Origin of the sequence: Enterococcus ratti, from assembly GCF_001886195.1 — a bacterium.
GTDB lineage: Bacteria > Bacillota > Bacilli > Lactobacillales > Enterococcaceae > Enterococcus_B > Enterococcus_B ratti.
In genome coordinates this window covers 57672-145800 of record NZ_JXLB01000004.1, presented here as the reverse complement: position 1 = coordinate 145800, position 88129 = coordinate 57672, and the positions used below count along the sequence as shown (strand labels likewise).

Here is an 88129-nt window from a genome sequence, read left to right as displayed (position 1 = left end):
AAACCAAGCTTTAAAAGTGATTCTTTTCAAAAGACTTAGTTATATTATCATGCAATTTTATGTTTGTCAATGATTTTTTCTAAATAAGTTTCATTAATATTTTCATGTTGACAACTCAATTTAAACTATCACAAAAAAATAAAAGGTCAAGTTAAAAAATAATTTTAGCTAGACCTTATCTAGATGTATCATTACCTACTTATTTTCCTTTTCTCACATACCTTACTAATCTTTTCCTTTGTATTCAAAAAATGAGAAATCAGCATAACTCCCTCGTTTTTTATTAAGATCGTGTACACTGATTCCTACAAAATTCCCTGTAAATCCTCCACTTAGTGTCGTCATATCCTTAATCGCTCCAACTATTTTCCACTGAGCATTTTCTATTTCTTTCAAATAAAACTGAGCATTCTTATTATTGACATCAATTTTCAAATATGTTTTTCGATTAAACAAAGGTGCAATCCAAGGATCTAAATATACTTCTCCTTTGATCGATTGAATCATTCGTAAACATTTTCCTATCTTTTCGTCCCATGTCACGTAACAATAATAATAATTTTCTTCATTTAGATAGAGGACTAATCCAGCCATTTGATTAAAATTTGTTGGTTTATACTCAAGAGCTGTAGTTGCTTCAAAAGAAAAATCAGTTTGACGTATTGCAAGTAAATGGTGATCGAAAGTTGATTGGAGAGATTCTCCTGAATAGATTCTTAAATGTTTCAAACGACTGTGTGTCTCACACCATGTCTCGCTGGGCAAAATACGACGTGCATCCATTTTGGACTGATTCCATGTTCAAATGTATCTAAAAAATAGTGATTCATCTGCTGCTTGGTTTCATTTGTCGTCTGAATCGTTATCTCTTTTTGAGGAATGCTTTTCTTTCCTTTAAGCCTCAACCAGTGATCTTTTGTCCAATAAACTTCTTGAATCGCTGTTTCTCTCCCTAAAATTGCTGCATCTTCCAGCGGTCTTGTACATAAATAAGCCATATACCATGTCCCGTTTTTCGTTTGAACTAAACTGCCGTGACCTGTACATTGCAAAGGAGAATTAGGTTTGTCACTTGCAGTTAAAATAGGCGAATGCGGATCTAATTCGTAAGGGCCTGTAATTTTTTTGCTTCGACAAACAATAACAGAATGTCCTTTTCCAGTTCCTCCTTCTGCTGTTAATAAATAATAATAGCCATTTTCAAAATAGATATGTGGGGCTTCTGTTTTAGCAAGAGTTGTTCCAGAAAATATGGGGTAAATAGGTCCTGTCAACATTTCTTTTTTTAAATCATATTCTTGTAAAACAATCCCTGTTGATTTATTAGGTGTATTTAATCGGTAATCCCACTGCTCATTAACAAGCCATTTTTTTCCCGTACGTTCGTCATGAAATAATGAGGGATCAAAACCACTGCTATTTAAATAAATAGGTGCAGACCACGGTCCTGAAATATCTTTAGCAGTCATTAAATAATTGTGGACATCCTTAAATGGACGAGTTATACTTTTGACATCTGTATATACAAAATAAAACAAATCGTCTGCATGGCTTAGTTGGGGTGCCCAAATACTTCCATTAATTGGGTTGCCAGTTAAATCCACTTGATGATGCAAAAGATCTGTTACATGTCGCCAATTGACTAAGTCTATTGATTCATAAACCCTTGCACCTGGTAGCCATTCAAAAGAAGACACAACAATATAATAAGTTTCATTGACTCTTAAAATATTGGGGTCTGGATTAAATCCTCTTAAAATAGGATTTTCTACTTTTGTTTCAAACATTGTTTGCCCTTCCTTTCTTATCTTTGATTCGATTGATCGTTAACAGAGCAGAAATAAAATAAAAGAATACCATTGGAAAAGCAATCAATTGTGTGCCAAATAGTAAAATTACTCCAGCTATAAAATATAAACTAGCCGCAATGACCAGATATTTTTCTTTGATAGATAAAAAAATTGCGATAACAAGAACAATCAATGAAAAAAAGAGTAGAATGGCAAATAATTTTGTCATATCTTGTAGCAAGTAAAAAGTATGCTCTAAAGTTCCTGTTGATTCTAATTTCAATGCATAGTAGCTTTTTTTAAAATCTGTCATTGACATATTTTTCAACGTGACTGCTAATCCACCAAAAAATACTAGCGCCAAGCTTCCACCCATTATACCTGTTACTACTTCCCATTTTCTTTTCATCTTTTTACCTCATCTCAATCGTTATCCATGGAGGCCTATTTACTGTTCCTTGATATTGATTCTTTCGTTCGACAAAGCAAACACTGCGTTCATTTTCTTTCTTTTGCCAGTTGTTCCACCCAGATGGATGAATATGCTCGGCTATCTGACAATTTTCAAAAATAACTTGCGCAAAAGAACGCCACGGACGCCCTAAATAAACAGGCGCCGTCTGATTGTCTGCCGTAATCATACAGCTTTTAAAATGATATCCTTTTGCTTGGTTCAAAGGAGTAGAGGCAGCTGTGATATACCCAAAATTTTTACTTTGTCGACTATGAATCTGACAATGGATAAAATCTGCCTGTGCGCCGCCAAAAATAAAATCAACGGTTCCTTCTATCCAGCAATTTTCATAGACTTGCTGACAAAAGTGGCGCGAATAATAGGCTGGGGTGATAAATGGCGTACCGTCTTTTTGCATTGATGGCAAAGGACCTGTACAAAGCGTATCTTGATGACCACTTAATCGGCAATTTTTCACAATTGTTTGATGCCCCATATTAAATAAAGCTATAGCTTGTCCTACTTTTTCACCATGTCCTGCGATGTTGGAAATGGATAAATTTTCCAATGTAATCGCTGTTCCTTCTACAAAAACTGTACTCGTTCGAAATGTACCACGTGCCTCCCCGTTTCCTAATCTTTGTTTAGCGTAGCGGTTGCTAATTATTTCCACTTTTCCATGACCGATCATTGAAAAATTAGATAGTCGACTTTCAATATTTTCAAAATAGACGCCTTCTTCAATAAATAAAATCTTCTTACTTTTTTTGGGCTGCTTCATTAAGTATGCAATGCCGGCTTGTATCGTCGTGAAATCATCTGTATTTTTTGACTGTTTTTTACTGACTGTTATCGCGATTTCCATACTATAACCACCCCTTTAAAACATCTTGCCAAATCCTTCTCATTTCTTGGGTTTCCATATGTCCACCTGTTACAGAATAAGAAATAAATCTTTCAGGATAGCCTTGACTTTCATATAGTCTACTTAATCCTTGCCTTAATTTAATAACACCTTCATTTATACACATCGTATCATTTTTCCCAACTAAACTAAGTCGATACCTAGGTACAATTTTTGCTTGAATTTGTAAGGTTGAATATCTCGTCAGTAAATTAGGAACATAGTAATAATAGCCATGATGGTCTAACCGACGATGTTCAAGTAATGTTTCAATATCAACTTGAGCTGCTAAATCAATACATACTTTTACTCTCTTATCCAGTGCACTCGTCCACCAGCTTAGTAGTCCCCCCATTGACATTCCAATAGTTGCTATTCTTTTCATGTCAATGTCTTCTCTTGTTTCTAAATAGTCAATCAAACGAATCACGTCAAAAATTCTCATGCCCCATAGCGTCTTGCCGGTTAATAAAAAATACTTGTACAACTCACTTTCTGATATTCCGCCTCGTTCTTCAAATCCCCACGCATCAATAGCCCAAACTGCATAGCCCATATCCGTCAACGTCTTGGCAAACGAAGGATTTGAAAGATAATTTTCACCATTCAATAATTCACTTTTTCCCATAGAAAAGTTACCGCCATGTGAATGAAGATAAATCACTGTGGGAAAAGGACCAGTTTTATCTGGAAACGCAAAGATAGCTGGTACTGTTTCTAATTCATTTAGCTCTAATTGATAGGTTTCGATGAAGTAACCATCCATTCTTTTTCTTGCCAGCTTTTTCCCTTGTGCTTTTTTATTACAAGAAGGCATACCTAGTAATTTAATCAGTCTCATACGCACTCTTTTTTTCTACAATTAGCTCATTTAAATCGTTTGATTGCGTTGAACGTAACTTGGTAATTTCTATTTGCTGGGTATTTTCTAATAAAAAAGCTGGTCCTTCGTGATTTTCAAGTGATACTTGATGAAAAGCGATATTTTTTGAAAAACCAAGATAAAACCCTTGCTTACTCATAACACTTAGCCCAGTCATCATTGCTGGAATTCCCGGTTTTGCTTTTTGAGCCATAGAAATATCAATCCGATCAAACGTAAGCTCCTGAATGAATTGTTCAGCCAATCCATAAATAAAACCAGCCGCTGCATGAACATTTCTTGCTGTAATATCAGAAAAATGGATCCTACGAAACTGTGGGGTACGTTCGTCAATTGGGTAAACTGTCTTTTTCCAAACATAAGGTTCTTTGCCACGCGGACCGTAAAAATAATAAAGATTTAAGATAAACGGACACATGACTTGATCCATAACGATATTATTAATGCGTATATCTTCAACTATTCCACCGCGCCCACGTCTTGATTTCAGTCTAATGCCTCGGTCAGTTTCTTGAAAAACACAATTAGAAAGAACTATATTGCGAATATCTCCACTCATTTCACTGCCTAAAACGACTCCACCATGTCCATGAACCATTGTACAATTAGTGATAGTGATAGTGATATTTTCACAAGGAATTTTTTCCTTAAGGTCTTCCGTTCCAGATTTAATTGCGATACAATCATCCCCTACATCAATATGACAATTACTGATCCGTACATTCTCACAAGATTCCGGGTCAATTCCATCCGTATTGGGTGAATCGGCTGGATTTAAAATTATTAAGTTATCAAAAGTAAGATTTCTGCACAAAATTGGATTGATCGTCCAACTAGGAGAATTGATTAATTGAATATCTTTCATGATAATGCGCTGACAATCATGAAAACTAACTAATTTAGGACGAGGATAAGCCAAATTTTCAGGAGCATCTCTAAAAGTATCCCACCACTTCATTCCATTTCCATCTAAAGTCCCTAAACCAGTAATTGCAATGTTCATTTGCTCTTGAGCATAAATACAAGAAGCATAAACTTCTCGATGAACGCCTTCCCAGCGAGACATTACTACTGGATAATCTTTAGGATTATCTGAAAATTTTAGTATTGCTCCCGCAGATAGATGCAGTTCAACATTCGTTTTCAAAAATAATGCACCCGTTAAAAATTCTCCTGCCGGAATCTTCACTTGCCCACCACCGTTTTTACTTGCCAAATCAATTGCCTGCTGGATTGCTTCCGTATTGAGAATTTTCGTTGAGGCACCAAATGCTAAAATGTCATAAGCCATTATTATAATTCCTCCACTTCAACCAATGCTTGTAAAAAGGAGCCTACACCTTTTTGGTCATTACAAACAATTGGTTCACTAATATAATAAGCGTAAGAACCGTCACGCTGATTAGCTCCGCCAAGTCCAGCAACTTGACAATTTTTGTTTAAATTAAGCCAACCTTCTTTTGTCTCTAACACAAATTCAGATAGTAACCCATGATAAGATTTTTGAATTTGTTCCAACCATTCTTCTTTTTTCAGTATTCCTAAACGAACTGCTTTAGCCATGACATACACAAACATACAGCTGCCAGATGCTTCTAAATAATTGCCTTTACGATGCGTTTCAGTCGTTACTTGATACCACGTACCACTTTGCTTGTCTTGATAAGACAATAACGCTTGAAGTGTGGTTACTAAAATCTCTTTCAACAGTAAGCAATCTGTCTTTTTATGTAAAAGTTCGTACGTATCTATGGCAGCCATTAAATACCATCCGATGGAACGACTCCAAAAATGATGAGATAAGCCCGTTTGGGGATCGGCCCAAGGTTGAACTTTTTTCTCATCCCAAGCGTGGATCAACAGCTTAGTTTTAGAATCAAGTAAGTGAGCATAGCTAATTTCAAATTGACGTAAAACATCCTGATAGTTTTTTTCTTCGGCAAATGTATAAATGAATTCTGCATAAAATGGTGCCCCCATATAAAGACCATCCAACCAAATTTGATAAGGATAGATTTCTTTATGCCAAAACGCTCCTTCTGATGTTCGGGGATGATGACTTAGCTGTTCGAACAATAATTTCGCAGCTTTTTTGTATTTGACTTCATCAGTTTCTTGATAAAGTACAAAAAATAGCTTTCCAGTATTTACATGATCGATATTGAATTCTTTCACACTATATCCACGAATTGTTCCATCTTCTTGCACAAAATAATCAATGTTTTTTTTGATAAAGTCAAAATATCGTTGTTCTTTTGTTTTTTCCCATAACTTTTGAAACCCTTTTAGTACCACACCATAATCATACGACCATTTTCCGTTATACCATTTTTCTTCATATAGATGTGGCGTGCGTTCTATGATACTATTTGCTAATTTTTGAGACAATTTTTTCACCATTTTTCTCCTTTACCATTTACTTACTATCAAAACTAAGCTTTATATATTTTCTTAAGTAAACATTTACAATTTTTACTAACGCTTATATGAAAAACCGTTCTCACTGTCGTTTCTTTCCTCCCAGAGAGAAACGGCTTTTTCTAAAACTCCTTTATGTAGCAGAGAAAGCAGATGATCTATTTATTTTTGTGCAGCTTTATAAGCAGCTTCATACTCTTTCGTTATTTGGTCGCCGCCTTGTGCTTTCCATTCGGCTACTGCTTTTTTAAATCCTGCTTCATCAATTTGTCCCATGATATATTGCACAGTAGCATCAATCACGATCTTTTCAATTTCTGAACCCACTTCATTATTTTTTTCTGAATCTAAAGGTACTGTTGGATCTAACACAGCAAAATCAGCATTTTCTTTTACTAGTTGATTGGCTAATTCTTTTTCAGGATCTGCATCTTTGAAAGAAAACGTAATTTCACTTGGTCTTGAACTAGAAAGTGGTTGGACGTCTTGCTGCCATAGATCCATGTCAATATATTTAATTGCTCCATCTTCTTGAATTTCATAGTGTTTTCCTTCAACGCCACCAGTCATCAGTTTATAAACATCTTCTTCCAATAAATCATCGACAAATTGCAACAATTTTTTTAAATGTGCTTCGTCTTTTACCGAAGATTTAGGAAAAGCTAATAGTCCTCCTACACCATTTCCTTCGGACCACACATGATATTTTCCATCTTTGCCGTCAGAAATTTTATTCACAGGAACCAATTTCATTTCATCTTGTATCCCTCTACCCATCGTCTTTAAGTTCTTAATGTCAATCATTCCAGTGTAAATTCCAGTTTTCCCTTGAGCAAACTGTTCTTGCTGATCTGTTTTTTGTGTGACTGCAAAATCTTGAGAAAGATACCCATTTTTATATAATTCCCTTGAATAATTCAATGCTTTCATATACTCTTTAGTATCAAATTCCGGAGTAAATTTTCCATTCTCATCTACTGACCAACCGTTAGGCGCGCCAAAATAAGAAGTAAACAATTTAAAGCTTGTATAACGGATATCACTCGGCGCACGATCACCAAAACCAACCGTATCATCTACTCCGTTCCCATCTGGATCATTTTCCGTAAATTGTTTTGCTACTTCATATAACTCTTCCAACGTTGTGGGAACTTCTAACCCCAAATTATCTAACCAATCTTTTCGAATAACTAAACCAGCACGTGCATAATCTTTTTGCACTGGCACCCCGTACAACGCTCCATCAATCTTGGCGGCATTTATTCGATCTTCAGAGATTTTACTTAAATTTTTATAATCAGACAGGTAGTTGGAAACATCCCAAAACACGCCCGACTTCAATGCATTACGCACAGAGGAATTTTTTAACATCGCAATTTGAAGCGTTACAATATCGCCCAGCTCATTTGAAGCTAACGCTGTCGTTAATCGTTCTTCTTTTGAAGCATCTGGTATCCAATTAAACGTGAGTTCTGTATTGGTTTTTTCTTCAATCAAGTCTACAATTGTATCCGTTGGCGGTGACGGAGTATGTAAAATATTCAGCCAAGTGATTTTTGTTTTCCCATCTTTTGTTTCAGTTGACTGATTGTTTGAACTGTTGCCACAAGCCGTTAATACAAACATCCCTGCAAAACTAAGACCTAATTTTACGAGCATTGCTTTTTTCATAAATTTTCTCCTTTACAATTGTTATTATTTTTCTATTCTTTATATGTGAGTTCTTCCATTCCAATCGATAAAAAATCTGATTGGTCATCCAAGTAATCATGAAATAGAAGAAACTACCACCAATAAACATTAAAATCCCTGGAATAGCTTGAATAAATATCACGTACACGCCTATTAAAACGACGATCAAAACAAGCGTACAGTGTAAGTGCGAAAAACCAAACAAAAACGCCATTTTCATCTTAAAAAAATAGCCTTTCCATTCATAATGAGCCATAATTGGATAGATATAGATAGCAGATAAAAGATAAAAGAAGGTAACAACCAACAAAGCAACCCTTAAATACCAATTTTGTACAAATAAGAGATCAACAATTAATATTCCTCCAATACTACCGTAGATCCAACTCATCACCAGCGATTCACGATAATTTTCTTTAAAATAATTAAAATAAGCTTTTGTCACTGAAAATGACTCCTTAGAACGTAACAATTGACGAATGACTGCTACCATTGCATAAGTGGCTGGTCCAAACGTAAATATCCCCAATCCAATAATAATCAGAGTACTCCATAAAAAATTTAAATAAACTAATCGCAAAATGCCATTCAAATATTTATTTATTTTATCCAATGATTGCAGCATTACATCACTCCTCCTTGTTTTTAATAAACACCATCTTCTCCTAATTTTTTAGCAATCTTATTTGCGATTACTACCATGAATAACCCAACAACTCCTTTAAATAAACCCATTGCGGTACTAAAACTCAACTGACCGTTTTTAAGTCCCGCCGTGTAGATATACGTGTCAAATATCTCAGCCACACTTCGATTCAACGCATTTAATAATAAATACATATGTTCAAAGCCAAGATCAAGCGTATGACCGATTTTTAAAATCAACAAAGTAATAATCACTGGTCTGATGGCAGGCAACGTCACATGCCAAGTCTTACGCAATCTACTTGCACCATCCATTTCAGCCTCTTCATATAATTGCGTATCTACTGCTGTAATCGCCGATAAATAGATAATCGTTGACCAGCCCAGCTCTTTCCAAATAACTTGACAGATATAAACAATTCTCGTCCAATCAGGTGAAGTTAAAAAACTGATTTTTCCCATGCCCATATTAGCAAAAAGTTCATTAAGTACTCCCCCATCTACATTTAAAAAAACATAAGTAATAGATACAATGATTACCCAAGACATGAAATGCGGAACGTAAATAATCGTTTGAATACCATTTTTTAAATGTTTATTAGTCACTTCATTCAATAGAAGAGACAAGATAATCGGCATGGGGAAAAATACAAAAATATTTAACCCAAATAAAACCAAAGTGTTTCTTAATAAAACAAAAAATGTAGGTTCTGTAAATAAACGAATAAAATGTTTGAAACCTACCCACGGGCTACCTAAAATGCCAAGATACGGTTGATAATCTTGAAAGGCAATCACCAACCCACCCATCGGTAAATACTTAAATATCACAAAATACAATATTCCCGGTAAGATCATTAAATATAAAAGTTTATTGGTTTTAATTCTTGCGATCGTTTTCTTTCGTTTTCGTATTTTTTCTTCTTTAGATAGCGATAATTGAAACGATTCTGTGTTTTTTGCACTTTCCATAAGCCCCTCCTTATTATGATTTTTTTGCTTATGTTTCTATCATAAAGAATCACCTTCATTACGTATATAATCATTTCTACGACATATAGAACGCTTACAAAAAAGCTTTTTTTACAAGCAACAACAAACTTGAAAGTTGCTTTTTTGACTTCCTAAAAAATGATTATGTACGTAATTTTGACCAAATGATAAATTAAGCGTATACACAAATATTTTACTTTCTTAAAGGAGGAGAATTTATCATTATGAAAAAAGTCTCACTTGGTGAAAAAAGCTTTACCATTTTTAACACAGTGTTTTTAATCTTACTTGCTTTGATCTGTATTTTGCCATTTTTGAATATCATTGCAACTTCATTTGCTTCAACCCAAGAAGTCGTTGAAAAAAAATTTATTTTGTTTCCTACAACCTTTTCATTAGATGCCTATCATTATATTTTATCTACCCCAACCATCTTTAAAGCTTTAGCTGTATCTATTGGAGTCACAGGTGTAGGAACAATCGTCAGCATGTGCACTACCGCATTAATGGCGTACGGTCTATCAAGAAAGTACTTATTTGGCAGAAGTTTTGTGAACTTTATGGTCGTTTTCTCCATGCTATTTAGCGGTGGAATGATTCCCACATTCTTAGTAGTAAAATCTCTTGGATTAGTCAACTCTTATTGGTCAATGATTTTACCCGTAACCGTTAATGCCATGAACATGATCATCATGAGAAACTTTTTTCAAGCTCTGCCGGATAGTTTAGAAGAATCAGCAAAAATGGACGGTTGTACTGATTTTGGCGTCTTTTTTAAAATCATGCTGCCTTTAGCTTTACCTTCCATTGCTACGATTTCTTTATTTTACGCTGTCACTTATTGGAACACCTATATGACAGCTATTTTATATATCAACGATTCTTCAAAATGGCCCATTCAAATCTTACTTCGTCAAATTGTTATCGTATCAAGCGGAATGCAAGCAGAAAGTAGTGCCGTGGATATCATTCCCCCAGCTCAAACAATCAAAATGGCAGTTATCGTCATTGCAACTGTTCCAATGCTAATGGCTTATCCTTTTGTTCAAAAATACTTTGTAAAAGGAGCATTAGTCGGATCAGTTAAAGGATGAACCTATCAAAAAGAAAAATCGTGAGACAAAAGTAAAAAATACCTTTATTTCACGCTCTAAACACTGATAAATGGCTGGAGCACAAGCAACTCCCTTGGAGTTAAACACTTCTGTTCCAGCCCTTTCTTTTATTTTTGAAATAGTGTAGCTTGTTTGTATCCTTTTTAAATACACTTTTTCCGGTATTCTCCCGGTGTAATCTTTTCTTTCTTTTTAAAAAAACGTATAAAATTTTGTGGGTTTCGATATCTTAGTCGTTCGGCAATTTCTTTAACCGAAAAATCAGTTTCTCGCAACCATTGTTTTGCTACTTCCAAACGATGATTTTGAACAAAATCACCGAAATTTTCTCCTGTTTCTTTTTTAAATACACTACTTAAGTAATTAGGATTATAGTGCAAGCGATCGGCAATGACGTCTAAAGACAAATCTCTATCATATTCATTATAAATGATATGCATGATATTCTCAGAAAGTGATTTAAATTCTTGCTCAGTAATTTCTTGTGATCCTCGTGTGATCGGTAGGACTAATTGATTTAAAACTAGCTTTTCCAATTCTTTAGGATGATATGTATTTAAAACTTTGATATAAAGTTGCTTTAAATCTTCAAAATCGGTGATCTCTACCCCTAATAACTGTCCCAACTGAACTAATTCATTAATCAATCGGATAGAAACAACCTCTCGGCTTAATGAACTTTTGTTTTGATGAAACATTTCTTCGATCAAAATATGTAAAGATTCTGCTATTTCTTGTTTCCCTGATCGGATCGCTTCAAACAAACAATTTTGTTTTTCAATCGGATAGCGAATCAATGTTTTTTCATGTTCAGCCGAGAGAATTTCTTGATAAAAAATGATAGAATTAGGTCCTGTGTTTACTCGATAGTATAGTGCTTCTTTCGCACGATCAACCGATTGTTTACTTTCATTTAACGTTTCAAATCGTTCGCTAACCCCAATACTCACCGTTAAATTTAAATATTCTTTAATTGATTTTTGAATTTGGCGACAATACTTCATAACTTTTTTTCTGGATTCTACTTGATTTTTTTTCATGCGATAAATCGTTGCTTGCATTTCTTCATTTAATACGATAGGAATCATTCGATTTTCTTGAGGAACAATTTCTGCAATCATATTATTGATAGCTAATAATAATAAATCTCGCTCACCGCCATGACTGTCTTCCAAAAGGTCTATTTGGACTAATGCTGTATAATAGCATTCATCTTGCGAACAATAACCAAATTGTTGAAGCCTTTGGTTTAGCTCTCTTTTTTCTACTCGATTTCGAAACAGACTAAGAACAAACAAGGTTTCAAGCTGCGGTTTTTGTGTAATTAGATTGGCACTTAGCGACTCATTTTCACCGACGATCCGGCTCACAGAATGTGCTACATCATCTAGTTCTTTTCGACTGAATCCTTGAGTTTTCAGATTCAATCGCTCTTGAATTTGTGAAATAGGTCGAGTAAATCGTTCAGAAAAAGAATAAGATAAAAAATAAACTAAACCGACAAGAGTCATGGAAACAGTTAATAAGCCTATTCTTAAATTTTGGATGGTCATTGAAACCGATTTTTTATCTACTTCTAAACTATAGATCCAATTATTATAGTCCGATTTTAGTAAGACATAATTTTTTCCCTCTTGCCGAATCACTTTTGTTTTATTATATTCGAGAGAATCCGTCAGTGAAAGATCAAGTAACTGTTTTTCTTTATGAACTTTGCTAAATAACACGCCTTCATCATTTTGAATTTTTAAAATATCTTCGCCGCTTTGTTCAATCACTTTATTTAAGGTGTAATTGTCAATTGAAACAATTCCTAACGCATACTTCTCACGAGCAAACACAGGAAGAGCAATTACCATCTCAATCCCGTCAGATTGCTTTTGCCAAAATAAATTATTTTTATTATCTATGTATTTGTGCCGATAATGATGAACTTCATCATCAGAAAGCTGACACAACGATCCATTAATTACTCCCCACTTACCTTTTAGACTAATTAGGTCATATGTATTATCATCCATGACAATTGTTTCGATAAAATTCAATTCTTTTCGTACTTCAGAGTAAATTGAATACTCTGTATAAGTAAGCGTCTTTGTAAAAATATCCGAAAAATTTTTTGTTGAGCCATAGGTTGAAAAAGAATATTCGATGGTGCGTATTTTCCATTCAATATTATTTTTTACTTGTTTAAGCAAACTTTCTTTGTCAAATAAGTAATTTGATTCGATTGCTTGACAGGTTGTTTTGTAAATGAATAGACTAAACCCTAACACCAACACCGTGCCTAATAAAAATATCGGTAAAAAAATTTTATAAAACAATGTACTTTTCTTCATTCTCTCCCTCTTTTTCTAAGAAATAAAAGGCTTACATTTTCATGTAAAAGTGATAATCAACTAATCATATGCGCATCTTCTATCTCTAAGAATAGCATAATCTAAATGGAAAATCCAAATAAATTTTAACGTGTGCAAAGTTGTTGTATCAATATTCTATTGACTTATCATTATAAACATACTATGATGAATGCGTTAACAAAAGTTGAAAATAAAGGTAATGATTAGATGGTAACTATTAAGGATATTGCAAAAGCGACAGGTGTTTCTCATACAACTGTTTCGCGTGCATTAAATGACAGCAATTTAATAAAACAAGAAACCAAGGAAAAAATTCGGGCAATTGCCGAGGAACTGAACTACGTACCCAATTTCAGTGCTAAAGGGCTTGTCACACAAAAAAAATATTTGATCGGCTTATTTTTTTCCAATCTTCAACAAGGCACAAGTTCGAGTTTTTTAGCAGAAGCGATTTCAGGAGTCCGTCAAGCTTTAGATAAGAATTTCAGTCTATCAGTAGACAGCATTGATACATTGACTATTTCTGAAATCAATCTTCAACGATACGATGGTGTAATTATCATGAGTCAAAGCGACGAAGATCAGCCATTGATCGAGTATTTAAAAAACAAAAAATTTCCTTTTATCGTAGTAAATCGGCATTTGAAAGATCCAAAAATTCCTAATGTAGTCGCTAATGATTCCTCAGGTGTTTCCCAAGCAATTGATTATGCTATTGGCTTAGGACATCAAAGAATCGCATATATCGGTGGATCAGAAAACTTTCATTCAACGAATGAACGCAAAAAAGGCGTGTTAACTAGTTTAAAAAAAGCAAATCTTCCAATTCATGAATCGTATTTTTTAACGGGTGATTATAGTTTAAAAAGCGGTTGGAAAAATATGAATCACTTACTTGCACTTTCAAAACGACCAACTTTGGTTTTTTGTGGGAATGATGATACCGCTATCGGTGCGCTTCGTGCGATTAACGCCGCAAATTTACAGGTGCCTCGATCCCTCTCTTTAATTGGGTTCGATGATTCTCCAGTAGTTTCTTATTTAACACCGCCACTTACTACTGTTCACAAACCACTAAAAGAAATGTGTAAACAAGGGACCATTTTGCTACAAAAATTAATCAATCATGAACCAATTGAAACACTTCACATCCAACTGGCAACTACACTTATGATTCGTGAGTCAGTGGGAAATGTACGGAAAAATTTATACGTCGCTAAAAATAAAAAGTAGAGCCTTCTACTTTTTATCCAAAAATGTTAACGTGTGCATAACACAGAAAGGATAGTAAATATGGAAAAATTAACAAAAAATTTGATCAAAAAGAATAACGCACCTACTAAAATCTTGCAATTTGGTGAAGGAAATTTCATGCGCGGATTCGTAGATTGGCAAATCCAGCAGCTAAACAAGCAAGGACTTTATCAAGGAAATGTCACAATCGTACAGCCTTTACCTCATGGACTAGGTGAGATGCTTGCACAACAAGATCACTTGTACACTGTTATTTTACAGGGATTATTTGACGGAAATATTATTGATTCTTCTGAAATTATCACTATCATTGATCGAGTAATCAATCCTTATCAACAGTGGAAGAAGTTTTTAGCATTAGCTGAATGCGATACATTAGAATTTATTTTTTCTAATACAACGGAAGCAGGAATCCAATATGTTGAAAGTGATCAATTGCAAGACGCGCCTCCTGAAAGTTTCCCCGGAAAGTTAACTGCTTTTTTATATAAAAGATTTACATTAAAGAAATCAGGATTGACCATCATCCCCTGTGAATTGATTGATCGCAATGGCGAAAAATTAAAAGAAATTATCCTAAACTATGCACGCCATTGGCAGTTAGGAACCGATTTTATTCACTGGATCCACCAAGAAAATATCTTTTGCTGTAGTTTAGTTGATCGAATTGTACCGGGTTATCCACGAGAAACTGCTTTAGCGTTTAATAAGCGGCATGGATATGAAGATCAGTTAATGGTTAAAGCAGAACCTTTCATGTTGTGGGTAATCGAAGGTCCTGAAGCTGTAAAGGAAAAGTTACCTTTGACTAAAGCTGGATTAAATGTAGTCTTCACCGAAGATATGACGCCTTATCGCCAGCGAAAAGTTCATCTATTGAATGGTCCGCATACTGCTATGGTTCCTATCGCTAGATTAGCTGGGCTAGAAACAGTAGAAGAAGTAATGAAGGATCCACTCTTTTCATCCTTTATTGATCAATTAGTTTCAACGGAACTGATTCCTATGCTTGCCTTACCAAAAAACGAATTGATTGACTATGCCGAACAAGTTAAGGAGCGTTTTTTAAATCCCTTTGCTAATCACAAATTAGAAGCAATTTCATTAAATAGCATTTCTAAATTCAGTACGCGACTTTTGCCAATATTACAAAAATACATAAATGAAAAAAAACAAATACCGTCATTAATGAGTCTTTCGTTAGCGGCTTTGCTAGTGATGTATCGAAATGGCCCGTTCCCCATCCATGATGATCCAGCAGTTATTGCACGTTTTAAAGTGGCATGGGAAAATCCGGTAACAGCAGTAACTCAACTATTACAAGACGAAACACTCTGGGGAGTAGATCTATCACAGTTAAATAACTTGACGACTACAGTCGAAAGATTGATTAAAAGAATCGAAGCTACTGATGTCCGACAAGTAATCAGTGAAATGAAAGGAACGATGACGAATGCTTAAATCCCAAGCTGTTTCTTTTCCCATAATGAAATTACATCAAAAAGATAGCGTAGTGGTTGCCTTAGCTCCTATTCCTAAAAATACAACATTGATGGTTGATCAACAAACGGTGACTACTTTAGTGAACGTTCCTCAAGGTCATAAAATAGCAGTGTTTGATTTAAAAAAAGACACAAACGTCATTAAATATGGGTATCCTATTGGACATGTAACACAAGATATCCAAGCGGGAGAATGGCTTCATACACATAATATGAAAACTAACCTTTCAGGTGAATTAGCTTATCATTATCAACCAGATGTTCATCCTGTTGACTATCCATTAGAAAACCGTACTTTTCAAGGATACATTCGCAAAAACGGCAAAGTAGGTATTCGAAATGATCTATTGATTGTACCTACAGTGGGTTGTGTTAACGGTGTGGCTGAATTGATTGTAAAAAAATTTAAAGCAAAGCATCCCGATTTAGGCAATTTCGATCATGTAACCATTTTAAAACATCCTTACGGCTGTTCCCAACTAGGAAAAGATCATCAACAAACAAGAACTGTCTTAGCTGATGCCGTTCATCATCCCAATGCAGGTGGGGTTTTAGTGTTTGGATTAGGGTGCGAAAACAATACTGTTTCTGAATTTAAAAAAGTACTAGGACATTATGAAGAAGAACGAGTGAAATTTTTAGGTGGCACAAGAGGTGATCGATGAAGTTGAGCAGGGTGTTATTTTATTAGAAGAGTTAATGGAGACTGCTGCTTATGATCGGCGCTCCACGGTTTCTTTAGAAAAACTAAACGTTGGCTTAAAATGTGGAGGATCTGATGGCTTATCTGGCATTACTGCTAATCCTCTTTTAGGGGCATTTTCTGACTATCTGATTGCACAAGGCGGCAGTACGGTCTTAACAGAAGTACCTGAAATGTTTGGTGCAGAGCAAGTATTGATGGCTCGAGCGGAAAATAAAGCGGTCTTTGAAGCAATCGTTCATTTGATCAATGACTTCAAACAGTATTTTCTTTCTTACGGCGAGCCAGTTTACGAAAATCCTTCGCCCGGCAATAAAGCGGGAGGAATCACTACTTTAGAAGATAAGTCACTAGGTTGTATTCAAAAATCTGGACGTTCGGTTATCGTAGACGTTCTTCAATATGGTGAAAAAATTAGAAAAAATGGACTCAGTTTATTACAAGCGCCCGGTAATGACCTCGTTGCAGCTTCAGCGCTAGCTTCTTCTGATTGTCAGTTAGTTTTGTTTACGACTGGTCGTGGTACACCTTTTGGTTCTTATGTTCCCACTTTAAAAGTGTCCACAAATACTACTTTATTTGATCGCAAAGGTCATTGGATGGATTTTAATGCTGGAGAATTACTAAATCAACCAATGGAGAAATTATTAGAACAGTTTATTGAAAAAATTATTGCCGTCGCAAGCGGAGAAGAAACGAAAAATGAACAAAACGAAGTAAGAGAAATCGCCATTTTTAAAAATGGTGTGACGTTGTAATTTACTAAAATTAAAAAAGAAAGAAGGCTAAATCATGTTTTTAGCAGAAGATTTTTTATTAAAAGAGGAATGGGCAAAAAAGTTATATCATTCCTACGCAAAAAAAATGCCCATCATTGACTACCATTGTCACCTATCGCCAAAGGAAATTTATGAAAATAAAAACTTCAAAAATCTTACAGAGGCTTGGTTGAGTGGGGATCATTACAAATGGCGCCTCATGCGAGCTTGCGGTGTATCGGAAGACAAGATTACCGGTCAGGCTTCTGATTTTGAAAAATTTTTTGCGTGATGCCAAACGGTTCCAAAAATTATTGGAAATCCTCTTTATACTTGGACGCACCTTGAATTAAAACGTTTTTTCAATATTGACTTGCTTGTAAATGAAGAAAATGCCCAAGAAATTTGGGAGCAGGCAAATCAAATTTTGGCAAAACCTGAATTTAGACGACGAGAAATAGCAAAAAATGCGCATGTAAAAGTTATTTGTACTACTGATGATCCAATTGATGATCTTCACTATCATCAATTACTTGCTGAAACAGAAAAAGAGTTGTGCGTTTTTCCATCTTTTCGACCAGATAAAGCATTGAATATTGAAAAAACGGGATTCAAGGAATGGGTTACAATATTAGCAGAAGCAATTGAACAGCCGATCACAACTTATGCACAATTTATAGCAGCTTTAGGGAAACGAATCGTCTATTTCCATCAAAATGGTTGCCGAATCTCTGATCATGCTCTTGATACACTTCGTTATGTAGCCGCAGATGATGAACAGTTGGAAGCTATTTTCCAAAAAGCTTTAACAAAAACGTCCCTAGCGCAAATAGAGATTGACGCTTATCGTACCGAAACATTGATTCGTTTATTTCAATTTTATCATGCGTACAACTGGACGATGCAGTTACATATCCATGCTTATCGCAACTGCAATACAGGAATGTTTGAAAAGTTAGGACCAGATGCCGGTTATGATGGGATTAATGACCTTTCTTTAACTGTGCCTTTACAAAACATTTTAGATCGTGTGGAACAAACAGATCAGTTGCCTAAAACTATCCTTTACTCCTTAAACCCAAATGATTATCCGATTATGACTGCTTTGATGGGCTGTTATCAAAAAACGACTCCCGGTAAATTACAACTAGGTTCAGGATGGTGGTATAACGATACTCGTGCTGGCATGAGAGAACAGTTGACGCAGTTTGCAGATGGCAGTGCTTTAGGCAATTTTGTCGGTATGCTTACTGATTCCAGAAGTTTTCTTTCTTATACTCGACACGAATATTTTCGTCGAGTATTATGTGAATTTATAGGAGAGATGGTGACACGCGGTGAAGCGCCAGCAGACGCCGAATTACTGGGAAAACTAGTTGAAAATATTAGTTATTATAATGCAAAAAGTTACTTTGGATTGAATGATTAATCTAAATTTTCTATTAATACTCTCCAAGAGCTAAATTATTTCTCTTATAAGTGTCATCTGCAAGGCTTTTTGTATGTTTGTAGATGACAGCTATTATATAAAAATAAGAAAAAGAAGCTGCTAATGGTCGCTTTTAACGGATTCTCATGATGCTTAATACGTTTAGCTATAAAAATATCATTAGAAAGTAGTGAAAAAATGCCAACTATCCATATTGCCGGAGATTCTACCGCAGCAATAAAAGCTGAAAACAAACGCCCAGAAACTGGTTGGGGAGAAAAATTACCTTGTTATTTTAATACTTCTATTTCTTTCAATAATCAGGCAAGAAATGGTCGCAGCACCAAATCCTTTCTTGAAGAAGGACGTTTAACTCGTTTATCTGCTAAATTTTTGCCGGGAGATTTTTTGTTGGTCCAATTTGGTCATAATGATCAAAAGATCAATGAACCAAAAGGTACGAGTCCCTATAAAGAATACATCGAAAACTTAACTGTTTTTGCACAAACAGCCGATGCAGCTAATGTTTCTCCAATTTTTTTAACACCTGTTACTCGTCGAAATTATTTGTCAGATGGTACATTAGCTCCCGATTGTTTAGGTGACTATCCTCAAGCGATGAAGTTATTTGCAAGAAAAAATAATTATTCGGTATTAGATATTTTTTCTTTGTCGCAACAACTTTTACGTTCATTTACCCAAGAACAAACGAAAGATTTTTATTTGCATCTAGCACCAAAAGTACATAAAAACTATCCAAATGGTCTACAAGATAATACCCATTTTAGTCCATTAGGAGCAGAAAAAATTGCTTACTTAATTGTTCAAGCAATAAAAAAAAGCAATCTGTCACTTGCTCAGTTTTTGAAAGAAGGTGTTTGAAATTTTCCCACTTAACCTAGGTATTTGCGCACATGATTTAGCTATCACCACTAAAGAAGCTCTCATTCAAAAGTTAAAAAGATGGCAACTTTCTCATATTCAAATTGCACCACAAAAAGCTTTTTCAATAGACTTGCCATGCATAACACTAAGATTAGCTAATTATTTTGGTACTTATTTTCAAAAAAACGAAATTGAGCTTTCTATATTAGGGTATTGCGTTAATATATTTAGTGAAAATATTCAAATGCGCAAACAAGCTCTAGATACTTTTAAACATCAAATTTCACTTTGCACGGCTTATCAAGCAAAAATGATTACTACAGAAACTGGCAGTCTGACTACCGGATACACGCCTAAAAATTTCACGGAAGAAGCCTATCAAATAGCACAGAACTCTGTCATGCAAATCGTTGAAGAAGCAGAAAAATTTGGCATAACGGTAGCCATTGAAGGAGGAATCAATCATCCTTTGTCTTCTTACCAATTGGCAAAAAGACTGATTCATGAAGTCGCTTCCTCAAACTTAAAACTTATCTTAGATTGTGCAAACTTCATAAACCTAAAAAAGCATGGTGAACAAGAAATGCTTGTTCACCATGCTTTAGAAGAGTTAGGTCCTCACTTAGCTGCCGTACATCTTAAAGACTATATTGTTAAGAATAAGGCAATACATATCGTTCCTGTCGGTCAAGGCTGTTTAGATTTCCGACCGTTATTACATTTTTTAAAAGTTAATCGGCCGTTTTTATACGCCACTCTTGAAGCTATACCAGAAAAAGATGTGCCACAAGTAATGAATCATTTAGAATCTCTTTATCAAATTTGCTGAGGACTGATTTTATGGAAAATCATATAAAAGAGAGTTATCAAAAGAATCCAAAAAACCCTTTTTATGTCTTATTGCGGCTTTATCAAGGAAATTATGGACAATTTGCTTTATCTAGTATGTTTTTTGTCATTAAACATTTATCTTCTTGGCTAATGCCGTTAGTAATTGCCAATGTAATCAATGCGGCTACATCAAAAGATGTTGAACAGCTTCACACAATTTATTTAAATGCCTTCTTCATGTTCTTTTTGATCGTGCAAAACATTTTGACCAATTATTTTCATGTCAAATATCATAGTTTATCTATTCGTCAAGTAGAAGCTGGGGTACGAGGAGCCTTAATTAATAAAATTCAAGAATTATCTATTCCTTATCAAAAAGAACTGCAATCTGGAAAAATCCAATCAAAAATCATTCGTGACGTCGAAGCAATCCAAACACTTTCTTCTCAAGTTTTTGTAAGTACGTTGAATATTCTAGTCAATTTATTAGTAGCTTTAGGAATTACTTTATACAAAAGTCCAATTGTATTTCTCTTTTTTCTAGCAACAGTTCCTTTTGCTGCAATAGTCGTCATTTTCTTTCGTAAAAAAATTAAGCAGACAAACTCTGATTTTCGGCAAGAAATGGAAGAGACTTCGGCCAAAGTATTTGAAGCCATTGAGCTAGCACCAATAGCCCGTGCCCATTCTTTGGAACACTATGAAACAAAACGATTGAACACCCATTTTTCACAGATTTATAAAAAAGGCTTTCAATTAGATATTTTACAATCCGTCTTTGGCTCTGTCAGTTGGGCAAGTTTTCAATTATTTCAATTAGTTTGCTTGGTATTTACAGGAATTTTGGCCTTAAAAGCTAAAATTCAACCCGGTGATGTTGTGATGTATCAAACCTATTTTACAACTGTTATAAATTCCGTTTCAGGATTCATCACACTTATTCCAACAGTTTCTAAAGGAATGGAGTCCATTGCCTCCATTGGTGAAATGATGCGTGTGGAAGAAGTTGAGGCTTACCATGGAAAAAAGAAAGTAAAGAAAATAAATGGGCATTTCTATTTTGATCACGTATCTTTTCAATATGCACAGGCAAGAAAACCGACAATCGATCAATTCACTTTAGAAGTTAAATCCGGTGAAACCATTGCTTTTGTTGGTCCTTCCGGCTCTGGCAAATCAACTTATTGAATTTATTAATGGGCTTTATCCAACCCTCTTCAGGCACGATCTATCTTGATGAGCAACCCTTAACACAATTGGATATGCGTAGCGTCCGGCGTTTCTTAGCAGTTGTTCCACAAACTACCTTACTTTTTTCTGCAACGATTAGAGAAAATATTACTTATGGATTGACAAATGTCACCAAAAAACAGTTAGATAAAGTGATTGAAGCCGCACAACTTCGTTCATTAATTGAAGAACTTCCTAACGGTTTAGATACCATGGTTGGAGAAAACGGCGATAAGTTATCTGGAGGACAAAAACAGCGAATTTCTATTGCTCGTGCTCTGATTCGAAAACCAAAAATCATCTTGTTAGATGAAGCCACTTCCGCTTTGGATACACAATCTGAAAAAAAGATTCAACATGCATTATGTTACTTAACTGAAGCACCTACTACTTTTATCGTCGCACATCGACTTTCTACCATCAAAGAAGCCGATAAAATTGTGGTAATTGAAAAAGGAAAAATCATGGAAAGCGGCACCTATGAAGAATTAATGAACAACAAAGGATACTTTTATCAAATGAAAAATGAGTGACAGGTAGTTCTTATCTTCTGTACTTTGTACCTTTATAAATAGCAAATGGGAGAATAATGAAGCAAAATAACAGAAAAATATCTGATAAATAGCTCTCACTAAAGACAAAAGAAAGTACTTGGCTAGTTGTTAAAGAATAAAATGTAGGGAGTAAGATAATCGTGAACAGGTAAGAACCAACGATTTCCCAAAAATCTTTCCAAGAAAATTTTTTATTTTTCATCACTGCACCACCTTACTTTGTTTAAGAATCTGACTATTTATGTTAGTTCTAATTTTATTGTCTAAATTATTCCTACACACTCCTTCCTACTAATTAAACAAGGAGATTTACTTCATTAAAATTAATTTTCAAGAAAGCACGTAGGAGAAAAGTAAACTCATTCTTTGCTTTTTTCCTTAAAAATAACGGAAAAGCTAAAACAAATTCTTCAAAAATAAGCCGGAATTCACAAAAATTTGATGAACAATTTTCGTAAATTCCGGCTTATTATTTAGACTGAAGCTTCTTTTCATTCTAACCTTTTTTAGTGGAATTTCAATCTTTATATTTTCGAATAAAAGGACTTATTTGTTGTATAAGTCTCTGACGGGTGTCATAATAATGCGGTTTAAATCATTAATAATCGTACTGAATTGTTGTTCCTTTTTCATCAAGTCATTTATCACTTCTTCTGATTGAATTTTCATGGTCATTTCTTGTGCTTTTTCCGCATCTTCTTCACTAAATTCTTGACCGCTCATTTGTTTTTCTTGCAACTTTATTTGCATGCTTTGAAAATCCTTGAATAAGCGATAAGCTTCTTCATTTGCTTTTACTTTTGTGTAAGCTTCTTCTAATGCTTTAAATTCTTGTAATTGACGAATTTCGCGTTCGATTTGATTCGCGCTATCATAAATATTGGACATGGTTACCCTCTTTTCTATAAATTATTCACTTTATTGTACCATTTGTTTATTCGTTTTCATAGGGTTACTGTCCTTGAGATCTACGCCATAAGTCTTTAGCTGCTTCACCTAAGCCTTTTAGTCCTTCTTTTACCTTCTCACCAAATTTTTTTAAACCTTCTTTTGCTTGTTCACCATATTTTTGTAGATTTTCTTTCCATTGTTCAGAGCTTTCGTTTGTTTGAGTATTATTATTTACTTGATCGACAGCCATTACTTTTCCACCCGTCGCATAAGCATCCGCTACTGAGAAACTGCTTTTTTCGGTATAAGGAAGTATACCTTCTGCTGCATTTTTAAAGACTTTCCCCACCACATTTCCACTCGTTCCTTCTAAATAATGCTGTTCATTAGATTCTTCATACCCCAGCCACGTAGAGATTACTACATCGGGTGTGTAGCCAATAATCCATTGATCATTTGCTTTTGTAGAGTCAAAATTGGTTTCAGTCGTTCCTGTTTTTCCTGCGATTGTATAACCCGCAGGATTTGCAGCGATTGCCGTTCCATTTGAAAATGTTCCTAATAACATCGAAGTCATTTGATTGGCTGTTTCTTCTGAAATTACTTGCTTTGGTTTTTTATTTGTATTATCAACAATAACTGCCCCAGTGGAATCGACAATTTTAGTGATGAGATGTGGCGAATACATTTTACCGGCATTCGCAAAAGCACTATAAGCTCCAGCCATTATAAGTGGTGAGACGCCCTTTTCTAAGCCACCTAATGCTAAGCCATAATACTTATCTGATTTTGATAACGGCAAGCCAAATTCTTCTGCTTTGTCGTAACCTTTTTGTAAGCCGATTTCATGAAGCAACCACACCGCTGGTAAATTTAAACTATTAGCTACTGCTTGATACATTGGAACACTGCCTTGATAAGTGCCATCAAAGTTATGTGCTTTATAATAAGATTGAGGCTCGTCTTTCAATACGCTTGCAGGTGTATAGCCTGCTTCTAATGCAGGAACGTAGACGCTCAACGGCTTAATCGTTGACCCCGGCGAACGTCTCATTTGGGTAGCAAAACTAAATCCTCTGAAAACATGTTCGCCACGTCGTCCTACTAATGCCTCAACTCCTCCTGTTTGAGGGTCTAAGGCAACGGAAGCAGATTGAACGATCGCACCGTCTGAAGCATTAGCTGGAAATAGTGTATTGTTTTGATACGTTGCTTCTAATTGTTTTTGATAGTTTTGATTAAGGGAGGTATAAATTTTGTATCCTTTGTTCATGATTTCTTCTTCTTTTAATCCATAATTATTGACGGCTTCATCAATGACTGCATCAAAATAATAAGGATAGCGATAACCAGATTCAGAATTATCATAGGTGTCATTCAGGTATTGACTGATATTTGTTGTACTTTCTGCTTGGTATTGTTCTTTAGTTATCTTTTTATTTTCCTTCATGACACTTAACACTGTGTTTTTTCGATTATTGGCATTTTGTGGATGGTCAATCGGATTGTAGATGCCGGGACCTTTAAGCATGCCAGCTAACGTTGCAGCTTCTGAAAGGGTCACGTTCGCCGCATCAACGCCAAAGTACTTTCTTGAAGCATCTTGAACTCCCCATACGCCATTACCAAAATAAGCATTGTTCAGATACATGGTTAAAATTTCTGCTTTACTGTATTTCTTTTCAATTTCAATTGCTAGAAATAACTCTTTTGCTTTTCGATCAAACGTTTGATCGAGCGTTAGATAAGCATTCTTAGCTAGCTGCTGAGTGATTGTACTTCCTCCACCGCCAGAAGTTCCTCCGGAAAGGATCATACGAACAGCTGCACGAGCAATTCCTTTTATATCAAAGCCGTGATGCTGATAAAAATTTCGATCTTCAGTGGAAATTACGGCATCTTGAATATAAGGAGAAATTGCATTTAATTCAACGTAGGTTCCTTTTTGTGCATAGAGTGTGCCAGCTTCTTCGTTCTTTTTATCATAAATTACGGTGGACTGACTGAGACCTGATTTTAGTGTCTCCACATTTGCCTGCTTTGCTAAAATAAATAGATAGATGCTAATCAATAACACACAGATCAAACCGATCAATAGGATTAATTTATTTATATGATACTTTTTCCAAATACGCTTTCGCCATCGATGGAGCTGCCCAAAATAGGGACGAATCCAACGCCAAAAGCTGATCAAAGCAGCTTTTATTTTACTTAAAATGCTTTGAAAATCCATTCTTTCTTCTCCTGTTCATTTGATTAAATCGTCTTATTTTATCATGGGTAATTTTTTAATGCTTCCTGCTTAAGATGTAGATGAACTGTTTTTTTGAGTAGTGACGATAGTGTAGCATAAGATTGTCAGAAATATTTCATTTTTTTCTTAAATAAGTATTAAAAATGGTACAATAAGTCTGCAACTTTGATTAGAAGGAGTAAACTTATGGAAATTACGATTACTTTGTCCGACTCTCATCCTACAACAACAATCCGAGAATTATTAGAACAAGAATGGCTCGTTCCTAGAAAGGTTCGGCACTTTTTACGTATACGAAAAAATGTGTGGATTAATAAAAAACCGGCATTATTTCATTTTGAAGTTTGCGCTGGGGATCACATTACTTTACATTTTGAAGACTCAGATTATCAATACCAAGAAGTTCAGTTGGGTGAGGCTTCTTTTATTCAATCATTGTACGAAGATGAACATTTAATTATCGTAAATAAACCGACAGGGATGAAGACTCATCCCAACGCCCCTACTGAAAAAGACACATTACTGAATCATCTTGCTGCTTATCTATTAAAAAAAGAACAACGTCCCTATGTCGTTCATCGATTGGATAAAGAGACTAGCGGTGCAATTTTATTTGCTAAAAATCCTTTTGTATTACCTATTTTAGGAAGAATGTTGGAACAAAAAAAAATTTATCGTCGATATCAAGCACTCGTTTGGGGAACCATGAGACATGACATGACTTTCAATGATAAAATTGGGCGTGACCGGCATGATCGAAGAAAACGGGTCGTTGATAATAAGCATGGTCAATCTGCCTTAACCCATGTTTATGTTGATCAAGTATTAAATAACCAGACTAAAATTTACTGTGTGTTAGAAACGGGACGAACACATCAAATTCGGGTACATTTAAGTTATCATGGACATCCTATTGTTGGGGATCCACTTTATCAAAATCAATCAGATAAGCGCTTAATGCTTCATGCGTTAGAATTACACATGATCCATCCTTTTACTCAAGAAAAAATCATAGGTCAAGCACTACCAGCATTGTGGAATAGCCCTTAAATATGAGAAACTGACGATTTTTAAGAAATACCATTAGATGAAGTAACTTTGAAGCTAAACTTACGACCAATGGATATGTCTTCAAGAAAAAATTCCTGATGTTAGCCATCCCAATCCATACGTTAAGAAATCCTTCAAGCAACTAAAGACAAACCGAAAAATCCGAAAATAGCTACTTCTATTTTCTGGATTCTTCGGTCAATGTGAACAAATTTAACTTACTAAATTTTATTTAATATAAGGAATCAAAGGAATGTCATCCTCCTATTGATTATTATTTTTCTTCTTGTATTCCTTTTCTGCCAATAATAAACTACCAATAATTCCGCTTTCATTCGGGAGACCCCAACGCACGATATATTCATTAATTGCTGGCGTTTCCATATATCCATTCATTTGTTTGACAAACTGTTGACGGATTTTTTGCAACAAATGTTCTTGGTTCATGACTCCTCCACCTAAAATAATTTTTTCAGGGGCGAGCGTTAATGTATAGTTGATTAAGGCTTGTGCAATGTAAAAGGCTTGAATCTCCCAAACTGGATGGTCTTTAGGAAGATTTTGTCCTTTAATGCCTGTCCGTGCTTTGATTGAAGGCCCTGCTGCCAATCCTTCCAAACAATCTTTGTGATAAGGACATGTTCCTTCATACACATCTTTTGAATGACGTTTCACCCAAATATGACCCATTTCTGGATGAGCGATTCCAGAAAAAATATTATCTTCAATGACTACTCCTGCCCCGATCCCGGTTCCAACAGTCAAATAAATGCAGCTTTTTTTCCCTTTGGCTGCTCCTTTTACTAGTTCCCCATAAGCCGCTGCATTTACATCAGTCGTCCAAGCAATTGGCACAGCATAGTGTTTTTTGATCGTACCTAAAAAATTATAATTCGTCCAACCTTTTTTGGGAGTCGCTAACACATACCCATAATTCTCTGCATTTTTATTAATTCCGATCGGTCCAAAAGAACCAATTCCCAAAGCATCTACTTCATATTGATCAAAAAATTCCAAGACATGTTTCACTGTTTCTTCTGGCGTAGTCGTAGGAATGCTTATTTTTTCTATAATAACTCCTTCATTTGAGACAGCACAGACAAATTTTGTTCCCCCAGCTTCTATCCCACCATACATTTACTATTCCTCCTCAAAGCCGATTGTCCGAATTTCATAAGGAATGAGTGTCGGAGCAATCGTTTCTTCTACCGCTTCTTCTAGCAAATTTAATAAATTTCCTTGTTTCCCATCTTTTGTTACATTCACTGGTTCCGTGCAATTAGACAAATTAAAGCCACGCACCACTACTTTATTATCAACCTTACTCCTTTTCAAAGCTGTAATTGCAAATGTTTCTCCTTGACAAATTAAATAGTGTTTTTTTTGTGGAAGGATTCCTTCTTGTCTTGTCAGTTGAGAAGTTGAAAAAGGAATTTGTGCACTATAGGCATGGTGATAACTAGTAAATTTTTCTTTTGGTTCATGCAATTCGATACTATAATTAAAGCGATGCGGACCGATACATTGTGCTTCTGGGGCTGGAAAATAGCCCCAATCACCTAATTCCCCTACACATCGTAATAAAGTTAGCGCGATGATATTTCCATTTATTACTTCATATTCGTTTATTCCATAATTTCCTACTGTTACACCATATTCTTCGTTTTCTAAATGAACAAATGCTTGCTGATGCTGAGGGTTGGTTGGATTCTCCCATTCTTTTGGTACCTCATTTGGTCGTCTCACCACTTCAAAAATGCTATCGGCTTCATGTTGTTTCACATGTAACTTTGTTGGAAACAATACACGTAAACGATGGTCTTTCATTTGGTTGTTCAACGTCGTTTCAAAATCAATCTTTTTACTATTTTTTCTTAGAGAAATTACTGTTGTTAATTCCAACATACTCATTTTTTTGCAGCGTCCTGCTTTACGATGCCGAAATTCAACGACTCGTTGTTGCTCACTTTCTAAATGCTTGTCTGCTGACAGTGGGATCACTAATTGCTGAATTACTTTTACCTGAGCTAATTCATTCGTATCCGTGATAATTTCTACTATACTCTTTTCATTGTCTTTTGATAGAATTGGTTGATCGTTTTCTGGTTGTTTAAAAATATATTCATTACCAACATCCCCAACGTCTTCAAAAGTCAATAAATCATCTAGTTGTTTCCCTGTACACTTGTCTTTTAATGTTAACGTTCCATTTGATTGAATTTCTAAACGAACAGTTTGATTTTCTAACACGCGTCCTTTTTGTTGAATCATCGTTTCTTTTTCAATTTTAGCTGGTCCTGATAGTAAGACATACGTTTGCCATGAAAACGCAGGCATTTCACTAATTGGCAAAGTCACAGTAATTTTTTTTGCCATGTAAGGCATTCTAAAACGATCTTTTGGTAAATCATAATCAAATGTTACAAGTGGTTCAGACAATAATGCCGGCAGCTGTCTCCCATCCGTTGTTTCCACATGATAATCTTTTTGTGGCTGTTTTTTTAACGCATCATATAGTTTTTCTGGGATACCTTCTGCAAAGTATTTTCTTTCTAATTCAATCGTCACCTTTGCTTCGCCTGTTTTAGCATTTCCGGCTGTATTCATCACTACAAAAGGATAACTTTCTTCAGGCAAGTCACTTGTGTCTATTGCTTTGGCTAATTGTCTCAAAGCTTCTTCTGCTAAATATTTCCCTACTTCATTTGCTTTTTCAAAACGCGTCATCATTTCACGATGAACGGCATCCACTGAGCAGCCACAAATACTATCATGCGGATGGTTTTGCATCAAGGTTTTCCATGCATAATCAAACTGATCATGAGGATATTTGCCAGTAACCTCATATGCCATCGTTGCAAGTGGTTCAGCAATATTTTCAATTTGTCTTTGAACTTTAGTGTTCCACTGTTTTAAATAGACTCTCGTAGAAGCTGTATTTGCCAAAGTATACCACCCATCCGTTTCTTGACTGGTTAATTCGCCTTTTACCGAATCAAGATGTTTGGGTAAATCTTTTTGAACTGCTTCAAGATACTCAACAAAATTAGAATGGATAAACTCATAATCTGAATACAATTTATTGGCTAATTTAATCGCCGTCGAAATGTTCTTTTGCACGGGTTGATGATCCACTCCGTTCATCATCAACAGATGATCCGTTGAAGCGTATTGCTGTGCATCGGCTAATTTTTGGTCCCAAAATACTCTAGCAGTCTTTTCATCAACGGGTATTTCATTGCCATTGCTATACCAATTGGCAAATAACAAACCAAAAATTTTTGTGCGATCCGGTCCTTCCCACCACATTTCAGAATATCGAGAAGAATAATTTTTTGCTTCCAATACCTTATTATCAAAGCCGATTGGTTTGACTCCACGTCCAAACGCCGCAGCTGTAATTTTTGCTTGCTTCATCAGTTGCGGCGTTTGTCCCATATTTCCAAAAGTATCTGGAAAGTACCCCAACTTCACAGGCGTTCCCCACTTCTTACTTTCTTCCACTCCAATCAGCAAATTCCGAGCATTGGCTTCCGAACTGATTAAAAAATCATCTTGTAAAATATAAAAAGGACCTATTCTTAGTTTACCCGCTTTGATTGCTTGATGAACTTCTTCTTTCTTTTCTGGGCGCACTTGCAAATAGTCATCTAAAATAATCGTTTGCCCATCTAAATGAAAACTATTAAAATCAGAATCCGTTTTAAACAGTTCCAAAAGATCGTCCATTAATTCAATTAAGCGCATGTGATGCTGTTCATAGGCCATATACCACTCGCGATCCCAGTGGCTGTGTGAAATGATATATACTTTCTTTTTCATTTATTTCCCCCTATTTTTCCACTCGAAAATCAAAATAATCCATGACTAATTCACAAAACATCATATTTGCCCAAGAAAACCATTCTCTTGTGTAACAATTAGGATTGTTTACATCAAATCCTTCATGCATTAAATGCGTCCTTGCATCCGTTGCCACTAGTAAATCTAAAATCCGTTCTTTCTCTTTTTTATCGTCAGTAGTCAACCCTTGCATGGCTAAAGCAATTGGCCAGATATAATTTACTGGCGTATGGGAAGAACCGATACCTTTTGCAAATTTTCCTTCATAAAAGTAAGGATTTTCTTTACTTAGCAATGTTTTCCTTGTTGCAAGATATTGGGTATCCGTTGAAGAGCAATAGCCAAGATATGGAGCAGAAATCAAGCTAGGCACATTGCTATCATCCATAATTAAGGCATTACCTAACCCATCTACTTCATACGCATATATTCGTTCGCCTTTTTTATTTTTGGTTGTTCCGTATTCTTCTATTCCTTTTTGTATTTCAGCTTTTAAGTCAGTCGCTTCTTTAATGAGTTCTTTTACGTTTTTTTCATTTGATAAAACAGTTGAAAAAATTTTTTCAACGTAACCCAACACCACCACAGCAAACATATTCGATGGAACTAGATAGCCAAATTGACAAGCATCATCACTTGGACGAAACCCAGACCACGTCATTCCTGTTGATGCAATTTTAGCGCCACGCCCAGCATTCACTAACGTATCTTCTTTTCTAGTAGTCGTTCTTTCAAATATATATGACGATTGACTATGCACCTGTTCTGTTTTGAATACATGTAGAATTTTTTTGATGCCTTCAATAAATGAAGCATTGAATTGATTCGTACACCCCGTGTTTTTATACAATAAATAAGCCAATTGAATCGGATAACACAACGAATCAACTTCATATTTTCGTTCCCAAATCCAATCATTCATTGCTGTATGGTCGCTTTGATGTCCCGCACCGTTTGCTTCTTCATTAAACGCATTCGCGTAAGGATCGATATTGATATATTCAAATTGCTTTTTGACTAATCCGCTAATCATTAACGCTAAATCAGCATCTTCTTTTGCAATAACCAAATAGGGACGAACTTGCGCAGTAGAATCACGCAACCACATAGCAGGGATATCTCCTGTTAATAAAAAAGTGGTCCCGTCTTGTTGCCTTTTTACCGTTGTCAATAACGTATTGGCAAATGCGGCAGAGAAATTTTCAGCCCAATCGGCATGTTTATCTCCACACTTTTCCGCTACTTTATCCATAAACTTCTGCACTGATATTGGTATATCTTTATAAATCACTATATTCTCTCCTTTTTTTGATATATCATAAATGGATTATACGCTTACATTTAACAGTTGTCTACGCTATCATTATAAGATTTTTCTTATTTACTTTTCTAATTTTTATGCTATGATCATTATATGATATATCTTATAAGAAGGTGTTTTAATGAATCAACCATTATATCAACAAATATTTAATGATTTACAAAAAGAAATCGTTGATGGAGCTTTACCAGTGGATAGTCAGGTTCCTACCGAAAAGGAACTCTCTCAAAAATATCAAGTCAGTCGAATTACTTCAAAGCGCGCACTTACTGAATTAGAACGCTTAGGATTGATTTATCGTGTACGTGGAAAAGGTAGCTTTGTCACCTCTTTTAAATCAAAAAAAGCAGCAATAAGTAAGAATAGCCGTATCTTATTCTTACTTCCTTTCTTGTCTGATCTTTCAGTCGGAGATTTTACCAAAGGGCTTAACCCGCTTATGCAAGAAAATCAGTTAGAAGTAATGATGACTACTCTTGATTTTTTAACAAACAAATCAGCAAAAGAAATCATGCAAGAATTTGACGGCTTGATTTACTATGCCTTTACTGTTGATCCACATCTCGACTTATTATTTGAATTATCCTTAAAACAGTTTCCCGTTGTGATTTTAGATAAAAAAATTTACGAACTACCTTTTCCAACGGTTCTTTCAGATAACTTTCAAGGAGGAGCTTTGGCCGCCTCCCATTTAATTGCAAAAGGTCATAAAAGAATCGCCTACCTTTTTGGTGAACAATCGCATCCACAATCCGTGCGGCAACGCTACTTAGGCTATTTGGAAGCATTAGACAAAGCAAATTTAACTTTCCATACAACTTTAGATACAAAGCATACCATTCTTGATACTTTACTTACGTATATCAATGAAAAGCGCGTAACAGCTTTCATCTGTGAAAATGATCTTGTTGCCATTCAAACAATGAATGAACTAAAGCAGCAAGGCTACCGTATTCCAGATGATTTTTCAATTGTTGGTTTTGATGACATCCAAGCCGCTGCCTTAGTAGATCCGCCTCTAACAACAATTGCTCAAGATTTCCACAAACTCGGGGAAATTGCAGGAGCTACTTTAATCACTTGGCTCACTGCTAAAGAAGTGCCACAAGATACTGCATACCCGGTTTCATTTATTAGCCGTCACTCAACAAAGGAGATTTAATATGCAAGTTCAACACATCGATACTCGTCATGGAACAGCTAATCAAGCCAGTTTTTCAAATGGGAACTGCCTGCCTTATACTGGAGTTCCCTTTGGCATGAATTACTTTGCTCCCCAAACAACCGATCAAAAAGGCAGCTGGTGGTTTCATCCTAATGATCGAATTTTTCAAGGGTACCGGTTAACCCATCAGCCGAGTCCTTGGATGGGTGATTTCAGCCATTTTATTCTCACACCGATCAGTGGAACTTTAACTGAAAACACTTTGTTTCATGCACAAAGTTCCTATCGTCCAGAAGAAAGTACTTTTTGTCCGACGCATCTTTCCATTCATCAATTACGTTATGCTATTTTCTCCACCTTAACCCCTAGTATGTATGGTGGAGTGCTAACAATTAAATATGAAAAAAACGATAACGGTTTACTTTTATCTTTCCCCGGAAAACATCGCGTAGTGGTAAAAGACGAACACACTATTGAAGGTCAAATAACCCATTTTTCCGATTCAGAAGATCCACACTTTACTTTTTATTTTGTCTTGCATTTTGAACAAGCGATTCAATCTAGCCTTCAATTAAGCATAGAAAAAAAGGCAGCTGCTTCTATTCCTTTTTATTTTGGTGAGATAAAAAAACAGATCATACATTTTGGTACCTCTTTCATTAGTCAAGAACAGGCTTCTTTTAATTTAGCAAAAGAAATGAAACAAGCGCCGAATCAATATTTAAAAAATAGTCGTCAACAATGGCAAAATTATTTCGATCGCATAAAAATCGAACATCATGATCCTAAACAGGTAAGGACATTTTATCATAATCTCTATCGTTTATTTTTATTTCCACAAACCTTTTATGAAATCGATCCAACAGGTCAAAAGATCCATTATGATACAACTAGCCGAAATGTAAAGCTTGGTGTACTTTATACAAATAATGGTTTTTGGGATACCTATAAGACTGTTTATCCACTTTATTCTTTGATTGCTACAGAAAAATACGAAGAAATGCTGGAAGGTTTTTTAAACAGTTATTATGAAACTGGCTTCTTACCTAAATGGCTTTCTCCAGATGAACGTGGTTTAATGCCCGGAACCTTGATTGATGCAGTGATTGCTGATGCAGCAGTTAAAGGGATTAGAAGAGATTTAATGATGGAGTTTTTAAAAGCCATGAAAAAAGGAGCGACAGTCCAAAGTGAAAAAACAAATTATGGTCGACAAGGAACGAACGATTATCTCACTTATGGGTATGTTCCAAATATTTATCAAGAATCTGTCAACCACACTCTTGATTATGCTTATAGCGATTTTTGTATCAGTCAAGTAGCACAAAGCTTAGAAGAGGAAGAAACGGCTCAACATTATCGGAAACAATCATTGAATTACCATCATCTCTTTGATCCAGAAACTGGCTTTATGCGTTCTAAAGATATAAACGGGGCATTTCGTACTCCCTTTTCTTCTACGAAATGGGGGCAAGACTATGCAGAAGGAAGTGCATGGCAAAGTAGCTTTGCTGTTTATCATGATTTTGCTGGTTTGATCAATGCTTACGGCGGAGCGACTAAATTTGAAGAAAAGTTGATTGAATTATGTAACCAAGCACCTGTTTTTGAAGTAGACGGATACGGCTTTGAAATTCATGAAATGAGCGAAATGGCAGCCATTGAATTTGGTCAAGTAGCTATTTCCAACCAACCGAGCTTTCATTATCCTTATCTTTTTAGTTATATCGGAAAACCGGAAATGGCACAACCTTTAATTAAACAATTATTGACGCAAGCCTTTGATGATACGTTTACTGGTTATCCCGGTGATGAAGATAATGGCAGTATGGCCGGCTGGTATATCTTTAATAGTTTAGGATTTTATCCCGTTACTCCCGGATCAGGAGAATATGTTATCGGCATGCCTCTATTTGACAAGGTAACGCTCACATTATCTAGTGGAAAAAACTTGACTATTAAAACAATGCCCAATTATCCACAACAGCAATTTATCCACAAAATAAAAAGAAATGAGAAGCCGTACAAAAAACTCTTCTTTACCCATAAAGACCTGTTAGAAGGTGGTTTTATTTCTTATCAATTAGGGATCGTACCGCATCCTTTTGATCTTCAAAAAGAAGACTTGCCGTATTCCCTATCTCAATAATCGGAATTGTTCAATAATAAAGAAAACATTAGCAAACAATTTTAATTCTAAAAAAGCATCCTTTGAAACTATTTTTTCTTCAAAGGATGCTTTGTAGTAGAAAAGTAACAGCTTAGTAAACAGTAACAACACGTTACATCTATTTAAATAACAAACTCGAAGATTTGATCGTCGCTCTTAGAAAATAAAACATTTATAAATTCTGCTTAGCTCTCAGTCATTTGACATTTAAGCAATCTTCTTTTGCATGAATCAATTCTGTCAAGAAATCACAATAAGGCGTAGCAATCCCATATTTTTTTCCTTTTCTGGAAATGGCTCCGTTGATATAGTCGATTTCAGTTAAACGATGATTTTTTATTAAGTCTTGATACATGGAAGGATAATGTTGTCCAATTGTTTTTGGATTAAAACATGATTCGCAGTGAGCAATCACTTCTGAAATATCTAAGTGAACATTTTCTACTGCTGCAACTTTAGCAAACTCCTGAACGATTGTTTCAACCATCTTGTGCGCAGTCGAAGTTTTTCCTAAACCAGCCATGTTGACATCTAGAATTGTACACAAACCGTTCATTGTGCCATTCACACAAGCTTTGCGATAAATGGAGTAATGGATGTTTTCTGAAAATACCGCATTCAACCCAGACTCTGATAACTTTTTAGCTAGTTCTTTTGCTGCCTCTTCTTTGTTTGCACCAAGATTTTGCAATTCAATGGAACCATTACCAAATAATTTTACTTGTCCGGGTCCTTCTAATCCTGCCGTCCACATCGTATTACCAATATAAATATTTTTCATGGGGACAAATTTTTCAATAATGTCTTCATGTCCGATCCCATTTAACAAGCACAATACTTCTGTATCTTCTTTAATTAATGAACGGATATCCATTAGCATTTTTTCTAACTGCATCGCTTTTGTAAATAAGATAATCAAATCTGCTTGATCTTCTTTAACTACTTCTGATTGAAGAACAATTGGCAACTGAACAACCACTTTTTCTCCATTGTAATCTGCTTGTAAACCATGTTCTTTTATTTGTTGGACGTGCTCAGCCCAGCCATCAATCAATAGAACTTCATTTCCTCCTTGGTGCAACATCAGACCAAAACGACTTCCCATCGCTCCAGCACCAGCAATTGCAATTTTCATTGTTGATTCCTCCCTTTTTCCTTTCATTATACCTATTGAAGGTTTATTACACAATTTTAATTAATAGTTTGTTTTTGACTAACTATTTTTTTATATAAAAAGGAAGGTTATTCAAATAAGTCACAATGAAGTGTTTGGTTAGCCAAAGTTTCTTTTTCCAATCTTTAAAGACTACTCGTCATGTTCAACTTGCCATACTAGTCTATCCAGTAAAGGGGCATAATTTACTTTTTCAAAGTCAGTGACATCAAATTCATACAATGTTCCTAATTCAAACTCATCATATTTTCGATCAGTAATTATTTGTTTAAATACTTCTTTTGTGATATGGTTCGTTCCTAATGAACGGTCTTTCAAAACATCCCCATAGTGATAATGGTCCATAATATAGCTTAAATGGCGATCAGATTCTCGATCTCTTTTGTAGCGACGTGTCCATAAAACATCAAAATCTGCAATTAGTCGAATGGTGATAACTTCATATTCATATTGCTTAGATAAAGAATACAATTTCTTTTTTTGCTTCGCACTAAACGGATATTCTGATGCAATGACTTTTTTACCAGCTTCCATATATAATTCCAACGCTTGATAAAAAAATGGATATACTTTATTTTTTTCTTGTTCTGCTCGTTCTTCTAAACTATCAAAACCAATTGATTCTGCATAATATTCCTTTATTTCATCAAGTGTTATAGTGTACATTGTCAAAAATCGTTCCCGCAATTTATTCATCAAATAACTTTTACCTGTTCCGGGGCTTCCAGCCAAAAGAATAAAATATTTTTTTCTAGTTCTCATTTTTCATCATTTCCATTCTAACTATTTAAAAATAGACCTATTTTATGCTTAATGATTTCTTTTACTGCTTCATTCGCTGGGATAACATTATGACGCAAAGACTTATTAATCGCTGTTTCACTAAAAGTTTGTTTAGCAATTTTTGTCCAATTGACAAGCAACTCTGTTCCTACATTAAATTTACGAATGCCATGATTGATCAGTTCAGGATAATCTTCTTCTTTTACTCCTGTGCCACCATGAATGACTAAAGGCACCTTTACTACTTCATTAATTTCTTTTAATAAAGAGAGATTAATTTGTGTTTTTGTTTTAAATTGACCATGATTCGTTCCAATTGCAATCGCTAAGGCATCCACACCAGTTTCTGCTACAAATTTCATTGCATCTGCTGGCTTTGTATAGACTTTGTCATTTTCCGCCACATGAATTCCTTCTTCAGTTCCACCAATTGTTCCCAATTCTCCCTCAACAGAAACACCATGCGCATGAGCATAATCAACTACTGCTTTAGTCTTTAAAATATTTTCTTTAAATGGCAAATGAGAACCGTCATACATCACAGACGTATAGCCGCTATCAATTGCTTGTTTTATGTCGTCAAAATTTCTAGCATGGTCCAAATGTAAAACGGCGTCAATCATCTCTTCATTAGCGATCGTTTTAACTACGTTTACTAAAACATCCATTCCAATGTATTTTGCCGTATCTACGCTGGTCTGAATAATAATTGGCGCCCCCATTTCTTTTGCTGCTCGTAGCATCGCTGGTAGCATTTCCAAATTATGAGTATTAAATGCACCCACTGTAAAATTTAATGTTTCTGCTACTTTAGTTACTTCTTTCAATGTTGTATACATCTCTAAATCCACCTTTATCGTATTAATTAGTTCCTTTAATTGTCCCCTTTTTGGCTATTTGGCGCATTTCATCCAGTTTTCCCATATAATAATCAATCGCTTGGATATCCCCCTTTTGTGCAGCTTCTTTTCGGTATTCATTATATAAAGTAATTAATTTTTTATACCCTTCCCCAATACTTACCTTCGTAGCCAAACTTTCTTCTAACACAGTCATTGCTTTCTTATTTTCACCCAATCGAACATATTTTAATCCCGTTTGTTCCAAAAGAACTGCTAATTTCTCCAAATCTTCACAACTTGAAATTGCTTGATTTAGCTGTTCAACTTCTTCATGAAGGAGTCTTCTTTCTTCTTTTGAAAGGAAGGACATTTCTTCTTCTCGAGCTTTTTTCCTTTGAAAACGTTTGAACATGATCCTTTCTCCTTTACAATACTTTCAAAATAGGACTTAAAAGCCACGCATACAATAATGCTGCTGTCACCGTGTCCACATCTGTTGCCGTTGCGTTGATAAATCCCATAGAGTTAAAAATAGTGACAAGTAATGCTGGCAATAATGTAATAAAAAAGCCATGAGCAATTCCGCCAATGATTGCTCCTCGTCGACCACCAATTGCATTTCCAAAAATTCCGGCGGTCCCTCCAGCAAAAAAGTTGGTCAACATTCCCGGAAGAATCATCGCTAAACCAAACATCGGCAAAGTAAACATTGCGATAATCGTGCCAACTGTCGTTGTAATAAATCCTAAAATTACCGCATTGGGACTATAAGGAAAAAACACTGGGCAATCAAGGGCAGGTATGGCATCTGGTACCAATTTCATAGCTATTCCACGAAAGGCAGGTACAATTTCACCTAACAATAAACGAACTCCTGCTAACAATACGTAGACGCCAACGACAAACTGAATGGCTTGTAAAAAAGCAAACATCACGTAATTTTGCCCTCCGGATAACTCCGATGCAAAGGATTCTCCCGCAAACATTACTGTGACGATATATAATGGAACCATCACTACCATTACTGATAAATAGGTGTCTTGTAAAAATTCAAAGTGAGTAGGTAGCTTCATCTCTTCGATTGATTTTTTCTTCGTTCCTTTCTCACCAAAAATCTTCGCTACCCCTGCTTCAAATAAATAGCCCATTGTACAAAAGTGACCCAATGCAATATCATCAGATCCTGTAACTTTACGAATAATTGGCTGGGCAATCGCAGGCATCATAACAGCAAAAATTGCTCCAACTATCCCACCAACAAGAATTAACACTATCCCACGTAACCCAGCAAAATAGCCAAAAATAGTTGTCATGGTTGCCATCCAAAGAATAGCTTGTCCTGTTAGAAAAATATATTTCCATGGAGTAAAACGAGCAAACAAAATATTAAAAATAAAAATAGCTAAAAAAGTTAATGCAATTTCTCTACCTAATCCCAATTCATTCATTGCCTGTCCATTAATTGCTTCTATAGAAGGAATAATTCCTTGCATTTGAAATCCTTTTGTAAAAATTCTCCCAAAATAGGTTAAGCTTCCTACAATGATGCTTGAACCGGCACTTAATACTTGAAATCCTAAAAGAGTTTTCAAAGTCCCCGAAATAATCTGTCCTATTGATTTTTTTTGCAACACTAACCCTAATAGCGCAATCAGCGCAATTGTAATTGATGCTTGTGTTAAAATATTTTCGATAATAAAATTGATAACGCCCATTTTCTCTCCCCCTGTATAATAGTTTTTTTAAATAGCTCCTTTGTTTAATAAAACTGGCGTTAATTTTTCTTCAATTTCACTTTTTGAAACGACATTCTTTAAATAAACCATGGCAGTATTGGAATCAATCGTAAACTTTTCGAACTGTGAGCGAAAATTTTCAGCCGTAATAATGACGTCTGATCTCATTGAAACAGCCGATGAAATATCGCAATGATCTAGTTTTGCGTTGACGCCTAACTTGCTCAAAACATCTTCTGCTGCCATTTGTGCTGCAAAACTGCTTCCTAATCCTGCACCACATACAAATAAAATAGTTAATTTACTCATTTTTTTCACCTTTTCTTTTTATTTAAAAAGCAATGTTTTAAATGTTTCAATTTTCGAGCATTGAATCAGCTGGTTTAATTTTTTTTCATCATTAATTAACGAAATTAGCTCTTTCATAATTGATAAATGAGAATAAGAATCCACTGCCGCTAGACAAAAAATAATTTTTACAGGATCCATTTCATTGTTTCCAAAATTGATAGGATTCTTTAATGTCGCAACACTAACTCCTAATTTATTCACACCATCTTCTGGACGAGCGTGAGCTAAAGCTAAATGTTTTCCAATCACAATATACGCTCCATAGGATTCTACTGCTTGAATCATCGCATTCACGTAACATGTTTCAATGATACTTTCTTTAATTAACGGCTTAGCGACTACTTCAATCGCTTCTTGCCAAATCTCCGCCTGTTTTTGAATTAAAATATGACTATCTGTCAAAATATCTTTTAACATTGGTCGAATCTCCCTTTTAGTGATTTCTAGCTTATTTTTCTCAAATAATCGCTCTAATTTGGCATAAATACAAGAATCAATTTTTCCACCGCTTTCTTCTATAATCGCTAAAACATTCGTAAACAATTTCGTTACTTTTTTGTTATTTGGCTTTAAACGCTGCAACTCATGATGTGTTTTTAAAAATTCCGTTACTAACGGTCGACTGTTCTCTGTTAAAATAGGATCAATGACAAGAATCGGCTTTCTTTGACAAGGCAATTGCAATGTAGTGAAAATCAAATCAATGTCTAATTTATCGACGAGTACACTTTCTTTTGCACTCAGTACGGCTACTATTTCAATTTGTGGAAATTTTTCTTTTAAATTTTCAGCTAGAAGATTTCCTGTGGCCATCCCATGATTACAGACGACAACAGCTTTGTAAAAATAGGATAGATTTTGCTTCATTGCACTAACTATCGTCGAAAAATGGATAACAAGAAACGCTACTTCATCCTCAACGACTGTACCACCAATCATTTCTTCAATCGTTGGTATAAAATGAACCACAGCCTGATAAATTGTTTCATAGGTTGTGCGTATACTTTCTTTCAATGGATTTATCACTTGTGCATTATTTTTTATTCTGACAATTAATGCGGCCACATGCTTATAAAGATTTTCAAACAGTAATTCTTCCTTTAAATGAAAAGGAATGGTTGTTATCTCTTCCACATTTTGAATCAACTGGATTGTCAGTATTTGTGCTTGTACCCACTCGATGGAATTAGAAATATCTCTTGAATCAAATGTTTCCATCATAAAACGAATATACTGACATTCAACTTGCGGAACCTCATGAAGACAAAATTCTTTTCGTATTTGTTCAATAAAACTAGCAAAATTTGCTTGTTCATCTTCAAAATTTTTCCAATTTAACTCTGAAATAAATTCATGTTTTCTCACCCTTTGAATCCAAATCAACATAAAAAGCAAAAGCTGCTTTTTATATATTTCATCTTTTGGCCTGATCAATTTCTTTGAATATATTTTTTCTAGTCGTTCAATTTCTCCTACAGAAAAATACCGATAAAAAATTTTTTGTGAAGAAGTTACTGCTACTTCGCTATTTAAATAAAAATCCACTTTGCCGAGATTTTTATTAATTAAATCATAGAGCATGGTTCGTATAGAACGCTCCGCCCCCTTGTACATCAATCCTTGCTTACCACAACTGATAATTTCAATGCCATATTTCAATACTTTTGCTCTTAAACGACGGATATCTTCATCCATTGTACTTTTCGATACCATAAAAGATTCCTCTTTATGATTAAGAAAAACAGGTTTCTCCTCATACGCAATTGCTAAAAGTAATTCAAACAGTCGTTCTGATCGACTTAATACACCCTCGTCAAAAGCAGTCCAACGTTTTTCTAACTGTTTTTCTTCTTCCTTATTTAAGTGCAACAAAAAACCTTGATTACGTAGCGACTTGATTTCCGACAATCCTTGAGTTTTTAACCAACTGTTCGCTTCAAGAACGTCTTGTCGAATCGTTCGCTTACTTACATGGTATTCAGCAGCTAATTGTTCTGCTTTGATTGGATACTTATAAGCTCTAAGCTTTTGCAGCAAATCTACCGTTCTTGTCTTCATCATTTAAATTTCCTTTCTACATTAAGTATATGTTCGCGCTTACAGTTTAAAAAGTAGAACTTTCTGCCAGTTGACTTGGCAAAAAATTAGCAACAGTCATAATGACTATCCTTTCCATACGTATAAGTGTTTAGCTTTTCACATAATCAATTACTCCTTTACTGTATTAAAAAATTGACTAAATTCGTCTTTACTTTTAAAGTTAGCAAATTTCTTGTTTTTCTCTTACTATTACAATTTTTGAATGCTGTACTTGAGACCTTTTAAAAAGTAAGCTTTCTTTTATTAAATACGTTCTTTAGCAAAAAACTAAAGACATGTATCAATAATTCGCTTTTTACCTTATTGTTTTATTTTTGAAATTAGTTTATCTTTCTCGGGTAAAGTTTTTGATTGTTTCAACAAGATAAGAATTAAGTTTCCTTTTGATCATTTAAAGAATAAGAAAATGACGACACAACTTTTTGTAATAAACGCTTACTTATAAAAAAATAACCCGTTCAACTAATTATTTTAAGTGAACGGATCGCTCTTCATTTACAAGTTATTTTATTGCTCAAATAAAATAAACCATATTTAACTATTTTTATCAATAAACAAGAGGCTGAGCTATTGCTATCAGCCTCTCATTTTAAGTTAAAAATCCACTATGAAAATACACACTATATCTTCAATGACAAATCAATACTTATTGTTTATGTTAAGTTTACTTAGTCTTATATTTATATTCGTAATTTAGAACACCTATCTTCACTAAACTACACAGCATTTCTCCTTCACCTATAAAAGATGAGGAATTTCTGCCTCATTAGTTAGAGCACTTCACCGTTTGAATGAATGACTCTTTTATACCATTCAAAAGAATCCTTCTTAACTCTTTCCAATGTTCCGTGTCCATCATCTTCTTTATCGACATAGATAAAACCATATCTTTTCTTCATTTCTCCAGTTGTCGCACTGACTAAATCAATTGGTGCCCACGTCAAATAACCAAAACAATCGACTTGATCTTCTTCAATAGCCTTCTTCATTTGTTGAATGTGCTGTTTTAGATACTCAATTCGATATACATCATGGACTTTTTTATCGCTTGTCAGATGATCGGCAGCTCCTAGTCCATTTTCAGTGACTATAATCGGTAATCCATATTTTCGATACGTATAATTTAATAGATACCGCAAGCCAGTAGGATCAATGGTCCATCCCCATTTACTCGTTACAAGATAAGGGTTTTGCAGTCCGCCAAATAACGTACTCTTTTCTTCAATAGCTCCTTCATACGTTGCAACAGATGAGGCATAATAGTTGAGACCGATAAAATCCAATGTTCCTTTAGAAAATACAGTTTTGTCTTGTTCGGTAATCACTAGCTTTATTCCTTGATTTTCGTAATCATTTATTTTATATTCGGGGAAATTTCCTTTACACATGGCATCAATTTGATAAAAATCTCGCTCCATTTGTTTGAACGCATTCAATACATTGGTTGGATTGCAATCTACCGGGTAAACAGGTTCAATCCCAAATACACAGCCGATTTTATTTCTTTCATCAATTTTTTTACCTAAAACAACGGCCGAACAACTAGCAACAGTCATATTATAACCAATTTTAGCTAACGTTTGTGCTTTATTCTCAATTTCAGAGTACTTTAACCCTGCGATAATATACGTAAAAATATCTGCTGCTTCTGTTTGTGGATCCAGATGATTCATTTCATTAAACGTTATCCAATAGCGAACTTTTCCTTTTAACGCATTAAACATAGTTTTGCAAAACTTCAAATAAAATTCAACGACTTTCCGATTGGTCCATGAACCATATGCTTTAACTAAATGAATGGGCATCTCAAAATGATACAAAGTCACGATCGGTTCAATTCCATAAAAGAGCAACGTGTCTACAAGTTTTTGATAGTAAGCGATACCTTTTTGATTAGGTGTTTTCTCATCGCCGTTGGGAAAAATCCGCGACCAATCAATTGAGATTCTTAACGCTTTAAACCCCATTTCACTAAAAAGACAGATATCTTTTTTATATTGATGATAAAAATCAATACCTGTATGGGATGGATACATTATTTCAGATGAAATCACCCGATCAATTTGTCGTGGAATCTGATAACTACCTTGTCTAACATAGTCCATAATTGCAGGTCCCTTGCCACCTTCTTGCCAAGCACCTTCGCATTGGTGAGCGGCGATGCTTCCCCCCCATAAAAAATTTTTTCTTAACTTCATTTTTTCACCTTCTATAATATGACATTTAATAAAGAATCTGTTTTTACTACTTGCTTTAAATCTGAAGGAATAATATCTACATAACTATCTGTATTAGTGATCACAATAATCGTAGTCGGATCATAGCCAGCTTTTTCAATTTTATCAAATTCTGCCATCCCAATAAGTTGTCCTTTTTTTACTTTATCTCCTTGTTTTACAGTTAAATCAAAATATTTTCCCTCCAATTCCACGGTGTCAATTCCAATATGAATTAATATCTCGACTCCATCATGCGAACGAATTCCGATTGCATGATTCGTAGGGAATACTGCTGTAATTTCACCGACAACGGGAGAATAAAGATGGGAATTTTGCGGTTTGATAGCAAGTCCCTTTCCTAATGCTCCTGTTGAGAAAGCTTGATCTTTTACTTCGTTTAAAGGAATTACTTCTCCTTCCACTACATTTCCTAATGAAAGAGTGCGCAAATTATTTGTTGCTTTTATTTCTGTTATTTGTTGATGAGACATCTCTGATTCTTCTTGTGGAGGGATCCCCAACACATAAGCGGCAACAGCAGAACCAATAAAACTAACTGCAACAGCTGCTAACATAAACCAGAAATTTATGAAGTCTCCTTTACCTATATATGCAGGAAGACCAAACAACCCCCAAGCAATAGAATAAGCTTTTACACCAGTCAGACCTGCAAATAATCCACCAAAACCGCCACCTAGCATTACCGCAATGAAAGGGCGACGATATTTAACGAAAACGCCATAGATTGCTGGTTCAGTAACGCCAAGTACAGCAGAAAGTGTCACTGTTCCAAATAATTGTTTTTGTTTTAAGTTCCGAGCTTTTAAGAAATAACCAAGCATGGCTCCTCCAACTGCAATATCTGAAATTGTACAAGAAGAGATAAAAGCAGGATCATAGCCATTTACGGCAATTAACGAAGCAACAACTGGCATGATAAAGTTTCCCGCACCAAGCATAATAATAAATGGTTGAAGAGCAGAATATAACATCATAACAAACCAACTACCTACATGCTTCATCAATAGATTAAAAAAGGCAATGATTCCTTCCCCCATATAAAATCCTAGTGGACCAAAAACTAATAACGTTGCTGGTAAAGTAATTAACATTACTAATAAGGGCGATAAAAAATAGTGAAGTGTTTGCGGTACAATTTTTCTGATGACTTTTGTCACGTATCCCATAAACCAGATGGCTAATAAAATAGGAATAAAGCTGTTCGAATAAGTAATTTGCGGCAATCCGATACCAAATAAGTCAAGCCCTTTTTCTCCATTGATCGCACTTGAAAGAATAGTAGCAGCCAGCGCTACCGCTAAGTATGGGCTTGCCCCTAAACGTTTGGAACAGCTCATAGCCATCAAAATAGGCAGAAAGTAAAATACAGCAGACCGTAAAGCATCAAAAATCTGATAAGTTGAGCTTTCTGTCGAAATCACTCCTGTCAAAGAAGCAATGGATAAAGCAGCTGCAAGTAATCCTGCACAAATAATTGGTTCAAGTATGGGGGTCATAGACTCAGATATCACATCAAGTGCTGCTTTCATTGGATTTTTTTTGCCATTTGATACTTCCTCTTTTGAAGAAAGTTCCAATTGAGTCATCAACTCTTTATAGACTTCGCTAACATGTGTTCCTAAAATAATTTGATAAGCCACTTGATTATTGACGACATCGATCACTCCCTCCAAACATTTAAGTTTATTTGTTTGCGCTTTCGTTTTGTCTTTTAATGTAAAACGCAAGCGTGTCATGCAATGAACTACTGCTTCAATATTCTCTTTTCCGCCCACCAATTCGATAATCGTTTGATTAAATTCATAATAATTATTCATTCTTTTCCCCTCTTTCTGCTACACGATTCACATGAACCATCAAATAAGTGTATTCTTCTTTTGATAAATACATATTAAACGTTTCTTTTACATAAATTTCTATCTTCTCTACCGCTGTATAAGCTTTTGGGTATAGCTTTTTAACTTGTTCAAACAATTGAGATTCATTTTCAACGTACACTTGTTGTTTTCTTAATCGTTCAATAAAATACTGTAAATGTGTGACTAATCTCATATAATTGATGCTGTCTTCATCAATTGCTAAATGAAAGTGATACTTGATAATATTTAATATATCTCTTAATGCTTTCATATCTTCAATCTGTTCATCAAAGTCAACATGCTTTTCTTGAAGATTAACAAAGTGTAAAGCAATGGAAACAGCTTCATCAGTTGGAAAAGAATAATTAAAGTACTTCTCTAACTTATTTAAAGCTTCCAATCCTATTTTATAATAAACTGGGTAAAACTTTTTAACTTCCCAAAATAATGGACTTCTAATATATTGCCCTTTTTTTGACCGTTTCAGTGCAAAAGTAAGGTGGTCTAATAATGCTAAATAAAGATAATCATTAGCTTTTTTACCACTTTCTTTTTCCCAAGAATGAACAAGCTCATTTACCAGAGAAATCAGTTTATCATCAGAATGCGACAATAAATAACTAAAATGTTCTAATCGGTCTTTTGAATCTAGCACATATGTTTTTTCAATTTCAGAATCATCAATACGTTGACCAATTTTTTTCTTAAAGGCAATTCCTGTCATATAGACAATCAATTCATTTCCTCCACGATCAATTAAAGCAACATTGTTGTTGATTATCTTTTTAATTTTCATTCGCTACTCCTTTCCAAAAAAAGAACTCAGAACTACTATCAAATAAGCTGTGAATTAGCTTTATTTGATAATAATCCTGAGTCCTGCCTGATTTTATCAGTAACATCACTCTAGAGATAACTGCGTCGCTACCTCGAATCTTTCTCACAAAGAAACTATACTTCATTTCCCCCCATTAGTCAACGCTTTCATTGATTGTATACTTAATTTTTTATCCTAACAGTAGAACCATTAGGAAACTCAATTATCAGCTTTCCCCTTCTCACAAGCCATTCCATCTTGTAATTGAATCACAAAAACAGATCAAGAAACATCAGAAATCCTTTTTTGTTCACTCATAGTTACACAATTTCCTTTGTGTATTTAAGTTTTTAATATGAATCATCTCATACTTTTTGATTAGCTTTCACTTCAAACAATGGATTCCGTTTTGTACATCGTCCTCACAATAAAAAGCCGCATCTTATAACTATTGATACGGCTTAATTAATATATGTCGTACGTTGCTATACTAAAATGGCAAATCGAGAATGCTTCTCTAAAATACTAGTTCAATGAACAATTTAGATGTAGAAATGATAAATAAAACAATAGTTATAGATGCACCTGAATATTTTCTTTCAATTGTAAAATTACTTTATTAATTGCTAAATTGTCTTTTTATTAATACGTTATTTAATACAGCTTTACAAGCAACCATATACAATACACAGAAAACCAAACCAATTATATTATCTATAATGCGTAAATTGATAGCCACATTTATCGGATACAAGCTGTTAGCTACTGACAACGCACCAAAGCAATTAAATATCGTTTTAGTTCTATAAGAAGAACAAAATCCTAAAGCCAAGCCGCCCACTATTCCTAAAATACTATTTAAAAGAAACATACTAATTACACCAAATAAAATGGAACCGACTATTATTCCTACTAAACGATCGAAAATACGTTTTTTTATATCCGTTCCATAACTAGAAATCAAACTAGAAAAAGCAAACCCGATCCACATAAAACGTTGAAATGAAAATAAATCTCCCATTAATAATAGGATGCTTAAACCAAATGCACAATAAATTAACCATAAATTTCTTTGAGAAAAAAGATTATCTCCTAAAAACTCCTGTTTCCATGTTTTATTTATATGTTTATCTTTATGTTTAATAAAAAATATAGTAGAAAGTACTATAAAAAATACAACTAATAATTCTGTTCTTACATAAAATTGTTCCTTCGTTAAATGCTGTGCTGTTCCCATTAAAAATAAGTAAGAGAATCCATATAAACCCGAGTTTCCCATGCTAGGATTACTTCCAGTTAAAACAAAAAGAGTAGACAAACATAAAAAATTACCCAACCATTTAACTACAATAAATTTCTGTTCTTCTAATAATGGTAATAACCCAAATATCATTAAAATGATTCCTATAGAAATAATTGAATGGCTCATTTTATAACCAAAATCCACGACTCTAAAAGTAAGTAGCATACAAAATAATACGACCGCTAATGATTTATTCTCATTTCCAAAAACCCATGAAATCGTACAAACAAATGTCATGGCAAAACTAACCAATAATATAGCACGTACCATTAAAGCCATAAAATAATAATATTTCTCAGATGGCGTTGCTTGGCGCATTTTTTGTTTAAGAATAAAAGGATCAAATTGTAATAATTGATAAAATCTCATTTCTTTACCTCCATATCCACTTGGATGAAACTAGCCGTTCATTTTTTCAAACATCATACAGTTTATAATGACTAATAAAAAAAATCTATAAAAATTTACTTTAACTCTCATAAATCTTACGCCATCGCTTCACTTACTCTCCAAAATAGAACAAAGAACAATTCTCTATAAGAGTAATGGTAACTTTGCTAAATATTTTTTTGTTTCTGCTCACTTAATTTAGATATTTGATTTTCAATCCAAGTGAGCCATAAAAAGACTTCTAAAGTTTACCTTTAAAAGTCTTTTTATATACTCGTACATGAAGAATACGTTTTCTACTTTTTCATAATGTATTGTTCATTAATATTTTATATTTACAATATCACAACTGATGAATATAGACTTTGCTTTCGTTTCATTATTTATCTGGAAATATTTATCATTCTCACTAAGAATGACCCTTCATCATCATTTATCATTATCTCTAATTCTAACCGTGTTATAGGAGGTACCGAAAGTATATTTTTTTCCTTTTTTCCATTGAATATATTCTTTATTTAGATAAATTTTTAAATACTTAGTTACTCCATTGTCGAATTTAATTTTTAAGATAGGACTCATTATTGCCATTTTTACTGCTTTAGGTGTTTGCTTGAATCTATATTTTTATTTGAATTCTTTGCATTCTTTTTTATACATTTCTCCCTTTACCTGTACCAAACATTTATTTGATTTATATTCGCTTATCTTCTTTTTTAAAGTAGGAAGACCTTGTTTATAAATCATTTTTTGAGGCAGCGGTGATTCATGAACCTATCTTTTTACTTCGGCTACATTTATACAAAATAGGAACAGCTGGCTTAACCCTCATTTATGATAGAACGCTGCGTATCATAAGTGAATGATATTATTAAACAAATTCCAAACTACTATAAAGCAAAAACAAAATAATAAAATTTAACATAAATAGAAAATTCTTTCTAAATGAGCCACATATTATAGAAAATATGCTAGAATAGTTTGAAACTGTAAAAGGATAGTGATGCCTAAATGATGACAACCCAAGAATTAATAACCAAATATGATATTTCAAGACAAACGCTATATAATTGGGTTAGAAAAAAAGAAATACCTGCCCCAACAGAAAAAAAAGGGCGTCAAAATATTTGGACAACTGAACAAATAAAACTAATAGATAAAAAAATATCTAAAAATACTTCAGAACAACTTAAACTTTTTGAAATAGATTCTCCTCTTAAAATAGGGAATAGAAGATATTTAGGTAGCAAACAGAAAATGCTTAGTTTTATAAATAAAATTGTAACAGAAAACACTACTAATGTAACAAAAGTAGCTGATGTTTTTGCTGGTACAGGTGTCGTTGCCGATATGTTTAATAAGCAAGGTAAAACTATTATCGTTAACGATATACTTACAAGTAACTATATTTCTTATCAGACTTGGTTTGATAACAAAGATATTGATGAAAAAAATGTTAAAGCAAAAATCAAAGAATTAAATAGTCTTAGTGGGATTACTGGTTATGTTACTAAAAATTTTGGAAATAGATATTTTTCTATTCCGAATGCTAGAAAAATTGATGCTATTCGTGAAAAGATAGAGACTTATAATGATTTAAACAGTAGAGAAAAAGCTTTTTTACTTACTTCTTTGTTATATGCAATGGATAAAATAGCAAATACAGTAGGACATTTTGATGCTTATAGAAAAAAAATGGATAGTCTAACTCCATTATATTTAAAAATGCCAGAAATTAATAAAAACTCAAACAATGAAATTTACAATCAAGATGCTAATCAACTTGTCAGAAAAATAGAAGCTGATTTAGTATATATTGATACTCCGTATAACTCTCGCGGTTATGAAAGTGCATACCATGTTTTAGAAAATGTCATGGAGTGGAAAAAACCAGCTGTCGAAGGAATTGCAAAAAAAGCAGTAGATCGTTCCAAAAAAGCTTCAGATTATACAAAAGTAAAAGCTCCTCAAGCTTTTGATGATTTGATTCAAAACATTAATGCTCGTTACATCTTAGTTTCCTACAACAATATGGCAAAAAAGGGAAATTCTCGTTCAAATGCTAAGATTTCAAATAAGGAAATTATTACTAGTTTAAAAAAAAGAGGACATGTAAAAGTTTTTGAAACTGACTTTAATGCTTTTACAACTGGTAAATCACAAATCACAAATCACAAAGAGCTTTTATATCTTTGTAAAGTGGATGATGAAATAATTCCTTCTGCACTTAACTATACTGGAGGAAAACAAAAGCTATTACCTCAATTGAAGCCTTTATTTCCCGATACCTATTCAAGATTTATTGATTTATTTGCGGGGGGTGCAAATGTAACAATTAATCTCATTAAGCAAAACAAAGCAGATAAATATCTTATTAATGACATTGATAACCATGTTATTGATTTTTATAAATACCTTTCTCGGATAGATATTAATAAGTTCGTTAATAGTGTAGAAAAAAAAATTTCTGAATATAAATTATCAAATTCTAAAATGTATGGATACAATTATTACAAAACAAGCAGTGCCAAAGGATTAGGATCATATAATAAAGAGAAATTTTTGAAATTGAGAGATGATTATAATACTTCTCCTTCTCCTGAACTATTTTATTTATTAATAGTTTTCGGTTTTAATAATCAAATTCGCTTTAACTCAAAAGGGGAATATAATCTTCCAGTAGGCAAACGTGATTTTAATAAACGAATGAAGAAAAAACTTAAAACATTCGCACAAACAATTAAAAATAATAAACTAACTTTCTCGTCAAAAGATTTTAGAAATATTAAATTCGAAAAAAATGATTTTATCTATGCAGATCCGCCTTACCTAATTACTACTGCGTCCTATAACGAAAGTGGAAGATGGTCAGAAAAAGATGAATACGAATTATATGATTATTTAGATAAAGCAAATGATAGAGGGGCTAAGTTTGCACTTTCAAATGTTCTTTTCCATAAAGGAAAAGAAAATGAAATTCTTAATAATTGGGCTTCAGATTACAATCTTCATGTTTTAGATTATCACTATAATAACAGCAACTATCAATCTAAAGCTAGAGAAAATAAAACAATTGAAGTACTAGTAACCAATTATTGAAAGGAAAAAAACAAATGAAATTAAAAAAGTCTGCCAAAACATTCAATTTAGGAGATACAAGCTTTCGTAGACAAACTTTAATAGACGATTACAAACTAATTTTACCTTTTCTTCAAGAGAATAACTTAAAATATTCTGAATGGAATAACGTTGCACAAGCCGAATTTTATAATAAAATAATGAAAAATACTGATCTATTTTCTAGAAATAAGAAAGAAGATTTTTCAAAACGCGGAAGAACACTCACAAATGCGTTAGTAAAAATTGGACTAACAAATAAAAAAAGAAGACTTTCTAAAGTAGCTATTAACTGGTTAAATAACAATAACCTTGCACCGACAATCATTGAAAAAACACTTGGAATCGACATAAATAATCTTCTTTTTACTAGGCAACTACTTAAATTAAGAATTTATGACTCGCTGGGACTAAACTATTTTTACCCTTTTAGAGTTGCTTTAGAACTTGTTAAAAAATATAAAAATATTCCTCAACAAGATTTTCTAACACTAGTCCATCTTATACAACCAGATTTTGATAATTTAAAAATTAGAGCCATTATTAATGACTATCAAAAAGTAGCACATAACGATGAAGTATTCTCTGAGTTCCTAGATAGAAACTTTCCTGATGAGCATAGCAATTTTACTGCTGAAGAACTTTTTTCCATAAAACCTCTTAATCAAAACCAATTTAACTTACTTTTTACAAATGGAAAAACTTTTTCATCACAAGCAGTGTATTTTGATTTTGTAATACACTTACTTCAATTTAAAGAAAATAAAACACTAGAAAATTTAATACCTTTACTCCAATTAAGTAAAGATAATAGAATCAAAACAGCTTTTGGATTTGAAAAAAAAGTCTTCAATAGAGCAGAAAATATTGAAGACTTTTTAGAAAAAAATATTGATAATGTGCTACTGTCTGATAATAATTCACAAATCTATCATCAATTTTTTCTTTCCAAAAAAGATGACATTGTTAAAGAATATAAAGATATGACTAAACGTACATTCAACTTATCTGGTTTATTGGATTTTAGTAATGGATTAGTTAATGCAACAAATCAAGATATTTTTTCTATCATTTTTGAAGATATGATATTAGCAGGAGAAGAAGAATATTCTAATTATGAACAAAACTTAGATTATCCATTTTATCAAGAAACATCAATTACTCAGATACTAGACCTAGATGAACATAAAATTATTCCGTTAATTCAAAGCCTCCTGAAAGTTAAGAGTGCTTTTCAGATTGAAAACGCTGTTGCCAAACAAAAAGAAGCTAAATTTAGGCAATTTATTTTCACAGAATTTCCTCGTGAAAAAATCATAGAACTGTTATCTTTATTTGCTATTCGAGATGATGAAAATATCAAAGCACAAGTTTCAGAACTTGCTACTGTTCCTACTATCTATGAATATATTGTTGCGATAGCTTGGTTTTACATTTCTAAAGAAGAATTTTTTATTACAAAAAGTTTAAACCTCACTCTTGATGGAAATATGCGTCCCTTATCACATGCTACGGGCGGTTCAGGTGATATCGTTATTAACTATGAAAAATTAACATTGATGTTAGAAGTGACATTGATGAATTCCCAAGCACAAAAACGAGGAGAATGGGAACCAGTTCTTCGGCACGCAACTAACTTGACTGTGGAAAAATCTCCTAAAAATGTTATTACTATTTTTATTGCCGATGAATTAGATACTAATACAATTAATTTATGGCACGCTGTTGCTAGTGTTCCATTAAAATCATCAAATAAAGATGAATTTGCAGAGCTTGTTAAAATTTTTCCTCTCGAAAATTCTAAATTACTTGATATGTTGAAAAATGATTATAATGAACAAAAACTTTTAACTACTATCGATAAATACTACAAACAACTCGCTGGAAACTTCAATATTCATTGGCGAAAAGATATACTTACTCAAGCTGAGATAAATATTTAATCATACTTACTAATAATTTCTTCGTTACGAGCCTCCCTAACGATTTCAAATCTCTAGAAAAGCGTTAGAGCCCCTCTCGCGTTGATTGACATGACCTAGACTAGATCGGGTTTTAACAAAAAAATAGCCGTATCTTTTGTTTTGAATACGGCTATTTGATATCGCTCATTCAATTGTTATACCACGGCAAGCGTGAATTTTATCGTAATTTCCAATTTAAACGTGATAGATGAACTCCTTTAGGAAGCGCACCCATTTCAATTTCCTCTTTTTCCATCGTAACGGATTCATAGCCCCACTCTTCAGGAGTAGTGACTAGCTGTGCACACTTTTCCAGCACTTCAATAGCCGTTTCTAACAAGTCATTTCGCTCCTTTCTTTTAGATACTAGTATTCTTCTGGTAATAACATCGTTTGATACTCCCCCGAATCAATGAACCCATATTTTTTTGAGACACTGATTTCAAACGAATCTTAGGTGAAATCAGATACTCTTTTCTTCAGATTCTTCTTGACGATGAACCAATTTTTGATTTCCTTTTTCTATAGAAAATTCAAAGATTTAAAGATAGTCTAAAGGAAGCTTCTTTTGAACGTTTTGATCGATTAAATTCCAACATAACACTTGTAATTCCACCGGAAAACTATCCATTACTCCCTTTGTGACATAGCGTTGTCCTTTGTTTTAAAACATTTCTTTTCTCTCCTTTGCCATAAAAAATAGCCCAATCTTCTATAAAGAAGATTGGACTTCATGGATATATATAGTTAAACTTTGATTTCTTTCATTGTGGTTTCCTTTGTTACATACCTTTCAGAATTTGAAACTATGACCTAAAAAATTATATAACTTATTTATACACACTATTTTCCACTAATAAAGGAAATAATAAATGGATCTATCGCCCGCAAAACAAGTAGCTTAATGACTGACTTTTTAGAAGCAATGATCCATAAGACAAAAGCTAGCGTTCCTCTTGTTCCCATGATCTTGTTTGGTTCGTACTACAATGTTGATTTCCTAGATTTCAGAATGAAACCAACATCCCTAATATTCACTGATCATTCTTCCGTTTCGACCAACATTTTCATTTTTAAGATGAATTCTGTAAAATTTTCTGCACTAGCTAACAATTGTATATTGATTGGATCAGCAACTATTTCGATAAACATTTCAAAAAAATCATTAAATTCTTTGGATTCATTTTGCGAAATTACAACTAAAGCCACGATCTTAACAGGATATTCCTCCCATTTGAGGGTTTCTTGTAAAGTCATAACCGAAAGAGCACTTTTCTTCGCCTGTTGTTCAAGCGAGTGCGGTACTACAATACCTGATGGGAAACTAGTAGACGACATCATTTCTCGTTTTTCCATCCTCTGGGAAAATTCTTCATCAACATACCCTGTCATTAACAATCGTTCAAATAATTTTTTCCGAATCATTTTAGGTGTCTGATCCGTTGGGTCAAATTGATTAAAATATAGATCTTCAATAATAAATCGATCAATCAATTGAAACATCTGTTTCCGCCAATTACTTTTTCGTTTAGCCGTCACCCGTTTTTGGATCTTTGCAAGATCTTTGCGTGTTAAAATGGGGTGTACATATACTGCGCCATTGATTTCAGTTACTCTATCACGATCAGAAGAAACATACACGTCATTTTCTTGTACCTTTATCTCATGATGATCAACCGCAAGGATCGTCACATCTTCCCCTAGCATACTACGAATATTTTGAACGTTTGTTTCTTCAAAATCATGATAATTGTCGTGATCAACTAGCACTCGTAGCTTTGGTCTTTTTTCTTTTTTACTTTCTAAGTAAGCCCCAATGTGTAAAGCGATAAAAGAGATTTCATCATCATTAAACCAAATCGCTAATTTTTCCTGTACTAACATTGACAGGTAAACCGCAATATCATACGTTAACGGATAAGCTGTTTTAATATCTAAGAGGCTACCATTGCGTATGAATCTTTCATATTGAGATCGATCATAGAGATTTTGTAAATGAATAGCTAATTTATTGAAAAAGGCCTCGTCTTGTAAATCAATCAAATAGGTTTCTTTGACTTTCTCTAAAACTTCATTTAGTGTTTCAATCACTCGAGATTCAACAATCTTGAACAAGGCGAGCTCTTTGCAATTCGTAAAATATTCATTTTGTAATCCAATAAAAAGTAAGGATAGCTGCTTGACTTCAGCATCAGAAAAATAAATGTGATAAGTGCTCGAAAGAAGTTCAGTAATCTCAACGCACAATTGAAATTCCGTTACAACATTTCTTAATGGAAATTCCTTCACACTTTTCAAATCATTTCCTTGGCGAATTCGTTCAATACTAATCGCAAAATGAAGCACAATATTATTCATCGAATAGCGATTAATTTTGATTTTGTGTGAGGCTAAGACATCATAGATGGTTTGCTCTAGGTCAATAAGTGAAAGCGTACCAATCATATCTTGGACATGATACTGCAGTTTTTCTTGGTAATCGCCTTCCTCATACAATAACGAAATCATGTAACGCCTTTTATCACTTTCTGTTCCTTCCAAATAAACTTGATTGGCTTTGATAGTTAACTTCAATTGTTTGTTTTGAATCTCGTTACGTAAAAGCTTGATATCATTTTTTAACGTTGACTCAGAGAGAAACATTGTATCTGCTAAATCATAGAGATCAATGCCATGATTACTTTTTAACAGCGTCAAAAACAACTGTGATTGACGGTCATTCGTTGCTTGAATTACTTGATCATTTTGTGTAGGTTGCTTGATTCGATAACCTTGATTACTAGAAATAATTTTTTTCTCAATCTCATTGATCTTTGTAATTTGATTACGAATGGTTCGAGTCGTACAGTTGCAAAATGTTGCTAGTTCTGTCGCAGTGACCCAATGCTGCTGTCGTTTTGCAAGATACGCGATAATCTCTCTTTGCCTTTTCGTTGTCACTTTCTATCTCCCCCACACATGTGTTACTATCAATTGATTTGCCACACTATTTCAAAAAAGGTGGAAATGAAGAGACATATCTCACATCACACCTATTCTTTGAACTGTGAATTTACAGATTTTCTCCATTTGATTCAATCACTTTTTTATACCAATAAAAACTATCTTTTTTAATCCGATCGCCACTACCTTTTCCTTCGTTATCCAGATCCACATAGATAAAACCATAACGTTTTTCCATTTGAGCAGATGAACAGCTGATAATGTCGATCGGTCCCCATGCACAATAAGCAATCACGTTGACTCCATCATACATCGCACGTTTCATTTGTTCAATGTGACTAGCTAGATAATCCATCCGATAATCATCATGAATCTTGCCATTTTCCAATTGATCATACATTCCAAAGCCATTTTCTGCAATAATAATCGCTTTACCATAACGATCCCAATATTGTGATAGCGAATGATACAACCCTTTGGGATCCACTGCCCACTCCCACGGATTGGCTTTCAAGTTCGGGTTAGGCGTAACCGATGCAGGATTCAAATCATTTTTTTTGGAGTCGACCATCTGCGAATAATAATAAGAAATAGCCAGATAATCCATCGTATTCGCTTGTAAAATAGCTTTGTCATCTTCAGTGATCTCTATGTGGATATTGTTTTCAGCAAAATAATTTAAGGCATACTGAGGATATTTCCCTCGAAATTGCACATCTGTATAGAAATACTCCATCCGATTACGACGTAAAGCTAAAATGATATCATCTGGATCGCAAGAAAATGGATATGCGGTGCAATCTGCAACCATCGTTCCGATTTGCATTTTAGGGTTGAGCTTTTTCCCATATTCGTAGATTTTAGCACTAGCAACGAATTGATTATGGATTGCTTGATAACTAGCTTCTTCATAATGATCAACCGTGTCATAAGGAATAGCAGTTGAATTGAATGGTTCAAATTGGATCAAGTTGATTTGATTGATGACGATCCAATATTTTACTTTATCTTTGTAACGATCTAAAATCGTTTTTCCATATTTTACAAATAGATCGATCACCTTTCGATTATGCCAACCATTGTAATTTAAAGTAATATCTACCGGTGTTTCGTAATGAAGCATTGTAATAATCGGCTCCATCCCTAACTCACGGATCTTATCAATTAACGCATCATAATAAGCCAAACCCGCTTCATTCGGTTCTATTTCATCACCCGTAGGAAAAATCCTCGACCAATCAATAGACGTCCGAAACGTTTTAAAGCCCATCTCTGCTAATAGTGCTAAATCTTCAGGATAGGTATGATAAAAATCGATCCCATGACGTTTAGGATAATACCCTTGTTCATCCGTCATATTCGCCTTCAACTGAGACAAAGACATCCCTTTATGTTGTTCTTCCGCAATTTCTGCATTCGTTTTATCCGCATGAAAAACATGTAAATCAGCGAGACTGATGCCCTTGCCATCGACTCGATAAGCCCCTTCTGCTTGGTTGGCGGCGATCGCCCCTCCCCAAAGAAAATCTTTTGGCATTTTGTATTCTTTAAACATGGAATACCTCCTATTTAGTTAATTTTTTTGAAAAGTTCCGAAACAAACACACCATATGTTCACCAATCAATATCTCACTTTGCACCGTCATCAACGTATCTTGCGCATGACAGAACAAAGTAGAATAGCGGATTTGTTCTCCTGAAGCTTCCATTTGTAACGTATCTGTTTGCAATCCGTGAGCAATCACAACTTCTTTATGCGCCGATTTAATCAATTCTTCTGCTTGATCGAACGCCATTTCCTCCAGTGCATTTAGTCCTTTTACCAGTAATTCACGAGCATTACCTGCATGAATCAAAATATTCATCGATAATTCGTTCAGGTTATCTGTTTCTTCCACAAACTGTTGTGACATACTACTACCTCCAATTATTGAGCAGTTGAAGCTTGCATTGCTTTTGCTGCTTCCTGTTCTTCAGCAATTTTTTCGTGTTTTAATAATGAACTATCATAAGCTTTAAAAAAGGGTAAGAAGATAAACCATGTAATAACAAAGATCAAAAGACAGACAATGACCGCACGGAAATCTTGAGTGGCTAAATAAGATGTGAATGGATATGGCATGTACCACAGCAAGAATGATTGACTTGGAATATTAACGAAGCCCATATTCATTACAACATAAGAAATCGTTGGTACGATCAGTGCATTGATCCACATAGGAATCATCAAATAAGGATTAAAAGCAATCGGTGCCCCGAAAACCAATGGCTCATTAATATTAAAGATCGAGGGGATAAAGACCGCTTTTCCAATCGCTTTTAATTGTGCTGATTTGCTTATTAGTAACATCATTACAGACAAGGCTAAGGTAGTCCCCACACCCCCCATCGATGAAAAAGCATAACAAGTTTCTTGAGTGGCAATGTTCATCGCTTGACCGCCATTTGCGACAGCCCCAGCATTAGCAGCCAATCCAGCCATATATACCGGATAAATGGCTGGCATCATCACCCAACCTGAAATACCGAAAGTATATAAAAAGACTGGGATAAAAACCGATAAGACAAAACCTGGATAAGATTGAACGATTTTTGCCAATGGACTAAATGCCCAAACGACCACTTCAAAGAAATCAACATTCAATTGTACCGTGATAAACCAACCAACGATCAAGATAAAAGTAATCGGCAACAAGCTATTAAACCATCCCACCACGAAATCAGGGATCGGTGTATCTTCATCGAAAAATGATCTTTTAGCAGCAAAATTCATCACACAGGCAACAAAAAGACCTGAAATAATCGCAAGAAACATGCCTGTAGCACCAAACCGAGAGAGAATAAACGTTGCATTTCCTTCAGCAGATACCGTTGGAAATAGTAACATCATGAATAACACTAATCCGGTAGCACCTGAAATCAGTTTTTGTCCACTGTTTCCCTTTTTTTCCATTAGATAATAAGGAATCAAAAAAGAAACGATCAAACCAAACATCCCAAAAGAAAAATTACTAATCATTGAAAAATCAGGTAAACCTACAAAAAGATTTTTTAACAGAGAAACCACTGTGACTAATGAACCGACAAAAACTAACGGCAAAGCCGTCATGATCGAATCTTGGATCGCCGAGACCCAAGGATTCTTGACAATTTTGTTTACTTTTGGCGCAAATTTGTTCGTCATGAAGTCCATAATTTTATTCATCATTTGTTAGCCCTCCATACTTAAAATCAGATCTAGTGCCTTATCTCCATTCAAAGTGCCATAGGTTGCTGGTGGAATGACTGCTATTTTCACATTCTTTCCTTCAATTTGTGCTTTGAGGTCTGCTAACATATAAGATAAATGCGGACCAATCAACAGATAATTAATCTCATTGATCCGTTCATCCAATTGCGACTCACTAGCCGCTTTCACAGTCACTTCTTCTCCTCTTTTTTTCGCTGCTTTACGAATAGCAGCTGCCATAAATCCACTAGAAGCTCCAGAACCACAAATCAACAAAATATTTTTTGCCATCTTTACCATCTCCCCTTTTTTTCTTACACGTTTAGTTTATCTAGCATAGTATGCGCTTTCAAACTTACTTTTTTCCTAGATAGTGGAAATTAATTAACGTGAGGTTTTCTTTTAGCTATTATGAGTTACACTCACCACTCTTAGTTGCTTCACAAATCCTGTTGAAAAATGAACCATAATAATAGTTGGGTTCATACCACCTGTTGATTAAGACCATTCCTATGAATATCATCCTATTCACTTAGAATGCCGTTCTAATTATTAATATATGCAATTGCGCCCCCACTACCAAATTTGATATCTGGTAAAGATCGTTTATATAAATTAAGTTCTCGCAAAGTATCTTCTCTATTCGATAATGTCTGAAACGCATAGCGTGTTCGACCATTTTCAAATTTCTTCGATTCCGAATAGTGAGAAGAAACTTTATACGCAGCAACAACCGCATTATCTGCTTCTGTATTAACAGCTATAACATAGCGAATTCGATTGTATTTTGTCACGACCAATTATCCAGTTACCTAGCGTACGAGATTTTAAATTATTATCATCACGAAATCTGTCATCAATCGGATATTCTTGCGATTCATCTTTACAAAGATTAAAAGCGTCTCTCACTTTTACCACTAAAATCAACGCATCCGTCGCTATTTCATTTATAGACATCTCTTGGATCCATATTGTTCTTCTATCGCTTCAACTAGCATTGCCTTAGAACCATGCCTTTTTACTAAATTTGTCAACGAAAGTCCTTGAACCAGTTGAGCATAATTGATCAAGACATTCTCACTGGCATAAGCCTCGCTCTCAGTTAACCCATAGCTAAAGATATATAGCTTAATATTTTTTGATTCATTCTGTTTATTTTTTGGGTGGTTCTTATTTTCAAGGTTCTAGCTGTTTCATTTTCTTCAAGTAAATCGTATTTTCTAAACTTACCCAATGCAGCTCGGCGATGGGCAAAAATACGATCTCCTTTTCCAATATAAAAAGTCTGCTTATTTCTAGGATTAACCAAGCAATAGACATAGTAAAGATCTTTCGCATCTTTTTGCAACTCAGCTAAAGTAGACGTAGAAAATTGTTTAAGTTCACTCATTTGATACTCCCCTGTTTTACTATTTTTTCTCTGTCTCTAAAAAATATCATTATTTATGATACGGAGCTGCGTATCATGAGTGAATGATATTTAAAAAAACTGTAAATAACAGACTATTAATATCTGTAATTTACAGTTTTTTTATATTACGCTCTCATTGCTTTACTACATTATGAGTTGATTATCAAATTGGTAATGGAAATTCTTCAATTACAGGCAAACTACTACTTAATGCTGTTTTTAAATTTTTCTCATATAATTCAGGAAAAGTAATATCTGAAGTATATTTGTATCTTGAAAATTTAAAGTTAGGATAATTCCTTGGTGGAATTCCTTTTATATCTTTTAATATTGCTTTCCCAATAGCTTCTCCTAACTTGATAGGAACAGCATTTCCAATTTGTTTATATTTTTCTGATGTATTTCCACAGAAAGTCCAATCGTCTGGAAATCCTTGTATTCTAGCATATTCTTCAACAGAAAGTGGTCGAAGTTCAGTAGGATGTACCAAATCGGTTGCAGGCATGGTAGGTACAGTTACTAATGTAGGACTAGGTTCACTAAAAGAAAGTCTTCTATAAAATCCTGTCTTGCCTCCACCCATAAAATATTTTTTCCCCATGGCTTTTCTTTGATCTTCTTCAGATAATGATTTCCAATTGCCACCTTCAGGTATTTTTTTAAACCACTCTAATCTCTTTTTAGGTATTTGAGAATAAGTCATTGGTTTATCTTGTATGTCTCCTATTGCTTCTCCCAAAGTTACCCATTTAGGTAATCCAAATTCTCCATATTGAGAATGAGTAGGTTCTAAATATGGAACTTTAGAATCACCTAGTTTACCTATAATAACAAATCTTTCTCTTTTTTGTGGAGCACCAAAATTGGCTGCATTATACAATTCAAATGAAACACTATATCCAAAAGACTTTAATTTTTCAGTAGCATAATGTAGTACTCCACCTTTAACTGGCTGCCCTTTAGTATCCTCTAAGACTGCTTGAGTAGATTGTAATCCTCTAACATTTTCAATTACAACATAAGAGGGCTTTAATTCTCCAATTAAATCAATATATTTAATAAATACATCCCCTCTAGCATCTTCAAAACCTTTTCTATTTCCTGCAGTTGAAAATGCTTGACAAGGTGGACCTCCAAATATGATATCAATTTTTCTATCTTTAGGTAATTGGGCATACTGATATATTTTTTCGGTTGTGCATTCCCATATATCACCAATTAAACCTATCGAACTATTATTTTTCACAATAGTTGCCCGTGCTTCTTTGTTTATTTCACAAGCTAATAAAGGAGAAATTCCTGCATTTTCCATTCCTATATCCAATCCCATACCACCACTAAAAAATGATAATGCGACAATCTGTGGAATGTCATTATTTTGGCGAATTCTATCATTTGGATTTATTACAAAAGCTTCAGATTTTATAAAATCTTCAACTGATTTTTCCGTAGTTACCCAATTTCGCTTAGCTAACTCAGATTTTATTTTTCCACTCTTCATTAAGCGTCGAGTATATTGTTCTGAAATTTTTAAATATCTGGCTACTTCTTCTACTGAAAGTTGCAAAGTTTACACTCCCTTTTTAACGAAACTAAAATTAGACCCGTTTAATCTTTTGATATACTAACATAAATTTCTATTGTATTAAATCTTTTTGTTTGATAATCTTTTTATTATAGAAAATATATAAGTAGGAGATAAGATTATGCCTAACAAAAATAGAACTTTTGAATCAATCTTAAATGAAGATTTAACCAAAGAACAGGCATCCATTATTTTTGATGAAGTTATCGATGACGTTGAAGATAGTAAGTATCATAAAAATTTAAAAGAACTTTTTTATTTTGCACTCAACAATGGACCAAGTTTGTTCACTGGTATATCAGTACCTGATAGTGATAATCCATTAATTATGGCAAAAATTTACTTAACAAAATGGTGTAATAAATACATCAGGGATAGGAATAACCCAGCATTAAAAAAACCTCTTAAAACATTTGGCGAAAAAGATGCTGCTTTAACTACTAGAGTAGCAGCAAATGCTAATATTGATGATCAAAAAGTATTGAATGACTACTTGCGTGGACATTTTTTATATATGAGCGCTGAGAACATGAACGGAAGTATTTTAGAGGAATATTTAGCCGAAGTGTTAGAACCTGAAGGTTGGATTTGGTGCGCCGGCTCTGTATATCGAGCTGTTGATTTCTGTTATTTAGGAACCTCACCAATTCTTTTACAAGTGAAAAATAAATACAATACAGAAAACAGTTCGAGTTCAGCTATAAGAGTAGGAACAACAATTAGAAAATGGAATCGTTTAAATAAGCCGACAAAAATTTCTGGTTTGGATACCCCTATCCCCAATTGGAAAGCATTAATAGAAATGACTGAAGCTAGTAAGGAACTGGCAGCTAAGTTAACTGAAAATAGATATTTAGCTTATATTGATGAAAAATCCACACGAGAATTATGGACACTCGATGACTAACAATATCCTTATTAGTATCTATCCACGATACATGGAAAAAATTATAAACAAACAAAAAAACTTTGAATTTAGAAATTTCTATCTTACCTCAGATCCTTATAATATCTTTTGGATTTACGAAACAATCCCCACCAAAGCTTTAAAGTATAAATTGATTGTAAAAAATCCAATTACTAAACTTAAGAAAAATCAACACTACTTTTTAGGAGACGATAAGTTTGAACAATTAGTTCAAAAGGGAAAATATGCTTACGAAATTATCCACCTAGAAGAAATACTTTTACCAATAAGTCTGTCTAATTTAAAAAATTTAGGAGTTACTGCACCACAAGGATATGCATATATAAAAAAATATCCTAGTCTTGTCGATATTCTTGAAAAAGTTGAGCTAAAAAGAATATTTTAATTAGTTGTAACCACAAATAATTATAGATAAATTTTTTAAAGTATACTGATACGCACCTCCCTAACTCTTTTCTAACGATTTCAACTCGCTAGAGAAGCGTTAGCGCCCCTCTCACGTTGCTTGATATAACCTAGACTAGATCGTTAACGTAAAGGGTGTTTTTAACACAAAAATAGCCGTATCCTTTGTTTTGGATACGGCTATTTGATATTGCTCATTCAATTGTTGTACCACGGCAGGTGTGAATTTCATCGTAATTTCCAATATCTCCTTCTGTTTAGGATCAAAGGTGATTTTCTCAATAAAAGTTCGATACAAGGCTTTGACTTGCTTCTTCTCACTCTGGGCAAGAAAACGATCCAAACTAGTCAATATCCGTTGGACATCTTTGACTTGAATCGGCTCTCCTTGTTGTTGAAAGATCCCTAAGATTTCATTCTCTCGAATGTGTAACTGTCGTCTTTTTTCAGTCAATTCGTCTAAGCGGTCTTTTAATATCGGAAACAATTCAGGACTATCTTCCAAAGCAGCTTCCCATTTTTCAATTTTAGTCTTCAATTCTTCCTTTCGTTCCAGTAACACCACAAGTTCTTGTTCCAATGGTTGGCTTTGTCGCACTATTTCTTCATTTAACGCTACCACCAATCGGGGAAGAACTTCTGGTAGCTGAACGATCTCCTTTAATCGGTCGGCGACAAATGTTTCCGCTTGTTCGGCACGAATCGAATTGGCATGACACACACTTGCTCCTTTATTTCGAAAGACTGAACAAGAATAATACCGAATTCGTTTCTTTGTGCCATCTTTTAGGGTATTTGTGACATTACTCGCTGCCATTGGTGACCCACATTCCGGACATCTTAACAACCCCGTCAATACATTTTCACCTGTATGGTTCCATTTGGGTTGTTTTCCTTCTAAAGCAAGGCGTTCTTGTACTTTTTGATAATCTTCTTCCGAAATAATCGGTTCATGGGTTCCTTTCACTAAAATCGGTTTCGGATTTTTTCCTTTCCGTCGTTTGGTTTCCCAATTGATATAGCGCGCATATTCTAAATACCCTGCATAAATTTTATTACGTAAGATATCTTTGACTGCCGTGGTAGAAAAAGCATTCTTTTTGACTGTTTTATATCCTTGACGATTCAAAAAATTGGCAATCGCTCGATACCCTGCTCCGCCTAAATATTTTGCATAGATCAGACGAACAATTTTCGCTTCTTCTGGTTCAATGACCAATTGTTTTTGACCATTCGCGTCAATACCACTGACATAGCCTAAACGTCGTCCTCCTGCATAACGCTTTTTATCTTTCACTAAGCTTTGCATTGACATTTGAACATTCTCCGCAATTTGGTTGCGTTCAAATTCACCGAAACTCCCAAGAAGTTGTAACATCAGTTTACCTGTCGAAGTGGTCACGTCAAATTGTTCCGAGATCGAATGTAACCCCACATCATATCGCAATAGTTCCTCGACGGTTTGTAAGACATCTAACATATTGCGTCCGAGACGGGTCAATTTCCAAATCACTAGTAGATCAAAACGATGGTTCCGAGCATCGTTCATCATTCGTTGATAGGCGAACCGATTTTTTATGGATTTCCCACTGATTCCTTCATCCGCATAAACTTCTACTACTTCGTAGCCCATCCGTTCGGCAAACTGTCGTCCATTTTGTTCTTGTGCTTGAATACTGTGTCCTTCTAAAGCTTGTTCTTGTGTACTCACTCGAATATATAATGCGACTCGTTTGGTTGGTGTCGTTTCCATAGATCATTCGTTCCCTTCTAAAATATTTTGTGTCAGTTGTCGGAAGTAAATCCCACAGACTTTTTTTTCCTTTGTTACCTCAATCCGACAAACATGGTCACATAACAATTGTCGACTAGAGAGGTCTTTTAGTTGAAGCCATTCTTTCACTTTTGCTTCACACTGTTGAAGTGAAAGAAACGAAGAAGTAGACATCGGCTTTTGAAGAGCTTAAGTACTTACAGTAAAATATTCACTGATCAAAAAGGAAAGAAAATCGACTAAGAATCGTTTTCTTTCCTAAATACTTAAAATATGCAAAACGTTCAATCAGTTCCAATTCCTAAACCAAGTTTATTCTTCTTTCTTATTTACTGCCTCTTTTCCATTTTGGTTGAAATAAAAAACAAGCCCAATAGCTAATTCAAAAATAAAATCCTCCATAAAAAATAGTCCTCCAATCGTTATAATTCCATGAGACGATGATATTCAATCATACCTTTTTCCGTAAGCTTCCATATATATTGAACACGTCCGCTTCTTGTTATTCTTTTCTGGTTTGTTTCCAGTAGCTCATCATTTTTAAGAGCATTTAATAGACCAGAAACTTCTCTATCAGTTACCTTATACAAATAAATCTCCTTAAGTATCTCAAACGAATAAAAAGGACTCATTTGATATTTTTCGACTAATGCTATAAAAAATTTAGCCTTCTTTGTATTTCTTCTCATTCTCTTCCTCCTGTTCTAATAAATCACCCTTGTTTCCTTGGGTATTTTCTGAAAAATAGATACTTAAGTCCACCACAAACTGACCATTTTCTTCTTTTAATAGCTCTGCTACTAAAGAATCGAAATTCAAATCATTCATTTAATCCTCTTCTTTCTATAACGTCACTGGCTAACTACCACTTTCATGAAGCTAGAAATTTCATTTTTCCACAATGAAGTTCTTGTTGGCATATATATTCAAGATATCTTTCATACCAAGTTGCTAAATTTCTACGTCTCACTTCTGAATAATTCTCCGTATGAGAGCGAAATTGCAAATTACGTTTTAAAATGCTTGATATATAAGAGGAAAACTCAGATGAATTTTCAACCAACGTTGCAATAACACGATTTGCCCAGTCATGTCGAAGCCTTAACTCTGTTCTGAACCAAATATCTTGTGTTTTCGTCTCTAATTTTTTATCATAAACGACTACCGAGATATCACTCGCTCGTTTTCCAAAATAGATACTATCACCGATTATGTCAGACGAGGATATTCTAGTTTCTTGAATTGTTCTGCATGTACGAAAGCGCGACGTAACTAACCTCTGATTGAGATATCGTTGAACTCGCTTTGTAGTTAAAGTATCCGAAGTAAACCCATCAATTGCTATATCCAGTCTTTTGATGTTGTAGCTTTTGATTGAAATATTTTCTCCTACTTTCATTAGTTTAAAAAAGAACTGTGTCCATTGATGATTCACTTGGCATTCTAGATATCGACATCCTTTTGAACGAATCTCTAGCAAGACAACTGCTTTCTCTCCCTTGTTTTCATAATGGAGAAATAAAAAGCCATTTGTAAGAACTTTATTAAAGCCACGTATACTACTTTCCAATAGTTCAAGTTCTTCGATAATGGAATAGTCAAATAAATATCTACCAACTTCAGCTACGTTTGCTTCAACAAATGAAATCATTACATAATCAATCACAAGCGTTGGATATTTTGTACTCCTAGCTTGTTCTTTCATAAAATAAATCTCCTTTCTTTACCGAGTATTCAAATATGAAAAAGTATCTGTTAAAATAACAATATACCTTATATTTTGAACAATTTAATTTAATCACAGTCATCGTATTGAATCATCAGGCAGATGGTGGGCAATTGGTGGGCAATATATATTTTGAAAGGATGTTTATTATGTTTCATGTACTTTATGAATTTCAATTCGTTGAAATCGTTAAAGAATTTTTTGAATTACCTTATAAAAGTGACAATAGCTTAAGTTTTGATTCGGCTTTTCAAAACTGCGCGAAACCAGAATGGAATAAAATAAAAAATAGAAAACGAAATTTTACTAGCGTGGCGAAGCAAGAATTTGATTTCTTCAGGATTACAAATTCTCCAGAGTATGTACCAGCAAACAATAAAATTTTTTCCGAGGTAGGTTATATTGAACTTCTTAATAAATTTATGAAATACGCCATAACCTTTGATGACGTCACTATCAAGAAATTTTTTCAATATGAAGAATTCTCTAAGGACTTAATTTCAGAGTTAGTTAATTTCATGATGACACAATCTAAGCCTTATAAATTAACTAACGATGCACAATTTGTATTAGAGAAAATAGAATCGATTACTGATGATAATGGGATCTTTAAGCTTGGACAAATTGGTTGGTCACCACAGAAGTATTTAATTCCTCTTCTAAAAAAAGAGACAGAAACTCTCTCACTAATGAATATTTCCTCTATTTTAGCCGAATTATGGAGTACTAAAAAAATTGTTCCTTGTCCACTAGATCCCACTAAAATAAAAGAGAAAGAGAAGGAAAAAGAGAAAGTGGAAAAACAAGAAGAGGAAAACAATCATTCCAATCTGTATATAGAAGTAAATTTAGATTATCCGGAAGATGTTCCTTTTCCTAATGGAAATTATTACACACTCTATATAAAAAATAAGCGTAACTCTCTATATTATGGTGAATGGGATGGGCTAAAACATGTTGCTAAGGAAAAAAAAGGGATATTTAAAAAAGTAACAGGGGATTTATATCAAGAAATAGAAAAGATTAGAAAGAGTCAAGAAATTTCCGAAAAAAGTAAAACGTATATCATTGTTAATAAGAAAAATATGAGCATCATTCATTCGAATATCGAATTCTGGAGCTCCTTTAAAAATAAAATTCATACTGTTAAATCAAAATTATCAATGACCTTATCTCCAAATGAAATCATTCACTACCGTGTCTCAAAAACAAAAAATCTCAATACTTTAATTTTGCCTTCAAATTTGTGGGAATGGCAGCTCTTATCGCCAGAAATAGACTTAGATAGGCATCTATTTGAAACCGAAACTGAGTAATAATTAATTGACTATCTTAGCTGATACTTTACTGATATACCTAGTATTACTGATATACCTAGTATTACATTAAGGTATCAGGGTACTTATAATGCATTTGCTTAGCTACTTTAATGTTACAAATAAACTTAATAGAGCCCCTACTAAGTTTTATTTAGCAGGGGCTCTTAATTATCACTCTTAATTACTTTTTCTAAGGATAAATGTGATTATACCCATGCATACCAATACATTGATACACGCTTCAATCCCTGTAAGTACGAAATTATTTTCTATACTAGTAACTTCATCAGAAATGTTTCTAATATTTCAGTACATATTTCTTTAAAACTACTATTCTCAGTCTATAATATTATTTAATCATTTGAAAATTGTTAGTCATTCCAACACGTTGAGAAATTCTTCCATCTGTATAAACACGGAATTGTTTTCCTCCATTCATTACCGTATTTCCAATATCATCAGTAGAAATATCAACTGGATAAAATTCTCCATTTTCATCTTGCATTAAATCTTTTCTATATTGGGTGGATTCAATAATATTAGTATTTGCTTCATTTTTATCTGGAGACTCATAAATCCATAACGCTTTATTATTTAGTACAGTTTCTTTAGCAGCTTCCCAACTTGAAATTCCTGAACTACTTGTAGCTTGTGTCGTTGTAGTTGTTGCTTGTTGAGTAGACTCTTCTACTACTGGAGTTTGGGGAGTTTGTCCATTAACGATATCTGTAAATCCTTGTTTTAGCTGTTGATTTTGAGTTTCGTTAAAGTACAAATAATTATTTTCATTACCTTGATTTTGTTGAGTGAGATAAACTTTAGGTTGTCCATTTTCAAAACCAAAGAAATATACGTGTTGTCCTAGGTATTCCCCAGTTTCTACATCAGAATAAACTGCTACTAAATTGAAATCTGCATGACCAGTTCCATCTTCTGACCATTGTACGGTAACTGGTGCTTCATTGATTGCCATTTTCCAATTTCCATCAATAACTGCACTTGGTAAAGGCGTACCATACAGACTTACATTATTCTGAGGATTGTAGCTTTTATATTCTTGCCCTAATGTCTTTCCCCATTGTGTGACAAAAGTTGCTAGTTGGGTAGATTTCTCACTATCCCACAAAGTATTCTTAACCTCTTCAGAAGAAGATTCAGTGATTGAACTTTCACTTGTACTTGCTTCCACAGATTGCTTCATTTCTGTTGTAGTTTGTTCAGTTGATTGCGTTTTACTTTTTTTAGTCTCAATTGTTGTATCAGTTTCTACATTCGCTTTAGTCCTCGTATTCTCAGATGTACAACCAGTGAATAAAATCCCCATTCCAATTAGTAATAACAACCATTTTTTCATTTTATTTCCCCCTTTCAATTTCTCCCTCACGTACTTATTTTGTCAGTCAATTAATCTCAATGGTGTTCATTTAGTTAATCCTTTCCCAAGAATGTCGATAGCCAGTATGACAACGATCTCTTCCTTGCGGGCTTTCAGATGGATTAAAACTAGTTGAAATTTCTCTTCCACATCCTCTACAGCGATAAGTTCTCATTATTTTTGGGCTATTAGTATTATTTTTCTTAGTTAGAGCTATGAGACCAACTATGATTACCCCAACTATCTTAATTACTTTTCCTTTATCTATATTCGGATGTGCAAGCATATATTTATATAACCAATATCCACCGTAAATTAAGCCACCTAATACAATCAGCTTAGCCATGTACTTTTCTCCTTTCTTTTTGTTTAATTACTTCTTGAATCCATCTTGCAGAGAAACCATAAATTTCTGTCAATTGACGGATATCCACATTTTTTTCCTGTTCTATCATGTTTTCGATTCTTTTTCTAACTAACTCACGATCGTACATTTTCATTGGAAAAGAAATCTGTTGCCCTCGAAAAGCAAGATAAAATTGATAGAGCAATTCTGAATCCAGTTCCATTTCCTCAAAAAAGTCATTCATACTTTTATAAGAGTTACTCAAACAAGTTTCATCAATCTCCATCTACACACCTCCTGTTATTTTTTACATAATGAAAATAGCATATTACTGAGTACATTGATAATTCATATAACATGTATCATCACATGTATTTTTAAAAGCAAAAAGCATGTAAACCTACTTATAAATAACAAGAGAAAATAAAATGTTATTTTTCTTGAAATAATAATTGACTATCTGCCAATTGCCATTCATTACGAACATGAATACTTAATGGGTGAGATAACTTGCCTTCTGCATTTATCAATACTTTGGTCATCTTCTTTTGTTTCGCACTCAATTGATCGTAAATAGTCTTTGCTTGTTCATAAGCCACTTGACTCGTCGCTGTAATCGAACCACAAGCAAAAATAATGGTGTTGATTTTCTTTTCTGTAAAAACAGTCGTTAATATTTCCAAAGATTGTTCATCATTTCCTCGAAGAAATACCCGAGGACTTTTCGCTTTTGTGTACGAAAAAAGATTCACAGCAATAAAACCAGTAAATCCTAATTGTCGGATATTCTTTTCGATTAATAACATACTCAAATCATTCGTAAATGGTTCTGTATCTGTTGGACGAATGGTAATGACTACCGCTAATTTTTCTTCCTCTTCTTTTCCTTTGATTGTCCATTGTCGTTTGAAAACATAGCGATGAGTATGATGAGGGTCTCGCCAAACCTCTGTTTGTGTGGTCACTAATTCTTTTTCAATCATGTCTCTTCTCCTAAGCAAATTTTTGTTCGATTAATTCAATAATAATTGTGGTCGCAAGTGTCAACACCAATTTAAAATACTTCATCTTCCTTCTCCTTTTTTCTTCAGAATTTGATGAATCGCTGAGAGAATACTTCCTAAACATTCCGCAACAGTTCTTAAATAGTCTATTTTATTCATTCGTTCCTCCAATCTGACTCCAAACCAAACGTCCTTCTGTCAGTAACCCACGAACAAATTCTCGCTGGCTGGTAATATCTGTAATGAAATAAACTACGTAGTCTTTCCCATCTTCTGGTGCGCAATAAATATAAAGATGTGTCATTACTAAACGTGGTAGAGTAACATCTTTAGGAAGCGTACCCATTTCTATTTCCTCTTTTTCCATCGTAACGGATTCATAGCCCCACTCTTCAGAAGTAGTTACTAGCTGTGCACACTTTTCCAGTACTTCGATAGCCGTTTCTAACAAGTCATTTCGCTCCTTTCTTTTAGATACTAGTATTCTTCTGGTAATAACATCGTTTGATACTCACCCGAATCAATGACCCATATTTTTTGAGACACTGATTTCAAACAAAGCTTAGGTGAAATCAGATACTCTTTTCTTTCTTCCGGTTCTTCTTGACGATGAACCAACTTTTGATTTCCTTTTTCCGTAGAAAATTCAAAAATTTGAAGATAGTCTAAAGGAAGTTGCTTTTGAACGTTTTGATCGATTAGATTCCAACATAAAGCTTGGAATTCCACCGGCAAACTGTCCATTACTCCCTTTGTGACATAACGTTGTCCTTTATTTTGAAACATTTCTTTTTCCTCCTTTGCCATAAAAAATAGCCCAATCTTCTATAAAGAAGATTGGACTTCATGGATATAATATATAATTCAAATTATATTTATTTCAGATAACTAATACTACCGGAAATGCCATAGAATAACGTCAATATTTCTAGGTGTCCAGCTGTAAGTTTTAAAAATTTTATTTAAATGATTTGCTTTTTTACGATAGATATCAATTAAATATACTGCATCTTCTATCTTCAAATTTTGTGGATTCATTTGTTTTATTTTTTCATCAGTTTTAAATTCTTCAGTTTTTAATAACGCTCGAACAACCATTTCATCCACCGTACCAAAGTAGCTTGGAAATAATAACGCTAGTAATCCTGATGCACCAGCTACACCAAGTCCGTTGATTTAGTATATATACAAAAATATCCTTTCAGATTAATGTTTCGTTGACTCTATTTCATCCGATCTAGAAATTATAGCATCAAAAATAGTCCAATCATCTTTATTGGATGATTGAACTTCAAAACTGTAATAATATATCTATAAATTATATTTATCTCATTAACATAATGGTAATAAAAGCCCTAATTTCCCTTTCTAGATTTGAGAGGTAGTTCATTGAATTTTTCTAATTCAAAAATCATAGCTTTTTTATCAGGTATCAATTCACCTTCCAATTGATATCTCATTTCTTCTTTCCATTTATCTTTCATTAATGATCTCAAAATATTTCTAAGTGCTCCATACTGCATCTTAATACTTCCTTTTTGTTGACTTTCAGATTTTGAAAAAGGAATAGATTTTAAAGAATTAGCTTTACAAGCTTGAATTGCAAAGATTTTATTTTCCCTATCTAGCAAAGGTCTTATATGACTCGAATACCCTAGAGCTTCTGCAATCGACTTATCAAATGTTATAGAATTTTTATTAAGAGTCAACAAATAATTTCCAGTTGTTTCAACATTAATTACTTCAAAATTATAGTCATCAAAATTTAATTTATTCAATATACATTTTCTCCTTTCGATAATACATCAGCAATTTCTTTTTTTGTCCATTTTACATCAATTACTATAAATCCTTTAAATACACCTGATTTAATGGTAGAAATAAACGTTTTAGGTTTCTCAATATCTTTAGTAATCTTATTGTTTCTACTGTTATGTGGATTAGATAGTAATTGTTGAACTAGATTCCACTCTTCTTCAGAAACAATCGCAGGTACTCCATTTTTAAGAAGATATTTTGGTTTTTCACCGCGATTAATTCTTGTTTTATGCGTAAAACAGTCAACTGTATATGTTTTTTGCATAATTACCAAACCATAATACTTCTCGTTTCTCAATATACGATAAATTGAGGAAGATTTCCACTTCCTACCCATTGCTGTAGGAATATCTGCCTCATTTAATAAGTTAGCTATATCAATAGCACAAACGCCTTCAATAAAATTCCTATAGATAAATCGAACAACCTCTGCTTCTGATTCTTCAATGACTACTTTTCCAAATTTATCTTTTTTATAACCCAATAGATTATGTGTGGGAATAATGGCTAATCCTTTTTTAAATCTCTCAACAATAGACCACAATATTGCTTCACTTTTTTGTTCACTTTCAGCTTGTGCTACTGCACTAGTAAAAAGTAACAATGTTTCTGTAGCTAAATCTAATGTATTCAAATTTAAATCTTCAATTAATACTCCTACTGGGTTAGGCAATGTTCGTAATTCTCTAGTGACTGTTATAAAATCAACTGTATTTCTTGAAAAACGACTAATACTTTTTACAATAATTAAATCGATTTTACCTAAACGACAATCTTCTAACATTCGATTAAATTCTTCTCTTTTTTTGATTGTAGTTCCGGAAACACCTCTATCAGCATAAATGTCTACAAGTTCCCATTCAGGATTTAATAAGACTTTTTCCTTATAGGTTTGAATTTGTAACTCAAAACTTCCTGATTGTGCCTCAGCATAAGTACTTACCCGACAATATGCAGCTACTCTTTTTTTTCTGATATCAGAATTAGTAACCTTAGCAGGAATAATTTCTACTTCTCGAGTATTATTAAACGCCTCCTGTATCTTCTTCTGTTGTTTGGTTATTCGCTTCCCCTTTCTCAAATAGACATTTTTTTTATCCACAAATTTCACATCCTGAATTAATAAATCTACACTTTGATTATATTACGGTATCATCGCAATACCAAGAAAAATCATATTAATTATAATGAATTTATTCGAAAAAATATCATTATTTGTGGTATGGAGCCCCGCTGTTAATCCGAAAGGCACGATAGATTTGTTCCGCGAGAATTAAACGCATGAGTTGATGTGGATATGTCATGTTGCCAAAGGAGATTTGCCGATCACTTCGTTTCATTACAGCTTCACTTAACCCTAATGATCCACCAATGACAAAGACAATTTGACTTTTTCCTTGTATGCCTAATTGCTCGATTTCTTTGGCAAAGGCTTCACTTGTCGGATTGTTTCCTTCAATTGCCAAAGCATAGACATATTCGTGCTCTTTAATTTTACTTAAAATACGTTCCCCTTCTTTTTCTTTGACTTGACGCATTTGTGCTTTACTTAAATTCTCAGGTGCTTTTTCATCAGAAACTTCTATTCGTTCGATTTTTGTATATACTTGCAGCCTTTTTACGTACTCATTGATTCCTTGAATAAGATATTTCTCTTTTAATTTTCCTACTGAAACAATTTTGATATTCATGTTTCTATTCTCCTATATTCATTTTTCTTCCTTGTTACTTACGATGTGCGTTTTTATTATAGCTAAATTTTGTGTTAAAAGAAAAATAATTCTTTTTATTTATTCAAAGATTCCCACACAGTTATACACATCATCCACAGCTTTATCCACAGTTCCCCCTACTATTATTACCTAATTTATAAGTATTTCTTAAGCAAACATATGTTTTACACTTATTTATCCACTTTATCAACAAATTGTGGATAAAAAACATCTCTGTTTTTCCTTGAGTTATTCGGCAATTTCTACACAAAAATTGTGGAAAACTTTTTTCACTTGAATGCAATGATTTTTCCTAAAGTTTTTCATAAAAAGTTCATAGTCTAAAAGTAGACTAAACTTAACAAGTAAGTCTATACTTATAGGTGGAAGAAATTAATAAATGGAGGCCGATCACATGGAGAGAAAAGATGTGACACCAAAGATGAAAAAGACAAATAATAATGGAGTCTGGCGGAGACTAGGTCTTGGCTTAGTTGGCGGAATTGTTGGAGGATTACTGACAGCTGGTATTTTTTACGCCGTCATGGGTTCTGGCAACGCTGCAACAAATTCTAGTGGAAATCAGAACTCATCAGGGGAAACAGTGGTTGAAAATGTGAAAGTTAATGTAAATTCTGATATCACCAAAGCTGTAGACAAAGTCCAAGATGCTGTTGTTTCAGTAATCAACCTGCAAAGACCAAACCAAAGTAGTGGAATTGGACGACTCTTTGGCCAACAAGAAAATTCAGACGATAACAGTTTAGAAGCTTCCAGCGAAGGTAGTGGCGTCATTTATAAAAAAAGTGGCAATACAGCTTACATCGTGACCAATAACCACGTTGTGGAAGGACAACAAGGCTTAGAAGTATTATTAAAAGATGGAACAAAAGTAAAAGCTGAATTAGTCGGCACAGATGCGTATTCAGATTTGGCAGTATTGAAAATTAATGCAGATAAAGTAACTAAAGTAGCTTCATTTGGAGATTCTAATGCGTTAAAAGTAGGTGAACCTGCTATTGCGATTGGTTCTCCTTTAGGTTCTGAATATGCAAACTCTGTAACTTCTGGTATTATTTCATCATTGAACCGTCAAGTAACAAGTACGAATGAATCCAATGAAACCGTAAATATCAACGCAATTCAAACAGATGCAGCCATCAATCCAGGGAACTCAGGTGGGCCATTAGTGAACATCGAAGGTCAAGTAATTGGAATCAATTCAAGTAAAATTGCTAGCACTTCTTCAACATCAGGCGTAAGCGTGGAAGGAATGGGATTTGCAATTCCAAGTAACGACGTAGTAAATATCATCAATCAATTGGAAAAAAATGGCAAAGTGACACGTCCTGCTTTAGGTATCACAATGGTCGATCTTTCTGCTGTTTCAACGCAACAACAAGAACAAATCTTGAAAATTCCTTCCTCTGTTACAAGTGGCGTCATCATCACCAATGTTCAACCGGCAACACCGGCAGAAAAAGCAGGCTTGAAACAATATGACGTCATTACAAAAGTCAATGATACAGATGTTTCTTCTGGCGTAGAGTTGCAATCTGCTCTTTATCAGAAAAAAGTCGGCGATTCTGTAAAAATTACGTATTATCGCGGAACTCAAAAGAAAACAGCTACAATTCAATTAACAATTGATCAATCTTCATTGAAACAAAATCAATCAAATAATTCTGGAAACTAAACCAACTAGTAAATAAAAAAAGGGAACAACATCAAAAACAAACTGATAGTTGTTCCTTTTTTATCTCCTATCAACAGCATGAAACAATTTAAGAAATAATACCGTTAACTTAAAAATCCACTCGTTCATCAAACATTTAATATATAAAAAAATAGGAGAAAATAAATTTTTGCTCCCCTAAAGTAACAGTTATTAACAACAATAAATGAAAAAGGCAAAAAGCAAAAAACTAGGCTAATTTTGTTCTACTTCTCAAAATTAGCCTAATCATTTTAATAAAGATAAATTCATTCAACAAATTAATTGTTCACTAATTAAACTCTGGCGTAGCACCCTCAACTGGTTTAATGTCTTCGTAGTGATTTTGCTCTTCTACTTCTCCAGTATCTAAATTAGTAATTCTTAATACACCACTTACAGGATTGAATTCTTCTTTAAGTTTTTCTTTTCCCTCCACATCACTTACAAGTTGATCTTCATTATCTAGTGTATAAAATTTATCTTCATACCCATATTTTTTTTAGAAATATTCTCTTTCTTCTTTTACGTCTTCTTCATATGATTGTTGCCCCATTTCCCAATTTTCTAAAGTAGATTCAGCTGTTTCATTCGTTGTCTTTTCTTGTGTATTCATTGAATTTTTATTTTTTACTTCCTCTGCAAATGAAGTACTTTTTCCTACAGCCAACATTGCACCTAATATTCCAATCACTGCACCCATTAAATAAATTTTTTTCGTCATATTTATCACTCATCTTTCTTTATTTAATATATTTGTATTATAAGTAACATATTTGAAATATTATTAATAAATATGTTGAGTTTTTTTTAACAGTTTATGAAGAATTTAGAACCACAAAAGTAAACGTAGATAGTTATTTTTTTAAATCTGCTTCTTCAGTAAATATATTCATCTAAAAGTAAAGCAGAAAATCTTATTCGGAAAAGAACCTCTAAATAATTATTTTAAACCTTTGGGAAATTTCTCTAAACAGGACACTTTTCTCTATCATTTATGTAATAAAAAAATTTTATTTTTGTTTCCTACATCAAAAAAAGACTACATTATTTTCAATTATTGATGAAAACAAGCAAAACATGACTTATCCAATAGAAAAGTCAATCCAATTTTGACTTTTTCATCAAAATCAGATTGACTTTACCAATCTTATTTAAAGAATGCTTTACCAATTACTGCATCTTCTGGCAAAACAAGAATCCCTTTCTTTTTCAGAGCATCAGGAAGCTGCAACTCTTTTGCAGAACAAATCATTCCGTAACTTTCCACACCGCGTAAGGTACCCGGCCATATCATCGTACCATCTGGCATCATTGCTCCGGGTTTTGCTACAACGACTTTTTGTCCAGCTTCAATATTTGGTGCGCCACAAACAATTTGTAAGACTTCCGTATCACTTACCTGTGTTTCAGTAATAGATAAATGATCAGAATCAGGGTGTGCTACACAAGTTTTTACATATCCTACTACAATTTTAGGCTCGTTTTCTTCTACCAAAGTTTCTTCAAATCCAACTTCTTTGATTAACTGATTTAATTGCGCAATTTGCACCTTTGTCAGTTTTACTTGACCATTTCCTTGAATCGTTAATTTGTCTGAGATATGAAAAAAATTCCAGCCAACGATTTGTCCTGTTGCATCTTTGATTTGGGCAACGTTTCCTTTACGAATGACAGTATTTTTAGTTCCTTTATCGTCTGCGGCAATCACCATCAACGTATCGCCAACGTGTGCTTTGTTATAAGCAAAAATCATGTTTTTTCCTCCCTTGTTATTTGCTGTCATTTATCTTAACAAAAAAACTAGTTTTATGCATATCTTTTTTTCAACGATCAAAATAACAAGCCATATATTTCCCAAAAAACTGATAAAATCAGCTTTCATAAATCGTTCAAAAAAATAGGACGCAATGACTTTCATGCGCCTATTTTTGTCTAATTTAATTATTTTGTTAAACGCTTGCTGCTTTTTCTACTTCATCAGAAACAATCAAAACGTCACAAGGTGCTCGACGAATCACATAGCTTGCTACACTTCCAGTCATAAATCGTTCAACTGCATTTAGTCCCGATTGGCCTACCATAATCAAATCAATCGCATATTTTTTAGGCAAATTTACCGCCATGGATTCTCTCACCGAACCATAAGCAATGACACCTTCTATTTTTTGATAACCGACTTTTTTCCCATAATCTTTACAATCTTCAATCATTTTCTTTGCTGCTTCCGTCTGCTGGTCAACCATACTTTGGTCAATCGGCGCATACCCCATAAAATTATAAAATTGTTGATCAATTACATTAGTCACATAGACAGTGCCATCATTTCTTCTAGCTACTTCTATCGCTTTTTTAAATGCTGCAAGTGCTTGTTCACTTCCATCAATACCAACTAAAATATGTTTGTATTCTTGTTCCATCTTGATCCCTCCTAACAGTTATGCAGATGTCAGCTCTTAATGATGCGATTTAAGAAATCCTCTATTTCTTGTTTTGTTTTGCGATCTTTGTTGACTAGACGACCTAATTCTTTTCCATCTTGGATGACTACAAAACTTGGGATTCCAAAAATACTCCATTCAGCGGCTACATCTATGTATTGATCACGATCCACTTCAATAAACTGCCAATCATCAAACGCTTTTTCAATTTCTGGCATATTCGGTTTGATGAAAAGGCAATCTCCACACCACTCAGCGGTAAAGAAAAAAACATTTTTTCCTTTTTCAACATAATTAGCTAATTCTTCTATATTTTTAGGAATAATCATCTCGATACCTCTTTCTTATTGTTCCATTTAAATTATACACCTTTCTTTCAAACTGACCAACTCCCAGCCGCCAATAAAGTCATTTGCTAAAAGTGCTTAATTCCAATAACAAGTATGTCACTTAAGCATTGACCTTAGAACCACCAGCAAAAAGCCAAAAAAACACGAAAATATTTCCCTATTTTCGAGTTTTTTTGGCATTATCTTCTTAAGTATTTAACCTCGTGTTGACTCAAATAATTTTTTTAGCTATAAATTTATTTCCCATAAACAATCGTATGAACGGTTGATTTGTCTAATCCTTTTAATGTTTGAATCAACATTTCTCTAGCAGCTTCAAAATCACGGATACTAAACATCGTTTGATGTGTATGGATATAACGCCCTACTACACCAATCACTGTACTTGGAATTCCTTCATTTTGAGTATGAGCTGCACCTGCATCCGTTCCACCTTTTGAAACAAAATATTGATAAGGAATATTATTTGTTTCAGCAACATCCAATAAGTATTCACGCAATCGTGGCAGCATAATCAATCCTGGATCTTGAATGCGCATTAATGTTCCTTCTCCTAAATGACCAAATGTACCGTTTTTTGTTACAGTATCATCCGCTGCTGAACAATCCACAGCAAAAAACAAGTCAGGCTTAAATTTATTCACTGAAGCTTTTGAACCACGCAAGCCTACTTCTTCTTGAACGTTTGCCCCAGCGATCAACGTGTGACCTAGTTTTTCATGTTGAAGTGCTTCTAAAGCCTCTAAAACCATGGTACAGCCATAACGGTTATCCCAAGATTTACTAATAATGTTTTTTCCATTAGCCGTTTTGATTGTTTCCGCAAATGGTACAATCGTATCACCGGGCAACACACCAAAGCTTAGCGCTTCTTCACGTGATTCAAAACCCGCATCAAACAAGATATCAGTCACTTCAACTGATTTTTGGCCGCTGGTACCACGCAATAAATGCGGAGGAACAGAAGAAGATATACAAGGATAATTTTTTCCAGAAGAAGTTTTCAACGTATAACGTTGTGCAGAAACGACATAAGGATTCCAACCGCCCAAAGGAACCACTTTAAATAAGCCATTTTCTTGAATCTGCGTGAGCATAAATCCTACTTCATCCATATGAGCTGCGACCATTACACGTGGGGCATCCGCCTCTTCATGTTTACGTAAACCAAAGATCCCGCCCAATCCATCTAATTGCAATTCATCTACTAACGGTTTCATATGCGTTTGCATATACGCACAAATATCTTGTTCAAAGCCACTTGTTCCTTGAAGTTCCGTCAATTCTTTAATTCGTTGAAATGTTTTTTCATCCATCATAATTTCGTCTGAGGTTCAGACTGTGCTCCTCTCAAATTTATAGTTGATTAGCGAACTTTTTACACGTTTAACCAATCACTCCCATTCATTATAGCTTATTTTCACAAGTAACGGTATTTATTTCAAAGAAAAACACAGAGTATGGTAGAATAAGTAGAGAATCTTTTTGGATTAAAAAGGAGGTCAGACGTATGTATGAAGAATGTGAATCAAGTAATTTTAAAAACGGTCTTGCAGTAGGCATCGGGCTTGGTTTATTAAGTGGCATCACCTCAATGATTTGGTATCAGCGAAAAAAAACACTGTCAGCAGATCACGTCCTAGAGCAAATCAAAACATCTTTTTTAAAAGAAGGCTCAATTGAAGGCTCTTGGATTTCTTTTGAAAAAGAACCCACCAGAAAATTTGCTATCCATTCAAAAGCCTATCGCGGCGGTATTTCTAGAGTGGAAGATGGTGAAGTCGTCTATTACGAATTTTTAGCGGACGCCTATACAGGAACTGTTTTAGAGATCACACGCAAGTAAAAAAGAAACTATCTAAAGTACTTCTTAATGAATGATTCATTCAAGAAGTACTTTTTACATAGCCTTCATTTTTTCTGATCAAAAACTAGTATTTAGTGATATTATACGTTATTCTTAAACTGTCTTATGTTTTTAATAATTAAGGAGAGTGAACAATGGAAACATTGGAAAAAATTGCTGTATTAATTCCCTGCTACAATGAAGAAGCAACCATTTCAACTGTTATTGCAGATTTTAAAAGAGAATTGCCAGAAGCAGACATTTATGTATATGACAATAATTCAACTGATAAAACCTATGAAATAGCCCTTGCATGTGGCGCGATCGTCAAAAAAGAACCGCGTCAAGGAAAAGGAAATGTCATTCGTCAAATGTTTTTTGACATTGATGCAGATTACTATTTAATGGTTGACGGAGATGACACTTATCCAGCAGAGGCCGTTCATGAACTACTTGATAAATTGCGCTCTCAAGAAGCAGATATGGTGATTGGCGATCGTCTTTCAAATGGTACGTATTTTGATGAAAATAAACGTCCTTTTCATGACTTTGGCAATAAATTAGTTAAAAATACGATCACCAACTTATACAAAACTAAAATAAGAGACGTTATGACAGGATACCGCGGATTTAATCGGATCTTCGTCAAAAGCTTTCCTATTATGAGTTCAGGATTTCAAATTGAAACAGAATTGACGATTCACGCATTAGATAAAAAGTTCAAATTAGTAGAAATTCCTATTGATTATCGTGACCGACCTGAAGGCAGTGAATCAAAATTAAATACTTTTTCCGACGGATTTAAAGTAATTATGATGATTATTAAAATGTGTAAAGATTATAAACCATTGATGTTTTTTGGAATATGGACAATCTTTTTCTTCTTCTTAGGGTTATTAACAGGCATTCCCGTCATTCGCGAATATCTATTAACGCATTTCATTACTCGAGTTCCGTCAGCTATTTTAAGTACAGGATTAATGATCCTCGCCTTACTCTCATTAGTTACTGGTTTAATTTTAGATACAGTGGTTTCTAATGCTAAAAAAGAGTATGAATTAAATTTATACCATGTTTACCGTGAAGAAAAAGAAAAAAATAGAAATTGCTAAAAGATAAGCAATTAAAAGTCACTGACAGCTTATTTATAAAGTATTATATTTATAGCAACACTTTATTGCACTTACTTTTTTATCGCAAAAGATGTGATCCCTGACAATTTGCATAAACTTAAGGAATATTTACTCTTTCAGTCGTTTTGCCATGTAAATGAGTAAGACTTACTTACAGTAAAAAAACATTCTGTTTTAATTGAATATTTTCTAGTTGTTTCACCTTCTTATTAACTATAAAAAACAAACAAATTAATGTATTTCTCTTTTTAGTCTGCCATTTCACTCATTCAACGATCTATCAAACCAATCAATCTCCTTATTAATGAAACATCATAGAAAGTTATTTTTTACTATTCGCTTATTCATTCAACAGTTTTTGTCTACTTTAAGTCTGTCTAAGTACGTTCTTACTGTCAAACAAGATTAAATACAAACAAATAAAAAAATGTAATGTTCAATAAACTTCATCCTATTTTATTTGTCTTACTTGAAAATAACTTAGCAATTAAAAGTACAACGATTCGGCAAAAATGTCTTTTAGAAGTCGGCACTGGTCACTTTATAAATAGGTTAAAAGTCATGTTGTTTTTATTTTTTTGTTCTTGCGATTCATCTAAGATAAAAAGATACTTAGGAGGTTATTATAAAAAAACAATTTTATCATTCTTTATGCTAATCTTTGCCTACTGTCTTTCATTAACCGCAGTATTTATTATCTCTCAAAAGACAGTTGAACCGAATTTAACGAAATCAATTGAAATGATTAATAAAGAAACGTTTTATTCCAGCCTTAACAAAGAAAACCTCAACACAACAAAGCTTGATCACTCTGCAGATTTTTTAATGATGCAAAAATCAACAAAAAAACTAACTACACGACCTTAGAAAAAGCTATAAAGAAAAAGATCTGATTTTAATATTACTCATTAAAAACAGATCTATCTTCTCTATTCATTAGAGACTCTTCCTGTATTTTCTTAAATTTGTCAATGCTAGTACCTTTTTTCTTTGATAAATTTAGTTTCTTTAGCCTCCCATGAATGAGTACTTTTACATACTATAAAATCAAAAAAGTAGGACAATTCTGCTTCTTTTTCAATTGTTGTTTCTAGCCTCTACTTTCTTTTTAGAAAGCGCAACCAACTGATGTCTTCCATATTTCCCTCCTATTATCTACATGTCTATTATAGGATTTATAGACATTACAATTACTTTCAAATGTAAGATAACTATTGTAATTATTAAGCGTAACTGAAGAATTATTGTTCCTATCTGCACCAAAAACAATAAATTGAACTATTATTTTTTACTTGTGTGATTATTTTCCACTATAAAAATATTCTTTTACTATAAAATACAATTATAAATTATGAGTTTATCTTCTTAATTATATCAGTAGTTGATACATTAGCAGCAAAAGGGCAGAGAAAAACTTTACCGCCAAGTTCTTCTACTTCTTTCTTTCCTGAAAAATCCCTGTCTAAATAGTCTAGCCCTTTAACTAAAATATCTGGTTTCAATACTTTTATCAATTCTATTGGTTTAATTTCATCAAAACAAACAATATAATCAACACATTCTAAACTAGATAATAATTCTATTCTTTCTTTTAACTTAATAATAGGTCTAGCATTTCCTTTTATTTTGGCTACAGATAAATCACTATTTACTCCTACAACTAAAATATTTCCTAATTGAGCAGCGTACTTTAAAAGTCTAACATGTCCTACATGTAATAAATCAAAACAGCCATTAGTAAAAACAATGGTTTTATTTTTTAGATGATTTCTTAATAAACATAGATTATTTTTATCTATTATCTTTTTATTCATATAAAAGTATTTTTCCATGACTTTTTCAAAAGAAATTCTTTTAGTAAACAAGGAATTCACTTGTTCCGCAGCTGCTAAATTAGCCAATTTAATAATATTTTCTTCAGAAAAAAAGTGCACTAATCCAAAAGCGACATAAGATAATACCGTATCACCTGCACCTAAATCATTTATACACTTTTTTGTATCTGCTTTTTTAAATAAACTTTTACCAGTTTTATTAAACCAGTGCATCCCTGACTTACCACAAGTAGTTAAAATGACCTTACTCTTTGTCACCTCCATTAGTTTATGGGAAGCTTCATAGATATCCACTTCAGAAATTATTTGACGTGCACAATAATTTTGAAGTTCATTCAAGTTAGGTTTTATCAAGTAAGCATTTTTAAATATAGACAACTCACTTTTACTATCTACAATTACTCTTTTGTTATGCCTATCTGCTAATTCTATTAGTTTTTTCCAGATATTTTTATCTATCATGCCTTTTTGATAATCTGAAACTACAAATAAATCTACTCTGTCCATTATTTTAATAACTTCTTCAATAATAAAATTCCAATGATCGAAGCTAATTTTAACAGCATTATCAATACTCGATAGTAACGAAATTTCTCCTGATTTAGTAATGTTTCTTTTTTTATAATTTGTTTTGTATATCCTTTCTTGAATAACTAGTGACGTGTTTATCTTTTGTTTTATAAGTTTTTTTAAAATAAGATGTCCTCTTCTATCATTTCCTAATAACCCGATTAAATAAACATTTGTTTTAGTATTTGCTATATTTACTGCTACGTTAGCAGCTCCCCCCAAATAAAAGTGAGATTTGTTATTTTTTATATAATGGTCTAATATAATATCGCCTATAACTACAATGGTTTTCCCATTTTTAAATTCATGGTATATAAAAATCACTCCTTAAAATAAACAGTAAATGTCCAAGTCAATTACTCAAATAGATACTACTTATCGAGCGTTGCTCCATGTGTACCCTTTTTTCTATTAAACAATAGACATGGAAATCTACTCAGTTATTTATAGTTAAAATAATCATACATGAAAAAAATTGTATAAAAAAGAAATTTTTTCTATATAAATCATTCAAGTATACTCTAAAAGCAAATAAAAAAATAGAACAACAATCAGCTGTTCTTCTGATCATTGTTCCAATTTCTTTTTTTATAAACGGCAAGTAGCTTGCCTTCTCACATTAGAACTATTCGCTTTTTCGTTCTGGACTTTTCCATGTCCCACTGCCGTACCCCAAAATCGTTTTTATAGCTGGAATAAAAGTAGTCAAAATGGTAACGGCATTGACCATCCAAAATAACAACATATATAAAGGCGCAAATAAAAGATACTTTAATTTTCGACCCTGATCATCTACCAACAAAGAAGCAACCAATTGAAAGATGCCTGAAATCATTTCAAAACAAATAAAAATAAAACTGATCGTTAAAGTTTTATAAACTTGTTCAACATTTCCTTGATAAAGATAGCTTCCTATTAAAATAATAAACACAAGAAATGAGAGACAAAAGAAAAGCGACCAAAGGATACTAAATGTTTGATCAATAAACATCATCGTCCTACCTAAGTTTTCAAAAGGATGAAAAAGGACTTTTTTAAAATTTGTTAGCCATACTTCTGTTCCCCCTTTAGCCCAACGTTTTCTCTGACGGTAAAGCATGCGTAAACTTACAGGAACTTCCATAAAGAAGATAATTGTCGGTGCAAAGACAGAAATCCAGCCATTTAATTGATGATCCCAAGCAATACTTATGTCTTCTGTTGCGCGATCTTGACGAGAGCCTCCAACGTCGATTAATGCGTCTTTTCGATACATGGTGTTGGCACCGCTGTAAGCATAAAGTCCACCAAAAACAGCTGACTGTGTTCGCTTAATGATGCCGACAATACTAGAAAATTCAACCGTTTGTGATTTTCCAAGAATGGAGGTACGATTTTTTACATCCATGTTTGCTGTAACAGCTGAAATATTTCTTCCTCCTGGGCGAATAAAATAATTGACGTAGCGTGACAAAGCATCCGGCTCGGGAACTGTATCTGCATCATTGCTTAAGATCAATTTTCCTTTTGCAAAAGCCATACCAATATCAAATGCATGAGCTTTTCCTTTATTTTTCTCAATTCGTACAACACGTAAATTGGCGTATTTCTTTCTTAAACGCTCCAATATTTCCGGTGTTCGATCCGTTGAACCATCATCTGTGACTAATACTTCATAATTTCCATAGTTGATTTTAGTCATTAAATAAGTAATCGTTTCTTCAATAACTACTTCTTCATTATGTGCAGGCACCATGATCGTAATAAAAGGTTCGATAGCTGTTGGAATCTCTGCCCACTCAATATGTTTATATTTAAATAAAAAATCGTAGCATAATACCCCAATAAACCAAGCAAAACTTCCCAGAATAGGGTAAGAGATCAATAAGAAATAGCTCATCGTCAGGACAAAATCAAAGAGCTCATTTCCCGTATGGACCATTCTTTCCATTATATTTCGACTCCTTCTTGTTTATAGAGATTTTCAATTAAATCCTTCTCAAAGTTTTGCTCTTTTGATACTACATAATAACAAATAGTTTCTCGTTCTTCTTTTGATCCAAAACGCCGAGTAAATTCAACTTCTAAGATTTCCCGACGCTTTTCTAATTTTTGTTCGTCATACATTTTTTCACTGATTAACGTCTCTTTATAACGACGATTATTCCAACGTGTCATCAATAAAAATAGTAAAACAAACACTATAAATGCTACTGCTAAAAAGAACAACAAAAAATAAAAAGTTCTTCGAGCTTCTGGAAATGAATGCCACTGAAATCCTTTTCCTTCCATGGAAGCATGGAAGGATTTTTCTACCCATACAAAAGGAAAAATTACACCACACCAGCCAATAATAGCAATTAGCCATTGCTTAACTTTTAGCCAATAGTTTTCCTTAGAAAAAAACTTATCTTTAATTAAAAGATTCGCCACTTCTTCTCTTTTTACCTGCTTCTTCATTTTTCTTCCTCCTTAGAAAATAAATGGATTCTTTTTTCTAGCTAGTTAAGAAGACTCATTCAAATACACTGATATTGATTATAATAACTTTTTTTCTTCGTTCATGTATAAATGGTGTTTGTTAACATTTTTTTAATAAATTAACCTCTTTCCTTTATAAAAAAGCTGTTAAATAATTCGCCAAAAATGATGTAAAAGGTAATTTAAAAAAAATATTAGACGCACTGAAAAAGCATCATCTAAAACTTTCTTCGCTACAAAAAGAGAAGATGCTAAGAATTGGTATGACTAAAAAATGTAAATACTGCTATGCTTCAATTCTATAAAAATAAAAAAGAACAACTCCTTATTTTTCCTATAAAAAGTTGTCTTTTTCTGATTTATTTTTAGCTTACAAAGAAAGTTTTTTTGCAGCATTTAAAAACTAATTATCTCTCCTCATTTTCTTCATGAACA

At 33.8% G+C, this 88129-nt stretch carries 72 protein-coding genes and 7 pseudogenes; 20 read left to right on the top strand and 59 right to left on the bottom strand.

Features of this window, described 5'->3' with window-relative positions; all coding sequences use genetic code 11:
- Positions 1-225: 225 nt before the first annotated feature.
- From RV14_RS03100 to RV14_RS03060, 9 genes and pseudogenes are all read right to left on the bottom strand, one after another.
- Positions 226-1787: pseudogene (locus RV14_RS03100) on the bottom strand (glycoside hydrolase family 43 protein).
- Positions 1780-2199, bottom strand: a complete 420-nt coding sequence (locus RV14_RS03095) for a DUF4064 domain-containing protein (protein ID WP_071854849.1) — start codon at positions 2197-2199, stop codon at positions 1780-1782. The pseudogene RV14_RS03100 and the gene RV14_RS03095 overlap by 8 nt, the downstream one beginning before the upstream one ends.
- A gap of 4 nt (positions 2200-2203) precedes the next feature.
- Positions 2204-3109 carry a pectinesterase family protein gene (locus tag RV14_RS03090; RefSeq protein WP_071854848.1) on the bottom strand — a complete coding sequence of 302 codons (906 nt, stop codon included), beginning with the start codon at positions 3107-3109 and terminating at the stop codon, positions 2204-2206.
- 1 nt (position 3110) lies between these two features.
- A complete protein-coding gene (locus RV14_RS03085) occupies positions 3111-3989 on the bottom strand; it encodes a dienelactone hydrolase family protein (protein WP_071854847.1) in 879 nt (292 codons plus the stop codon).
- Complete coding sequence (locus RV14_RS03080) at positions 3976-5322, bottom strand: glycoside hydrolase family 28 protein (RefSeq protein WP_071854846.1); 1347 nt, start codon at positions 5320-5322, stop codon at positions 3976-3978. The genes RV14_RS03085 and RV14_RS03080 overlap by 14 nt, the downstream gene beginning before the upstream one ends.
- 2 nt (positions 5323-5324) lie before the next feature.
- Positions 5325-6431 (bottom strand): glycoside hydrolase family 88/105 protein, encoded by a 1107-nt coding sequence (locus tag RV14_RS03075; protein ID WP_071854845.1) that lies wholly within the window; start codon positions 6429-6431, stop codon positions 5325-5327.
- Positions 6432-6611: 180 nt separating this feature from the next.
- Positions 6612-8120, bottom strand: a complete 1509-nt coding sequence (locus RV14_RS03070; protein ID WP_071854844.1) for an extracellular solute-binding protein — start codon at positions 8118-8120, stop codon at positions 6612-6614.
- Positions 8086-8766, bottom strand: coding sequence for a YesL family protein (locus RV14_RS03065; RefSeq protein ID WP_071854843.1), 681 nt, complete (start codon positions 8764-8766; stop codon positions 8086-8088). The genes RV14_RS03070 and RV14_RS03065 overlap by 35 nt, the downstream gene beginning before the upstream one ends.
- A gap of 20 nt (positions 8767-8786) precedes the next feature.
- The gene (locus tag RV14_RS03060) at positions 8787-9758 is read right to left on the bottom strand and encodes an ABC transporter permease (RefSeq protein ID WP_071854842.1); all 972 of its coding nucleotides are present in this window, start codon (positions 9756-9758) and stop codon (positions 8787-8789) included.
- A gap of 242 nt (positions 9759-10000) precedes the next feature.
- Between RV14_RS03060 and RV14_RS03055 the strand changes: the two genes are divergently transcribed.
- Positions 10001-10873: a carbohydrate ABC transporter permease gene (locus RV14_RS03055; protein ID WP_071854841.1), complete on the top strand. Its 873-nt coding sequence runs from the start codon at positions 10001-10003 to the stop codon at positions 10871-10873.
- A gap of 164 nt (positions 10874-11037) precedes the next feature.
- On the opposite strand, the gene RV14_RS03045 is transcribed toward RV14_RS03055, so the two are convergent.
- Positions 11038-13233, bottom strand: a complete 2196-nt coding sequence (locus tag RV14_RS03045) for a helix-turn-helix domain-containing protein (RefSeq protein WP_071854839.1) — start codon at positions 13231-13233, stop codon at positions 11038-11040.
- A 228-nt stretch (positions 13234-13461) separates the two neighbouring features.
- Between RV14_RS03045 and RV14_RS03040 the strand changes: the two genes are divergently transcribed.
- The 7 genes and pseudogenes from RV14_RS03040 (at position 13462) to RV14_RS03010 (ending at position 22379) form a co-directional block, all read left to right on the top strand.
- Positions 13462-14487, top strand: a complete 1026-nt coding sequence (locus RV14_RS03040) for a LacI family DNA-binding transcriptional regulator (protein ID WP_071854838.1) — start codon at positions 13462-13464, stop codon at positions 14485-14487.
- 60 nt (positions 14488-14547) lie between these two features.
- Positions 14548-15969: a tagaturonate reductase gene (locus RV14_RS03035; protein ID WP_071854837.1), complete on the top strand. Its 1422-nt coding sequence runs from the start codon at positions 14548-14550 to the stop codon at positions 15967-15969.
- Positions 15962-17471, top strand: a pseudogene (locus RV14_RS03030) (UxaA family hydrolase). The gene RV14_RS03035 and the pseudogene RV14_RS03030 overlap by 8 nt, the downstream one beginning before the upstream one ends.
- A 34-nt stretch (positions 17472-17505) precedes the next feature.
- Positions 17506-18900, top strand: a pseudogene (uxaC, locus tag RV14_RS03025) (glucuronate isomerase).
- A 198-nt stretch (positions 18901-19098) separates the two neighbouring features.
- Entirely contained in the window at positions 19099-19782 is a 684-nt protein-coding gene (locus tag RV14_RS03020; RefSeq protein ID WP_071854836.1) for a rhamnogalacturonan acetylesterase, read from the top strand.
- 1 nt (position 19783) lies between these two features.
- A complete protein-coding gene (locus tag RV14_RS03015; RefSeq protein ID WP_071854854.1) occupies positions 19784-20614 on the top strand; it encodes a sugar phosphate isomerase/epimerase family protein in 831 nt (276 codons plus the stop codon).
- An 11-nt stretch (positions 20615-20625) separates the two neighbouring features.
- Positions 20626-22379 (top strand): annotated as a pseudogene (locus RV14_RS03010) (ABC transporter ATP-binding protein).
- Positions 22380-22946: 567 nt separating this feature from the next.
- Here the strand turns inward: RV14_RS03010 and RV14_RS03000 are convergent.
- Positions 22947-23288, bottom strand: coding sequence for a YlbF/YmcA family competence regulator (locus tag RV14_RS03000; protein ID WP_071854834.1), 342 nt, complete (start codon positions 23286-23288; stop codon positions 22947-22949).
- 64 nt (positions 23289-23352) lie between these two features.
- Positions 23353-25524 (bottom strand): PBP1A family penicillin-binding protein, encoded by a 2172-nt coding sequence (locus RV14_RS02995; protein ID WP_071854833.1) that lies wholly within the window; start codon positions 25522-25524, stop codon positions 23353-23355.
- Between the two features lie 207 nt (positions 25525-25731).
- Here RV14_RS02995 and RV14_RS02990 point away from each other — a divergent pair, with 207 nt between their 5' ends.
- Positions 25732-26595 carry an RluA family pseudouridine synthase gene (locus tag RV14_RS02990; RefSeq protein ID WP_071854832.1) on the top strand — a complete coding sequence of 288 codons (864 nt, stop codon included), beginning with the start codon at positions 25732-25734 and terminating at the stop codon, positions 26593-26595.
- A 264-nt stretch (positions 26596-26859) separates the two neighbouring features.
- Here RV14_RS02990 and RV14_RS02985 read toward each other — a convergent pair whose 3' ends face one another.
- The 3 genes from RV14_RS02985 to RV14_RS02975 are packed head-to-tail and all read right to left on the bottom strand — an operon-like array spanning position 26860 to position 31729.
- On the bottom strand, positions 26860-27732 hold the full coding sequence (locus RV14_RS02985) for an ROK family protein (protein WP_071854831.1): 873 nt from the start codon (positions 27730-27732) through the stop codon (positions 26860-26862).
- 3 nt (positions 27733-27735) lie between these two features.
- On the bottom strand, positions 27736-30417 hold the full coding sequence (locus RV14_RS02980; RefSeq protein ID WP_071854830.1) for an alpha-mannosidase: 2682 nt from the start codon (positions 30415-30417) through the stop codon (positions 27736-27738).
- A 10-nt stretch (positions 30418-30427) separates the two neighbouring features.
- Positions 30428-31729 (bottom strand): glycoside hydrolase family 125 protein, encoded by a 1302-nt coding sequence (locus RV14_RS02975; protein ID WP_071854829.1) that lies wholly within the window; start codon positions 31727-31729, stop codon positions 30428-30430.
- A gap of 151 nt (positions 31730-31880) precedes the next feature.
- Here RV14_RS02975 and RV14_RS02970 point away from each other — a divergent pair, with 151 nt between their 5' ends.
- A complete protein-coding gene (locus tag RV14_RS02970; protein ID WP_071854828.1) occupies positions 31881-32921 on the top strand; it encodes a GntR family transcriptional regulator in 1041 nt (346 codons plus the stop codon).
- Position 32922: 1 nt separating this feature from the next.
- On the top strand, positions 32923-35073 hold the full coding sequence (locus RV14_RS02965) for a GH92 family glycosyl hydrolase (protein WP_071854827.1): 2151 nt from the start codon (positions 32923-32925) through the stop codon (positions 35071-35073).
- 217 nt (positions 35074-35290) lie between these two features.
- On the opposite strand, the gene RV14_RS02960 is transcribed toward RV14_RS02965, so the two are convergent.
- The 11 genes from RV14_RS02960 to RV14_RS02910 form a co-directional block, all read right to left on the bottom strand.
- Positions 35291-36229 (bottom strand): 2-dehydropantoate 2-reductase, encoded by a 939-nt coding sequence (locus RV14_RS02960; RefSeq protein ID WP_071854826.1) that lies wholly within the window; start codon positions 36227-36229, stop codon positions 35291-35293.
- A 171-nt stretch (positions 36230-36400) separates the two neighbouring features.
- Entirely contained in the window at positions 36401-37030 is a 630-nt protein-coding gene (locus RV14_RS02955; protein WP_071854825.1) for a P-loop nucleotide/nucleoside kinase family protein, read from the bottom strand.
- A gap of 17 nt (positions 37031-37047) precedes the next feature.
- A complete protein-coding gene (locus RV14_RS02950; RefSeq protein WP_071854824.1) occupies positions 37048-37890 on the bottom strand; it encodes a class II fructose-bisphosphate aldolase in 843 nt (280 codons plus the stop codon).
- Between the two features lie 22 nt (positions 37891-37912).
- Complete coding sequence (locus RV14_RS02945; protein WP_071854823.1) at positions 37913-38305, bottom strand: hypothetical protein; 393 nt, start codon at positions 38303-38305, stop codon at positions 37913-37915.
- Between the two features lie 13 nt (positions 38306-38318).
- Complete coding sequence (locus tag RV14_RS02940; RefSeq protein ID WP_071854822.1) at positions 38319-39608, bottom strand: PTS sugar transporter subunit IIC; 1290 nt, start codon at positions 39606-39608, stop codon at positions 38319-38321.
- 27 nt (positions 39609-39635) lie between these two features.
- On the bottom strand, positions 39636-39938 hold the full coding sequence (locus RV14_RS02935; RefSeq protein WP_071854821.1) for a PTS sugar transporter subunit IIB: 303 nt from the start codon (positions 39936-39938) through the stop codon (positions 39636-39638).
- Positions 39939-39956: 18 nt separating this feature from the next.
- Complete coding sequence (locus RV14_RS02930; RefSeq protein WP_071854820.1) at positions 39957-42038, bottom strand: BglG family transcription antiterminator; 2082 nt, start codon at positions 42036-42038, stop codon at positions 39957-39959.
- 812 nt (positions 42039-42850) lie between these two features.
- The gene (locus RV14_RS02925) at positions 42851-44278 is read right to left on the bottom strand and encodes a family 1 glycosylhydrolase (protein ID WP_071854819.1); all 1428 of its coding nucleotides are present in this window, start codon (positions 44276-44278) and stop codon (positions 42851-42853) included.
- 11 nt (positions 44279-44289) lie between these two features.
- Positions 44290-46137 carry a PTS beta-glucoside transporter subunit IIBCA gene (locus tag RV14_RS02920; RefSeq protein WP_071854818.1) on the bottom strand — a complete coding sequence of 616 codons (1848 nt, stop codon included), beginning with the start codon at positions 46135-46137 and terminating at the stop codon, positions 44290-44292.
- A complete protein-coding gene (locus RV14_RS02915; RefSeq protein ID WP_071854817.1) occupies positions 46130-46975 on the bottom strand; it encodes a PRD domain-containing protein in 846 nt (281 codons plus the stop codon). The genes RV14_RS02920 and RV14_RS02915 overlap by 8 nt, the downstream gene beginning before the upstream one ends.
- Before the next feature lie 640 nt (positions 46976-47615).
- Positions 47616-48668, bottom strand: coding sequence for an FUSC family protein (locus RV14_RS02910; RefSeq protein ID WP_071854816.1), 1053 nt, complete (start codon positions 48666-48668; stop codon positions 47616-47618).
- 1032 nt (positions 48669-49700) lie between these two features.
- On the opposite strand from RV14_RS02910, the gene RV14_RS02905 reads away from it, so the two are divergent.
- Complete coding sequence (locus RV14_RS02905; RefSeq protein WP_071854815.1) at positions 49701-51788, top strand: Dam family site-specific DNA-(adenine-N6)-methyltransferase; 2088 nt, start codon at positions 49701-49703, stop codon at positions 51786-51788.
- A gap of 14 nt (positions 51789-51802) precedes the next feature.
- Positions 51803-53749, top strand: coding sequence for an AlwI family type II restriction endonuclease (locus RV14_RS02900; protein ID WP_071854814.1), 1947 nt, complete (start codon positions 51803-51805; stop codon positions 53747-53749).
- Between the two features lie 217 nt (positions 53750-53966).
- Here RV14_RS02900 and RV14_RS02895 read toward each other — a convergent pair.
- The 9 genes and pseudogenes from RV14_RS02895 to RV14_RS02855 all read right to left on the bottom strand — a co-directional run.
- Positions 53967-54110 (bottom strand): annotated as a pseudogene (locus tag RV14_RS02895) (4'-phosphopantetheinyl transferase); the annotation flags it as partial.
- A 201-nt stretch (positions 54111-54311) separates the two neighbouring features.
- Entirely contained in the window at positions 54312-54401 is a 90-nt protein-coding gene (locus RV14_RS12575) for a DUF960 domain-containing protein (RefSeq protein WP_245785450.1), read from the bottom strand.
- Positions 54402-54811: 410 nt separating this feature from the next.
- The gene (locus tag RV14_RS02885; RefSeq protein WP_071854813.1) at positions 54812-56710 is read right to left on the bottom strand and encodes a BglG family transcription antiterminator; all 1899 of its coding nucleotides are present in this window, start codon (positions 56708-56710) and stop codon (positions 54812-54814) included.
- 112 nt (positions 56711-56822) lie between these two features.
- Positions 56823-58268, bottom strand: a complete 1446-nt coding sequence (locus RV14_RS02880; RefSeq protein WP_071854812.1) for a glycoside hydrolase family 1 protein — start codon at positions 58266-58268, stop codon at positions 56823-56825.
- A 10-nt stretch (positions 58269-58278) separates the two neighbouring features.
- Complete coding sequence (locus RV14_RS02875; protein ID WP_071854811.1) at positions 58279-58626, bottom strand: PTS sugar transporter subunit IIA; 348 nt, start codon at positions 58624-58626, stop codon at positions 58279-58281.
- 14 nt (positions 58627-58640) lie between these two features.
- The gene (locus RV14_RS02870; RefSeq protein WP_217265346.1) at positions 58641-59918 is read right to left on the bottom strand and encodes a PTS sugar transporter subunit IIC; all 1278 of its coding nucleotides are present in this window, start codon (positions 59916-59918) and stop codon (positions 58641-58643) included.
- Positions 59919-59924: 6 nt separating this feature from the next.
- The gene (locus RV14_RS02865) at positions 59925-60242 is read right to left on the bottom strand and encodes a PTS sugar transporter subunit IIB (RefSeq protein ID WP_217265345.1); all 318 of its coding nucleotides are present in this window, start codon (positions 60240-60242) and stop codon (positions 59925-59927) included.
- A gap of 245 nt (positions 60243-60487) precedes the next feature.
- Positions 60488-61332, bottom strand: a pseudogene (locus RV14_RS02860) (LEM-3-like GIY-YIG domain-containing protein).
- Between the two features lie 184 nt (positions 61333-61516).
- Complete coding sequence (locus tag RV14_RS02855) at positions 61517-62920, bottom strand: DNA cytosine methyltransferase (protein ID WP_071854808.1); 1404 nt, start codon at positions 62918-62920, stop codon at positions 61517-61519.
- 139 nt (positions 62921-63059) lie between these two features.
- On the opposite strand from RV14_RS02855, the gene RV14_RS02850 reads away from it, so the two are divergent.
- Positions 63060-63845 carry a SinI family restriction endonuclease gene (locus RV14_RS02850; protein WP_071854807.1) on the top strand — a complete coding sequence of 262 codons (786 nt, stop codon included), beginning with the start codon at positions 63060-63062 and terminating at the stop codon, positions 63843-63845.
- A pseudogene (locus tag RV14_RS12895) lies at positions 63838-64077 on the top strand (hypothetical protein); the annotation flags it as partial. The gene RV14_RS02850 and the pseudogene RV14_RS12895, both read left to right, overlap by 8 nt.
- 309 nt (positions 64078-64386) lie before the next feature.
- On the opposite strand, the gene RV14_RS02840 reads toward RV14_RS12895, so the two are convergent.
- The 5 genes from RV14_RS02840 to RV14_RS02825 all read right to left on the bottom strand — a co-directional run bounded on the left by RV14_RS02840 (position 64387) and on the right by RV14_RS02825 (position 67750).
- A complete protein-coding gene (locus tag RV14_RS02840) occupies positions 64387-66024 on the bottom strand; it encodes a recombinase family protein (protein ID WP_071854806.1) in 1638 nt (545 codons plus the stop codon).
- A 3-nt stretch (positions 66025-66027) separates the two neighbouring features.
- A complete protein-coding gene (locus RV14_RS02835) occupies positions 66028-66174 on the bottom strand; it encodes a hypothetical protein (RefSeq protein ID WP_245785449.1) in 147 nt (48 codons plus the stop codon).
- A gap of 293 nt (positions 66175-66467) precedes the next feature.
- A complete protein-coding gene (locus RV14_RS02830) occupies positions 66468-66734 on the bottom strand; it encodes a hypothetical protein (RefSeq protein WP_002340115.1) in 267 nt (88 codons plus the stop codon).
- On the bottom strand, positions 66709-66873 hold the full coding sequence (locus tag RV14_RS12190) for a hypothetical protein (RefSeq protein WP_002340116.1): 165 nt from the start codon (positions 66871-66873) through the stop codon (positions 66709-66711). The genes RV14_RS02830 and RV14_RS12190 overlap by 26 nt, the downstream gene beginning before the upstream one ends.
- A gap of 43 nt (positions 66874-66916) precedes the next feature.
- On the bottom strand, positions 66917-67750 hold the full coding sequence (locus RV14_RS02825) for a replication initiation factor domain-containing protein (RefSeq protein ID WP_071854805.1): 834 nt from the start codon (positions 67748-67750) through the stop codon (positions 66917-66919).
- 137 nt (positions 67751-67887) lie between these two features.
- Between RV14_RS02825 and RV14_RS02820 the strand changes: the two genes are divergently transcribed.
- The gene (locus RV14_RS02820) at positions 67888-69087 is read left to right on the top strand and encodes a hypothetical protein (RefSeq protein WP_025479669.1); all 1200 of its coding nucleotides are present in this window, start codon (positions 67888-67890) and stop codon (positions 69085-69087) included.
- A gap of 352 nt (positions 69088-69439) precedes the next feature.
- Here the strand turns inward: RV14_RS02820 and RV14_RS02815 are convergent, their stop codons facing one another.
- From RV14_RS02815 to rlmH, 10 genes are all read right to left on the bottom strand, one after another.
- On the bottom strand, positions 69440-70444 hold the full coding sequence (locus RV14_RS02815; protein WP_071854804.1) for a DUF4767 domain-containing protein: 1005 nt from the start codon (positions 70442-70444) through the stop codon (positions 69440-69442).
- 70 nt (positions 70445-70514) lie between these two features.
- The gene (locus RV14_RS02810; RefSeq protein ID WP_071854803.1) at positions 70515-70811 is read right to left on the bottom strand and encodes a hypothetical protein; all 297 of its coding nucleotides are present in this window, start codon (positions 70809-70811) and stop codon (positions 70515-70517) included.
- A complete protein-coding gene (locus RV14_RS02805; RefSeq protein WP_071854802.1) occupies positions 70804-71097 on the bottom strand; it encodes a Mor transcription activator family protein in 294 nt (97 codons plus the stop codon). The genes RV14_RS02810 and RV14_RS02805 overlap by 8 nt, the downstream gene beginning before the upstream one ends.
- A 145-nt stretch (positions 71098-71242) precedes the next feature.
- The gene (locus RV14_RS02800; protein WP_071854801.1) at positions 71243-71794 is read right to left on the bottom strand and encodes a DUF1643 domain-containing protein; all 552 of its coding nucleotides are present in this window, start codon (positions 71792-71794) and stop codon (positions 71243-71245) included.
- A 172-nt stretch (positions 71795-71966) separates the two neighbouring features.
- Entirely contained in the window at positions 71967-72266 is a 300-nt protein-coding gene (locus tag RV14_RS02795; protein ID WP_071854800.1) for a 4'-phosphopantetheinyl transferase, read from the bottom strand.
- Positions 72267-72292: 26 nt separating this feature from the next.
- A complete protein-coding gene (locus RV14_RS02790) occupies positions 72293-72601 on the bottom strand; it encodes a DUF960 domain-containing protein (RefSeq protein WP_071854799.1) in 309 nt (102 codons plus the stop codon).
- Between the two features lie 108 nt (positions 72602-72709).
- Positions 72710-72913, bottom strand: coding sequence for a hypothetical protein (locus RV14_RS02785; protein WP_071854798.1), 204 nt, complete (start codon positions 72911-72913; stop codon positions 72710-72712).
- Between the two features lie 257 nt (positions 72914-73170).
- Positions 73171-73593, bottom strand: a complete 423-nt coding sequence (locus RV14_RS02780; protein ID WP_010721782.1) for a hypothetical protein — start codon at positions 73591-73593, stop codon at positions 73171-73173.
- Positions 73590-74735, bottom strand: a complete 1146-nt coding sequence (locus tag RV14_RS02775) for a recombinase family protein (protein ID WP_071854797.1) — start codon at positions 74733-74735, stop codon at positions 73590-73592. Before RV14_RS02775 ends, RV14_RS02780 begins: the two co-directional genes overlap by 4 nt.
- A gap of 109 nt (positions 74736-74844) precedes the next feature.
- Complete coding sequence (rlmH, locus tag RV14_RS02770) at positions 74845-75324, bottom strand: 23S rRNA (pseudouridine(1915)-N(3))-methyltransferase RlmH (RefSeq protein ID WP_071854796.1); 480 nt, start codon at positions 75322-75324, stop codon at positions 74845-74847.
- A 436-nt stretch (positions 75325-75760) separates the two neighbouring features.
- Between rlmH and RV14_RS02765 the strand changes: the two genes are divergently transcribed.
- Positions 75761-77041 (top strand): S1C family serine protease, encoded by a 1281-nt coding sequence (locus RV14_RS02765; RefSeq protein WP_071854795.1) that lies wholly within the window; start codon positions 75761-75763, stop codon positions 77039-77041.
- Positions 77042-77351: 310 nt separating this feature from the next.
- On the opposite strand, the gene RV14_RS12185 is transcribed toward RV14_RS02765, so the two are convergent.
- From RV14_RS12185 to pepA, 6 genes are all read right to left on the bottom strand, one after another.
- Complete coding sequence (locus RV14_RS12185) at positions 77352-77498, bottom strand: hypothetical protein (RefSeq protein WP_167359834.1); 147 nt, start codon at positions 77496-77498, stop codon at positions 77352-77354.
- A 63-nt stretch (positions 77499-77561) separates the two neighbouring features.
- The gene (locus RV14_RS02760; protein WP_071854794.1) at positions 77562-77783 is read right to left on the bottom strand and encodes a hypothetical protein; all 222 of its coding nucleotides are present in this window, start codon (positions 77781-77783) and stop codon (positions 77562-77564) included.
- 426 nt (positions 77784-78209) lie between these two features.
- A complete protein-coding gene (gene ytpR, locus RV14_RS02755) occupies positions 78210-78815 on the bottom strand; it encodes a YtpR family tRNA-binding protein (protein WP_071854793.1) in 606 nt (201 codons plus the stop codon).
- Positions 78816-79011: 196 nt separating this feature from the next.
- Positions 79012-79479: a universal stress protein gene (locus RV14_RS02750; protein ID WP_071854792.1), complete on the bottom strand. Its 468-nt coding sequence runs from the start codon at positions 79477-79479 to the stop codon at positions 79012-79014.
- A 29-nt stretch (positions 79480-79508) separates the two neighbouring features.
- Entirely contained in the window at positions 79509-79829 is a 321-nt protein-coding gene (locus RV14_RS02745) for a thioredoxin family protein (RefSeq protein ID WP_071854791.1), read from the bottom strand.
- 257 nt (positions 79830-80086) lie between these two features.
- Complete coding sequence (gene pepA, locus RV14_RS02740) at positions 80087-81166, bottom strand: glutamyl aminopeptidase (protein WP_071854853.1); 1080 nt, start codon at positions 81164-81166, stop codon at positions 80087-80089.
- Positions 81167-81360: 194 nt separating this feature from the next.
- Here pepA and RV14_RS02735 point away from each other — a divergent pair, with 194 nt between their 5' ends.
- The 3 genes from RV14_RS02735 (at position 81361) to RV14_RS11980 (ending at position 83696) form a co-directional block, all read left to right on the top strand.
- Positions 81361-81696 carry a PepSY domain-containing protein gene (locus RV14_RS02735; RefSeq protein ID WP_071854790.1) on the top strand — a complete coding sequence of 112 codons (336 nt, stop codon included), beginning with the start codon at positions 81361-81363 and terminating at the stop codon, positions 81694-81696.
- 155 nt (positions 81697-81851) lie between these two features.
- Positions 81852-82808 carry a glycosyltransferase family 2 protein gene (locus RV14_RS02730; RefSeq protein ID WP_071854789.1) on the top strand — a complete coding sequence of 319 codons (957 nt, stop codon included), beginning with the start codon at positions 81852-81854 and terminating at the stop codon, positions 82806-82808.
- A 453-nt stretch (positions 82809-83261) separates the two neighbouring features.
- Positions 83262-83696, top strand: coding sequence for a hypothetical protein (locus RV14_RS11980; RefSeq protein WP_143139726.1), 435 nt, complete (start codon positions 83262-83264; stop codon positions 83694-83696).
- Positions 83697-84178: 482 nt separating this feature from the next.
- Here the strand turns inward: RV14_RS11980 and RV14_RS02720 are convergent, their stop codons facing one another.
- The 3 genes from RV14_RS02720 to RV14_RS02710 form a co-directional block, all read right to left on the bottom strand.
- A complete protein-coding gene (locus tag RV14_RS02720) occupies positions 84179-85558 on the bottom strand; it encodes a PfkB family carbohydrate kinase (RefSeq protein WP_071854787.1) in 1380 nt (459 codons plus the stop codon).
- A gap of 301 nt (positions 85559-85859) precedes the next feature.
- A complete protein-coding gene (locus RV14_RS02715; protein WP_071854786.1) occupies positions 85860-87164 on the bottom strand; it encodes a glycosyltransferase family 2 protein in 1305 nt (434 codons plus the stop codon).
- Positions 87164-87673 carry a hypothetical protein gene (locus tag RV14_RS02710; protein ID WP_071854785.1) on the bottom strand — a complete coding sequence of 170 codons (510 nt, stop codon included), beginning with the start codon at positions 87671-87673 and terminating at the stop codon, positions 87164-87166. The genes RV14_RS02715 and RV14_RS02710 overlap by 1 nt, the downstream gene beginning before the upstream one ends.
- Between the last annotated feature and the right edge of the window lie 456 nt (positions 87674-88129).

Excerpts from the sequence above, each read along its gene's own strand:
- RV14_RS03095 (WP_071854849.1), bottom strand. The coding sequence starts at position 2,199 with ATGAAAAGAAAATGGGAAGTAGTAACAGGTATAATGGGTGGAAGCTTG.
- RV14_RS03090 (WP_071854848.1), bottom strand. The coding sequence starts at position 3,109 with ATGGAAATCGCGATAACAGTCAGTAAAAAACAGTCAAAAAATACAGAT.
- RV14_RS03085 (WP_071854847.1), bottom strand. The coding sequence starts at position 3,989 with ATGAGACTGATTAAATTACTAGGTATGCCTTCTTGTAATAAAAAAGCA.
- RV14_RS03080 (WP_071854846.1), bottom strand. The coding sequence starts at position 5,322 with ATGGCTTATGACATTTTAGCATTTGGTGCCTCAACGAAAATTCTCAAT.
- RV14_RS03075 (WP_071854845.1), bottom strand. The coding sequence starts at position 6,431 with ATGGTGAAAAAATTGTCTCAAAAATTAGCAAATAGTATCATAGAACGC.
- RV14_RS03070 (WP_071854844.1), bottom strand. The coding sequence starts at position 8,120 with ATGAAAAAAGCAATGCTCGTAAAATTAGGTCTTAGTTTTGCAGGGATG.
- RV14_RS03065 (WP_071854843.1), bottom strand. The coding sequence starts at position 8,766 with ATGCTGCAATCATTGGATAAAATAAATAAATATTTGAATGGCATTTTG.
- RV14_RS03060 (WP_071854842.1), bottom strand. The coding sequence starts at position 9,758 with ATGGAAAGTGCAAAAAACACAGAATCGTTTCAATTATCGCTATCTAAA.
- RV14_RS03045 (WP_071854839.1), bottom strand. The coding sequence starts at position 13,233 with ATGAAGAAAAGTACATTGTTTTATAAAATTTTTTTACCGATATTTTTA.
- RV14_RS03040 (WP_071854838.1), top strand. The coding sequence starts at position 13,462 with ATGGTAACTATTAAGGATATTGCAAAAGCGACAGGTGTTTCTCATACA.
- RV14_RS03035 (WP_071854837.1), top strand. The coding sequence starts at position 14,548 with ATGGAAAAATTAACAAAAAATTTGATCAAAAAGAATAACGCACCTACT.
- RV14_RS03020 (WP_071854836.1), top strand. The coding sequence starts at position 19,099 with ATGCCAACTATCCATATTGCCGGAGATTCTACCGCAGCAATAAAAGCT.
- RV14_RS03000 (WP_071854834.1), bottom strand. The coding sequence starts at position 23,288 with ATGTCCAATATTTATGATAGCGCGAATCAAATCGAACGCGAAATTCGT.
- RV14_RS02995 (WP_071854833.1), bottom strand. The coding sequence starts at position 25,524 with ATGGATTTTCAAAGCATTTTAAGTAAAATAAAAGCTGCTTTGATCAGC.
- RV14_RS02990 (WP_071854832.1), top strand. The coding sequence starts at position 25,732 with ATGGAAATTACGATTACTTTGTCCGACTCTCATCCTACAACAACAATC.
- RV14_RS02985 (WP_071854831.1), bottom strand. The coding sequence starts at position 27,732 with ATGTATGGTGGGATAGAAGCTGGGGGAACAAAATTTGTCTGTGCTGTC.
- RV14_RS02980 (WP_071854830.1), bottom strand. The coding sequence starts at position 30,417 with ATGAAAAAGAAAGTATATATCATTTCACACAGCCACTGGGATCGCGAG.
- RV14_RS02970 (WP_071854828.1), top strand. The coding sequence starts at position 31,881 with ATGAATCAACCATTATATCAACAAATATTTAATGATTTACAAAAAGAA.
- RV14_RS02965 (WP_071854827.1), top strand. The coding sequence starts at position 32,923 with ATGCAAGTTCAACACATCGATACTCGTCATGGAACAGCTAATCAAGCC.
- RV14_RS02960 (WP_071854826.1), bottom strand. The coding sequence starts at position 36,229 with ATGAAAATTGCAATTGCTGGTGCTGGAGCGATGGGAAGTCGTTTTGGT.
- RV14_RS02955 (WP_071854825.1), bottom strand. The coding sequence starts at position 37,030 with ATGAGAACTAGAAAAAAATATTTTATTCTTTTGGCTGGAAGCCCCGGA.
- RV14_RS02950 (WP_071854824.1), bottom strand. The coding sequence starts at position 37,890 with ATGTATACAACATTGAAAGAAGTAACTAAAGTAGCAGAAACATTAAAT.
- RV14_RS02945 (WP_071854823.1), bottom strand. The coding sequence starts at position 38,305 with ATGTTCAAACGTTTTCAAAGGAAAAAAGCTCGAGAAGAAGAAATGTCC.
- RV14_RS02940 (WP_071854822.1), bottom strand. The coding sequence starts at position 39,608 with ATGGGCGTTATCAATTTTATTATCGAAAATATTTTAACACAAGCATCA.
- RV14_RS02935 (WP_071854821.1), bottom strand. The coding sequence starts at position 39,938 with ATGAGTAAATTAACTATTTTATTTGTATGTGGTGCAGGATTAGGAAGC.
- RV14_RS02930 (WP_071854820.1), bottom strand. The coding sequence starts at position 42,038 with ATGAAGACAAGAACGGTAGATTTGCTGCAAAAGCTTAGAGCTTATAAG.
- RV14_RS02925 (WP_071854819.1), bottom strand. The coding sequence starts at position 44,278 with ATGAAGTTAAGAAAAAATTTTTTATGGGGGGGAAGCATCGCCGCTCAC.
- RV14_RS02920 (WP_071854818.1), bottom strand. The coding sequence starts at position 46,137 with ATGAATAATTATTATGAATTTAATCAAACGATTATCGAATTGGTGGGC.
- RV14_RS02915 (WP_071854817.1), bottom strand. The coding sequence starts at position 46,975 with ATGAAAATTAAAAAGATAATCAACAACAATGTTGCTTTAATTGATCGT.
- RV14_RS02910 (WP_071854816.1), bottom strand. The coding sequence starts at position 48,668 with ATGAGATTTTATCAATTATTACAATTTGATCCTTTTATTCTTAAACAA.
- RV14_RS02905 (WP_071854815.1), top strand. The coding sequence starts at position 49,701 with ATGATGACAACCCAAGAATTAATAACCAAATATGATATTTCAAGACAA.
- RV14_RS02900 (WP_071854814.1), top strand. The coding sequence starts at position 51,803 with ATGAAATTAAAAAAGTCTGCCAAAACATTCAATTTAGGAGATACAAGC.
- RV14_RS12575 (WP_245785450.1), bottom strand. The coding sequence starts at position 54,401 with ATGGATAGTTTTCCGGTGGAATTACAAGTGTTATGTTGGAATTTAATC.
- RV14_RS02880 (WP_071854812.1), bottom strand. The coding sequence starts at position 58,268 with ATGTTTAAAGAATACAAAATGCCAAAAGATTTTCTTTGGGGAGGGGCG.
- RV14_RS02875 (WP_071854811.1), bottom strand. The coding sequence starts at position 58,626 with ATGTCACAACAGTTTGTGGAAGAAACAGATAACCTGAACGAATTATCG.
- RV14_RS02870 (WP_217265346.1), bottom strand. The coding sequence starts at position 59,918 with ATGAATAAAATTATGGACTTCATGACGAACAAATTTGCGCCAAAAGTA.
- RV14_RS02865 (WP_217265345.1), bottom strand. The coding sequence starts at position 60,242 with ATGGTAAAGATGGCAAAAAATATTTTGTTGATTTGTGGTTCTGGAGCT.
- RV14_RS02850 (WP_071854807.1), top strand. The coding sequence starts at position 63,060 with ATGCCTAACAAAAATAGAACTTTTGAATCAATCTTAAATGAAGATTTA.
- RV14_RS02840 (WP_071854806.1), bottom strand. The coding sequence starts at position 66,024 with ATGGAAACGACACCAACCAAACGAGTCGCATTATATATTCGAGTGAGT.
- RV14_RS02830 (WP_002340115.1), bottom strand. The coding sequence starts at position 66,734 with ATGAGAAGAAATACAAAGAAGGCTAAATTTTTTATAGCATTAGTCGAA.
- RV14_RS12190 (WP_002340116.1), bottom strand. The coding sequence starts at position 66,873 with ATGAATGATTTGAATTTCGATTCTTTAGTAGCAGAGCTATTAAAAGAA.
- RV14_RS02825 (WP_071854805.1), bottom strand. The coding sequence starts at position 67,750 with ATGAAAGAACAAGCTAGGAGTACAAAATATCCAACGCTTGTGATTGAT.
- RV14_RS02815 (WP_071854804.1), bottom strand. The coding sequence starts at position 70,444 with ATGAAAAAATGGTTGTTATTACTAATTGGAATGGGGATTTTATTCACT.
- RV14_RS02810 (WP_071854803.1), bottom strand. The coding sequence starts at position 70,811 with ATGGCTAAGCTGATTGTATTAGGTGGCTTAATTTACGGTGGATATTGG.
- RV14_RS02805 (WP_071854802.1), bottom strand. The coding sequence starts at position 71,097 with ATGGAGATTGATGAAACTTGTTTGAGTAACTCTTATAAAAGTATGAAT.
- RV14_RS02800 (WP_071854801.1), bottom strand. The coding sequence starts at position 71,794 with ATGATTGAAAAAGAATTAGTGACCACACAAACAGAGGTTTGGCGAGAC.
- RV14_RS02790 (WP_071854799.1), bottom strand. The coding sequence starts at position 72,601 with ATGTTTCAAAATAAAGGACAACGTTATGTCACAAAGGGAGTAATGGAC.
- RV14_RS02785 (WP_071854798.1), bottom strand. The coding sequence starts at position 72,913 with ATGGTTGTTCGAGCGTTATTAAAAACTGAAGAATTTAAAACTGATGAA.
- rlmH (WP_071854796.1), bottom strand. The coding sequence starts at position 75,324 with ATGAATATCAAAATTGTTTCAGTAGGAAAATTAAAAGAGAAATATCTT.
- RV14_RS02765 (WP_071854795.1), top strand. The coding sequence starts at position 75,761 with ATGGAGAGAAAAGATGTGACACCAAAGATGAAAAAGACAAATAATAAT.
- RV14_RS02760 (WP_071854794.1), bottom strand. The coding sequence starts at position 77,783 with ATGACGAAAAAAATTTATTTAATGGGTGCAGTGATTGGAATATTAGGT.
- ytpR (WP_071854793.1), bottom strand. The coding sequence starts at position 78,815 with ATGATTTTTGCTTATAACAAAGCACACGTTGGCGATACGTTGATGGTG.
- RV14_RS02750 (WP_071854792.1), bottom strand. The coding sequence starts at position 79,479 with ATGGAACAAGAATACAAACATATTTTAGTTGGTATTGATGGAAGTGAA.
- RV14_RS02745 (WP_071854791.1), bottom strand. The coding sequence starts at position 79,829 with ATGATTATTCCTAAAAATATAGAAGAATTAGCTAATTATGTTGAAAAA.
- pepA (WP_071854853.1), bottom strand. The coding sequence starts at position 81,166 with ATGGATGAAAAAACATTTCAACGAATTAAAGAATTGACGGAACTTCAA.
- RV14_RS02735 (WP_071854790.1), top strand. The coding sequence starts at position 81,361 with ATGTATGAAGAATGTGAATCAAGTAATTTTAAAAACGGTCTTGCAGTA.
- RV14_RS02730 (WP_071854789.1), top strand. The coding sequence starts at position 81,852 with ATGGAAACATTGGAAAAAATTGCTGTATTAATTCCCTGCTACAATGAA.
- RV14_RS11980 (WP_143139726.1), top strand. The coding sequence starts at position 83,262 with ATGTTCAATAAACTTCATCCTATTTTATTTGTCTTACTTGAAAATAAC.
- RV14_RS02715 (WP_071854786.1), bottom strand. The coding sequence starts at position 87,164 with ATGGAAAGAATGGTCCATACGGGAAATGAGCTCTTTGATTTTGTCCTG.
- RV14_RS02710 (WP_071854785.1), bottom strand. The coding sequence starts at position 87,673 with ATGAAGAAGCAGGTAAAAAGAGAAGAAGTGGCGAATCTTTTAATTAAA.